The organism is Kitasatospora sp. NPDC022785, from assembly GCF_055561295.1.
The window spans coordinates 55,628-136,609 of sequence record NZ_JBVHHB010000025.1 but is presented as its reverse complement, the minus strand read 5'-3'; the positions used below and the strand labels follow the sequence as shown (position 1 = coordinate 136,609).

The following is an 80,982-nucleotide window of genomic DNA, read 5'->3' as shown; positions in this document are numbered from 1 at the left end:
CTGGGCCGGCTCGGTGAGCCGGAGGACGTCGCCGACGTCGTCGGGTTCCTGGCGGGCCCGCAGGGGCGTTGGGTGACCGGTCAGACGGTCGACGTCTCGGGCGGCACCTACCTCGGCCCGATCGTCCCGGCGTGATCATCTCTGGTGGATAATCACCCGCATGCGGTTCGGAATTCTCGGCGAGACCAAGGCGTGGCGCGACGACGGGGCCGAGGTCCCGCTCGGCGGGCCGGCCCGACGGGCACTGCTGGCACTGCTGTTGGTCCGCCCCGGCGAGGTGGTCTCCGCCGACCGGCTGGCCGAGGAGGTCGACCCGGCCGCCGAGTTGTCGGCGCACGCGGTGCAGTCCCAGGTGTCCCGGTTGCGGACGGCCCTGGGACAGACGGCCGCGATCGAGCGCGCAGGGGCGGGGTACCGGATCGTGGTCGAGCCGGACGCCGTGGACGCCTGCCGGTTCGAGCGGCTCGCCGGCGAGGGCCGCGCCGCTCTGCGCGACGGCGACGCCGAACAGGCCGTCGCGCTGCTGCGGGAGGCGCTCGGGCTGTGGCGAGGTCCCGCGCTGGACGAGGTCGCCGAGCGTGAGACGGCCCGGGCGGCGGCGGCACGGCTGGAGGAGCTGCGGCTCGCAGCGCTGGAGGACCGGTTCGAGGGGGAGCTCCGTCTCGGCGAGCACCGCGCGGCCGTACCGGAACTGCGCGAACTCGTCGGCCGCCACCCGCTCCGTGAGCACCTGGCGGCGCTGCTGATGCGCGCCCTGTTCGCCGAGGGCGGCCAGGCCGAGGCACTGGTGGTGTTCGAGGAGACCAGGCTCCACCTGGCCGAGGAGCTCGGCGCCGACCCCTCGGCCGAACTGGCAGCCCTCCACCGGGAGTTGCTGAGCGCCGATTGGGCGCCGGCGCCGACCGCGCCACCGGCGCAGCTCACCTCCTTCGTGGGCCGCGCCGACGAGGTGAACGAGACCGCGGAGCTGCTGCGGGTGGCCCGGCTGGTCACCCTGGTCGGCCCCGGCGGTGTGGGGAAGACCAGGCTCTCCGTCGAACTCGCCGGCGGCGTCGCCGACAAGGTGTGCTTCGTCGAGCTGGCCCCGCTGCGCGACGGCGCCGCGCTGCCGCAGCTGCTGCTGGGCGCACTCGGCCTGCGCGAGAGCGGGCTCCACCTGGACGGCGCGCGGGCCCCGGTCGACCGCCTGATCACGGCGCTGTCGGACCGGGTCCTCCTGCTCGTCCTGGACAACTGCGAGCACCTGGTCGAGGAGACCGCGACGCTGGCGGCGCGGCTGCTGGCGACCTGCCCGCGGCTGCGGGTCCTGGCCACCAGCCGTGAACCGCTCGGCATCATCGGCGAGAGCCTGCAGTACGTCGGGCCGCTCGACGAGAACGCGGCGGTACGGCTGTTCACCGACCGGGCCGCCGCCGTGCGGCGCGGCTTCGCCGCCGATCCCGCTCTCCTGCGGAGGATCTGCACGGCGTTGGACGGCCTGCCGCTGGCCATCGAACTGACCGCGGCCCGGCTGCGCACGCTGGAGGTCGCCGACCTCGCGGGACGCCTGGACGACCTGCTCGGGATCGCCGCGCGCGGCGCCCGTACGGCCGACCAGCGCCACCGGACCCTGCGCTCGGTGGTCGCCTGGGGCTGGGACCTGCTCTCCGAACCCGAGCGGCGGGCCGCCCGGCGGTTCGCGGTCTTCGCCGGCGGAGCGTCGGCCCAGACGGCGGCGCAGGTGTGCGACGCCGACGGCGAGACGCTGGAGTCGCTGGCGGACAAGTCCTTCCTGCAGGCCGGCCGCGGCCGGTACCGGATGCTGGAGACGATCCGCACCTTCGCCGCCGAACAGCTGGCGGCGGCGGGTGAGCAGGACGTGGCCGGCCGCGCCCACGCCCGGTACGTCCGGCAGCTGGTCCGGACCGCCGACCCGTACCTGCGGACGGCCGAGCAGCTGGAGTGGCTGCCGGCCGTCTCCGCCGTGCACGACGACCTCCTGGCGGCGGTGCGTTGGGCCGTCGCCGCGCAGGAGGCGGAGACGGCCCTGGACCTGCTGGCCTCGGCCTCGGCCTACCTGTGGATCCGGGGCGCCTCGACGTCGGCGGCGCCGCACGCCGCCGCGCTGCTGCAGCAGATCGGCGACCGGCCCCCGTCGGGCTGCGGTGAGGAGTACGCGGTGTGCGTGCTGCTCGCGGCGTCCGGCAGCGCCGGGCGGCCGCTCTGGCAGCGGCACCGTGCCACGGCCGAAGAGGCGCTGGCCGCGGCCTGGCCGGGTGAGCGGGCGGGCCGGTACCCGGTCGCGCTGCTGGTGTGGATGATGCGCAGCGCCGGCCAGGCCCAGGCCGAGGACCGGCAGAGCGCCTTCGAGCTGGTCTCGGCCCAGCGTGACTGCCCCGAGCCGTGGGCACGGGCGGTGGCCCGGTACGTGTCCGGATTCGGCTTCCTCGGTGCCGGCGACACCCCGGGGGCCGAGCACGCCTTCGGGCTGGCCGTCGACGAGTTCGGTGTGCTCGGCGACCGCTGGGGAGCCGCCTTGGCCCTGGACATGCTCGCCGGAGTGGCGGCGGGGCGCGGCGACCGGATGGAGGCGGTCGCGCTGACCGATCGGGCCATCGCCCTGACCGAACAGCTCGGCGCCCTGGAGGACGCCGCCGACCTGCTCGTCAACCGGGGTGACCAGTTCGCCGCCGACGACCGTCCCGCGGCCGGAGCCGACTACGCGCGCGCCGCGGAGCTGGCCGTCGGCGCCGGCAGCGCCGACGGCCTCGCGGCCGCCCTGCGGGGGCAGGCCGACCTCGCCCTGTCCGACGGTGACCTGACCGCGGCGGAACGGCTCTACTCCGAGGCGCTGGAACGGATCGACCCGCACTGGATCAAGGCCCTCGGCAACCGGGTACGCGCGCTTGCGGGGCTCGCCCGCATCGCCGAACTGCGCGGTGACCACGCCACGGCCCGGACGCGCTACCGTACGGCCGCCGAGTCCGCGGCCGAGGTGGGCCACGACGCCCCCGCGCTGCTGCGCCTGCTCGGACTTCCCGAGCCCGTCGTGGAGGCGGTGAGCCGGCGGTGAGCCCGCGGTGAGCACCCCCGGGCAGGCTCACCACCATGAAGAACCGCAACGTACTGATCTCCGGCGCCTCCGTCGCCGGCCCCGTCCTCGCCTACTGGCTCCACCGCCACGGCTTCAACCCGGTCATCGTGGAGCGAGCCCCCGCGCTGCGCGACGGCGGCTACGCCGTCGACTTCCGCGGCGAGGCGCACCTGTCGATCCTGCGCCGGATGGGCATCCTCTCCGAGCTCGAGAGCGCCCGTACCGGCACGGGCTCGATGTCCTACGTCAACAGCGCCGGAAAGCCGCAGGCCAAGCTGCCCGCCGACCTGTTCGCCGGGGATCTCGAGATCCTCCGCGGAGACCTCGCGCGCATCCTGTACGACGCCACCAAGGACCACACCGAGTACCTCTTCGGAGACTCCGTCACCTCGCTCACCGAGGACGCCGACGGTGTGACCGTCACCTTCGAGCGTGCCGCCCCCCGCAGGTTCGACCTGGTGATCGGCGCCGACGGGCTGCACTCCAACACCCGCCGCCTGGCCTTCGGCCCCGAGGAGGAGTTCGTCAGGCACCTCGGCGTCTACTGCGCGATCTTCACCACCGACAACCACCTCGGCCTCGACCACACCGGGCACGCCTACCGCACCGCCGGCAAGCTCGTCGCGATGTACAGCGCGCGCGACAACGCCGAGGCCAAGGCCGTCTTCTACTTCGGCTCGCCGCAGCTGGGGCTGGACCGCCGGGACGTGGTGCGCCAGCAGGCCGTCCTGGCCGAGCACTTCACCGGCAACGGCTGGCAGAGCGACCGGCTGCTGCACGACATGCGGTACGCGCCCGACTTCTACTTCGACTCCGTGGGGCAGGTGCACATGGACGCCTGGACGCGTGGCCGGGTCGCGCTGGTCGGCGACGCCGCCTACTGCCCCTCCTCCCTGTCGGGGATGGGCTCGGGCCTCGCCCTGGTCGGCGCGTACGTCCTCGCCGGCGAGCTGGCCGCCGCCGACGGCGACCACCGCGTCGCCTACGCCCGCTACCAGGAGCAGGTGCGCGCGTACGCGACCGGCTGCCAGAAGATGGGCGACGGCGTCGCCAAGCTCATGATCCCGGACAGCCGCCTGATGGCCTCCGTGCTCAACCGCTACTACAAGGTCATGCCCTACCTGCCGGGCAAGAACATGGCCGCCAAGATCGCCCGCAAGGCCGCCGAGAACATCACGCTCCAGGACTACCCGGTCGGGCTGCCGGGATCCCTTCCGCGGCGGGGCACGGCAGTCGGCTAGGACCTGGGGCTTGTCCGACAAGCTCCGGGGGCGGCGGGCTCGGCCGGGTCCCTTCGCGGGCTCCGGCCGCCGCCCGGCCCCCGGGGGCATGGGCGGTTGAGGGTCCGGCGGTTCCGCGCCCGAGGGCGTCCCCGCTGCCGGGGACGTGCGGGAGGGGCGCGCCGCCGGCTTTTCCCGACTCCCCGTAACTTCTGCGTGCGCGCACCGTTTATCCCATAGTCCGACCGACTTATGGGCTGAGGGGAATCCGCCGTGGCCACCGTGCCGTACCAGACGTCCGCCGACACCGCCGAGAGGCTGATCGCCGAGGCGATGAAGCAGGGCACCAGCCATCTGACGACCGGGCTGGACGCGCCACCGGGCACCCACCTGCGGATCGGGGGCAGGGATCTGGTCAACTTCGGTACCTGTGGCTACCTCTCCCTCGAACAGGACGAGCGCATCCAGCGTGGCGCCATCGACGCGATCAAGCGCTTCGGCGTCCAGTTCTCGGTCTCGCGGTCGTACGTGGCGTCCGGACTGAACCTCGAACTCGAAGAGCTGCTGCGGGAGATGTACGCCGGTCACCCCGTGCTCGTGTACTCCTCGACGTCGCTGTGCCACATCTCCGTGCTGCCGGCCCTGCTCGGGGCCGGCGACATCGCCGTGCTGGACCAGCAGGTCCACTTCAGCGTCCAGACGGCCGCCCAACTCGTGCGGCAGCAAGGCGTCGAGCTCGCGATGGTGCGGCACGGCGACCTGGGTGCGCTGGAGCGGCGGCTGCGGCGCGCGGAGGCCACCGGCGAGAGGGTCTGGTACCTGATCGACGGCGTGTACTCGATGTTCGGTGACGTCGCGCCGGTCGAGGACCTCGTCCGGTTGATGGCGGCGTACCCCTCGCTGCACCTCTACGTGGACGACGCGCACGGCATGAGCTGGTACGGGCGGCACGGCGCGGGCTACGTCTTCGAGAAGCTCGGCCGGCGCCTCGGCGAGCGCGTGGTGCTGGTCACGACGCTCGCCAAGGGGTTCGGGACCATCGGCGGCGTGGCCGTGTTCCCCACCGAGCAGGCCTTCGACAAGGTCCGGATCAACGGGGGACCGCTGATGTACTCCCACCCGTTGCCGCCCCCGATGCTCGGGGCGGCGATCGCCTCCGCGCGGATCCATCTCTCCGCCCGGATCGAGGCCGTCCAGGCGGACCTGGCGCAGCGCCGGGACTACTGCAACGAGCTGCTGGCCGCCGCCGGCCTGCCCGTCGTCTCCGATCCCCGGACGCCGATCTACTTCGTCGGCCTCGGCGAACCGGAGGTGAGTTACGCCATGGTGCGGCGGATGCTCGACGAGGGGTTCTACGTGAACCAGTCCTCCTTCCCCGTCGTCCCCCTGAAGAAGTCGGGCCTGCGCTTCACCCTCACCCGGCATGTCGGCCGTGACCACATCCGGGGGCTGGTCGAGGCCGTGGCGCACCACCTCCCGCGGGCGCTCGACGAGGCCGGCCGCACCATGGCCGACGTCCGGGCCGCGTTCGGGCCCATGCTGCCCGAGGCCGGCGCGGCCCTGGCGCGGACGGATTAGGGGCGCCCCGGCCGCGGGGTTGCGGAGCGGGCGGCCGTCGCCTCCCGGCGGCGTCAGGCCCGTTCCGCCGCCAGAAGGGCGGCGGCGATGCGGCGTGCCCGTCGCGCGGGTTCCGTGGTGCCTTCGCGCACGGAGGTGACGATGGCGCCGTCGATGAGGAGGACGAGCTCTTCGGCGAGCGTGGCGTGCTCGCCGTGCCCGGCGTCCGTCAGCAACTGGTCCAGGTAGTCGATGACGGCGGCCTTGTGGGCCGCGGCCACCCGGTGCGCGGCGCTGCTGCGGTCGGCCGCCTCGACCATGGTGTTCACGAAGGCGCAGCCGCGGAAGTCCTGGCGGGCGAAGCGTTCCGCCAGGGCGTCGAAGACGGCGAGCGGACGCTGCTCGGGTGGCAGTTCGCGGGCCTCCACGGAGTCGCGCAGCCACTGGCGCCAGCGCGTGTCGCGGCCCTGGAGCACGGCCACCACCAGGTCGTCCTTGCTCGCGAAGTGCCGGTAGAAGGAGGCCCGGCCGACTCCGGAGACGGTCAGGATGCGGTCGATGCCGACGGCGCGGACGCCTTCGGCGTAGAAGAGGTCCTCGGCGGTGCTGAGGAGCCGGGCGCGGGCTTGGGTTGCCATGGCCAGATGGTACCGATCGGTTCTGAGTCTGCGGAACTCCCTTGACGCCAAACGGAACCGATCGGTACCGTCCTGGAGATGAGAACGACCGGTACCGTTTGGCGGTGCCGGCGACACGACGGAGGACGTCATGGCGCGTTTGCCGCAACTCACCCCGGACACCGCCGACGCCGACCAGCGCGACCTGCTGGAGGCGACCCGCAGGCAGCTCGGCCGGGTGCCCAACCTCTACGCCTCGCTCGCGAACGGCCCCGCCGCCCTGCGCGGCTACCTGGCGCTGCGCGACTCGCTGGCCGGCGGCGTCCTCACCGAGCGGCTGCGCGAGCAGCTGGCCCTCCTGGTGGCCCAGGAGAACGGCTGCCGCTACTGCGTCAGCGCACACACGATGCGCGGCGGCCGGCTGCTGCGGATGACGGAGGAGGAGCTGCTGGCCACCCGCGCCGCCGAGGACGCCGACCCGCACGCCCGGGCCGTCCTGCAGATCGCGGCCGCGGTGGTGCGCACCCACGGCCGGCTGGACGGCGACGTGCTGGCCCGAGCCCGGAAGGACGGAGTCACCGACGCGGAGCTCGCCGAGATCGTGGCCCACGTCGCGCTCAACACGCTCTCCAACTACTTCAACCACCTGGCCGAACCCGAGCTGGACTTCCCCCCGGTCGCCTCGATGGACCTCGCGGCCACGGACACCGAGGAGGACCGGTGAACGCCCGGCCCAACTGGCGGGAGGACGCCGCCATCGAGCTCGTCCCCGGCTACACGCTCACCGATGCCGACGGCGTCCCGCGAGAACACCTGACGGGTGTCCGGTTCGCGATCGAGGGCGGTTTCGTCCACGTCGCCGTGCCGGGAACGGCGGACATCCAGGTCGTCTCCGCGCCGGCCGTCCGCCTGCTCGGCTACCCCGCCCCGGCACCGGGGGAGGGCTGACGAACGGGCGAGGCCCCCGGCATCCCACCCTCCCGGGGCCGTCCGTACCGGGCGCCCAGGACTCCGCCGGCCCCGGCCCTCACCCCGGCAGGGCCTGACAGAGCCCTGCCGGGGCGTCACCACGCCGGTACCCGAGACCCCGTGGCCGTGACGTCGCCGTGTGGCCCGGTTGGCGCCGGCCGGCGGGACAGGCTGCCCGCCGGGCGGTGCAATGGCAGACGAGGGTGGTCAGGGCCACGCCGAGATCCGGCTGCCGGAACCGCCCCGGAATGGACGGCGAAGTGTCCACGAGCAGTTCTGAGGACGTTGCCCGCGAGGCAGGCCCGCTGGTCCGCCTCGGGAGGCAACTCGCCGTGGAGGACGCGATGCAGCGGCGGCTTCACTACCACCTTCTGCGGCTGACGGTTGTCGGCCTCACGCAGGAGGACATGACGGAGCTGAGCGAGCTCGGCCGCCTCGCGCTCTCGAACGCCGACACCTCCGAGCAGTCGGCAGGGATCAGGCAGCGGGCCGGTGCGAGCGCTCTCGCCGTGGCGATCGCCGGCATCGTCGAGGAGACCGGGAGCGGGCAGGCCATGCTCGGCGCGGTCCTCGGCGCCTATGCGGCGATCGGCGCGAACTCCGGGGACCACCGTGAGGAGGCGGCGGTGATGGGGGCGGTCGGCGGTGCGACGGCCGCGTCGGCCGGCCCCTTCGTCCTCGAGCGGATCGGCGAAGTGGGCCTGCCCCAGTACCTCAGCACGCCGGAGTGAAATCACCCCTGGGGGCCGGTCCCGATCCGAGGGCGCCCCACTCCGCCGGACGCCCGGCGAGTGCCGCGGTGATCCACCGGCCGGCCGTCCTCGGCGATCACGCCGACGGGCCTGCGCCCGGCGTCGAGTCCCCCTAGGGTGGAGATGTGTGGCGCCCAGGGCGGCCGGTGTGCCGGCGGGTGCCCGGACCAGGCCACGGCCGGACGTCGACGGCACCGTCATCGACGACATCGTCCTCGGCTGCACCGTCCTCGGCTGTACCGCGCCACCGCGTCGGCCGCGCCGCCCCCGGGCGGGTACGGCCGCCGGGGTCCTGACGCCCCACGGGAGCGAGGTGCGATGCGCCGCTTGCCCGGCCGGCCGGAGCACCCGCGCCGAGCCCGCCCCGATCCGGCGGTGCTACACCGCGCGGTCCGGGTCACCGCGGCCGCGTGCGCCGGCTTCTACGCCTTCCGCTACGGCCTCCACCAGCCGGTGACGGCCACGTACGCGCTGTTCGGGGCGGTGGCGGTCGGTGTCCTGGCCCGGGTGGAGGGCGACGCGCGAAGCCGGGCGCGCACGCTGCTGCTGGCACTGCCGTTCGCCTGTGTGCTGGTGTGCCTGGGCACCGTCCTGGCCGTGCACACCGGGGCGGCCGCGCTGGGGATGGCGGGCGTGGGCTTCGCGGTGGCCTTCGGCTCGGTGGGCGGGCCGCGCCTGGTCGGGCTGGCGAACGGACTCCAGCTGTTCTACATCCTCCCGTGCTTCCCTCCCTACGCCCCGGACACCCTGCCGCAGCGGCTGACCGGCGTGGCGGCGGGTCTGCTGCTGCTCGCCGCGGCGGAGCGGCTGCTGTGGCCGGAGCCGCCGCCGCCGGACTACCGCGGCCATCTGGCCCGCGCCGCCGAGGCGCTGGCGCGGCTGGCGGACCTGGCCGCCGCCGACTGCGCCGGCCGCCCGCCCGCAGCGGCCCTGCGCACGGCGGCCCCGCGCACGGCGCCGTCCGACGGCCGCGCACCGCCGGGCCGGGCCGGCGCGCCCCGGACGGCGCCCGGCAACCCGGCCGAGGCGCCGGACGACGCTGCGAACGGCGCGGCGGACGTGCCGGAGCAGGCTCTTGCCCTCCTCGACCAGCTGCGGTTCTCCCGGATCCCGACGATGGAGCGGCCCGCCGGTCCGGGCGCCGTCGATCGCGCCCTCACCCACTGCGCCACCACCCTGCACTACATCGGAGCCGAGTTGCTGCGGGTCCGCCGGCTCGGGCCCGTCGGCGGGCCCTACCCGCAGGCGGCCGTTCTGGTGACGGCCACCGCTGACGCCCTGCGCGCGGCGGCGGCCGGGGTGCGGGCGGGCGGGCCGGTCCCCTCCACCGCGCCGATCGAGGTGCGGATCGCCGCGTTCGAGGCCGCCCGCACCTCACCCGGGCCCGCCCCCGGCTCGGCCCTCGGCTCAGGCACCGACCCCGGCCCCGCCCTCGGCCCCGACTCAGGCCGCGACTCAGGCCGCGACGCGGTGGCAGGCCACGCGCGGACGGCGGCGGCCCGGCTGGGGCTCGGCACGGTCGCCCTGAACGCCGCCGAGGGAGCCCGCTTCCTCACCCTCGCCACCCGCACCGCCCGCCACGCGCCGCCACCCGCCGACGACACGCCTCCCGACCAGCGGCCCGGCCCGTTCTGGTACGCCCACGAGCCGGTCGCGATGCTCTGGTGGCGCCGCATCCGCGGCAACCTGACGACCCGCTCGGTGTACTTCCGCAACGCCCTGCGCACGGCCGGAGCCCTGAGCGCCGCCCGCCTGGTGGTCGGCGCCCTCGACCTCACCCACGGCTTCTGGGTGCTGCTGGCGACCCTCACCCTGATGCGCACCAGTGCCGCCGACACCCGGATGACACTGCGTCCGGCCCTGGTCGGCACGGCCTGCGGCGCCGCCGTGACCGCCGCGTTGCTGCTGGCGGTCGGTGAACACCCGGCCTTCTACGCCGCGGCGCTGCCGCCGGTGATGCTGTTCGCGTTCGCCGTCGGCCCGGTGCTCGGGCTGGCCTGGGCGCAGGGGCTGTTCACCGTCGTGGTGGCCATGGTCTTCACCCAGCTGGCCCCGGCCAGCTGGCGGCTGGCCGAGGCCCGGCTTCTCAACGTGGCCACGGGCGCGGCGATCGGCATCCTCGCCGGGCTCTGCGCCTGGCCCCGCGGCGGTGGCCAGGACCTTCGGCGGCGCACCGCCGAACTGCTCGACCAGAGCGCCGCGGCCCTGTGCGAGACGGTCGCCGTGGTCACCGGGACGGGCCCGGCGCAGGGAGCCCTGGGCCGGGCCCGGCACTCCGCGCTGCTCACCGAGGCGCTGTACGCCCAGTACCGCAGCGAGCGGCACGATCCGGCCGAGGACGGGCCGAACTGGCAGGCCGCCGTGCTCACCGGGCAGCACACCGTTCGGGGCGCCGAGCCGTTGCTGGCCCGAATCCCGCCCGGCACCGCGGCCACCGGCCCGGACGGGGCGGCGAGGCTGGTGGGCCGTGCGGAGCAGGTCGCCGCGGCGTTCCGCCGCCAGGGCACGGCGCTGCTGGAGCGCGGCCCCGCCGGCACCGCCGACCGGGCGCTGGCCGACGCCCGTGCCGCGCTGCGCGACGAGCGCGCGACGGCCACCCGGATGCCCGCCGACCCGGCGTCGCTGCACACCGTCGATGTGACCCTCTGGCTCACCGGGCTGCTCGACGACCTGACCCGGGTGCAGGGCGGCGCCCGCTCGGCCCTCGGTGACACGGACGGACACCGCCCGCAGACCCGGGGACCATGACGGGTCCTTGACGGATCGTCGGATGGACGTCCCGAGGCGGGGGCGCCGTCGGTCCGTCTCGCCCGGCAGGCCGCAGGACCTTCGCGCACGAGGTCGCCGCCGTCCGTACGCGGTTGCCCGTCGCCCGGTCGAGGCCGACGAGCTGGACGGAAGAGCAGCGGCGACGCCGCCGTCGGCGGTGAGCGCCCGCAGGAGGCGGGTGGCGAGCGGTTGCGGGACTCCGGGAGAGGGTCGTCGGCGCGTTGGTCCGGTGTGGCCTGCCGGGGGTGTGAAGCTGGGCCCATGCTCGCTCACCACACCGGTCGGCCCGGCGGGGCGGACTGGCACGCGCTGCTGCTCGCCGATCCGCTGGCGACGCTGATGGCTGCCCGGCGGCGGCACGGCGACCTTGCGGTGCTGACGGACCGGGTGCCGGTGCTCTCCCGGGGGCTGGGTACGGCGGGGTGCGTCGCGGCCTTCGGCGCCGCCAACGTACGCGAAGTCCTGGTGGACGCCGAGACCTTCGGCCGGCCGGCCACCATGGCCGAGCGCGACGGCCTGCCGTCGGTGGTCGGTGCGCTGAGCTCGGGGCTGTTCAGCATGGGCGGCGCCGTCCACCGAGAGCGCCGGCGGGCGTTCGGGCCGGTGTTCACCCGGCGGCCCGCCGACCGGTCTGCCGACCTGGTGGCGGCGGAAACGGCCGCCCTGACCGGGAGTTGGCGGCCGGGCGTCGTCGTGGGGCTCTGTGAGCAGATGAACCGGCTCGCGCGGGCGTTGCTGGGCGGACTGCTGTTCGGCACCACCGCCGAGGTCCGCGGCCTCGGCGACGGCTGTCACCGCTTGCTGGCCCTGCGCCGCCGGTACGCCGCAACCGGACCGCCGGACGGCCGACTTCGGTCCGGGCTGCACGCCGAGATCGCCGCCGTGGGCGGCGGCCTCCACACCGCCCTGCGGGCCCGGATCGGCCACCACCGGGCGCCGGGCCGCCCGCCCGGTGAGGCCGGCTGCCTGCTGGCGCGGCTGAGTCTGGTCCGTGACGAGGCCGGACGGCTGCTGCCGGAGGGAGAACTCGCCGCGCACGCCAACGCGTTCTTCCTGGCCGGCAGTGAACCGCTGGCCGCCGCGCTCGTCTGGACGATTCTCCTGCTTACCCAACTCGACGACCTGCGCAACGAGTTGTGTGAGCGGCTGCGGTCGGGGGAGGGGGTCGACGCCCGGGGGCCGGAGCTGCTCGAAGCCGTGGCCCGGGAGAGCCTTCGTGTTCTGCCGTCGAATGCCGTGATGGTGCGCGTGACCACGCGGGAGGCCCTTCTCGGCGGCCATCGACTCCCACCCCGGTGCGAGGTGCTGGTCTCCCCGTTCGTGGCCCACCGGGCGTTCGCCGGCGACGCGCAGGCGGCCACCTTCGATCCGGGCCGGTGGTGTTCGGTACGCCCCCCGGCCTTCGACTACCTGCCGTTCGGGGCCGGGGGCCGCTACTGCCTCGGCCGTCATCTGGCCATGACGGCACTGACGGGCGCCCTGGCCACGATCCTCCGCCGGTGGGACGTGACCCTGGCCGGGGACCAGGAGATCGACTGGCGGCTGCGCGCCACCCTGGTGCCGGCCGATGAGGTGCGACTGCTGGTCCACGAGCCCGGCCGAGGCCCGGCCGGGGGAGGGCGGGCCGGCGGGCCCCTGCGCAAGCTGGTCCGGCTGCCCTGACCCCGCTGCCTTGACGCGCTGCCCTGACCCGCCGTCCGCGCCGTCCCGCTGTCGTGACCTGTACGGCCGGTGCGTTGACCCGTTCGGCCGACCTCGACTTGACGGCTCGTCACTTGTTCTTGACGATGCGTCACTGTTGGTGCACATATGGACAACTCCAGCATTGTTTCTACCTGATTGGGGTGATCTGTATGGCCAATCCGTCGAACGGCGGCAAGTCCTCGGCGCGAGGCCCGACGGTGAACGGACGGGCGGCGGAGCACAGCATCCAGCTGCGGTCCCCGAAGATCGAGCTCGGCTTCGAGCTCACGGAGGAGCGGAAGCAGGCCATCACCACCTGCTTGCGCAACGGCAACCTCCGGATGACCGCCCACAACGCCAGCATCGACATCCTCGACGGCGACATCCGCGCCGAGGACGGCTACATCTGGGACTGACCGTCTCGCCGGTGGCCTCCCCCCCGCGGAGCGGGGGGAGGCCACCGGCCACACCGGGAGAGCAGGACACGCGTGGAGTACTTCGACCCGGACCGCGCCGGCACCGCCGTCGGGCTGGCCCACAGCCCGTACGTCGCGGAGCTCGTCGAGCGGCTGCCCGGCGCCCTCGACTATGTGGAGATCCCGTTCGAGCAGTTGCGGCACGCCCCCGCCACCGCGGACATCCAGCGGCAGATCCCGCTCGTCCTGCACTGCGCGAGCATGTCGGTAGGCGGCTTCGTCCCGCCGGAGGAGAGCACGCTGGAGGCCATCGAGCGGTGGCGGCAGCGCACGCGCACCCCCTGGATCGGCGAGCACCTCGCCTACATCCGGGCCGAGGCCGCCGGGCCGGGCGCCGAGGGAGCCGACCCCACCTCGCTCAGCTACACGGTCTGCCCGCAGCTGAGCGAACAGACCCTCGAGCAGGTCCTCGACAACCTCAAGCCCCTCCAGGACCGCTATCCCGTGCCGATCATCCTGGAGAACCCGCCCCAGTACTTCCAGGTGCCGGGCAGCACCATGTCGCTGGTCGACTTCACCAGTCGCCTGTGCGAGCGCAACGACCGGCTGGACCTGCTGCTGGACCTCACGCACTTCCTGATCTCCGCCACCAACATGGGCTTCGACGCCGCTCGCGAGCTGGAACGGCTCCCGCTGGAGCGGGTGGTGGAGTTCCACCTCTCCGGGCTGAAGAAGCAGTCCGGGATCGCCTGGGACGACCACGCGCAGCCGGCCCCCGAGCCGGTCTTCGCACTGCTGGCCCGGGCCGTGCGACGGGCGCGGCCCCGCGCGGTCACCTTCGAGTACAACTGGGCACCGGAACCACCCGAACTCTCCCTGCTCCAGCAGCAGTTCCGGCGCGTGCGCGACCTGGTGGAGGCGTGAGCGGGGAGAGTGGCGCGGCGGCGGAGCGCGACCACCTGCTCGCGGCGCCCCGCGTCCACGCGTACATCGCCGCGGGGCTCGCGGACCCCGGGATCATCGGCACCTGGCCGGCGGCCGGGGGAGCGGGGCAGGACGACCACGCGGCGATCACCCGCTCCCTCGACCTGGACGGCCTGCGCAGGTTCGCCGGCTTCGTCACGATGGTGCGCCAGAACCCACTGCGCCCCGTCCTGCCGCTCACCTTCGACGCCCTCGCCCGGGCCGACCTGGAGATCGAGGTGTTCGCCGACTACGCGCCCCACTTCACGCTCCTGGCCCGGCGCGGCGGGCTGGACCTGCGCCGGCGGCTGACCGCCTTCGCCGGGTTCCTGGAGAGCCGGCTCGCCGCCGACGACCCGGCGCACGCCGTGGTGCTGGACGCCCTGGGGCACGAGCTCACCGTCGAGCGGCTGCGCCATGCCGTCGGCGGGCCCTTCGCCGCTCCCGGGGCGCCACGACCGGACTCCGTACCCCGCGTGACCGGCGCGCTCACGGTCCGGGAGGCGCGCCACCACCCGCGTACGCTCGCCCGGTTGATCGAATCCGGCGCCGTCGAGTCTGCCGTCCGCCGCGGCGAGGACGGCCCCACCCTGCTCTACTGGCGCGACGAGCACACCCACCGGGTGCAGGTCACCGAGATCACGCCGCTCGCCGGCTACCTGCTCGGCCTGGTCGACGGCCACGCCACCGTCGGGGAACTCGCCGACCGGCTGGGCGCGGCCACCGGCGAGCGCTGTGATCCGGCCGGTCTGCTCGCCGTCCTCCAGGGTTTCACCGACCTGCGCCTGCTGACCTTCGCCGGCGCGGCCCCACCCCCGATCGGAGAGAGCCCGTGCGCCTGATCCTCGTCGACAACATGGTCCTGCCCGGCCACCACGACCTGGGCGCACTCGACGTCCACCCCCACCTCGGGCTGGTCTCGCTCGCCGCCGTCGCCCGCCGGGCCGGTCACCACGTCACCGTGTACGACCCGAAGCGCCTGGTCCGGTCCGGGCAACTCGACTACGACGCCTCCCTGTACCGGCGGGCGGCCGACGCACTGCTCGCCGGCCGGCCGGACGCCATCGGCTTCACCACGCTCGGCTGCAGCTTCATCTTCGCGCTGCGGGTCGCCGAACACCTCAAGCGCACCGCGCCCGACCTGCCCGTCCTGCTCGGCGGCCCGCACGCGACCATGCTGCACCGGGAGATCCTGGACCGCTTCGCCTGCTTCGACGTCGTCGTGCGCCACGAGGCCGAGGAGACCCTCCCGCTCGTCCTGGAGGCCCTGGAGCACCGCCGGTTCTCCCACATCCCCGGAGTCTCGTGGCGGCCGGCGCCGTTCGGTGCCGAGGTGCGGGCCACCGAGGGGCGTCCGCTCGTCACCGACCTGGACACCCTCCCACAGCCGGCCTACGACCTGTACCCGGTCGACGAACTCCCGCTGGACTACCTGCGGGTGGAGGCCGGCCGGGGCTGCCCGTTCAGCTGCACCTTCTGCTCGACCGCGACCTTCTTCCAGCGCTCGTACCGGCTGAAGTCCCCGGCCCGACTGGTCGGGGACCTCGACCGGCTCCACCACCGGTACGGCGCACGGGACTTCAAGCTCGAACACGACCTCTTCACGGTCAACCGCCGCAAGGTGCTGGACTTCTGCGACGCCGTCCGCGACCGCGGCTACACCTGGCGGGTCTCCGCCCGGGTCGACTGCGTGGACGCCGAGCTGCTGGACCGGATGGCCGAGGCCGGATGCGTCGCCCTCTACCTGGGCATCGAGACCGGGTCGCCGCGCCTGCAGCAGGTCATCAAGAAGCGACTGGACCTCGGCCTCCTCGAAGAGGTCCTCGACCACACCGAACGCCTCGGCATCGCCGCCACGGTCTCCTTCATCACCGGCCACCCCGAGGAGGAACCCGCCGACCAGGACGCCACTCTCGACCTCCTCGGCGACTGCCTGCGCCGGCCGCGGAAGGCCTGCACCACCCAGCTGCACGTCCTGCTGCCCGAACCCGGCACCGCGCAGCACGCCGCGCTCGGCGACCGGGTGCGATACGACGGCTACCGCACCGAGTTCAACGGCTGGCTCCTCGACGAGGCCGACGAGACCTGCGTCCGCGAACACCCGGACCTCTTCCCCACGTACCACTACTACCCGGGCGCGATGCCGCGTGAGCACCACGTCTTCGCCGTTGACCTGCACCGCGCCGTCACGGAACTCGGGCACACCGTCGCCGCCTACCTCCTGCGCCACTTCGACGGCCGGCTGAGCACGTTCACCCGCCGGGCCCGCCAGTGGCACGAACGCACCGGATGGGCAGACCCGGTGGACACCGCGTTCGTCCGGGCCTTCGTCGCCGACGCGCTCGGCGCGGGGCACCACACGCACTCGCTCGTCCGGTACGTCCGGGACCTCCGCGCGGCCGGCCGGCCACCCCGGCCCGCCGCCCCCGAGGACGACGGACTGCGGTACTCGCTGGCGCCCCGCGCCGTCCTGTTCGACGGGATCCACGACTGCGCCGCACTGCTCGGGCGCATCGCCGCCCTGCCGGCCGGCGGCCCGCCGCTCGGCGAGCGCGAGGCGGGTGGAGTCGGTTGCCGCGTGGTGCTCGCCGCGGACGCGGACTGCCGCGACTACGCGATCGACCCGGCGACCCACGCCGTCCTGAGCCTGTTCCGCGAGCCCCGGACGATGGACGAGGTCCGCACCGCGCTCGGCGAGCTCACCGGCGGCTGGGAGCCCGGGGCGGAGCACCTGCGGCAGCTGGCCGACACCGGGGTCATCGTCCCCTCCGGCCGGCGGGCGGAGGCGGGCGTCCATGGCTGAGCGCCGGACCGCCCTCGATCTGGTCGAGGGGTTCCACCTGGCGCACGCGGTGGCCGCCCTCCACGAGGAGGGCATCCTCGCGGCGCTGGAGCGCCCCGGCCCCGCCGAGCCACTGGCCGAGCGGAGAGGACTCGACGCCGCCTGGCTGCGCACCCTGCTCGACTACACGGCGGCCAACACCGAACTGCTGGAACGCACCCCCGACGGCTACCGGGCCACACCGCAGTACGACGCGCAGGCCCGCGGCCTGCTCGACCAGTACATCGGTGCCTACGGGCCGAACGCACGGCAGCTGCGCGCCCTGCTGCGCGAGCCCCTGCACGCCGCCGCCACCGTGGACCGTGCCCGGCACGCGGCCGCCTTCGCCGGGCTCGACCGCTCCCCGGCGCTCGGGCTGATGGCCGAGGTCATCGTCCAACTCGGTCTCGGCCGCCTGCTCGACCTCGGCTGCGGGGCGGGCACGCTGCTCCGGGACCTGGCCGGGCGTGACCCGGACCTCACCGGCTGGGGCGTCGATGCCAACGCCGCCATGTGCGAGGAGGCCCGCCGCCGGCTCGCCGGAGCGGGCCTGGCCGGCCGGGTGACGGTCGTCCACGGCGACTGCTCCCGCCTGGAACAGGTCCTGACGGCCGAGGTCAGGGACCAGGTCGAGACGCTCTCCGCCACCAGCCTGCTCAACGAGTTCTTCGCGGACGGCCCGTCCGCGGCCGTCGCCTGGCTCCGGCGGCTGCGCGAGCTTTTCCCGGGCCGCGCGCTGATCGTGGCGGACTACTACGGCCAGGTCGGCCGCCGGGAGCCGCCGTGGCCGCGCATGCACGCCCTGCACGACGTCGTCCAGGTCATCTCCGGCCAGGGCGTGCCCCCGGGCGACCGCGCCGGCTGGGTGGAGGTCTACGAAGAGGCGGGGTGCGTGCCCGTTCACCTGATCGAGGACGGGCGGGGCACCTTCTTCGTGCACATCCTGCGGTTGTGACACCGGCCGCCCGGAGCCGGTCGTCCAGGACCTCCCGCTCGCCACCGGCGCCCGGCCGTGGGCCCGACCGGGCCCGTTCGCCGGAACCTCCGGGGAGTCGCGCGCCGGATCCGCCGAGGGGAAGGGCCCTCCGAGTACGTTCACCCGCGCACCGGCCGGTGCCCCCGTGGCATCCGGCCGGCACCGGCAACCGACCACCAGACAGGCAGGGACACGATGGGGAACACCGAGAACGGGACGCCGACGCTGCGCGAGGCCGCGGTGGCCCGGCGCCTGGACGCGCTCTTCAAGGCGATGTCGACGGACTTCCTGCTGCGCGAGCAGTTCGTCACCGACCCCGCGCAGATCCTCGCGGAGTACGTGCGCGGCTCCAGGCTGACACCGCAGCAGGCGGACACCGCCAACCACTTCATCTACGCGGTCATGTCCAACCCCGACCTCGTCCGCTGGCTCCGCGAACAGATCCTGACGCACCGCCGCGAGGGCCGCCGGCCGGACGGGCTGCTGGTGGACTTCGGCCGTGCGGTGGTCGAACACCGCGCGGAGCACGTCGTCGGGGCGCTGCTGCGCAGCTCCGCCGACCAGGAGCCGATCGTCGGCCTCGACACCTTCGTGCCGTCGGTCCTGGTCGGCAGCCAGGTCTTCCGCGAGCTCGCCACGACCGAGATGTCCACGGGCGCCGACCCGCTGACCGAGCAGAACGGCACCCACGTGTCGGCCGCCGCCGAGGCCGCCGACCCGCTCACCGAGCAGAGCGGTACCCACATCTCGACGGGCGGCGGGGGGACAGAGCCCCTCACCGAACAGAGCGGCACCCACGTCTCGATGCTGGAGGACCTCGGTGACCTGAGGGAGCTCCTCGGGGCCGGGCAGCACTCCGTGGCCCTGGCGGAGCTGATGCGGTTCGCGACCCGGCTCCGTGACCGGGGCCTGCTCGGCCCGGCCGGGGTCAACCGGTGAACGCTGGACCGACCCCTGCCGCGCAGGCCCGCGACCTGACGACCGGGCTCGCCCGCAGCGGCCGGATCGACCAGTGTCTCGACCTGTGGGACCGGCCCGACGTCGCCACCCCCGGCAACCTCGCCTGGCTGGACCGGGCGGCCTGGCGCGCACTGGACGCCGGGGACCTCGCCCTCGGCGGCGACTACGGCCGCCTCTTCGCCCACGCCCGCTGGCGTAGCGGCCTCGACCCGCAGGGCCGCCCGACCGCGGCAGGGGAGGGCGCCCTGCCCCCGGTGCCCGTTCCCTACCTGTCCGTCCCCAAGCTGCACCACGACATCGAGCAGTTCCGCCACCTGCGGGAGCGCGGCCTGCTCGGCAGCGGCTTCGACGCCGTCATCGACCGCTACCGACGGATCGCCGACCGGCTCACCGAGCAGGGGGTGTCCGGCCAGGTGCCGCTGACCGGCGCGGACGAGGAGGCGATCGGGCAGGTCTACAACAGGCTCGTGCACGTGGGCACCGCGCCCCGGCTGGAGCGGGCGCTCTCGGACGGCTGGGACCCCGCCGAGGTGGAGGGCCGCTACCTGGGCGACCAGGCCGGCGTGGTGGTCATCGACGACCTCCTCACCCCGCAGGCCCTGGAGAGCCTGCGGTCCTTCTGTCTGGAGTCGACCGTCTGGTCGGCCAACCGCTACGCGCACGGCCGGCTCGGCGCGTTCTTCCGGGACGGCTTCAACAGTCCGCTGCTGCTCCAGATCGCCCAGGAACTCCGTCACGCGCTGCCGCGCGTCATCGGCGCGCGGTACCCGCTGCGCCAGCTCTGGGCGTTCAAGAACGGTCACGTCCTCCCCCCGGGCGGGAACACCCACGCCGACTTCGCGGCCGTCAACGTCAACTTCTGGATCACCCCGACCGAGGCCAACCTCGACCCCGGCAGCGGCGGGCTCCTGGTGCACCGCGCGGACGCCCCGCCCGACTGGGACTTCGACACCTACAACGGCAGCCCGGACGTCATCTGGTCCTACCTGCGCAGCCGGCACGTCCGCTCGGTCGAGATCCCCTACCGGGCCAACCGGGCCATCGTCTTCAACTCCGACCTCTTCCACGGCACCGCCGGCGTCCGCTTCAAACCCGGTTACGAGAACCGGCGGATCAACATCACCATGCTCTACGGCGAACGCGCCGACGACGTCCACCACCGCAACCCGCAGGCGGACCCGGACATCGGCGCCCGCACGGCTGCGGCGGCCGCCACCGGAGCCTGGCGCTCGGCGGCGTTCGCCCGCGCCCGCGGCGCCCGCAGGTGACCTCGCAGTACGGGCAGGACCGCTTCGTCCTCCGGGCGTTGAACGGCCTGCGCGGCGGCTTCTTCCTCGACTCCGGGGCGTCCGACGGCGTCGTGGTCAGCAACACCCGCGTGCTGGAGCGTGCGTTCGGCTGGACGGGCATCTGCGTCGAGCCGAACGCCGCCCTGTACGCCGAGCTCGTCGCCAACCGGTCCTGCCACTGCGTCAACTGCTGCCTCTACGAGCGGGACGACGACGTCGAGTTCGTCGAGGCCGGGACCATCGGCGGCATCCTCGACGAGTACCACCCCGCCCTGCTCGACCGGGCCCGCGGCCTCCTCGGCGCCGCGCCCGGCGGGCCGCCGCCGACCGTCCGCAAGCCCGCCCGCACCGTCCGCTCGGTGCTGCGCGAGTACGGCGCGCCGCCGGTCATCGACTACTGGAGCCTCGACACCGAGGGCTCGGAGCTCACGATCCTGCGCAGCTTCCCCTTCGACGAGTACACCGTGCGGGTCCTGACCGTCGAGCACAACTGGTCGCCCTCCCGCGCGGTCCTGCGGCGGTTCCTCGAAGCCCGGGGCTTCCGCTGGGCCGCGGCGCTCGGCTGCGACGACTGCTACGTGAGCGGCGCGGTGGCCGGCGCCGGCCCGGGCTACGGCCCCGGGGCGGACGGGCCGGACAGGGCGGACGGCGGTCTCTTCGGCGAGCGGGCCGTCGGCCATGCCTGGCGCAGCTCGGTCTGGCGCCGCGGCTGACGCTCCGGAGCAAGGGGGCCGCCTACGAGGCGGCCCCTCCGGCGGCTCCTCGCCGGGCGGCGCTGCGGTGCTTGGCGAGTTTGGCCAGCGCGAACACCACGACGGCGGCGCAGCCCACGGCGGCCCACGCCGGCAGGAAAACCGACGCGGGAACCAGGCCTGCCGAGGTGAGCAGCAGGCACGGCAGGTACCAGCCGAGAACGGTACGCAGGGCATCCCCGTACCGCAGCGAGATGGCGGCGTTGGCGGAGTAGAAGGCGAGGATGCCGCCGCACAGCGCCCACCGGGAGCCGGGCGGCAGCGGATGGTCGGGCTCGGCCACCGCGGTGCCGAGGGCGGCGGCGATCACGGTGATACCGGAGACCAGAACGAACGGCAGGTACATCACGGTGTCGCGGATGGCGCGGTCCGACCCGCCGGCCTGCGCCCGCAGGAGTCCGCGGGCGGCCTCCGTGGTGCCCCAGACGAAGAAGATCATCGCGAGCTCGGCCACCACCACGAAAGCGAGCAGCGCCGCGGCGCCGGACGGGCCGGTGAAATGGTCCGCGAGGGTGACGACGACGGTGAAGACGCTCTCCCCGAGCACGATGACGACGAACAGGCCGATCCGCTCGACCAGGTGCTCGGTGGACAGCCGGGCGTAGAACTCCGTGGTGATGCCGGCGCGGATCACCAACAGCGTCACCTCCAGCACGACCGCCGCGATCCAGAGCACGAACCTCCCCGGGCTCGGCACCGCGGCCGAGACCGCCCAGAGCACGGCCGGCGTCAGGCAGTAGAGTACCGGCCGCCAGAGCGGCAGCGGACTGCCGGGCTGCCGCGCCCGGCCGAACCAGATGCCGAAGAACGCGAGCCGCACCCACGCCGCCCCCAGTGCGTACGCCCACGCCCGGTCACCCAGCCCGTCCGGCGCCGCGGCTGCCATCAGCCCGAGGGCGGGCATCGCGGCCAGCAGGAGTGCCTGGCTGCCGGGACGGTCGGAGCCGAACACGTTGATCGTGACCGTCAGGTTGGCCCAGGCCCACCAGGCCGGGAAGAACAGCACCAGAAAGGTGCCGAACTGCTTCGCTCCGGGATCGCCGTGCAGGTCGTGTGCCAGCACGCTCACGGTGACGACGAACACCAGGTCGAAGAAGAGCTCGAACCAGCCCGCCCGCTGCTCCTCCGGCACCGCCTCTTGTGCCATCACCCCACCACTGTGCCCGCCCGCCGGCGCCCACCGGCGGAGGGCGCGCCGTCGGGCCGGGGCACCGACCGGCCCACGACCCCCTGAACGGGGACACGGGACGGCCTCGCGGGTGGGGGCGGGCGAGCGCGGGAGCCAGGGCGCATCCCCGGCACAGGCCGGTGGCCGCCGCATCCGGCCGCGCTGCCGTCAGGCGCCGAAGACGGCGGCGGGGTCGCCGGTGAACCAGGTGTTGTCGATGCGCATCCGGCGGATGAGCCAGCGGCTGCCGTCGCGCACCAGGTCCACGGTGTAGGGGTTCTTGAGCAGGGCGTGCATGCCCGGGTCGGCCGTGAGCAGGTGCTGGGCCTCGACGAGCGCGGTGAGGCGGGCGGTGTCCCCGTCGACGGTGATCCGCGGGTTGGTGACCTGGTGGGTGGTGTCCACCCGGCCGGTGAACATGGCGAGGATGGCTTCGACGATGGTGTCCCGGCCGCTCATCAGTGGCGGCTTGCCGCCCCAGCGTGCGGCGGCCGGGCGGAAGTCGAGCTCCGCGTCGGCGGTGAAGGCCGAGGCGAACAGCTCGCGGTCCTTGAGGTCCTGGCCGAGGCCGAACCGGTAGAGGGCGTCGGTGATTTCGGCGCGGTCACGCAGCTCGGCGACCACCGCGGCGGTGTCGGCGGGCTTCGCGGCCAGGGCGTGGTGGGCGGTGGTGTCCATCGTGTCCTCCGGTGAGTGACTGACGTCGTGTTCGACGTCACCCACTCTGGCGCAGTGATCACTGGCGACCAACGGCCGTGTGCGCAATGATCGTGAACCCGGGCTTAACGGCAGGAGGGGCACGTGATCGAGCGGCACGAGGTGGAGGCGTTCCTGGCGCTCGCGGAGGAGCTGCACTTCGGCCGCACCGCCGAGCGGCTGCACGTGACCACCGCCCGCGTCAGCCAGACCATCCGCAAGCTGGAGCGGAGGGTGGGTGTGCCGCTGTTCCGCCGCACCAGCCGCCGCGTCGAACTCACCTCCACGGGCGCGCAGTTGCAGGAAGAGCTGCGCCCTGCCTGGGCGGGTGTGCGGACGGCGGTGGAGCGGGCGGTCGAGGCGGGACGAGGCGTGTCCGGCACCCTGCACGTCACCTTCGTCAGCGCGGCCGGCGCACAACTCCTGGCCGGCGTGACCAAGCTGTTCCGCGAGCGGGTCCCCGACTGCGAGGTGCGCATCCGGGAGGTGCAGGCGGGGCAGTTGCTGCACTGGCTGCACTCCGGCGAGGTGGACCTCGCGCTGAGCGCCCTCCCCGTCGGCGAACCCGGCATCGCCCATGGCCCGGTGCTGGTGCGCGAGGCGTGGATGCTCGCCGTCTCCACGGACCACCCCTTCGCCCGTCGCAGCAGCGTCCCGGTCGACGACCTGGCCCGCGTCCGCCTGGTGCAACTGCCGGATCACGCTGCCGTACCGTCACGGCAGTCGGTCCGGTCGCCGGGCGTCGCACGCAGTGCGACGCCCGGCATGCCCGTCACTCCCGGCCCGGCAGCCGGGACGTTCCAGGAGGCACTCACACTCGTCGGAGCCGGGCAGGGGGCCCTGGCCGTCGGTGCGCACACCAGGCGCTACTACGCACGCCCCGACGTCGCCTACGTACCGATCAGTGACGCCCCGCCGCTGGAGTGGGGCCTGATCTGGCCGGCGGACCGCGGTACCGCCCGTGTCCGGGCGTTCGCCGAAGCCGCGGTCGACCTGGTCGACGGGCACGGCTGAGCGCCGGGCCCGTCGTGGTGGCGGACTCCGTCGGCGGTGGTCCTCGTGATCGTCGCAGTGGCGATCACGAGGACCTCGCCGGGCTCAGGGAGTGGTCAGGACGACGAGCCGCTGGGTCGCCCGGGTCATCGCGACGTAGCGGTCGACCGCTCCTTCGATGCCCTCGCCGAACGTCTCCGGGTCGATGAGGACGACCAGGTCGAACTCGAGCCCCTTCGACAACTCGGGCGTCAGCGACCGGACCCGGGGCGATGCCCGGAACGCGCCGTCGTCGAGGTCACCGGCGGCGATGACGCAGGCGACCCCTTCGGCATGCGCATCGAGCCAGGTGCCGAGGACCGAGTCCAGATCGGCGACGGACCCGTGCGCCACGGGGATGCCGCTGCTGCGGATGGAGGTCGGCACGTTGGCGTCCGGGAGCGCGGCCCGGATGACCGGCTCGGCCTCCGCCATGACCTCCTCCGGCGTCCGGTAGTTGACGCTCAGGGAGGCCATGGTGATCCGGTCGAGCCCCACCCGTTCGAGCCGTTCCTGCCACGACTCCGTGAACCCGTGCCTGGCCTGGGCGCGGTCCCCGACGATGGTGAAGCTCCGCGAGGGGCAGCGGAGCAGCAGCATCTGCCACTCGGCGTCGGTCAGCTCCTGCGCCTCGTCCACGACGATGTGCGCGAACGGGCCGGCGAGCCGGTCCGGATCGGCGGCGGGCAGGGCGGTCTCGTCGATCAGGGTGTCCTGGAGGTCCTGCCCGCGCAGCATCGTCACCGCGCCCTCGCCGTCGTCGTCGGCCTCCAGCAGGCCGGAGATGACGTCGGCCCGGCGCGCACGTTCGGCGGCGACGGCGGCCTCGTGGCGACGCTTGCGGACCGACGCCTCGGCGTCGCCGAGCCGCTGCCGTGCGGCGTCCAGGAGCGGCAGGTCGGACACCGTCCAGGCCTGGGCGTCCTTGCGCTGAAGCGCGCGGATCTCGTCGCGGCTGAGCCAGGGCGCGCACTTGCGCAGGTAGGCGGGGACCGTCCAGAGGTCTCCGACGAGGTCGGTCGCCTCCAGCATCGGCCAGGCGCGGTTGAGGGCCTTGATGAAGTCCCGGTCCTGCAGCAGGGACCTGCGGAGCAGCTCGGGGGAGGCGTCGCTGTCGTCCTTCTCCATCAGGATCGTCAGCAGCTCCTCGCGGATCTGGTCGCGCGCCTCGTTGTGCGGGGTGCCGGGTTCGACCGCTTCGAACGCGGTCGCCCAGTCGTCGGCGGACAGCCAGAGGTCCGACCAGTGGCTCGAGACGGTCATCCCCTCGGTGGGCGGCTCCTCGTAGATGCCGACGGCCGGCTCGATGGCCTTCACCATGTCCGCGGACGACTTCAGGCGGGCCACCTCCGGGTCGGTCTCGACCGGTGCCTTGGCGCCCTCGGCGACGAGCTCGCGCACGGTGCAGGTCTGCACGCCCTCCTCCCCGAGGCTGGGCAGGACGTCGGCGACGTAGGCGAGGTAGGGCTGGTGCGGACCGACGAACAGGACCCCGCCCCGACGGTGACCGAGACGGGGGTCGGAGTAGAGGAGGTGGGCGGAGCGGTGCAGGGCGACGACGGTCTTGCCCGTACCCGGACCGCCGTCGACGACGAGAGCGCCGCGGGAGCCCGCGCGGATGATCGCGTCCTGGTCGGCCTGGATGGTGGCGAGCACGTCCCGCATCCGGGACGACCGGTTGCCGCCCAGGCTGGCGATGAACGCGGACTGGTCGTCGAGCGCGGCGTGCCCCTCCAGCCCGTCGGCGGTGAACACCTCATCCCAGTAGTCGCTGATCCGGCCGCGGGTCCAGCGGTACCGGCGTCGGCTCACCAGACCCATCGGGTTGGCGTGGGTCGCCGCGAAGAACGGCTCGGCCGCGGGGGAGCGCCAGTCGAGCAGCAGCCGGTGGCCGTCGCTGTCGGTGAGGCCGAGCCGTCCGATGTAGACGGGCTCGGAGTCGTCCGCACCGACGACGTGCCCGAGACACAGGTCCAGGCCGAAGCGACGCAGGGCGCGCAGGCGGCCGGACAGCCGGTGGATCTCCGTGTCCCGGTCCATCGCCTCCCGGCCGATGCCGCCGGGCGTCCTGCGCACCTCGTCGAGACGGTCGGACAGTTCGGCGATCGCCTGCTCCAGGCTCTCCTCGATCGCCGCGAAGTGCTGATCGTCGGCGGAGATCAGCGCAGGGGCGGCCTTGGCGGAGAGACGGTCGGGCAGGTCGAACGCGCTGGTGGTCAGAGGGTCCATGTCAGCAGCTCCGATCCGAGGTCGTTCCCGCGAAGTCCGGTTGCGCGCACTCCCGCATCTCGGCGCCGAGCGCCCACAGCTGCGGCGCGAGTCCCACCCCCGCCTCGACGTCACTGCACGACCCGTCAACCGACGACAACACACGCACCTTGTGAATCTCCCGTTTCTGCAGGTAGTGGCCTCGGCCCGCGATTCTGCCCCACCACGGGGGCCTTGCCGCAAGCCCCCCGGTGCGCTATAAGTTGAGAGTGGCAAGGAGTGGGTTCTCCTCTTTGCCCTCCCTCCCTCCGTCGCACCCGGGGAGCCGCGGCGCACGGGAGGCGCACCGGAGGCCCCTGCGGACGCGGGCCCCGATGCCTCCCTCACCGCCCCGTCGCAGGCTGGATCACCGGGCCTGGGAGTGGAAGCCGATCTCCGGATTGCCCGGGGTCGGCCCGTCCAGGATCGGCTGCTCGACGCCCTTGAGGTGCAGGTCGAAGAAGGCCGCGACGAAGGACCGGGTGAGCTCCACCGACCGCTGGGCGGAGATCGTGGTGCCGGGCGGACTGGGGATGCCGAACTTCTCGGCCAGCAGCGGGACGTCGGTGAAGGTGCCGTGGTTGGAGCCGGCGACGGTCAGCCAGCGCTTCCAGCCGTCGAGGTTGGCCCAGCTCCGCGTCCAGGTGGAGTCCTCCCCGCCGTCGTCCAGCGGGTGGCCGAGCATCATGAACGGCTTGCCGTCGAGCCCGGTCGCGGGCACCTCGAAGTCCATGGTGCCGTCCAGGTTCACCCCGGCGAGGATCCGGTCGTCGGTGAGCAGGGCCGGGACGGCCGCCGCACCGCCCAGCGAGTGCCCGGCCGTGCCGATCCGGTTGGAGTCGATCATGCGCGCGTAGCGCCAGGCCGGGTGGGGGTGGGCGGTCAGCCGGTCGATGACGAAGGACATGTCCTTCGCACGGCTCGCGGACACGGCCTCGGGGCCGCCCTCGGGGAACCGGTCGCAGATGACGCAGGGGAGCGTCGTCCCGTCGGGGAAGGTCGTCCCGGTGTTCTCGTAGGTGTGGTCGATCAGCGCGATGACGTACCCGCGGCTGGCCAGGTCCTCGGCGAGGCTGGTCAGTTCGGTGCGCGGCATGGTGAAACCGGGGGAGAGCAGCACCAGCGGGAACCGGCCGGGGGCCGGGCGCGCGTCGGACTCCGCCCACGTGCGGGTGGTGGTGAGGGCCTCGGTGGGGATGGTGTTGCCCGGCACCTTCCCGTCGAGCATGAGCCGGGCGGCCTCGGGGGTCATGTACGGGGCCGGCCCGCCCGTCCCGCGCTTGGCGGGGTAGTACATCGACACCATCAGCTGGCGCGGGCCCGCCGCCGGGACCCACGGGTCGGTCCGGTCCTGGTCGACGAGGTGCAGGATCTCCCGGCCGACCGCGTACGGGCCGGTCGGGCGTGGCAGTTCGGCGTGGTCGGCCGCCGGCAGGGTGGCCGGTGCGGTGGCGACGGTGCCGGGCGCGGGCGCGGCCAGCGCCGGAGCGGCGGCGGCGAGGGACAGGGGCAGTGCGAGCAGCAGGGCTGCCGCGGCGGCAGTGCGGCGGGTTCCGGTCATACCCAGGACGGTAGTTCGGGCGAAGGGGAGTTGACGTCAGCTCAGGAGAGTAGGGGGTGCGCCTGAGGGGACCGCCCACCGCCCCCGGGATGCCCCCCGGGTGCCCCGTAGGGGACTCGGCGGGTTCGGGCCCGGCACCGTGCCGACGGGCGTCCCGCCGGGGAACCGTTCGGGCGAGGTGGGCGGGCCGGCCCTCCTGTGCACCCCGGTCGGCCGGTCACCGGGCCTTCGCGGGCTCCCGGCGGGTGGCCAGCAGGGTGGCGCCGGCTGCCGCAGCGATCGCCCCGGCCGTCAGGAACCCGCCGGTCGAGCGCCAGGACAGCACCGACCAGCGGGAGCCGGCGGAGAGCAACGAGCCGGTGCTCAGCCAGGATCCGGCCGAGAGTAGCGAGAGGGCGGAGCCGAGCGATCCCACCGACAGGGCGCTGCCCACCGAGCCGATGGAGAGCACCGAACCGACGGACCCGATCGAGAGCACCGAACCGACCGAGCCGATCGACAGCACGGAGTTCCTCGATGCGAGCGACAGGAACGAGGCGTCCTCGTGGGGCTGGGCGGAGCAGTGGTCGGCCATGGGAGCCATCCTAGGCCGTGTCCGGCCGGCGCGCCGGGGCCGCTGCGGGGAACGGGTGGAGGGGTGGGTGCCGTTCCGGGCCCGGGCGAGGGGTGCCCAGGCCAGGGCGGCTTACGCGTGCGGCTCGGGGAACTCGGGCCCCCGCGGGAACAGCGTGCGGCGCAGGTGCGCCGGGCGGAGCACCCGCTGGTGGATGAACTCCGCGAGGCCGTGGCCGTTGACCGGCCCCGGCGGAGCGGACTGCTCCGTTCGGCTGACCGACCGGCGCGGCGCACACCGGTCCCGACAGCGCACGTGGCTACCCTCGGGAGGTCCGTTCAGCTTCACGTCGGGAGATCGATGGCGAAGGGCCGCACGTTCCGCTCGCGGTGGCTGGGCGTCACCATGGGGTTCTGCGTGGTCGCGTCCGTCCTGGCAGGCTGCGGGAGCAGCGGGCAGGGCGGGCCGGTGACGTTGAACTGGTACAACTTCCCCGACGACTCCGGGGCTCTCCAGGCGGCCGCCGACCGGTGCGGCCGGCAGTCCGGCGGCCGGTACGCCATCAAGTACAACAAGCTGCCGCGCGGGGCCGACGGCCAGCGCCAACAGCTCGTCCGCCGCATGGCCGCGCACGATGCGGGGGTGGACATCCTGGGCCTGGACGTCACCTGGCCGGCCGAGTTCGCCGAGGCCGGGTGGATCCGGGAGTGGACCGGGCCGATGAAGGAGCAGGCCGTCGCGGACACCCTGACGGCGGCGGTGCAGACCGCGACCTGGCAAGGGCACCTGTACGCGGCGCCGTACAACTCCAACACGCAGCTCCTCTGGTACCGGGACGACCTGGTACCGGCTCCGCCGAAGACCTGGGCGGAGATGCTGGCCCAGGCCGACGCGCTGGCGAAGCAGGGGAAGCCGCACTACGTCGAGATCCAGGGCGCCCAGTACGAGGGACTGACGGTCTGGTTCAACACCCTGGTGACCAGTGCGGGCGGCTCCATCCTCACGCCGGACGCCCAGGCGCCCTCGCTCGGTCCGCCCGCTGTCGCCGCCGCCGGGGTGATGCACGACACCGCCACCTCGGCGGCCGCCGACCCCTCCCTGCCCAATCAGATGGAGGACCAGAACCGCTTGGCGATGGAGTCCGGAACGGCCGCCTTCGAGCTCAACTACCCTTTCGTGTACCCGTCGATGAAGGCCAACCAGCCCGAGCTGTTCCAGCACTTCCGCTGGGCTCCGTACCCCGCCGTCCTGCCCGACCGGCCGGCCACCGTCACCATCGGCGGGATCGACCTCGCCGTGGGCGCGTACGGCCGCAACCCTGACCTCGCGTTCGAGGCCGCGCTCTGCCTGCGGGACCGCGAGAACCAGCTCACCAACGCGCTGAAGGGCGGGCTGCCGCCCTCCCTGCGCAGCCTGTACCAGGCGGCCGAGCTCACGTCGAGCTACCCGTTCGCCGCGGACGTGCTGGCCGCGCTGGACAACGCCAGCGTGCGGCCGCAGACCCCCGCCTACCAGAACGTGTCCATCGCCATCTCGCACTCTCTCTCACCGCCCGCCGACATCCGGCCGGAGAGCACCATCGCCGGTCTCCGCGGGCAGATCGAGGACGCGCTCGGCTCCAAGGGGCTGATTCCGTGACACCGTCCACCGCGCCCGCCGACACCGGCGGGCACAAGACCGAGCAGCTGTCCGAGGGCGCCCGGCAGGAGCGCCGGCTGGGCCTGCTGCTCTGTGCGCCCGCCGCGATCGTCATGCTGGCGGTCACGGCGTACCCCATCGGGTACGCGGTCTACCTCTCGCTGCAGCGGTACGACCTGCGGTTCCCGCAGCAGGCCCGCTGGGTGGGGCTCTCCAACTACGGCGCTGTCCTCAGCTCGCCGTTTTGGTGGCAGGCGCTCTGGGTCACCGTGCTGATCACGGTGGTGTCGGTGGCGATCGAGCTGGTCCTCGGCATGGTCCTGGCCCTGGTGATGCACCGTGCGGTGTTCGGGCGCGGCACCGTCCGCACCGCGGTCCTGATTCCCTACGGCATCGTGACCGTGGTCGCCGCCTACTCGTGGCAGTACGCCTGGACGCCGGGAATCGGCTACCTCGCCGACCTCCTGCCCGAGGGCAGCGCCCCGCTGACCGACCAGTGGCAGGCGATCGGACTGATCATCCTGGCCGAGGTGTGGAAGACCACGCCGTTCATGGCCCTCCTCCTGCTGGCGGGCCTCGCCCTCGTGCCCGAGGAGACGGTCCGGGCGGCGATGGTGGACGGCGCGACCTTCGGACAGCGCATGCGCCTGGTGGTCCTGCCCCTGATGAAGCCGGCGATCCTGGTCGCCCTGCTCTTCCGCACCCTGGACGCCTTCCGCATCTTCGACAACATCTACGTGCTGACCGGTGGCTCCAACGACACCGGATCGGTGTCGATCCTCGGCTACGACAACCTCTTCACCGCCCTCAACCTGGGAATCGGCTCGGCGATCTCGGTGCTGATCTTCATCTGTGTGGCGGTCATCGCCTTCGTGTTCATCAGGGTCTTCGGTGCCGCCGCGCCGGGTGGCGAACCGGAGCGCCGATGAGCAGCCGCCGGACGCGCACACTGACCGGCTGGGGCATCGCCAACCTGGTCGTCATCCTCTACGCGCTGTTCCCGGTGTGGTGGATCGTGGCGCTCTCGTTCAAGGACCCGAGCACCCTCACCGACGGCGACTTCGTCCCGCGCAAGTGGACCTGGGAGAACTACCGGGGGATCTTCCAGACGTCGGAGTTCACCCGTGCCCTCGTCAACTCGATCGGGATCGCGGTGATCGCCACCACGATCGCCGTGGTGCTCGGCACCATGGCGGCCTACGCGGTGGCCAGGCTGAGGTTTCCCGGCAAGCGGCTGCTGATCGGGGTGTCCCTGCTGATCGCGATGTTCCCGCCGATCTCGCTCGTCTCGCCGCTGTTCAACATCGAGCGCGTACTCGGCCTCTTCGACACCTGGGCCGGTCTGATCATCCCCTACATGACGTTCTCCCTCCCGCTCGCGATCTACACCCTGTCGGCCTTCTTCCGTGAGATCCCCTGGGACCTCGAGAAGGCGGCGAAGGTGGACGGCGCCACCCCGTGGCAGGCCTTCCGCCTGGTCATCGCGCCGCTGGCCGCCCCGGGCGTGTTCACCACCGGCATCCTCGTCTTCATCTTCTGCTGGAACGACTTCCTGTTCGCCATCTCGCTGACCTCGACGATCTCGGCCAGGACCGTGCCGGCGGCGATCGCCTTCTTCACCGGGAGTTCGCAGTTCCAGCAGCCGACCGGCTCGATCGCCGCGGCCGCCGTGGTGATCACCATTCCGATCGTGATCTTCGTTCTGCTGTTCCAGCGCCGCATCGTCGCCGGCCTCACCGCCGGCGCAGTCAAGGGATGAGACCGCCCCACCGGGCGGACCAGGAAGGCGAACCGTGGCCGAGATCGTCCTCGACGGCATCACCAAGCGCTACCCGGACGGCGCCCTGGCCGTCCGCGACTTCAACCTCACCATCGCCGACGGCGAGTTCGTGATCCTGGTCGGCCCGTCCGGCTGCGGCAAGTCCACCACCCTCAACATGATCGCCGGGCTGGAGGACATCACCGAGGGCACCCTGCGGATCGGCGGACAGGTCGTCAACGACCGCGCCCCCAAGGACCGGGACATCGCGATGGTGTTCCAGAGCTACGCGCTCTACCCGCACATGAGCGTGCGGGAGAACATGGGCTTCGCGCTGCGCCTGGCCAAGGTGGACAAGACGGCCATCGCGGCCAAGGTCGAGGAGGCCGCCCGGATCCTCGACCTGACCCAGCACCTCGACCGGAAGCCCGCCAACCTGTCCGGCGGACAGCGCCAGCGCGTCGCGATGGGCCGCGCCATCGTCCGGGACCCGAAGGTGTTCCTGATGGACGAGCCGCTGTCCAACCTCGACGCCAAGCTGCGCGTCCAGATGCGGACCCAGATCGCCGCCCTGCAAAGGCGGCTGGGCACCACGACCGTCTACGTCACCCACGACCAGGTCGAGGCCATGACCCTCGGCGACCGGGTGGTCGTCATGCGCGGAGGCCTCGTCCAGCAGGTCGGCAGCCCCCAGCACCTGTACGACGCGCCGGTGAACCTCTTCGTCGCGGGCTTCATCGGCTCGCCCGGCATGAACTTCCTCGGTGCGGTCCTGGAACAGAACGTGTTGCGCACCTCGCTGGGCGACCTCCCGCTGGACGACCGGAAGCGGCAGGCCCTGGAGCGGGCCGACGCGCCGCGCGACCTCATCGTGGGCATCCGCCCCGAGGACTTCGAGGACGCCTCGCTGGTCGACGACCACGGCAGTGGCCTCATCGGCACCGTCACCGTGGACGTCCGGGAGTCCGTCGGCTCCGACGTGTACGTCCACTTCGCCGAGGAGGGCGGGCCCGCCCGGACCGAGGAGCTCGCCGAGCTGGCCGCCGACTCCGGCCGGGCGGACACGGGGATGCAGGAGCACCACGTGGTCGCCCGGCTGAACACCGCGACCCGCGCGGCCGAGGGCGAGGCCCTGCGGCTGTGGGTCGACACGGCCCGGATGCACGTCTTCGACCCCGGCACCGGGGCCAACCTGACCCGGCCGGAGGACCCCGGGGCCTGACCGTTCGGCCGCCGGGCCCCGAGGCGGGGCCCGGCGGCGGCGCGGCTGTCGCCGACCCCCACCCGACCGGGCGGGTTGCGGGGGAACGGCCCGGCCGTCACCGACGGCGGCCCGGTGCGGGTCAGGCCTCGGTGACCGCCTGGAGGGGGCCCAGAGCGGCGGCCCGGCGGGCCGGGAGTGCGGCCGCGGCGACACCGACGGCGAGCGAGAGCACGACGGTGAGGGCGAGGGTGCCCCAGGGGAGGGCGAAGGTGTACTGGGGGATGGCCCCGTTGGCGAGTCCGCTGATCCTCCAGGCTCCGAACAGGCCGCCGACGAGGCCCAACAGGGTGCCGTAGGCGGCGACGGTGAAGGATTCGAGGCGGATCATCTGGCGGATGCCGCTGCGGTCCATGCCCACGGCGCGCAGGACTCCGATCTCCCGGGTCCGTTCGGTGACCGACATCGCGAGCGTGTTGATCATGCCGAGGGCCGAGATGATCACACCGATGGCGAGCAGCCCGAGGCCCATGGTGAGCAGGTCGCCGGCGACGCCGGCCTGTTCCCGGACGAGCTGGGCGCGGTTCTGGACCTTCAGCAGGGGGCTGTTGTCGACGGCGCCGCGCAACTGCCTCTCGCGCTCCGGGGAAGCGGTGTCGGTGGTCACGAGGATGCGCTGGACGGAGTCCCGCAGGAAGCCGTGCTGCTGGACATCGCCGCGGTAGGCGAGGACGTCCTGCGCGGTGGGGTTGTCCTGGTAGATCCCGACGACGGTGTAGGGCCGGTCGCGGTCGCCCTGGCCGGGACCGATGCTCGCGTTGATCCTCCCGCCGGTGCCGATCCGGTTGTCACGGGCGAAACTGCTGGAGACGGCGATCCGTCCCGGTCCGAGGTCGGCGACGGAGCCGCTGGTGAAGTGGAGCTTCATGACGGCCCCCACGGTCTTCGGGTCGACACCGGAGACCTGCCGGACGAAAGCGCCGGTGGAGATGGTGGAGTCCGCGACGGTGGAGGCGGTCGTGATGCCGGGCAGGGCCGCGACCCGTCGGACGGCGCCCGGGTCGATGGCGGTGGTGGTGTTGCGGGTGCTGACGACGTAGTCGGCGCTCAGGCCGGCGGCGGCCTGGGAGTCCAGGGCCCGGCCGGAGGAGTGGTCGATGACGGCGAGTCCGGAGACCAGCGCGGTGCTGATCATCAGGGCGGCGGCGGTGGCGGCGGTGCGGCGAGGATCCCGCAGGGCGTTCTGCCGGGCGAGCTCGCCCACGACGCCGAACCGGGCGGTGAGCCGGCCGAGGGGGCGGATCACCGGGCCTGCCAGCAGCGGGGCCAGCATGATCAGCCCGGTCACCAGGACGCCGCATCCGGCCATCGCGGTCCGCAGGTGCTCGTCCGAGGCGTCCTTCGCGTCGCTCAACGAGACGAGCAGTCCCGCGCCGAGGAGGAGCAGGGCCGCGCCGGCCGCGCCCCTAAGCCGGGACAGCGCCGCGGACGGAGGCTGTTCGGCGGTGCGCATCGCTTCGATCGGCGCGATCTTGGCCGCGCGACGGGAGGGCAGCCACGCGGCGAGGACCGTGACGCCGACACCGACGACGAGGGAGGCGAGGACCGGCGCCGGTCCGATCACCAGCGGGCCCCGGGGCAGCGCGTCGTGCGCGGTGCCGAGCAGGGCGGGCAGGACACCGGCGACGGCGAGTCCGAGGGCGAAGCCGAGCACGGAGGCGCCGAGGCCGACCAGGGCCGCCTCGGTGAGCACGGAGCCGACCACCTGGCGGCGGGTGGCGCCGATCGCGCGGAGCAGCGCGATCTCCCGGGAGCGGCGCGTGATCAGCATGGTGAAGGTGTTGACGATCAGGAACGAGCCGATGAAGAGCGACACCACGGCGAAGACCATGGGCAGCCGGGAGTAGCCGCTGGTCTTGGTGGCGATGAAGACCGACTGCTGGTCGAGCTGCGCGGTCGCGGTGGTCGCCTCGGCGCGGTCGGCCGGCAGCAGCGCGCCGACGCGCTGGGCCAGGTCGAACTGGTCGGTGCCGGGCGCCGCGGACAGGTTGATTCCGGTGTAGTGGCCGGGGGTGGCGAACAGTTTCTGCGCGGTGGCCCTGTCGAACACCGCGAGGGTGCCGCCGGAGGTGACCCGGGTGTCGTCCGTGGCGACGGTGCCGACGAGCCGCAGCCGCAGGACGGGGCCGTCGGTGGCGAGGGTGACGGTGTCGCCCAGGGCGTAGGCGCCGGCCGTCGCGGTGGTGCGGTCCAGGGCCACCTCGTCGCCGGCGCGCGGGGCGCGGCCGGCCGTCAGCGGGTAGCGGCCGTCCTTGCCGTCGGCACCGGGGAGGTAGGCGGCGGCCAGCCTGCCCATCGCGTTGTCGGCGCGCATCGGGGTGCCGTCCTTGGCGGCGAGGGTGACCGATCCGTCGACCGCCGGGCGGGCCGCCGTGACGCCGGGCACGGCCGCCAGCCTGGCCACGAGCGCGTCGTCGAGGACGGTGGTGCGTTCGTCGGCGGGGGCGCCCGGGGGGTACTTCGGGTCCACGGTGACGGCGATGCCGGCGTAGTTCTTCGCCATGGAGGCGCGGTAGGCGGCGGTCGTGCTGTCGGCGAAGACGAGCGAGCCGGAGATGAACGCGACCCCGAGACAGACCGCGAGGACGGTCATGATCAGACGGGCCTTGTGCGCGAGGACGTTGCGCAGGGCTGTTCGCAGCATGGTGGGCTTTCGGCGGGTGTGGGTTGGGCGGGTGCAGGCACGGCGGGTGTGGCTTCGGCGGGCGCGAGGTGGCGCGGGCGGGGCGGCGAACGCGGTCAGGAGGTGCGGCCCTGGGCCTCGAACGCGAGCATCCGGTCGAGGACGGCGCCGGAGGTCGGCTCGTGCAGCTCGTCCACCAGGCGGCCGTCCGCGAGGAACACCACGCGGTCGGCGTGGGCGGCGGCCACCGGGTCGTGAGTGACCATCACCACGGTCTGCCCCAGCTCCCGCACCGAGTCGCGCAGGAACCCGAGCACCTCGGCACCGGCACGGGAGTCGAGGTTGCCGGTCGGCTCGTCGGCGAAGACGATCTCCGGACGGGAGACCAGGGCGCGGGCCACGGCGACGCGCTGCTGCTGGCCGCCGGAGAGCTGGGACGGGCGGTGGGCGAGCCGGTCCGCGAGGCCGACGGTGGTGACGACGGTGTCCAGCCAGGCGGCATCGGGCCGCCGTCCGGACAGCCGCAGGGGCAGGGTGATGTTCTCCAGCGCGGTGAGGGCCGGCAGGAGGTTGAAGCCCTGGAAGACGAACCCGACCTTCTCCCGGCGCAGCCGGGTGAGCTGCCGGTCGTTCAGGGAGGCCAGCTCGACCCCGCCGATCCGGGTCGATCCCGCGGTCACCGGATCCAGGCCGGCCATGCAGTGCATCAGCGTGGACTTGCCGGACCCGGACGGGCCCATGACGGCGGTGAACCGGCCCCGCGCGAACTCCACGGTCACCGCGTCCAGCGCGGTGACCCGGGTCTCGCCCTTCCCGTAGGTCTTGGTCAGGCCCGACGCGCGGGCGGCCGGCTCCGTGAGAGCGGTGCTGGAGGAAGGGAACGTCTGGGACATGGATACTCCGCCTGGCGTGCGACGGCCCGCGAGGAGTTCCGCGAGCCGGGGGATGCGTCCATCCTCACGGCCCTGAACTGCGAAAAGGTCGTTCTGAAGGCGGGAGTTGACCTCTGCCGAAGGGACAAGGACGGCAAGCCCGTCTCTGCCGAAGGGACAACGGCAGCAGGCCCCGTCTCTGCCGAAGGGAAGAGACCCGGCCGGCGGAGCCAGGCCCCGGGGCGGGGACGGCGAGAGCTTCGCCGGCGCCCCGGGCCGGCCGCGGACGGGGCTGGTGAGCGGTGCCGTCAGGTGGCCAGGCCGGTCCGGTGGGCCAGCAGCGCGGCCTGGACGCGGCTCGCCGAACCGGTCTTGTCCAGGATCGCGCCCACATGGGTCTTCACCGTGCCCGTCCCGATGCCGAGCCGCCCGGCGATCTCCTGGTTCGACAGCCCCTCGCCGAGCATCGCCAGGACCTCCCGCTCCCGGGCGGTGAGCCGGGCGATCCGCTCGTCCGCGAGCGCGCCGCCCGCCTGCGGTCCGTCACCCGCGCGCAGCATCCGGGAGATCACCGCCCCCGTCACACCGGGGGAGAGCACGGCGTCTCCGGCCGCGGCCGCCCGTACCGCGCTGATCAGTTCCTGCGGGCCCTCGTCCTTCAGCAGGAACCCGGCGGCGCCCTCCCGCAGCGCCCGGACGACGTTGTCGTCGTCGCCGAAGGTCGTCAGCATGACCACGCGCGGTGCGGGATCGAGGGCGAGCAGCGGGGCGATCGCGGCCAGCCCGTCGCACACCGGCATCCGGATGTCCAGCAGGACCACGTCGGGGCGGTGGGCGGCGGCCTGCTCGACGGCCTGCCGTCCGTCCGGAGCCTCGGCGACGACCTCGATGCCGTCGGCGTGCCGGAGGATGAGGCGCACGCCGTGCCGGATCATCGTCTCGTCGTCGGCGAGCAGCACACGGATCGGCGGGGTGGATTCGGTCACGGGGTCTCCCAGGGTGCGGCGTCCCGGACCGACGGGACGGTGAAGCGGTCGACGGCGATGAGCCGCTGTGCGGCGTCGAAGCAGTAGCGGGCGATGGTCAGGCCGCCGGGGCGGGACTCGGTGGCGCCGTTGAACGGGTAGATGCAGCCCACCGTGCCGGCGGGGCGCGGGGGTTCGTGGCCGGTGGCCGCGGCCCGGACCGCCAGGTTGTCCAGGACACCCGACCCCGCCACGTCGGCGTAGGTCATGCCGAGCCGGGGCAGCGGGCGCGGTCCGGCGTCCTCCCGCGGCGCGGTGGCGTAGACGAAGGCCGTCCCGAGGGCCATGAGCACGCTCACCGCCACCAGCCCGAGGGCGAGCGCCGCCACCTGCACGGTCCGGCGGTCGGGAGGGGCGTCGCCCTCGTCGCCCGCCTTGTCGCCGGTCCGGTCGTCGCCGGGCGAGTCGTCCGTTCCCGTAGGTCCGGTGGCGGGCCGCCCGGGGCCGGGGGCGTCGCCGGGCTCGGCCGGCAACGCCGCTTCCACCAGGAAGCCGCCGGAGGGCAGCGCAGCGGCCTCGAACGTCCCGCCCAGCAGCCCGACCCGCTCCCGGAGGCCGGTGAGACCGCGGCCGGTGCCCACGCTCCCGGCGGAGCCCGGGGCAGTGGGCGGGGCTCCGTTGCGGACGGTGACCCGCACCGTCGCGTCGTCGTGCACCACCGTCACGGTGACGTGCGCCGCGCTCGCGTACCGGTGCACGTTTGTCAGCGACTCCCGCACCACCCGGTGTACCGCCCGGCGCACCCGTGCCGGGCGGGTGTCGAGGTCCGGCCCCGTCCAGACGAGCCGCACGGCGATCCCCCCGCCCCGGGATTCCGCGACCAGCGTCTCGATGTCGGCGCGGGTACCGGTGGCGTCGGTGAGCGCCTCCGTCCCGGTGTCCCGGCCCAGCGGCCCGAGCACCCCGAGGGCCTGCCGCAGCTCGTGCATCGCGTCCCGGGTGGTCCGCCGCACCAGGACGGCCTCCTCACGCAGTTCCGGGTCGGCCTTCTCCAGGGCCAGCTCCAGCCCGCCGGCGTGCAGCGAGATGAGGCTGAGCCGGTGCCCCACCAGGTCGTGCATCTCGGCGGCGATCCGGGACCGCTCTTGGAGGCGGGCCTCGCTGTCGGCCAGCTGGCGGGCCCGCTCCGCCGCGTCCGCGCGCTCACGCAGCGCCCGCACCAGCCGCCGTTGCTGCCCGTACGACGTGCCGACCAGCCCGGGGACGATGACGGCGGTCGGTGTGAGGATGAGGCCGAGCGCCAGCCCGTACGGCACCGATCCCGGGCCGAGCCAGGGGGCGGACAGCGTCGCGCACAGCACGAGCAGAGCGGCCGACGCGGCCGGTAGGCGGGCACGCCTGCGCGCCCCGGTCGTCCGCCGCGCCACCGTGTACGCGGTCGCCGCCGTGAGAGGTCCGACGCAGGACGCCAGACCCGTCAGCCCGGCGAGGGCCAGGAGCCCGGCCGCGGGGAAGCGGCGCCGCAGCGGGAGAAACGCCGCACCGGCGGCCAGGACCGCCAGCTGCAGATACGGGTGACGCAGCAGCCCGAGGCCGGCGACCGCCCCCCACACGCCCAGACCCGCGAGCACCACCCCGGCCGTCTCCGCCGCCGCGCGGCCGGCCGCGCTCGGAAACCCTCCGGGCGGACGCGTGCGGACGGAGCGACGGAAGGGACGATGACGAGCCACGCTGACCAGTATCGGTACCGGGCGTCGCGATGGTGTGCGCCTCACGGCGGATCCGGTCTCTACCGAAAGACAGAGACGCGAGGGTGACGGCACGGCGGTTCCGCGTCTGGCCTGCCCCCTCAGGCGCCGCACCTGGCCCTTGGGCATGGCCCGGTCCGGCGGCGTCCACGCAGGCGGGTGCGCCGCCTCGTGGGCTTCAGGGCAGCGGGGTGCCCCAGGTGAGGAGGTGCAGGAGTTCCTCGTCGGGGCGGGAGGCCGGGCGCTCGGAGCCCTGCGGCGGGGCCGCGGCGGAGGGCCGGCCGGAGGTGGGGCCGGTGGTGAGGCGGGCGCTGGCGGCCATGTTCTGTTCGGTCCGGGGCCGGCGGTGGTGCTCGTAGCGGGCCAGGGCGGCGGCGGGGGAGGGCGTGTCGCGCAGGGCCTTGGCGAGGACGACGGCATCCTCCAGGGCCATCGAGGCGCCCTGGCCGGTGGCCGGGGAGGCGGCGTGGGCGGCGTCGCCGATCAGGACCGCGCGCTCGGTGCGCCAGCGGGTGCCCGGCTCCAGGTGGAGGGCGTTGGTGACCATCAGCCGGTCGCCCGTCGTGGCGACGATGCGCGCGGTGGGCGTGTCGTCCGGGTGCAGCAGCAGGCCCAGTTGCTCCCGCCACTGGGCGGGAGTGGTGCGGGCGGCCTCCTCGGCGGTCACGGGCGGGCCGGGCACGCGGGCGAACCAGAAGGTCTCGCCGGAGGGGGAGACCAGGTAGCCGAAGGCGGTGGCGCTGCCGCGGACCATGGTGATCCGCTCGGTCGGGCCGGGGGGTGGCGGGGTGGCGGTGCTGTACCCGTAGAAGACGCGCTGGCCGGCGTAGCCGGGGCCGGGCGCGGTGGGATCGAGCCAGGCACGGACGGCGGAGCGCAGGCCGTCGGCGCCGACCAGGAGGTCGCCGGTGGCGGTGGCGCCGTCGGCGAAGTGGGCCGTGATGTCGGTGGCGGTCTCCGTGACGGCGGTGAGCCGGGCACCGTGCCGGATCGTGATGCCGCGTCGGCGGACCTCGGACCGGAGGGACGTGCCGAGTTCCGCGCGGCGCAGGCAGCGGTAGTGGGTGAGCGGGTCGTCGGGCTCGCCGAGCCGGGCGGTGGCCAGCTCGGCGCCGTGCTGGTCGATCACGTGCATGACGGTGACGGGGAAGCCGAGGGCGGCGACGTGTCCGGCCGCGTCGACCTGGGCGAGCGCGCGCATGCCGTTGGAGGCCAGGGTCAGGAAGGCGCCGATGTCCTCCCCGGTGTCGGGGTGCGCCTCGTGGACGGTGACGTCGAAGCCCGCCTTGTGCAGCGCCAGGGCGGACGCCGCCCCGGCGATGCCGCCGCCGATGACCAGGATCCGGGTCAACTCGCGTCCCCCTCGGACGTGTTGTCCAGCCACCGGCCGGGACGGCTCGGGGCGGGTCGAACTCCTCGCTCCGGTCGGAGTCTAGCGAGACGAGTGGCTCCGCAGTCGGTTGCGCCCGCAAGGCCGGCTCCGCCCCGAACAGCGCGGCGGTCGCACCACGAGGGCGGCACGGCCCGGATCGGCCGGCACGGCCGCCGCCGATGACCTGCGCGATCCGGCACGACCGCACCACGGCCGGACCCGCTACCTGCTCACTGATCGCTGACGACCACTGACCGACCGGAGGGTGCGGCGTGCGGCGCCCAGGACGAGCAGGGCCCAGAGGAGGCCGACGCCGGCCACGACGTGGACGCCGCCGACGAAGGGGAGGCCTTCGTCCGTCGCGGCCGGCGGGGCCCAGCCCTCCGGGTCGACGAGGGCGGTGATGGTGGTGCCGACGTCGGCCGGCCCCGAGCAGCCCGGGCCGTCGTACGAGGCGTGCGGCAGCGGCCGGCCGTCGGCCCGGCGGATGCCGCACGTCCAGCTCACCCGGCCGCTCCTGTCCTTCTCGCGGTGGGCCGAGGCGATCACCACCTGGGTCTCCACGCCGCGGTGGGCGATCAGCGCCGCGCGGAGGCTGGCCGTAGGTGTGACCAGCAGGAGGATGCCCAGCAGGACGCCGGGCCAGAGCACCCAGCCGCTGGTTCGTACCACCATGAGCCCGCCGAGCGCCACGATGAGCACCAGGACGGCGAGGACCGCGCAAGGGCCCTCGTAGTCGGGGTCGGTGGCGATCGCGAGCAGCCCCACCATCAGCACCGGGGCGAGCACCCCGGTCAGGAGCGCCGCCCTGCGGACGGTACGCGGGGACGGCCGGCGATCGTTCCCGCTGCGCTTCCTCCCCGCGCCCTTCCCTCCGGTGGGCCCCGGGGGCCGAGCCGCCCCTTCGGCCAGCGGTCGCTTCTGCTTCTTCGTCCGGCTCCGCGCCATGCCGCCCCCGTTCGGTCGTCGACCACCCGCGCGCCTGACCGCCCGCGCCGCCACAGTCTGACGCAGGCTTCGGTCACCGGGAAGCGCTCGCCGGTTCGGCGGCGCGGGCGACAGCGCGTGGGCGGAGGACGGGCATGGCGCACTCCCGGGCGGCGCCGGCTCCGGGTACGGCCACGGGGGAGCCGTCGTGCACCGGTCCGGTTCGGGCCGGCGCGCGAGGGACCGGAGCGGACCACCGCACAAGCGCGACCACCGGATCGGTGCGAACCCGGTTCCCGGTCCTGCCGGGCGGGTACACCCGCAGCGACTGCCGCCTGGTGGTGCGCCGCTCCCCGGCCGCGCCGCCCGCGGCCCGACAGCCTCAGCGCGTCAAGGGGGCCGTTCCATGTCCGATCACCCCTCATTCGACCACCAGGCCCAGGACGAGCAGACCGTGCGACGCCTCCGCCTGGGCATCGGCGTCCTCGGCCTGCTGCTGCCGATCGTCCTGCCCGTCGGCAACAGCCTCACCTCCGCCCGCATCGCCCTGCTCAGCTCGATGAGCGCGTCTTACTACACCCACATGCGCAACGTCTTCGTCGGTGGCCTCTGCGCCATCGGCGTCTTCCTGATCTGCTATCGCCACGACCGCCGGGAGGACCGCCTGAGTTCGGTGGCCGGCGTCCTGGCGATCCTGGTGGCACTCTTCCCCGCTGAGCCACCGGGGTCGGTCGCACCACACCCGACCACCGCGCAGACGACCATCGGCACGTTCCATCTCTGCTTCGCCGCAGGCCTGTTCGGCGTACTCGCGTACTTCTGCCTCCAGCTCTTCGCGGATTCCCCGTCCAGCGGTGGGCGGCGGCCCGCGCGCGACTGGGTGTACCTGGTCTGCGGCTGGGTGATCGTGGCGTGCGTGGTCCTGGTCGCGGCCGGAGCCGTCCTCCACCTCACCTGGGACTCGCCCCTGACCTTGATGTACGCCGGCGAGGCGGTCGCCGTCCTCGCGTTCGGGGTCGCCTGGCTGGTGAAGAGCGAAGCCGTCGTCACCTTCGCGCCGCGGGCCGCGCCGGACGCCGTCACCGAGTCCTGAGCCGCCCCGGGGCGGGCAACGGGGCGGCTCCGGGGTGATCCGGACCTGCCCCGGTCGCACGGCCCGGCTACGGGGCGAAGCGCTCGTGGTCCCGGGCCGCGGCTCGGCTTCTGTATCGGCCGATCCCGCCGAACATGGCGGAACTTCGGCTTCCGGCGGGCCGCCCCCCGTCCTCACCGTGCCAGCGTGGCTCGGTAACGCTCCCCCCACGGAGCCGGAGACGCGTTGGCGCCGACAGTCCGGCACCGACGCCTCGACGCCGCCGCACCGCTGTCGGCGACCCGGCAGTGGTCACGCGAGCCGCCGCTCCTCCGGCACCACGACGAGGGTCCTCCGCCCGGAGGACGCCCCTCGCGAGAGAGTGACTTCCTCACCACTCACTACGGCCAGAACCCCCTGGATCCTGACGTCGAACGGCAGCGGCGGCTGGACCTGGGAGGGCGTTTCCGCGACCACGTGCATGGACACCCAGGTCAGGTCCGACCGCGGCGTTCTGATCAAGGTCGCCGCCTACAACTACGAGACCGGCACGTACATGGACACCAGCCCGCACTGAACCCGGCGCACAGCGGTGGCCCCGCGCGCCGCGGTGCGCCGGTTCACGGCCCGGCCGGTGCGGGGCGGGCGGGCCGGCGGGCCACCGGTGGCAGGCCGAGCCGGTGGGCTCCCGCGATGGCCAGGCCGGCGGTGAAGGCGAGCACGTGGCCGACAGCGGACACCTCGCCGTCCCCGATCCCGGACAGCAGGTCGGGGGCGGCCACCGCCAGCATCACCAGCCACACCGCGCGTGACCACACCGGACGGGCCCGTCCGATCGCCACCGCCAGCGCGGCCACGACGACGTAGGACGGGCCGGTGTCCAGCACGTGCGTCTCGGCGGCCGGCAGCGAGCCGTGCTCGATGCGCCACCACACCAACGCCTCCGTCAGGCCGGTCGCGGCCACGTGGGCGAGGGCCAGCGACGCCACCGCACGGCGGGCGCCGAGCACCGACACCACCGCGAACACGGACAGCGCGAAGACCGGCCACACCCAGACGGTGTTCTGCGGCACGAACACGGACACCACCAGCGACTCGACCGGGTGGCCCGACGGCCACGGGCGCAGGTTGTCGAGGTTGGTCGACGCCCACTCCCGCAACGCCAGCACCCGCTCGGGCGGCAACAGTCGCAGGACCGGCCACATCGCGGCGAGCACGGCGACGTACCAGAACGCCGGGTTGCGCACCAGGCGCCGCAGCGGAGGGAGCGTCGGACGCATGCCGGCCACTACCGGGCGCGGCGCCGCGGCCGCGGGCCGCCGGCGAGTGCCGCACCCGCGGCGAACGCCACGACACCCGCGGCCATCAGCCCGTGCCGGGAGCGCCAGGACAGTACCGACCACCGCGAGTTCGCGGACAGCGGCGATCCGAGGACCAGGCACGACCCGGCCGACAACGCGGACAGCGTCGGACCGGCCGAGCCGGTCGACAGCACGCTGCCGACCGACCCCACCGAGAGCACCGAGCCGACCGAGCCGACCGAGAGGACGGAGTCCTTGGACCACCGGGCCGACGTGGGTGAGGACGAGGAGGACGACAAGGATGCTGCGGACACCGAGCCCGACAGGGGCAATGACGAGGAATCAGTACGCTCCGACACCCGCCGATCGTATGCCGCCGCTTCCGCCCGTCAGCCGCGCCCCGCCTCTGGCGGCGTCCGCTGACGGGCGGATCCACCCGCAGGTGGTCCAGGAGCCGGTCGCCCGCGGTTCTGGTACCCGCCGTCGCGACCGCCGGTTCCCCACGGCGGCACCGCTGCAGACGACCACGCCGGAGCGCTGGATCCACGCTCGATTAACAGCTTGCCGACCCGGCGGGTGTGTGTCACTGTTCCGCCTGGATCGGCAGTTGGTCAATGTCGGTATGTTGGCCGCCTCTTGGGGAATCCGCTGAAGAGGCGTAAGAATCATGAGAATTGGTGCCCATGGGGAATCAGTACGAAGACGAGTGCCGCCGGTCGTTGGCAGGAGAGCAGGCGAAAAGCCTTGCCGAGACCAACAACTGGGAGCACGTGGACAGGAACCAGGTCCACCAGGACTGGGACGTGCTGTACAGGGAGATTGCGGCTTGCCTGGACGACTCCCTGCCCGGGGACCGACACGTTCAGGAGCTCGTTCGCAGGCACTTTGACATAGCCTGCCGATTTTACGTCCCCACGAGGGAGGCCTACGTCGGAATGGCGCTCTTCTATGCAGAAGACGACGCCATGAGGGAGTTTCATGATTCCTACCATCCCAGGATGGTGGAATTCCTGGGTGATGCAATGAAAATACTTGCTGAACGAGGGGTCGGTTTCGCCTCGCGTTCCACACGGGTGAACTGATCACGGGTGAACCGATCACCGGTCGACTGATCATTCGTAGGGTCGGTGAGCCCAGGGGCCGACCCTCCTCACACGGGTGCGGTGCGGGGCCTGATCGGCCCCGCACCGCAACGCGGGTGTCGACGGAACAGGGTTCACAGGGCCCTGAGGCCGTCCAGGAGTTGCCGGCCGCCGGGGCTGCCGAAGCCGGTGCACGGGTCCCAGCCGGGGCCCGAGGCGAACGCGCCGTTGCTCCCGTTCGTGACGTCCCGCAGGACGCCCGACGCGAACTTCGCGTACAGCAGCGGGTTGAGGAAACCGACCTGGGCGCCGAGCCCCTGGTTGATGCGCGCGAGCAGGGCGGACCACATCGGGGCGGCGGCGCTGGTGCCGCCGATCTGGGTGAAGTTCACGCCGTCCACGCTCGGGATGACCACGCCGGTCTGCGGATCGGCCAGCGCGGACACGTCGGGCACACCACGCCCGCGCGCGTGTGGCGGGTTCACCGAGGGCGGTACGCCCGCGCCGGCCTGGTACGCCGGCATCGGGAACACCTTGCTGATGCCGCCGCCCGTCCGGCTGCCCGGGCCGTCGTCCCAGACGGTCTCGCTGACGACCTGCCCCTGGCTCGCCACCAGGCGGGTGCCGCCGACGCCGACCACGTGCGGGCTGGAGGCGGGGAAGTCGGCGTGGGCGCGCTCGTCGAAGGCCTGGTCGCGGGAGCCGTCGTCGCCCGAGGCGCAGCAGATGCTGATGTTCTTCTCGGCCGCGTTGGCGAATGCCGCGTCGACCCGGGAGATCGCCGCGTTGGTCCACCGGCTGCCGAGGGTCGGCTCGGCGTTGCCGTAGCTGGAGGAGATCACCGAGGGCTTGTTGACGGTGTCGTTGACGATCCGGGTGATCACGTCGACCCAGCCCTGCTCGGTGAACTTGCTGAAGTAGACGACGATCTTCGCCTTGGGTGCGAGCGCGCCGACGATCGCGAGGTCGAGCATGATCTCGCCCGTGGTGTCGGGGGTGGCGAAATCGGCGTCCTGGCCCGGCTCGTTCCCGGGTGTCCCGACGCCCGGGACCACCACGTTGGTGATGTCCGGCATGGGCCGGTGCAGGACGTTGACGAAGTAGTTGCGCAGGGCATCGAGTGAGTAACCGCCGGACGGGACGCCCGGTGTCGTCTCGCCGTTGAAGGCGAGGACGGCGATGCACTGGCCGGCCCCGTCGGTATCGGCGGGGTAGGCGTACGGTGCCTCGAGCTGGGGCGGGAGGAAGGCGCCCGGTCGGATCACCGGGGTGGTGTGGGCCACCGGGATCCGGTCGGCGGCCCGGCGGATCAGCAGGCGGGAGCCGATCGGCCGGTCGTCCAGGCCGAACACGCCGGTGATGATGTCGCGCATCTCCGCGGGCACGTAGATCACGCCCTCGCGGCCACGGTAGGTCCGGGGGTTCTGGTCGGCGTCCTGGTAGCGGTAGCGGGCGAGGGTGACCTGGAAGGCGTCCGCGACATCCTCGGTGGTGCCGGTCAGCTGGATGCTGCGGGCCAGCGGGTTCTCGTTGGAGACGGCGAGGCGGTGTTCGGCGGCGAACGCCTCGACCGCCTTGAGGTCGGTGTCCAGCCACCGGTGGGTCGCGGCGTACTGGTCCTCGGTGGGGACGGCGCGGCGGGTCGGCGGCTGAAGCGCCAACTCGTACACGTCGGGCCGGGGCGGCGCGTCGGGGTCGCGCCGCAGGTAGACGGTGACGGTCAGGGGGGTACGTGAATCGGCCGGTCCGATGGCCCGCGCCCCGTGGAGGGGAACGCGGGCGCTGTCCGGCAGGGCCACGTAGTGGCTGCTCGACATGATCGCTCCAGCGGTCGGGTCGGAGTTCGTGGAGCTCGGGGAGGGCGCGACAGGGGCCGCCACCCTGCGACTGTCTTTACGGGTCTTTACGGCGCACATTTATGTCGTATACGTACACCGTCCCTCCTGGGCCTGCCCCGAGTCAAGGGACCGCGGCCGCGATCGCCGCCTGCGTCCAACTCGTCTTACGGGTACGCGCCGAAGTGCCGGGCGTGCGCATCGACGACCGAGGTAGCGGCGGCGAGCATCGACCAGGCATCGGCGGAGTCGGCACGCATGCTCCGGAGGGAGGCGGGGCCGGCCGGAGCCGCAGGGGATCCCGCTGTTCGGACTCGCGCCGACGGGGTTCGGCTGTCGCTTGGAAGCGCGGCGTTGGCCGCCACCGCCCGGACGGCCCCGCGGCACCGCCCGGACGGCCCCGCGCGGCCGCCGGCGGGGCGCCGACGGCCGCGCGGGTGTGGCCGTCGGTCAGCGGAGGACGCCGTGGACGGCCTCGGGGTCGGTGGGCGCGAGGGGAGTGACGGCGGTGGTGGTCTTGCCGGCGAGGGCCGGCGGCGGGGTCACGTACACGGGGTCGGGCTCGGGCTCGGGGGCACAGGTCTTGGCGATGCGGCCGCCGCCCTTGGGGAGGCTGCCGTCGCGGAGGTAGGCGGTGAAGGTGTCGTCCAGGCAGGCGTTGCCGTGGAAGAGGATCTCGTGGAAGCTGCCGCCGGTCTGGACGACCAGCTTCGAGCCGGCCAGCGCGTCGTGCATGGCGAGGCCGCCCTCGTACGGGGTGGCGGCGTCCTCGGTGGCCTGGAAGAGCAGGACGGGCGGCAGGCCCTTGCCGGTGATCTTCGTCCGGCCGGCCGGGTTGCCCTGGGAGGGCCAGAACATGCAGGCCGCGTTGTACCACATGTTGTTGTACGTGTAGAAGGGCGCGACGGCGTTGACCTCGGCCTGGTCCTTCTTCCAGAACTCCCAGTCGCGCGGCCAGGCGTTCTCGGTGCACTGCGCCGCGTTGTAGGCGGGGAAGGCGCCGTCGTCGCCGCCGGGCGCCGCGTAGCGGTTGTAGGCGATGTTCAGCGGCCGGGTGTCGTGCTGGGTGAGGTAGGCCGAGAGGACGGTGGCCATCCGGGGCCAGCGCAGGAAGTTGTAGCCGCCGCCGTAGAAGGTGTCCTCGAACTCGGCCGGGCCGATCTTCCCGGCGGCCGGGGCGGCGTCCACCGGGTCGGTGCGCAGGGCGGCCTCGACCTGGTCGTAGGCCTTCTTGACCGCGGCGGTGTCGGTGCCCAGGTGGTAGGTGGAGTCGGCCTTGGCCGTCCAGGCCGCGAAGGCGTCGAAGCGGCGCTGGTGTTCCTTGTCCTGAAGGATGTTGTGGTCGTACCAGCTGATGGTCGGGCCGACGATGCTGTCCAGCACCATCCGCCGCACGTGCGAGGGGAAGAGCTGGCCGTACGTGGAGCCCAGCGAGGTGCCCCAGGATCCGCCGTAGAAGTTGATCTGGCGGACGCCGAGAGCCCGCCGGATGCTGTCCATGTCGCGCGCGTTGTCGACGGTGGTCATGTGCGGCAGGAGCCACGACCAGTCGGCCGCGCAGTTGGCGGCGTACCCGGCCGCCTTCGCCAGCCAGGCCTTCGATGTGCCCTGGCTCGGCTGGTAGTCGGGGCGCTCGCCGTCGAAGTAGTGGGCGTCGCAGACGACATGGGGATCGCTGCCGTTGGTGCCGCGTGGGTCGAAGCCGATCCAGTCGTAGGTCGAGGCGACGTCCTGCGGGATCTGCCCGGAGATGTAGGCGGGCATCCAGAGCCCGGAATCCCCGGGGCCGCCGGGGTTGAGCAGGATCGGGCCCTGCTGCTTGTCCCGGGGTGCGGTTGCGGGGAGGCGGTTCACCTTGATCTTGATCTTGCGGCCGCGCGGGTCGGCGTAGTCCACCGGCACGTCGAGCATCGCGCACTGCAACGCGGGCGTGGCGGCGTCGTTGCAGGAGCTCCAGACGAGCTTCCCCTGGCCGACGTCCTCGGGGGCGGGTGTGTCGGATGCGGCGCTGGCGGACGCTCCGCCGAAGGCGACGACGGCTGCGGCCGCCGAGAACAAGGCTACGGCTTTTCTCATGAGGAGCATAATGTGATATGTGCAATGGCACATCCAGGGGGCTGGCGGGACGTTACCAAGCTGTGACTGCGGGGGAGTTGGGGTGCCCGGGGTGGGGGCCCGGCCACCCCACGCCACGTCAGGCCGGAGTGCCGTAGGCGGTGGTGCCGCAGCAGGCGTCCGGAGCTGCGCCGCTCTTGCCGAGGGTGTCGGCGTCGGCCTTGACCACGTAGACCTCCCAGGGCTCCTGGCCGGGGCCGGTCACCCAGACCTTGTCCTGCAGTGCGAAGCAGCAGGAGGTGTCGGCCTCCTCGAAGGTGGCCAGGCCGGCCTCCTTGAGCCGGGTGGCGGCAGCGGTGACGTGCCCGGTGCTCTCGACCTCGACGCCGAGGTGGTCGAGGCGGGTGTCCGCGCCGGCCTCGCCCTCGATGAGGACGAGCTTGAGCGGGGGCTCGGTGATGGCGAAGTTCGCATAGCCGGGGCGGCGCTTGGCGGGCTCGGCGCCGAACAGCTTGGAGTAGAAGGCGATGGAGCCTTCGAGGTCGGCGACGCGCAGGGCGAGCTGAACACGGGACATGGCGGTCTCCCTGATCCAGAGGTCTTGTATCGACAGCTGTCGATATAGCGAGCTTGCCTCTTCGCTTAGATGGCTGTCAACATAGACGTATGTCGAAATCAGAGCTGGTCGTCCTGGGGCAGGACGACGCCGTTGCGTGCTGCTCGCCGATGGTCCGCGAGCCGCTGGGCGAGGAGGCCGCCGTCGACCTGGCGAAGGCGTTCAAGGCACTCTCGGATCCGGTGCGGCTGCGGCTGCTGTCACTGATCGCCTCTCATGAGGGCGGCGAGGCCTGCGTCTGCGACCTGACCGGCCCGTTCGACGTGTCCCAGCCGACCATCTCCCACCACCTGAAGGTGCTGCGGGAAGCCGGTCTGGTGGGCTCCGAGCGGCGCGGGACGTGGGTCTACTACTGGGTGCTGCCCGCTGCCCTGGCCAAGCTGTCCTCCCTGCTCCAGGCTCCGGCCGGCACCGCCGCCGTGGCCGCCGGGGAGGCGAGATGACGGGGACGGCGCCGCTGGGGCGCCGGGCCGCGGTCGAGTTCGTCGGCACCGGAGCGCTGGTCACCGTCGTGGTCGGCTCCGGTATCCAGGCCACCAGGCTGTCCCCGGACGTCGGCGTGCAGCTGCTCGCCAACTCCCTGGCCACCGTGTTCGGCCTGGGCGCGCTGATCGCCCTGCTCGGCCCCGTCTCCGGCGCCCACTTCAACCCCGCCGTCACCCTGGCCGCCTGGTGGGCCGGCCGGCGAAGCGGGGAGGGACCGAGCCTGCGCGAGGCCGCCGCCTACGTCCCGGCGCAGGTCGCCGGGGCGGCCGGCGGAGCGGTGCTGGCCGACGCGATGTTCGCCGAGCCGCTGGTGCGCTGGTCCACCCACGACCGCTCGGACCCGCACCTCCTGCTGGGCGAGGTGGTGGCGACCGCCGGCCTGGTCCTGCTGATCTTCGGCCTGGCCCGCACCGGCCGCGCCCACTTCGCCCCGGTCGCGGTCGCCTCCTACATCGGCGCGGCGTACTGGTTCACCTCCTCCACCAGCTTCGCCAACCCGGCCGTGACGGTCGGCCGGGCCTTCACCGACACCTTCGCAGGCATCGCCCCTGCCTCGGTCCTGCCGTTCGTCGTCGCCCAGCTGGCCGGGCTGGCCGTCGGTGTCGCCCTGGTCGCCGTGCTGTTCGGCCGCCCCGTGCCCGCCGCTGTGGAGGACGTCGTCGTTCCGCACGGTGAGCACCAGCCGGCCTCCTCCGGCCGCTGACCCGGCCCGCCCTCCCGCCCTCCCCCCGTCGAAGGGATCCGCTCGTGACTACTCCCGCCGTCCCGTCCGTGCTGTTCGTCTGCGTGCACAACGCCGGCCGCTCCCAGATGGCCGCCGCCTTCCTCGCCCGTCTCGGCGGGGAGCGGGTCGAGGTCCGTTCGGCCGGCTCCGCCCCTGCCGACACCGTGAACCCGGCCGTGGTCGAAGCGATGCGCGAGGTCGGCATCGACATCTCCGCCGAGGTGCCCAAGGTCCTCACCGGTGAGGCGGTGCGGGCGGCCGACGTGGTGATCACCATGGGCTGCGGCGACGCCTGCCCGTACTTCCCCGGCAAGCGCTACCTGGACTGGGAGCTGGAGGATCCGGCGGGCCAGGGCGTGGAAGCGGTCCGACCGATCCGCGACCGGATCGGGCAGCGCATCCGCGCCCTGCTGGCCGAGCTCGGCATCGAGGCCGCCGAGTGACGGGTGCACCGGTGACCGTCGCCGCGATGCTCCCCGCACACGCCGAGCAGGTCCTGGCGATCTACCAGGCCGGGATCGACGGCGGCGACGCCACCTTCGAGACGACCGCCCCCAGCTGGGAGGTGTTCGACGCCGCCCGGCTCCCGGAGCACCGCCTGGCCGCCGTCGACGGTGGCGGCCGGGTGCTGGGCTGGGCCGCGGTGGTGCCGGTCTCCGGCCGGTGCGCGTACGCCGGGGTGGTCGAGCACTCCGTCTACGTCCACCCCGAGGCCCGGGGCCGAGGCGTCGGCCTGGTCCTGCTGCGGGCGCTGCTGGCGTCCACCGACGCCGCCGGCATCTGGACCGTGCAGTCCGGTATCTTCCCGGAGAACACCGCCAGCCTCGCCCTGCACATCAGGGCCGGATTCCGCGTGGTCGGCACCCGCGAGCGTCTGGGCCGCCACCACGGCCGCTGGCGCGACGTCGTGCTGGTCGAGCGCCGCAGTCCGACCGTCGCCTGAGAACCCTCTACGGCTCGCCGTCATCCTCCTGGCGGATTCGGCACGGGATTTCGCCGGTCTTTCCGCCCGGTGGGTGCGGGGGTTCGCTTCTTCGGTCGCAATCCGCGGGAACTCCGGCACCGTTCCGGTACGCAAGGTCTCCGGGGCAGTGCGATGGCGGTGGGATCCGCCCGTGTTCCGGGAAATGCCGGGCCTGTCAATCGTATGCAAACCACAGGACGGGAAATCCCCCGCGGAAATCACTCTCCGTCGCCGTGGCATCGCTCATCGAAGTCGCTGGAGTCACAGGGGTCCGCCCTGCTGGACCTCGCCTCGTTCACATGTCAACCACACATCCTTGAAGCAGCATCCTCAACATCCATTGTGGCTACGCATGTTCGAAGGTAGAGTCCCGGCTCGCCGAGCACCGACAAGGGCTCGCACGGCATTCTTTGGGGCGGGCATGACAAATAACCGCAACATCAACGGAGCCACTTCCGACCTGATTGACGCGTTCACGGAAACCGTGGGCCGATTTTCTGCACGACCGGCGATTGTCCACCACGGACACGTCCTGAGCTATCGCCAACTCGGCATGTTGGCGGGCGTGTTGGCCGAACGGCTCGGTGCCGATCCGGGCGTGGTCGCCGTGCCGGCGGTCCACACACCGGAGACGGTGGTCGGGCTGCTCGGTGTGCTGGCGGCGGGCGGCGCGTACTGCCCGGTCGATCCGGCCATCCCGCCACAGCGCCGGCAGGCGATGCTGACGGCGGTGGGGTGCCGCACCGGACTGGCCACCGCCACCGGCCCTGACGACCGGTACGGCCCGGACCGGCCGCCCCTGGCGGGGCCGCCCCTGGCGGGGCCGCTTCCGGCGGGGCCGCTTCCGGCGGGGCCGCTTCCGGCGGGGCCGCTTCTGGCGGGGCCGCTTCTGGACGGGTGGGGCCTGGAGCCGGGCCTGGACGGGCCGGCCCTGGTGCTGGTCGGTCTGCCGCGATTAGCCGGTCCCGACACGGCGGATCCGATGGCCGGGCCGCCGGCGGGCGAGCCGCGCCGGATCGATCCGGAGCAGCCGGCCTATCTCCTGTTCACGTCGGGTTCGACCGGGCAGCCGAAACCCGTCGTGACGCCCCGCCGGGCGATCTCCGTGGCCGTGGCGTCCCTGCGCGAGCTGTTCGGGCTGACGCCGGACGACCGGGTGCTTCAGTTCGCCTCGCTGAACTGGGACACCTGCTTCGAGGAGATCCTCCCGACCCTCACGGCGGGTGCCACCCTCGTCCTCGACGCCGAGGCGCACTCCGGCTCGTTCCCCCGGTTCCTGCGGATGGTCGAGCGTGAGCGGATCACGGTCCTGGACCTGCCGACCGCGTTCTGGAACGAGCTGGTGCTCCACCTCACCGAGGAACGGCAGGCGCTCCCCGGCTCCGTCCGGCTGGTGGTGATCGGCGGCGAGGCGGCCAACCCGGCCCGGCTCGCCGACTGGGCCGCCCTGGACACCGGCCGGATCCGGCTGCTCAACACCTACGGGTCCACCGAGAGCACGCTGATCACCCATGCCGTGGACCTGCACGGGCCGCGGGCGGCCGAGCGGGCGCGGCCGTGGGCGGCCGGCGCCCGGGTGCCGATCGGCCGGGCGCTCCCGCACGTCCTGGAACGGATCGGCGAGCAGGACGAGTTGATCGTCGGCGGGCCCGCGGTGGCGCTCGGGTACCACGGGCTGCCGGAGGCCACCGGGGCGCGGTTCGCCGTCGTCGACGAGGTCCGCTGGTTCCGCACCGGCGACCGGGTGAGCCGCGCGCCGGACGGGGTGCTGACCCACCGGGGGAGGCTGGACGGCGAGTTGAAGGTCCGGGGCATCCGGGTGGACCCGGCCGAGGTCGAGGCGGAGATCGCCGGCCACCCGGGCGTCACCGCCGTCGCCGTGACCGGGGCGACCGTGGCCGGCCGATCGGTGCTGGTCGCGTACGTGGTGCCGCGTCCCGGCGCCACGGCGGGCACGCTCGACGCCGACGTCCGCGCCTACCTGCGCGGCCGGGTGCCGGGCCATCTCGTGCCAAGCCGGATCACCGTCGTCCCCGAACTGGTGCTCACCGCGAGCGGCAAGGTCGACCGCGCCGGCTCGCACCGCCGCCACGCCCCGCACGGACCGGGATCCGGCCGGACACCCGGAGCCGCCCCGGTCCCGTCGGTCCCGTCGGTCTCGTCGGTTCCCTCGGCTCCGTCGCAGCACTAGCCAACGGGACGGGTTCACCCCTGCCCGCCCCGACGCGGCCGGCCCCGGGGCCCGGTACGGCCGAGGGCGGGGCACGACCCCGCACGCCCCGGCCGGGCCTCTTGCCAGGCCACCACCAGGTGCCCCACAGGCGCACCCACAGGTCAAAGGAGAGCACTGATGACCAGCGTTGACACCACGTCCGCCGACGCGGAGGGCGTGGCGGTGATCTTCCGCCGCGTCCTGGAGAGCGCCGACGTCGCGGCGGACTCGGACTTCTTCCTCCTCGGCGGCGACTCCCTCATCGCCACCCGGGTGCTGAGCGCCGTCGCCCGCACCTACGGGGTCGAGCTGTCCTTCGAGGACTTCGTGCTCGTGCCGACCCCGGCCGGCCTCGCCGAGCTGATCGCGTCCGCCGGATGAGCGGCCGGAGACGCGCCACCGTCGCCTCCGCCGTCGTCGTCGGGGCCGGGCCGGCCGGGCTGACCGCCGCGGCCGGGCTCGCGGCCCGCGGGGTCGAGGTCACCGTGCTGGAGGCACGGGACCGGGTCGGCGGTCGGACGCACGGGATCGAGGTTTCCCCCGGCGCCTGGGTGGACGCCGGGGCCGCCTACCTCGGCGACCGGCACACCGAACTCCTCGCCCTCCTCAAGGAACTGGACCTCGGCACCACGCCGACCACGATGCTGGGCGCCAGCCGCTTCGCGCTCGGCAGCGACCGGGGCGGAGACCCGGGCGGCGACCAGGCCGGCGACCGGACCGGCGGCGGGCACGCCACCCGGGACGGCCGATTCCCGCCGCTCAACGCCGTGGCGCTCGGTGACCTCTTCGACCGGCTCGCCGAACTCACCGCCGCCGTACGGCCGGACGCGCCCTGGCTCACCCCGGACGCCGAGCGGCTGGACACCCTGACGGCCGCAGACTGGGCCGAGCAGGAGCTGTCCCACCCGGACGCCCGGCTCTTCTTCCCGCTCTTCCTGGGCGAGATGATGGCCGCCGACCCGGCCGACGTCTCCGTCCTGCACATGGCCTTCTACCTCCGCTCGGGCGGCGGTCTGCGGTATCTCAACGCCTTCGAGGGCGGCGCCCAGCAGGACCGGGTGGCCGGCGGCGCGCACCTGCTCTGCGAACGGCTGGCCGCCCTGCTGGTCTCCTCGCCCCGTGGGCGGCTGCGGCTCGGCGAGCCGGCCCTGGCGGTCCGTCAGGACGAGGACGGGGTCACCGTCCGTACGGCGCGGGGCGAGTACCGGGCGGACGTCGCGGTGGTCGCGCTGCCGCCGCTGCTCGCCGACGCGCTCGAACAGCGTCCCGCGCCGGCCGCGCCCCGCTCCGGCGAACGGACCGGCCGCGGCTGTGCGGTGAAGGTCCACCTGGTCTACCCGACGCCGCTCTGGCGCGAGCACGGGCTCTCCGGCTGGTCGGTCAACGCCGAGGGCCCGCTGCTCTCGACGGTCGACGACTCGCCAGCCGGCGCACCGACCGGCGTACTGACCGGCTTCGTCACCGGCGCCGAGGCGCACCGGTTCGCCGCCCTGGACGGGGCGGAGCAGCGCGCCTCGGCGGTCGCGCAGGCCGCCCGGCTCTTCCCGATGCTCCCCGAGCCGATCGGCTTCCACATCACCGACTGGGTCAACGAGCCGTACAGCATGGGGTGTTACGCGGCCCTCCTCGGCCCCGGCGACTGGCTGCGGCTCGGGCCGGCGCTGACCGCCCCGCACGGCCGGGTGCACTGGGCCGGCACCGAGACCAGCACCGAGTACTTCGGGCTGCTGGAGGGTGCGGTCCGCTCCGGGCATCGCGTGGTCGCGGAGATCCTCGACTCCCAGGCCTGAGCGCCTCGCCGACCGATCACCGCGGGCCGGTCACTGCCCGAGGCCCGATCACCTCCCGGCCCGGTCGCAGCCTGCGGCCCGAGCACCCGCGGCCCGATCACGGACCGGCCCGGTGGCCGCCCCGCTCGCCCCCCGCCGCACCACCGTACGTCCGGGCAGGACGGCGGAGCGGCAGTCCGGCACCACCACCGCACGAACCCGTCCGCCGAGCACCAGATCTCCCACACCACCAAGCCCGTCCGCCCGTTCCACGAGAACCCGGCCACGGGCCACCCCCCCCAGGAGACGCCATGAGCGACCAGAGTTCCCACCAGAGTCCCGTCGCGCCCCTCGCCGCCCGCGAGCGGCTGATGACCGAGCCCGACCTCGGCGCCGGCAACTTCCTCGACCACGCCATCGCGGTGAACCCCCACCGCGCCGTCCCCTTCGCCTACAGCCACCACACCGATCACCGCGGCGCCGTCGTGCTGCGCGGCCACAGCCTGCTCGACCTCGCCGCCCTGCGCGACCGGTACGCCGCCTGGTACCACGCCAACGGCGTGCGCCCCGGAGAGCCGGTGGCCGTGGTGATCGGCGAGGGGCTGGAACCGCTGCTGCACTTCCTCGCGCTGAGCGCGCTGGGCGCCGTCCCGGCCCTGGTCAACGACGCGATGCGGCACGACGTGATGGTCCGCTACCTCAACCACGTGGGCGTGGTCGGCGTGGTCGCGGACGACACCACCCGCCTGGCCGCCGCCTACCGCCAGGACCCGCAGCGCCGGCCCCGGTTCCTCGCGCTCGCCGCCGAGGTGCAGGCCTTCGACGCGGACGCCTCCGGCGGGCTCCCGGCGGTGTACCCGTACCGGCACGCGGCGGACGACGTGGTCGCGCTGATCCACTCCTCCGGCACCACCGGCACGCCCAAGTCGACGATGCTGGCGCACCGCCAGTTCTGGGACGGCAAGCAGCCGCGCATGCTGCGGTTCCCGGCGGAGCCGTACGACCGGCTGATGTCGCTGATGCCGCACACCCACGCGGGCGGCCTGAGCTACTTCCTCACCGCGACGCTGCTCGGCCTGCCGACGGTGGTCATGGCCGACTGGCGGCGCTCGGTCGTCGAGCCGGTGATGGAGGCGTTCGAGCCGACCATGGTGGCCTCGTTCCCGCGGACCTTCGTCGAACTCGCCACCGGGGAGCTGCCGGTGAAGGGCGCCGCCAAGGTGCACTCCTGGTTCAACACCGGTGACAGCGCGCACTACGGGCACATCCGCCGGCTGGTCAGGCTGGGCGAGCGCCCGGCCGGGCTGATCCGGCCGTGGCTGCTGCCGAGCGAGAAGGCAGGGCAACCTGCCCTCCCCGGCTCGCAGTTCGTCGACGGGCTGGGCTCCTCCGAGATGGGCATGGCGCTGTTCGGCCAGGTGACCACGCCGGAGACCGTCCGGGACGACCGCTGTGTCGGCAAGCCGCTGGAGGTGGTCCGCCGGGCGGCCGTGCTGGACCAGGACGGCGAGGAGGTCCCGGACGGCGCGGTCGGGCTGCTCGCGGTGGACACGCCGTCCCGCACACCGGGCTACTGGAACAACGCCCGCCTCACCGGCAGCTTCGAGCTGGCCGGCTACTGGCTGACCGGGGACGTCGCCCGCCGCGATGCCGAGGGCCGGTTCTACCACCTCGACCGCACGGTGGACGTCATCGACACCGCGGCCGGGCCGGTCTACAGCCTGCCGATCGAGGAGGTGCTGCTCGCCGACTGCGCCGAGCTGGTGCGGGACTGCTCCGTGATCGGTGTGCCGGGCACGGCCGGCGAGGGCCAACGGCCCGTCGCGGTGGTCCAGTTGCAGGCGCAGGCCGAGGACGCGCGGGCCGAGGACGTCCTGGAGGCCGCCAACAAGGCGCTGGCCGGGGCCGGTCTGGCCGCGCTCGCCGCCGTCCGGATCGCCCGCACCGCGGAGGAGTTCCCGCTCGGGCCCACCGGCAAGGTGCTCAAGCGCGAGCTGCGCACCCGGTTCGCCACCCTCTTCACCGGCCAGTAGCCGCCCGGATGGACCGCCCCGAACCCCCGGTGCGCACCCCGCCGCAGCAGCCGTACCAGTACGTCCGGACGACGCCGGTCGAGCCGGACTGGCGCCGGCTGCCGGGCTGGCGCGACGTGACCGAGGCCCAGTGGCGCGACGCCCAGTGGCAGCGGGCGCACTGCGTCAAGAACGCCCGGCAGCTGCGGGCCGTCGCCGGCGAGTTGCTCACCGATGCCTTATATGAGCAACTCGCCGCCGATCAGGCCGAGTTCGCGACCATGCCGATCCTGCTGCCGCCGCAGATGCTGAACACCATGGCGGCGCAGGCCCCGACCGAGCCGCACGCCTTCACCGAGGCCTTCCTGGCCGACCCGGTCCGCCGCTACATGCTGCCGGTGCACGCCGACCGGCACCCGCGGTGGCCCAGCCACCCGAAGGCCGAACGCGACTCGCTGCACGAGGCACAGATGTGGGTGGTGGAGGGCCTGACCCGCCGCTACCCCACCAAGGTGCTGGCCGAGCTGGTCTCCACCTGCCCGCAGTACTGCGGCCACTGCACCCGGATGGACCTGGTCGGCACCTCCACGCCCCAGGTCACCAAGGCCAGGCTGATGCTCCGGCCGGCCCACCGCCAGGAGCAGATGCTCGACTACCTCAAGCGCACCCCGGCCGTGCGCGACGTGGTGGTCTCCGGCGGCGACCTCGCCAACGTGCCCTGGCCGCAACTGGAGTCGTTCCTGCTACGGCTGCTGGAGCTGGAGTCGGTCCGGGACATCCGGCTGGCCAGCAAGGCGGTGGTCGGCCTGCCGCAGCACTGGCTGCAGCCGCAGATCCTCGACGGCGTCCACCGGGTGGCCGCGCTGGCCGCCCGGCGCGCCGTCAACCTCGCCGTGCACACGCACGCCAACCACGTCCGGTCGGTGACCCCGCTGGTCGCCGAGGCGGCCCGGGCGCTGCTGGACGCGGGCGTGCGGGACGTCCGCAACCAGGGCGTGCTGATGCGCGGCGTCAACGCCACCCCCGAGGACCTGCTCGACCTCTGCTTCGCCCTCCAGGGGGAGGCGAACATCCTGCCCTACTACTTCTACCTCTGCGACATGATCCCCAACGCCGAGCACTGGCGGACCAGCGTGCACGAGGCGCAGCGGCTCCAGGAGGCGATCATGGGCTACCTGCCCGGCTACGCGACGCCGCGTCTGGTCTGCGACGTGCCGGACCTCGGCAAGCGCTGGGTGCACCAGGCCGTCGGGTACGACCGCGAGCGCGGCATCTCGTACTGGACCAAGAACTACCGCACCGAGCCGGAGGTTCGCGAGCCCGCCGGTGAGGACCGGCTCGGGCGCCGCCACCCCTACTACGACCCGGTGGACACCCTCCCGGAGGCCGGCCGCCGCTGGTGGGCCGACCTGGCCGGCCCGGCCGCGCGCCCCAGGCCCACCGGGCCCACCGGAGCCAACGGCCCCGACAGCCCGAGCAGCCCCAACGGCCCCACTTCGCGCGCCGCACACCCGACGACCCCACGGACCACCCCGGAAGGAGCACGGTGAACCCCACCGGCCTCGCGAACGACCCCGGCCCGCTGCGCCGGATGTGCTGGATCTTCCCCGACCGCGAGTCCACCCGGATGACGGCGACCTGGCACCACTTCTTCTGGGACCTCTATGCCGAGACCGCCGAGGAGCTGGGCCTCACCTGGTGCCGGCACGCGCCGGACGCGGTCACCGTGGACGCCACCGACCCGTCCCGGCCGCTGGTCTACGTCGACGAGGAGCCGGTGACCCCGCAGGACACCCTCTTCGTCACCGCGCTCTACTCGCTGCCGTACCAGTCGATGGACATCTTCAACCAGTACGCGCTCTACGCGGTGCTCGAACAGGCCGGTTTCTACCTGCCGTTCCCGCCGCAGGTGTCGCTGATCGGCAACGACAAGCTCGCCACCGTGCTGCATCTCGCCGACTCCCCGGTGCCGCCGATCCCGTCGGTCCGAATCGGCACCGGCCGGGACATCAGCAAGCACCAGTACGAGGTCGCCCTCGGCAACCTCACCTACCCGGCCATCGTCAAACCGGCCGGCTGGTGCGGCGGCGGCGGGATCAACCTGGCCCGCGGCCCGGAGGACATCCGGGGCCTGGCCAGCCTCGCCCAGGGCGGCGACACCACGCTGATCGCCCAGCCCTACCTCGGCGACGGCACCGTCGACTACCGGGTCTACGTGGTCGACGGCGAGCCGTACGCGGTGATGAAGCGGATCCCCGAGCCGGGCTCGCCGGTCGCCAACGCCAGCCGGGGCGGGGCGATGGAGTTCCCGCCCGTGCCCCCCGAACTGGTCGAGGCCACCGCCTACTTCGCGGAGAAGCTGGCGATCCCGTTCTTCTGCGTCGACTTCCTGTACGACGGAGAGCGGTACTGGTTCTCGGAGCTGGAGCCGGACGGCGTGATCGCCCCGGACTGGTCCGACCCGGACCGGACCCTCCAACGGGCCGTCACCCGCGCGCGGTTCACCGCCTACCGGGACGCCCACGCCAAGTGGCTCGCCAACCGCACCCCCACCACCCCACGGACGGACCCCCGATGACCGACGCCTTCTCCCTGCCGCCCGGGGCCGCCGAGCCGCACCTGCCCGTCGCCGCCCGGGCTCTGGAGCGGCTGCGGACGGTGCCCGCGCTGGCACCGCGCTACGCCGGCCTGTCCGGCAACGTCGGCACCCTCGACGAGCTGGCCGCCCTCCCGCCGCTGCTCAAGGACGACCTGAACGTGGCCCTCGCCCACCTGGAGCCGTGCGCCGGGACGGGCGCCACCTGGCTGTTCCAGAGCGGCGGCTCCACCGGCGCCCCCAAGGTCGGCTACGCGCCCACCGGCTTCTACATGGCCGGGGTGCACGCGCACTGGCAGCCGCTCGACCGCGACGACACCTTCGTCAACGCCTGGGGCGCCGGCCGGATGTGGGGCGCGCACTTCCTCGCCGCCGCGCTGGCCGACCTGGCGGGCTGCCGGGTGATCGCGCTCGGCTCGGTCGCCCGGGAGGAGTACGGGGACTGGCTGGGTTTCCTCGCCGACCGGCGGGTCACCGCCATCGGCGGGACGCCCAGCGTGCTGCGGCTCTGGTTCGCCCACGCCCGCTCCGCCGGGCTCGAGCTGCCGGCCCTGCGCAAGGTGCTCTGGCTCGGCGAGGCCTGGCAGCCGCAGCTGGCGGAGGACATCGCGGCCGTCGCGCCGCAGGCCCGCCGCTGGGGCATGTTCGGTTCCACCGAGACGTGGGTGGTCGCCACCAACACCCCGGACTGCCCGGCCGACACCTTCCACCCGCTGCCCGAGCAGTTGGTGCACGTGGGCCCGGACGGGGAGCTGGACTTCACCACCCTCAACCCCGAGGTGCTCAACCCGGTGCTGCGCTACCGCACCGGCGACGCGGGCGAGCTGACCACCTGCCCGTGCGGGCGGCCTGGCCGGGCGATGCGGGTGCTGGGCCGCCGGGACAGCGTGGTCCAGGTGCGCGGCCTAGGCCTGCACGTGGACGAGCTGGTCGCCCGGGCGGAGCGCGAGCCGGGGGTCTCCAGGGCGCAGGTGGTGATCACCGAGAACGGCGGCCGGGCCACCGGCGTCGACGTCCTGGTGCTCACCGGCCGGGGCGTCGCCGTGGACACCGACCGGCTGCGCGCGGAGCTCTTCTCGGCGACGTTCACGCTGAGCACCGCGTTCCAGCACGACCCGGAGAACCTCCGGGTCCGCGCCGTCGACGAGCTGGTCAGCAACGACCGCACCGGCAAGACGGCCGGCTTCGTGGTCCGCGCGGCCGACCAGGAGGCCTCGTGAAGGCCCGGCGCCCGGCCGACCTGGGGCGCGGCTTCAACCTGTTCTGGGCCGGCCAGACGGTCAGCGTGGTCGGCGACCGGATCACCGTCTTCGTCGTGCCCACCCTGATGATCTTCGTCCTGCACGCCTCCGCCCTCCAGGTCGGTGTGGTGGCGATGGCCCAGTACCTGGGCATCCCGCTGCTCGGGCCGGTGGCCGGCGTGCTGGTCGACCGCTGGAACAAGCGCTGGACGATGCTGGTCTGCGACCTGGTCCGGCTGGCCGCCGTCGCGGTGATCCCGCTGGCCTACTGGCTGGACTTCCTCTCCACCCCGCTGCTGTTCGGCTGCGTCGCGATGATCAGCGGCGCGACCATCTTCTTCAACGTCGGCTATCTGATCGCCGTCCCCGCCGTGGTGGAGGAGGACCAGATGGTCCGCGCCTACTCCCGGCTGGAGGGCAGCGGCTCGGTCGCCGAGGTGGCCGGCCCCTCGATCGCGGCGGGCCTGTACAGCGCGCTCGGCGTGGCCGCGCTGCTGGTGGACGCGGTCAGCTACCTGGTCTCCGCTGCCTGCTTCCGGTCCATGAAGCCGTGGGGCGAGCGCACCGTGGTCGAGGGCACGGTCTGGGAGCGGCTGACCGCCGGCTTCCGGATGAACTGGGCCGACCCGGTGCTGCGCCGGGTGGTGCTGGCGGCCGTCACGCTCAACTCCGGCGGCCCGGTCTTCGTCACCGTGCTGCCGGTCCTCGCCTACCGCGGTCTGGACGTCTCGGTCGGCGTCCTCGGCGCGGCCATGTCGGTCGGCGCCGTGGGCGCGCTGGCCGGCGCCGTGGTCGCCCCGCGGATCAGCGAACGGTTCGGCCTGGGCCGCACGCTCGCCTGGTCGCTGCTGCTGCACTGCCTGGTCGGGCTCGGCGTCCTGGCCGCGCCCGCACTGCCGGCCGGGCCGGCGATCGCCGTGACCATGGGCTGCTACGGCTTCTTCATGTCCTGCATCAACGTGTGCAGCGCGCCCACCCGGCAGTCCCGGATGTCCACCGAGCACCAGGGCGTGATGCACGCGGCGTTCCGCACCGTCACCTGGGGCGTGATCCCGCTGGCCGCGCTCGCCGGCGGTCTCGCCGTCTCGCTGCTCACCGGGCCCCTGGGCATCCGGGACGCCGCGCGCTGGACCATGGTCGGCGGCACCCTGCTGGCGGCCTGCTCCTTCCTGCCCGCGCTCGGCATCCAGGCCCGGCTCGACGCGGCCGCCCGTGAGCAGAGGGAACCATCCGACACGGCACCGGAGTTGACGGAGACCGCGCGGTGAGCGGGCGCGTCGTCCTGATCACCGGCACCTCCTCCGGGATCGGCCTGGCCACCGCCGTCGCGGCCGCCCGGGCCGGGTTCACCACGGTGGCCACGCTGCGCGACCCGGCCCGTGGGCGTGCGCTCACCGAGGCGGCCGCCCGGGCCGGCGTGACCCTGGACGTCCGCCGGCTCGACGTGACCGACGCCGACTCCGTGACCGCCTGCGTGGACGGCGTGGCCGAGACCTACGGACGGCTGGACGCGGTGGTCAACAACGCCGGCATCTCCAACTGCGATCCGACGCTGGAGATGTCCACGATGGCGGCGCTGCGGGCCAACCTGGAGGTGAACTTCTTCGGCGTCATCGCCGTCAGCCGCGCCGCGATGCCGCTGCTGCGCGCCTCGGCCGGCCGGCTGCTCACCGTCGGCAGCGTGCACGGCGTGGTGGGCCAGCCCTTCAACGAGGCCTACTGCGCTGCCAAGTTCGCCGTCGAGGGGTTCATGGAGAGCCTCGCCCCGGTCGCCGGCGCACACGGCGTCCGGGTCTGCGTCGTCGTCCCCGGCTTCGTGCCGGACACCGGGTTCGGGGTCTTCCCCGACATCAACCGCACGACCATCGAGGCCGCCTCCGGCCCGTACGCGCCCACCTTCGCCGACTACCTGGCCTGGGTCGGCGGCCAGGGCTGGGAGGCCGCCGGGCAACCCGCCCGGGAGGTCGCCGAGGTGGTCGTCCGGACCCTGCGCGCCGAACGGCCCGCCTTCCGCGTGCCCACCAACGCCTGGGCCGCCGCGTACCTGGAACAGAAGCTCGCCGACCCGGACGGCGTCGCCGTCCAGACCCTCGCCCGTACCTGGATCGGCCGCCCCGACCACAGGTGACCAACCGTCAGGAGTGTTCGTGCCCGCCAAACCGCTGCCGGATCTGATCGACTTCGCCCGCCGCAACTCCCCGTTCTACGCCGAGCTCTACCAGGGCCTCCCGGCCCGCGTCGAGCACCTCGAGCGGCTCCCCGTCATCGAGCAGACCGCGTTCTGGGCCGCCAACTCCTGGCCGGACAACCGGCTGCTCACCGGACCGCTGTCGGACGCCGGCGTCTACAAGACCGGCGGTACCACCGGCGTCCCGAAGTTCTCGCCCTGGTCGCGCACCGAGCACGCCGACTCGGTGACCGCCTTCGGCGCGGGCCTGGTGCAGGCCGGTCTCAGGCCCGGGCACCGGGTGGCGAACCTGTTCTGTGCCGGCGAGCTCTACGGCGGCTTCCTCTACATCGAGAGCGCCCTGCACCACGCGCCGGTGGACAACGTCCGGCTGCCGGTCGGCGCCGCCCCCGACGCCTATGTGGCCGCCCTGATCGAGGACTTCGGCGTCGACGTGCTGGCCGGCGAGCCGATGAAGCTCAGCTCGGTCGCCGAGTACCTGGTCAGGCACGGGAAGACCGCCGAGCGCATCGAACTGCTGCTCTTCGGCGGGGACCTGCTCTTCGCCGACCTGCGGCCGATCCTCTCCCGCGCCTTCCCCAAGGCGGCCGTCGCCTCGATCGGCTACGCCTCGGTGGACGCCGGGCTGGTCGGCGCGCCGGTGCCGGGCGACGACGTCCGGGTGCACGAGGCGTTCCCGAACCGCACCGTGGTGGAGCTGGTCGACGACGTGACCGGCGAGCCGGTCACCGCCCCCGGGGTGCCCGGCCGGGTGGTGGTCACCAACCTGTTCCGCACCCTGATGCCGATCCTGCGCTACCCGACCGGCGACCGCGCCGAGTGGGTCGACGTCGAGCGCGGGAGGTTCCGCCTGGTCGGCCGGTCCACCGAGGGCGCCCGGGTCGGTACGGTGGCGATGCCGACCGAGGAGATCCGCGCCGTCCTGGTCGCCAACGACCCGGACCAGGTCATCTCCGGCATGCAGCTGGTCCAGCGGCGCTGGGACGGCAAGGACGGCCTGATCCTGAGGCTCGGCTGCACCGAGGAGCCCCCGCCGCGCCTGGGCGAACGACTGGTCGAGGCGGTGTACCGGGCCCGGCCGCTGTACCCCGACGAGGTGGCGGCCGGCGCGGTCCACCACCTCACCGTCGAGTGGGTGCCGCGCTCCGGGCTGATCACCAACCCGCGCACCGGCAAGCTCCGGCAGGTCGTGGACGAGCGTCCGCCGGCCTGATCCGGCGCCCCGCGTCCCGGTGGCCGGGCGGGGGCGCCCCCGCGCCCGGTCAGCCGGCGTGCGGCTTCCCGGCGAGCATCACGCTCTGCCCGCGGAACTCCGCGATCACCTGTTCCGCGGAGTTCCGCACCGTCACGTCGTATATCCCGCTCCGCCCGGACCGGACGCGTTCCACGGCCTCGGCGGTCAGTTCGTCCCCGACCGCCGCCGGGGCCAGGAAGGTGACCTGCGCGGCCTGCGCCACCGTCACCGGGCCGTAGCTGTTGCAGGCGTAGGAGAACGCCGCGTCGGCGAGCAGGAAGAGGTAGCCACCGTGCGCGATGCCGTGGCCGTTCACCATGGTCGGAGCCACCGTCATGCGCATCCGCGCCCGCCCGGAGGACACCTCGTCGAGCGCGATGCCCAGCCCCTGGCAGGCCTCGTCGCGCTCGTACAGCGCGGCCATCCGCGCATTCCGCCCGGCGAATTCCACTGCTTCCGTGGTGTCCACGCCCATGATTCCTGCTTCCCCCCGGGAACAGCCCGAAACGGCCGGTCCGACCTGCCTCCGTATTGCACCCGCATTACACCGAGCCCCGGAACGGGCTGTCAACGGTCCACCGGGTGAACGGAATCCCCGCCGGCGGCCGCTGCGGCTCCGCCGAACGGAATCTTGCAGTGCCGGAGCCCGCGTCAATGGCGCTGGGTCACCGGGCCTGCCTCACCGGCCTGCTCACCGGGTCGGCCGGGCCCGCCGGACGGTCAGCATGTCCTGGGTGTGGCCGATGACGTACGTGCCGTCCGGCCGGGCGAAGTGCCGCCGGACGTAGGCGGTCAGCTCGGCACGGTCCGGCAGCGGGTCCATGGCGGCCAGGTCGGCCACGTTCACCATGAACTCGGCGACGTCCACCGCCTCGTCCAGGCGGTCGGTGCGGTACCGGAGGTCGAGCGTCTCCAGCGCGTGCTCGTGCGCCGGCTCCTGCTCGCGCAGGTGATCGGCCAGCGGCCGCAGGTCGTAGCGGGCGCCGGTGAAGTGCGCGGCCATCCGCATGCACGGGCTCTCCGGGTTCTGGAGCATGACCAGCAGGGTGCCGCCGGGCGCCGTCCAGTCCAGGACCCGGCCGACCGTGCGCGGCCAGTCCTCCTGCGGGACGTAGTACAGCACGTGCGAGAGGTGGACGAGGTCCGCCGGCTCGGGCGGCTGCGCCCGGTCGATCGGCTCCGGCAGGACGAGGGCGTCGGGGCACACCAGGCGGAGCTTCTCGCGCATCGCCGCGCTGGGTTCGACGGCCACCGTGCGCTCGAAGTACCGCCCCAGGTACGCGGTGGTCCGGCCCTCGCCCGCGCCCACGTCCAGCAGCACGCGGCGGTGCTCCAGGTCGGCAACGACCTCGCCCAGCCTGGCGTGGGTGAGGGGCTTCTCGTCGGTGCCCGCGAGGAACAGCTCGAAGGCACGGCGGTAGGCGGCCCCGCTGACGTCCAGCACCCGCAGCGGACCCGACTCCGCAGTCCTTGTCTCCACCGGGCAACCCCTCTCGACGGCCGGCTTGGCCCGGTCATTGCACCGAGGCCGGGCGCCTCCGGCGCGCAGGGACGTTCCTGCCCGCGTGTCGCGGGGCGGGTGCCGGGGTGTCAGCGGTGCGGTACGCCGCCGACGAAGTCCTTGAGGGCGTCGAGACGGGTCCGGCGGTCGGGCGGGTAGCGGCGCAGGGCGCGTGCGGCCTTGCGCGAGTCCGGACGGTAGCGCCAACGTGCCCAGGGGGACGTCGGTTTGGCCAGACGCAGGACGCCGACCAGTCCGACCAGGGGGACCAGCAGGCCGATCACCCCCATCGCCGTCTTGCCCTTGAGGATCGTGCCGACGCACAGGGCCAGGTTGACCAGCAGCAGCCCGGCGAAGACGAGCTGGTCGGCCGTGCCCGAGCCGACATCGGAGAACGGGTTGAACCCGGCGACCAGCAGCAGGCCGACCGCCGCCGCCAGGAAGGCCGCATCGACCGATTTGCGGCCCTCCTTCGCCCAGTAGACGTCCTCCAGGTGCAGCCAGAGCGCGTACTCGTCGACCGTCAGGGCGGCACCCGCGCCGAACAGCACGGCCAGGATCTGCGCCCCGGGAGTGTCCGGCCGGTACGAGAACTCGATCGCGCCGGCCACCAGCATCGCGAGGATGCCGTACACCTGGTGGTGCACGTGGGTGCCGCCGACCTCGACGTTGCGGAACGGGCCACGGCCCGCCCGGATCAGCCGGGTGACCGCCCGGGTGCCGCCGAAGGTCAGGATGAACGCGCCGACCATCCAGAGACCGACGCCCTGGTTGGGGATGGTGATGACCACGTTGATGTCGACTTCCGTGTGCCGCACGGTGGGTCCCGTCCCGTCAGCCGTGGTGCGCCGGTACCCGGAGCAGGTCGCGCACCGTGGCGGAGGGCATGTAGCAGCGCAGCAGGGACAGGCCGATCCGGGGCAGGTCGGCCTCGTCGCGGTAGAGCAGGAACATCGGCTCGTAGCGCGGCTGGAACTTCGCCTTGAAGGAGTGCAGAGAGCGGAACCCGTAGTACGGCTCCATGGCGGCGCCCAGCTGGTCGAGGATCCGGTCCAGCACGGTGGGTGCGTGGGCGGGGCCGGTGCGGGCCAGCGGCGCGCCGGAGAGCGACAGGTAGCGCGCGCCGTCCTCCCGGAGGGCGAGGCAGCTGGAGGCGATCATGAACTCGACCACCGGCCGGAAGCCGTCGCGGCGGCGGCGCATCATGTCCAGGGTCCAGCCCTGTGGCTCCCCGTCCGCGCCGAACACCGGCATCCAGGACGTCACGCCGTGGAGGTGCTCCTCTCCCTCGATCGCCAGGCCGACCCGCATTCGCGGATCCATGGCCTCCTCCACTCCGCCGAGCGTGAATCCCATCTCCGGGAGGCCCATGTCGCCGACCCACTCCTCGGAGATGCCGCGGACCTGGGAGAGGACCGGACGGGGCTGCTCGGCGAGGGAGACCAGCCGGTACTCGACGCCGTCCTTCTTGGCGCGGTTGAGGGCGGTGCGCACGTCCTGCCAGGCCTTGCCGCGGAACTCGAGGCCGGGCAGGTCGATCACGGTGTCCTCGGCGACCTGGACGGACCGCCAGCCCAGCGCGTCGGTGGCCTCGGCGGCCCGGGCGGTGGCGGAGAACAGGCACGGGACCAGCCCCGTGCGGTCGCACATCTCGGCGAAGCGCGAGATCGTCCGGGCCCGGTCGTCCGCCGCGCCCACCGGATCGCCCAGCGCGACCGCGACGCCCGCGTGTGCCCGGTAGGCGATGTAGCTCCCGCCGTCGTCGTCGGGGAAGAAGTAGGAGTTGTCCGGCCAGGTCGTCATCCAGGAGAGGTTCTCCCCGCCCCGGTGTACCAGCAGGTCCGCGGCCCGGGTCCGAGGGTCCCCGGCGGCCGACGGTGCCGGCGGCCGGGTGCCGGCCGCGGGGGCCCGGCGGCGGGGACGCCGTGCCCGGAACGCGTCCCGGCCGGCGATCAGCACGACCAGTTCGGCGGTCCAGACCACCGAGGTGGGGACGAACACCGCGGCACCCGTGACCGTGACCTGCTCGTCGAGGGCCTTGCCGATCACGTACACGACCCCGACGAACAGGCCCAGCAGCGCGTTCAGCGCGCAGAGCAGTACCGTCCAGCGCCAGGCGGTGCGGCGGCCGCGGCGCAGCCCGTTGATCAGCAGCCCGATGAGCGCCAGGGAGAGCAGGACCTGCCAGCCCGGTCCGCCCAGCCCCCTGGTCTCCCCGACCGGGCTGCGGCCGGGGGCCAGCCAGACGACCAGCAGGATCGCCGCGATCAGGAGCAGGCCGGCCACGGCCAGCAGCCGCCACTCCCGGCGGCTGAGCCGGCCGGAGGTCCGGGCGGCTCCCGGCACCCGCAGCCAGTGGGTCGCCGCCAGCCCGCCGGTGACCGCCAGCGCGCGCTCCAGGTCGTCGAGCCCGCCGACGTACAGCAGTGACACGCCGGCGTAGGCGATCAGGCCGAGCCGCAGCCGCTGCCGCCATGGCGAGGCCAGGGCCGCCGAGGCCACCGCGCCCGCGCAGAGCGCGCCCGCCGAGATGCCGACGTCGACGGTGCCGGCGAGGTCCTTCGCCCAGGTCCACGCGGTGTGCCGCAGGGCGAACAGCAGCAGGGCGGCCAGGAGGACGGCGCCGAGCTGGCCGGCGGCCGTCACCGCGGCGGTCCAGCGGGTCCCGAGCCGTGCCTCCGCGAGCCCGGAGAGCAGGAGGACGCCGACGAGCACCGGGAGGTAGTCGATCGGCGTCGCGCAGAACAGCGGCCCGGTGACCAGGGTCCACCAGCGCCCCTTCTCGAACGAGGGCAGGCCGTACGCGACGTCGGGGTACCACGACCGGTCGGACACCGCGTCCCAGAGCCCGCCGACGGCCAGCCCCAGCAGCAGGATCACCGCAGCGGTGGCGAGTGTGAAGGGTAAGCGCCGTACCGCGGCGGTGACCGCGGTCAGGGCGTCGTGCCGCCACCGCGGCTCTGATTCTCCCGGCACCTCGCACCTCCGCACGGCGTGGCCGATCTCACCCCCACCTCGGGCCCGGAGCCTCCTTGCTCAGCGTATCCGGATTCGGCGGCCGGGGCCGGGCGAGGGGACCGGGCCCCAAGCGGGCCGTTCGCGCGGGACGACGGCTGGACGAGAACGCGGGACGACGGCTGGACGAAAAGGAGTCATGTGCCCCCGGTTCTTGACATGTGCGCGTCATCACGGCTTAACCTGTGACGCGCTACCGATCGGTAGCATCAGCGTAGACCCGGACAGCGGAACAGCGGAACCGCGCGAGGCGCTCCAACTCACCCCACGGCCTTGCGGGTGCTGTGCGGGAGCTTTCCATCCCCTCAGGTGCACCACGATGCATACCGGAGTGTCGATGACGCCCAGCTTTCCGCTTTCCGACCTCGTCGTCGGGATCACGCCGTTCCACGAGCCGGACGCCGGCCTCGCCGAGGCCCTGTGCCGGGCGGGAGCGCTGGGCGTGCTCGATCTCGGGACCGGGGGTCGTCGGGCCCGCGAGGAGTTCGACCGGCTCCGTGAGCGTGTCCCCGGGCGGTTCGGCGTCAGACTGGGCCCGGGCTGCGGCCTTTCGGTCGGTGAGCTGCGCAGACCTGACGGCAGCGGCCCGCACACCCTGGTGCTGGCCGCCGGCGCACTGGAGGCCGGTGACGGCCCCGGCCGGGACCGGGGCGGGTTCACCGGCCTCCGCCTGCTGGTCGAGGTGACCGATCTGCGGCAGGCGCTGAACGCCGTCCGCCGCGGTGCGGACGGCCTGATCGCGCGCGGCAGCGAGAGCGGCGGACCGGTCGGCGAGCTGAGCACCTTCGTCCTGCTGCAGCAACTCCTGGGCGCACCCGGGATCACCGTGCCGGTGTGGGCGGCCGGTGGCATCGGCCCGCGCACCGCGGCGGCGGCGGTGGCCGGTGGCGCCGCGGGCGTGGTGCTGGACACCCAGCTGGCCCTGTTGGCCGAGTCCGGCGCGTCCGAGCAGGCCGCGGCCGTACTGCGTTCGGCGGACGGCTCCGAGACCGTGCTCGTCGACGGGCGGCGGGTGTTGCGGTGGGGCGGGCCCGGCGGCGGGAGAACCGAACTGACGGCAGGTCAGGATGCCTTCCTGGCCGCCAGGTTCGCCGACCGCTGGGAGACGGTCGCGCGGAGCGTCCACGCCGTGCGTGAGGCGGTGCGCGGCGTGGCGGCCGGCGCCGGCGCCGCACTGCTCGGCACCGGCTCGCCGCTCGGTGGCGCGTTCGGCACCGCACTCCCGGTCGCGCAGGGCCCGATGACCCGGGTCAGCGACCAGCCGGGTTTCGCCGCCGCGGTGGCGGCGGCCGGCGCGCTGCCGTTCGTCGCCCTGGCCCTGGCGGACGGGCCGCAGTCCCGCGAGCTGCTCTCCCGTACCGCCGCCGAGCTGGGCGAACTCCCCTGGGGAGTCGGAGTGTTGGGCTTCGCCCCGGAGACGGTGCGGGCCGCGCAGCTGGCCGAGGTCCTGGCCGCGCGGCCGAGCCACGCGGTGATCGCGGGCGGACGGCCCGCCCAGGCGCGAGCCCTGGAGGAGGCCGGGATCCGGACCTTCCTGCACGTGCCCTCGCCCGGGCTGCTGCGGCAGTTCCTGGCGGACGGTGCGCGCCGGTTCGTCTTCGAGGGCTCGGAGTGCGGCGGTCACGTCGGGCCGCTGCACAGCTTCCCCCTCTGGGAGGCCCAGTTGGCGGTCCTCGAGGACTTCCTCGATGCGACCCCCGGCCGTACCGGTGAGCCGGCGATCGAGGTGCTGTTCGCGGGCGGCGTGCACGACGAGCGCTCCGCCGCGATGGTGGCGGCCCTGGCCGCACCGGTCGCGGAGCGCGGCGTCCTGACGGGCGTGCTGATGGGCACGGCGTACCTCTTCACCGAGGAGGCGGTGGCGCTGGGCGCGGTGCGGCCGCAGTTCCAGCGCCAGGTGATCGCGGCCCGCGGCACGGAGCTGCTGCTGTCCGCCCCCGGGCACGCGACCCGCTGCGTGCCCAGCCCGTTCACCGCGGAGTTCCGCCAGGCCCGGGAGCGGATGCGGGAGCAGGGCGTGCCGGACCGCGAAGCCTGGGAGAAGCTGGAGCAGTTGAACGTCGGCCGGCTGCGCGTCGCCAGCAAGGGGCTGGAACGCGTGGCGGGCGGGCTGGCGCAGGTCGACGAGCAGGGGCAGCTGCGGCGGGGCATGTTCATGGCCGGACAGGTCGCGGTGCTGCGCGCGGCCACCACGACGCTGGCCGAACTGCACGGCGCGGTGACGGCGGGCGCGGCCGACTTCCTCAGGGTGCGGGCCGCCGAACTGGCCGGCCGGCTCGGCGGGGAGGGCGACCCGGCCGGGCGGCCGAAACCGCTGGAGATCGCGGTGGTCGGCATGGCGGGCATGTTCCCGCAGGCCCCCGACCTGCCCGCGTTCTGGGCCAACGTGCTGGCCGGAGTGGACGCGGTCACCGAGGTGGCGCCGGAACGCTGGGACCCTGCCGTGTACTACGAGGCCGACGGCGGTCCCGGCCGTACACCGTCCAAGTGGGGCGGCTTCCTGCCCCGGATCCCCTTCGACCCGCTGAGATACGGCCTCCCGCCGTCCGCGCTCGGCAGCATCGAGCCGGTGCAGCTGCTGGCACTGGAGGCGGCCCGGCGCGCACTGGTGGACGCCGGCTACGACAGCGGCGCGGGCGACGCCGGCCGCGGCTTCGACCGCTCGCGCGCCGGTGTGGTGTTCGGCGCCGAGGCCGGCAGCGACCTGTCCAACGCGGGCGTGCTCGGCTCGGTGCTGCCGTCCTACCTGGGCCGGGTGCCCGAGGCCCTCGCGGCGCAGCTGCCGGGGCTCACCGAGGACTCGTTCCCGGGAATGCTGGCCAACGTCATCTCCGGGCGGATCGCGAACCGGCTGGACCTGGGCGGCGCCAACTTCACCGTCGACGCCGCGTGCGCGTCCTCGCTCGCCGCGCTCGACGTGGCCTGCAAGGAACTCACGGCGGGGACGGCGGACCTGATGGTGTGCGGGGGAGCGGACCTGCACAACGGGATCAACGACTTCCTGCTCTTCGCCTCGGTGCACGCGCTCTCCCCGACCGGGCGGTCGCGGCCGTTCGACGCGGCGGCGGACGGCATCGCGCTCGGCGAGGGGGTGGCCTGCCTGGTGCTGAAACGCCTGGCGGACGCCGAACGGGACGGCGACCGGGTGTACGCGGTGGTGCGGGGCATCGGCAGCGCGAGCGACGGCCGCTCTCTGGGCCTGACCGCCCCACGGCCCGAGGGCCAGCGCGCGGCCCTGGAGCGGGCCTACCACGGCGCCGGCCTCGCGCCGTCGGAGGTCGGCCTGGTGGAGGCGCACGGCACCGGGACGGTGGTCGGCGACCGGACCGAGCTGACCACGCTGACCGAGGTCTTCACCGAGGCCGGAGCGGCGCCCGGCAGCTGCGCGCTCGGGTCGGTGAAGTCGCAGATCGGGCACACCAAGTGTGCCGCGGGGCTGGCCGGTCTGATCAAGGCGTCGCTGGCGCTGCACACCGGAGTCCTCCCGCCGACGCTGCACCTGGACCGGCCGAACCCGGCCTGGCAGGCCGGCCGGAGCCCGTTCGTGTTCGGTACCGAGCCCCGGCCGTGGGCCACGGCGCCGGCCGGACGCGTCGCCGGCGTGAGCGCGTTCGGCTTCGGCGGCACCAACTTCCATGCGGTCCTGCAGGGTTACGACGGGCCCGCGCCCGTGCACGGTCTGCAGGGGTGGCCGGCCGAGCTGTTCCTGTTCCGCGGGGCGGACCGGGAGCGGGCACTGCGCGGAGTCCGCGCGATCCTACGGCTGGCCGAGGCCCCCGGTGCACCGTGGCGGCTGCGCGACCTGGCGATGGCCGCCGCCCGGCGGGCCGCTGGCGGGCACGGACGGGTGCAGGTCGCGGTGGTGGCCACGGACGTCGCGGAGCTGGTCGGGTTGCTGAACCGGGCGCTGGACGGGGAGCACGCACCGCAGCACGGACTCCATCAGGCGGACCCGGCCCTGGACGCGGCTTTGGACCCGACTCCGGCCGCGACCTCGGACGCGGCGTCGGACCCGATTCCGGACGCGGCGTCGGCTTCTGCTCCGGGCGGCGGGCCGGCGGGCGGGGTGGCGTTCCTCTTCCCGGGCCAGGGCAGTCAGCGGCCGGGCATGTTCGCCGAGCTGTTCACGGCGTTCCCGGCACTCCAGCGGCACCTGCGGCTGGGCCGGCAGCACGCCGGCCTGCTGCACCCGCCCGCCGCCTTCACGGCCGAGGCCCGTGAGCGACAGCGGGCCGAGCTGACCGACACCCGGGTGACCCAGCCGGTGCTGGGCATGACCGGCCTCGCCGCCTACGAGGCGCTCGCGCTCGCCGGGGTGCATCCGCAGCTGGCGGCCGGGCACAGCTACGGCGAGCTGGTGGCGCTCTGCGCGGCGGGCGCGCTGGCGGCCGAGGACCTGCCCGAGCTCAGCGCCGAGCGGGCGCGGTCGATCCTGGCGGCGGTCGGGGTGGCCGCCGCGCCCGGGGCCGCCGCCGACGCGGGGACGGACCCGGGAACGATGGCGGCCGTCGCGGCCGGAGCAGCCGACGTCGAGCGGGTCCTGCGGGAGGCCGGAACGGCCGGCCGGGTGGTGGTGGCGAACCACAACGGGCCGCGGCAGACGGTGGTGTCCGGGCCGACCGCGGAGATCGAGGAGGCCGCCGGCCTGCTGCGGGCGGCCGGGTTCGGGGTGAAGCGGCTGCCGGTGGCGTGCGCCTTCCACAGCCCGCTGGTGGCGGGCGCGGGTGAGCGTTTCACGGCCGCGCTGGCCAACCGGACGGTGCGGGCGCCGGAGTTCCCCGTCTGGTCGAACCGCACGGCGGCCGCCTACCCGGCGGAGCCCGCCGCGATCCGGGCCGAACTCGCGGCACAGATCGCCGCGCCGGTGCGCTTCGCGGCACAGATCGAGGCGATGTACGAGGCGGGCGCCCGGGTCTTCGTCGAGGCCGGGCCGGGGACGGTGCTGACCAGGCTGGTCTCCGAGGTGCTCGGCGACCGGCCCCACCGGGCCGTCCCGCTGGAACGGCGGCGCACCGGTCTGCCGGGCTACCTCGACGCCCTGGCCGAGCTGGCCGTCGCCGGTGTGCCCGTGCACACCGACCGGCTGTTCCGCGGACGCGACGCGGTGGACGCAGGCCGTGCCGAGGCGCCGCGCCGGCCGGGCTGGACGGTCGACGGCCAACTGGTCCGCACGGCCGCAGGAGAGACACCGCCCGGTGCACTGGCACCGGCCCGACTCGTACCGGAGGCATGGGTGACCACGCACGAACCACGGCGCGACGACCCGCAGACGCTGATCGCGGACTTCCTGAGCAGCAGCCGGGAGCTGATCGCGGCACAACGGGACGTGCTGCTCACGTACTTCGGTGCGGCGGGCGCGGCCCAGGCGCCGGAACTCCCGGCGCCGGTGGCGCAGGCCGCGGCACTGCAGGCACCGCCGCTCCCGGCCCGGGCCGCGTGGCCGCCGTCGGTGCAGGGAACGACGGTTCGGCCGACGGCCCCGCAGCCGTCCGTGACGGAGCCGCCGGTGCCCGCCCCCGCCGGTGCGCCCGCCCCCCGACGGCTGCCGGTGGACCCGCCGGCCGTCGGCGCCGCTGCCGTGCCGACGGCGTCGGAGCTGCTGGCCATGGTGATCGAGGTGATCGGCGAACGCACGGGCTACCCGGCCGACATGATCGAGCCCGATCTCGACCTCGAAGCCGACCTCAGCATCGACTCCATCAAGCGCACCGAGATCATCGGCAGACTGGTCCGCCGCCTGGCCGGCCCGTCCGGTGTTGACCCGTCCGATGCCGGCCGTCCCGACGACCGGATGGCACTGGGCGACGAGGAGGTCGAGCACCTCGCCCGGGCCCGGACGGCGGCGGCCGTCGCCGACTGGCTCGCCGAGCGTCTCGGGGAGGCGGAGGCGCCGGCCGGTGCCCCGGGCCGGGACGCCGCGGGCGAGGACGAGCCCGCTGCGCCGGGCGACGGACTGACGGGCAACGAGCTGCCCGGGCCCGTCGCCGCCGGTTCGCAGGCTGCCGGCGAGCCGTACCCCGCCCGCCGCGACGTGGTGACCGCTGCCACCGGTGCCGGCGGCCCGGACGTCAGGCCGGTGCCCGAGGGCCACGAGCCGCTGCGGCTCCGCGTCGTGCCGGTCCCGCTCCCGGAGCCCGCCGAGCCCGGCCGCACCCTCGCGGGCCGGCGCTTCCACCTCCTCGGCGACGACACGCACGGCATCGCCGCCGCCCTCACCGCCCGCCTGAACGCCCTCGGCGCCGAAGTGGCCTCCCACGACGCGGCGTACGAACTGTCCACCGCGGACGGCCCCGTGGACGGGGTCGTGCTGCTCGACCCGCTCTCGCCCGAGGGCGCCCCCGTGCTGCCCGCGGCCGTCCCCGCCCTGCAGGCCGCGCTGGCTCGGGCACCGCGCTGGCTGCTCGCCGCCCGGGCGGCCGACGGCCCGGCGACGGGTCCCGCCGCGACGGGCCACCCCGCGACACCCGCGGGGACGACACCTGCCGGGAACGCGCGCGCCGAGGGCCTGCGCGGCCTGTTCCGCACGCTGGCCGCCGAGTACCCGCACCTCTCCGCCCGCCTGGTCGAGCTCGACCGGACCGACGACCCGGTCCTGGCCGCCGAGCTGCTCGCCGCGGAGCTCCGGGCCGCCGATCGCGAGCCGGTGGTGCTGCGCACCTCCGCGGGGCGGCGCGGCCTCACCCTGCGCGAGTCGGGTCTCGGCGTGCTCGGCAGCACCGGCGCCGGCCCGGCCGGTGACGGTGTGGCGGAGGCCGAGGCACTGGGCCTGGACCGCGACGCCGTCGTCCTGCTGGTCGGCGGCGCCCGGGGGATCACGGCGCGGTTCGCCGCCACCCTGGCGGCCGCGAGCCGGTGCCGACTGGAGCTGCTCGGCCGCACCGCACCGCCGGAGGGCCCGGAGGACCCGGTCACCGCGGCGGCCGGCGACCGCGCCGCCCTGCGCGCGGTGCTCGCCCGCGGTGGCATGCCGCTTCCGGAGGTGGACGCCGCGGCGTCCGGGCTGCTCGCCGGCCGGGAGGTCGCGGCCACCCTCGCCGAGCTGGACGCGTTCGGCGCCCGCGCCGCGTACCGGACGGTGGACGTGGCCGACGCGGCGGCGCTGCGCCAGGCCGTCAAGGAGGTCCACGCCGAACACGGCCGCCTCGACGGAGTGGTGTACGCCGCGGGCGTGATCGAGGACAAGGTGTTCGCCGAGAAGAGCCCGGCCTCGTTCGGGCGGGTCTTCACCACCAAGGCCGAGGGTGCCCGCGCCCTGCTGGAGGCGCTGGCCGAACTGCCGGCCGGCCCGCGGTTCACCGTGCTCTTCGGCAGCATCGCGGCGGTGCTCGGCAACCGCGGGCAGGCCGACTACGCGGCGGCCAACGACGCGCTGGAGGGCCTGGGCACGAGCTGGGCCCAGCAGACCGGGCACCGCGCGCTCACCGTGCACTGGGGGCCGTGGGCGCCGTCCGGCCGGCACGGCGGCATGGTCTCCCCGGAGCTCGCGCACAGCTACGCCGACCGCGGGGTGAAGCTGATCGCGCCGGACGCCGGCTCGCTCGCCCTGCTGCGCGAGCTCGCCTGGGGCGAGCCCGGCCTGCGCTCGGTCGTCTACACGGCCTCGGGCTGGTGACGCGGTGACGGACCGTCAGCCACCCGCGGTGGCCGTGGTCGGCATGGCCGTCCTCCTGCCCGGCGCACCGGACCTCGCCACCTACTGGCGGAACCTGGTGGACGGGGTGGACGCGATCACCGACGTCCCGGCCGGGCGCTGGGACGCCGAGTACTACGACCCCCGGGCGGCCGCGGGCCCGGGCCATGTGGGCGCGGGCGCACCGGACAAGGTGTACTGCCGGCGCGGCGGCTTCGTGGACGAGCTGGCCGAGGTGCAGCCGACCCGCTTCGGACTGGTGCCGAACTCCGTCGCCGGCACCGAGCCGGACCAGCTCATCGCGCTCCAGGTCGCCGCCGCGGCCGTCGAGGACGCCGGTGGCCCGGACCGGCTGCCGGACCGCGACCGGGTCGGCGTGGTGCTGGGGCGCGGCGGCTACCTGACCCCCGGGATCGCCCGCCTCGACCAGCGGGTGCGCGGCTCGTACCAGCTGGTCCGCACGCTCCGCGAGCTGCTGCCGGAACTGACCGACGGCCAGCTCGACCGGGTCAGGACGGCGTTCACCGAGCGGCTGGGCCCGGACCGGCCGGAGGCGGCGATCGGCCTGGTGCCGAACCTGGCCGCCTCCCGGGTCGCCAACCGGCTCGACCTGCGCGGGCCCGCGTACACGGTGGACGCCGCGTGCGCCTCGTCCCTGATCGCGGTGGACCAGGCGGTCGGCGAGCTGGTGACCGGCCGGTGCGACGTGGTGCTGGCCGGCGGCGTGCACCACTGTCACGACGTGACGCTGTGGAGCGTCTTCACCCAGCTGAAGGCGTTGTCCCCCAGCCAGCGGATCCGCCCGTTCCACCGGGGCGCCGACGGCATCCTGATCGGCGAGGGCACCGGTGTGGTCGTCCTGAAACGCCTCGCCGACGCCGACCGGGACGGCGACCGGGTGTACGCGGTGATCCGTGGCACGGGGGTCGCCGGCGACGGGCGCGCCTCCGCCCTGGCCAACCCCGACCCGGGCGGTCAGGGCCGGGCGGTTCGGGCGGCCTGGCGCTCCGCCGGGCTGGACCCGACCACGCCCGGCGCGGTGGGACTGCTGGAGGCGCACGGCACCGCGACTCCGGCCGGCGACCTGGCCGAACTCCGGACGCTGGCAGAGGTGTTCGGGCCCCATGCGGCCCGGGAGCCGCGCGCCGTCCTCGGCTCGGTCAAGTCGATGATCGGCCACACCATGCCGGCCGCCGGGATCGCAGGCCTGGTCAAGGCGGCCCTGGCGGTCCACCACGGGGTGCTGCTGCCCACCCTGCACTGCGAGGACCCGCACCCGGCCCTGGCGGCCACGCGCTTCGCCACCATCGGCACGGCGCGTCCCTGGGAGAGCACCGACGGTCCGCGCCGTGCGGCGGTGAACGCCTTCGGCTTCGGGGGCATCAATGCGCACGTCGTACTGGAACAGGCCCCGAACGCCGGTGCCGTCCCGCCGCCGGCGACAGGCGTCGCGCGGACGGCCCGGCCCGCACCGGGCACCGCCTCCACGAAGGTCGTGGAGCCCGAGCGGGTCCTGCGCCTGGCGGCCGACACACCCGAGCAGCTCGCGGCGCTCATCGGCGACGACGCCACCGGCCCGGCGGCCGCCGGCCTGCCCGAGCCCGGTCCGTCGGCACCGTCCTGCCGCCTGGCCGTCGTCGGTCCGACGCCGAAGAGCCTGGCCCTGGCCCGCCGCGCGGTCGCCCGCGGCCGGGCCTGGCGCGGGCGCGGTGACGTCTGGTACGCGCCGCGGCCCCTGCTCGGACCGGGCGGCGGGCGGCTCGCGTTCCTCTTCCCGGGCCTGGAGGGCGAGTTCGCGCCACGGGTGGACGATGTCGCCGACCACTTCGGGCTGCCCCGGCCGGCCGTGGGCGATGCCGCCCGGGTCGGCGACATCGGCCGGCACGGCGCGGGCGTGGTCACGGTCGGCCGCCTGCTCGACCGCGCCCTGCGCCGGATCGGCCTGCGGCCCGACGCGGTCGCCGGTCACAGCGTCGGCGAGTGGACCGCGATGATCACCGCCGGCCTGTACTCCGGCGCCTCGGTGGACGCGTTCCTGGAGTCCTTCGACCCGGACGCGCTGCACGTGCCCGGCCTGGCCTTCGCCGCGCTCGGCGCCCCGGCGGACCACGTCCTCGATGCCCTGGCGACGCTGCCCGGCATGGCCGAGGTCGTCCTGTCCCACGACAACGCACCGCAGCAGGCGATCGTCTGCGGCCCGCAGCAGCCGGTCACCGAACTGGTGCGGTGGTTCCGGGCGCGCGGGGTGCTCGGGCAGGTCCTGCCGTTCCGGTCCGGCTTCCACACGCCGATGCTCGAACCGTATCTGGCACCGATCCGGGCCGCGGCCGAGCGGTTCGACCTGCACCGGCCGACCGTACCGGTGTGGTCGGGGACGACGGCCGCGCCGTTCCCGGCGGCGGAGGCCGAGGTGCGGGAGCTGTTCCTGCGACACCTGCTGGAGCCGGTACGGTTCCGGCCGCTGGTCGAGGCACTGTACGCGGCCGGCTTCCGGGCGTTCGTCCAGGTCGGCACCGGACAGCTGGGCTCGCTGGTCGGCGACATCCTCCAGGACCGGGAGCATCTGGCGGTCGCGGCCAACTCGGCCCAGCGCGACGGCCTGGCGCAGCTGCGCCGAGTGGCGGCGGCGATGTGGGTGGACGGCGCCGAACCGGACGCGGCCGCCCTGCTGCCCGCCCGGACGGGGAGCCGGGCCACGGCGCGGGAGCACCCGGCGGTGCCCCTGGACCTCGGCAGCGCCCTGGTCTCGCTGGACCGCGCCACGCTCGACGGACTGCGCGCCGAGCTGACGCCGGCGGCCCGGCCCGCGGAGACGCTCGGCGACCTCGGCCGGCGCTTTCCGCCGGCCGCCGGCCTGGACGCGCTCCTGCGCGAGACCGAGCGCACCGCGGTCGAGCTGTTCGGCGCGGCCGCCCGGATGCCGCACACGCCCCCGCCGGCGCGCCCGTCCGCCATGGCCCGCACCACCGCCCCGCACCCCGTCGCCCCGCGCCTCACCGCCCCGAACTCCGTCACCCCGAACTCCGTCACCCCGAACTCCGTCACCCCGGCCCTCGTCACCCAGCCGGCGGCCGCACCGAACCCCGCACCGAGCCCCCGGCGGCACGTCCTCCCGCTGCACGTCTCGCTCGACGCCATGCCCTACCTGTCCGACCACTGCTTCTTCCGGCAACGCCAGGGCTGGCCCGATCCGACGGACCGCTGGCCGGTCGTCCCGGCCACCACGATCGTCCACCACCTTCAGGAGGCGGCCGAGCGGATCGCACCGGGCCGGATCGCCACCGGCGGGCGCGACCTGCGCTTCGGCCAGTGGGTACCGGCCGCCGAACCGCTCGACCTGGCCATCACCCTCCAGGAGAACGAACCGGGCCTGTACAGCGCCGAGTTCGGCCACTTCGCCCAGGGCACCGTCGAGGTGGCGGACCGCTACGCACCGCCGCCCGCGCCGTGGCCGGTCCCGGTGGCCGGCGAGCAGGTGCCCGAGCTGACCGCGGCCGGCCTCTACCAGGAACGGTGGATGTTCCACGGCCCCGCGTTCCAGGGCCTGACCGAGCTGACCGCGATCGGCGCGTCGCACATCCGCGGCGTGATCACCGCCCCCGCCGCGCCTGGTGCGCTGCTGGACAACGTCGGCCAACTGCTCGGCTACTGGATCATGGCCACCCGCACCGAGCGCACCGTGGTGTTCCCGGTCGGCATCCGGCGGCTGCGCACCCACGGACCGGCGCCGCGCGCCGGCACCGAACTGCACTGCCACATCCGGATCACCGCCCTCACCGACCAGGTGCTCGAAGCCGACGTCCAGCTGCGCCCCGTTGGTGGCCCGGTCTGGGCGGAACTGCACGGCTGGCAGGACCGCCGCTTCGACAGTCACCCCGAGACCCGCCCCGTCGAACGGTTCGTCGACCGCAACACGCTGTCCCGGCCGCAGCCGGCCGGCTGGGTCCTGCTGCACGAACGCTGGCCGGACCTCGCCTCGCGCGACCTGATCATGCGCAACCACCTCGGCGCCGCCGAACGGGACCAGTACGCCCGGCAGCCGCCGCGCGGCCGCCGGGCCTGGCTGCTCGGCCGGATCGCGGTCAAGGACGCGGTGCGGCGCCGGCTGTGGGAGCACGGTGAGGGCCCGGTCTTCCCGGCCGAGATCGAGGTCAGCAACGACGCGGCCGGCCGGCCGGTGGTGGCGGGCGTCCACGGCCGGACGCTGCCG

General features: G+C 74.0%; 59 protein-coding genes and 2 pseudogenes (1 of these 61 running past the window's edge). 40 read left to right on the top strand and 21 right to left on the bottom strand.

Annotation, left to right across the window (positions count from 1 at the left end; genetic code table 11):
* The 4 genes from ACZ3YO_RS31220 to ACZ3YO_RS31205 all read left to right on the top strand — a co-directional run.
* Positions 1–135: SDR family oxidoreductase (locus ACZ3YO_RS31220; protein WP_465576030.1), on the top strand; the 135-nt coding region annotated here is incomplete at its 5' end.
* A gap of 25 nt (positions 136–160) precedes the next feature.
* Positions 161–3,052: a BTAD domain-containing putative transcriptional regulator gene (locus tag ACZ3YO_RS31215; RefSeq protein ID WP_465576010.1), complete on the top strand. Its 2,892-nt coding sequence runs from the start codon at positions 161–163 to the stop codon at positions 3,050–3,052.
* Positions 3,053–3,087: 35 nt separating this feature from the next.
* Positions 3,088–4,314, top strand: a complete 1,227-nt coding sequence (locus tag ACZ3YO_RS31210; protein WP_465576008.1) for an FAD-dependent monooxygenase — start codon at positions 3,088–3,090, stop codon at positions 4,312–4,314.
* Between the two features lie 252 nt (positions 4,315–4,566).
* Positions 4,567–5,871: an aminotransferase class I/II-fold pyridoxal phosphate-dependent enzyme gene (locus ACZ3YO_RS31205; protein WP_465576005.1), complete on the top strand. Its 1,305-nt coding sequence runs from the start codon at positions 4,567–4,569 to the stop codon at positions 5,869–5,871.
* A 53-nt stretch (positions 5,872–5,924) separates the two neighbouring features.
* On the opposite strand, the gene ACZ3YO_RS31200 is transcribed toward ACZ3YO_RS31205, so the two are convergent.
* The gene (locus tag ACZ3YO_RS31200; RefSeq protein ID WP_465576003.1) at positions 5,925–6,488 is read right to left on the bottom strand and encodes a TetR/AcrR family transcriptional regulator; all 564 of its coding nucleotides are present in this window, start codon (positions 6,486–6,488) and stop codon (positions 5,925–5,927) included.
* Positions 6,489–6,618: 130 nt separating this feature from the next.
* On the opposite strand from ACZ3YO_RS31200, the gene ACZ3YO_RS31195 reads away from it, so the two are divergent.
* From ACZ3YO_RS31195 to ACZ3YO_RS31135, 13 genes are all read left to right on the top strand, one after another.
* Positions 6,619–7,191: a carboxymuconolactone decarboxylase family protein gene (locus ACZ3YO_RS31195; RefSeq protein ID WP_465576001.1), complete on the top strand. Its 573-nt coding sequence runs from the start codon at positions 6,619–6,621 to the stop codon at positions 7,189–7,191.
* On the top strand, positions 7,188–7,415 hold the full coding sequence (locus ACZ3YO_RS31190) for a hypothetical protein (RefSeq protein ID WP_465575999.1): 228 nt from the start codon (positions 7,188–7,190) through the stop codon (positions 7,413–7,415). Before ACZ3YO_RS31195 ends, ACZ3YO_RS31190 begins: the two co-directional genes overlap by 4 nt.
* A 281-nt stretch (positions 7,416–7,696) precedes the next feature.
* Positions 7,697–8,167 carry a hypothetical protein gene (locus tag ACZ3YO_RS31185; RefSeq protein WP_465575996.1) on the top strand — a complete coding sequence of 157 codons (471 nt, stop codon included), beginning with the start codon at positions 7,697–7,699 and terminating at the stop codon, positions 8,165–8,167.
* A gap of 339 nt (positions 8,168–8,506) precedes the next feature.
* Positions 8,507–10,936: an FUSC family protein gene (locus ACZ3YO_RS31180; RefSeq protein WP_465575993.1), complete on the top strand. Its 2,430-nt coding sequence runs from the start codon at positions 8,507–8,509 to the stop codon at positions 10,934–10,936.
* Between the two features lie 282 nt (positions 10,937–11,218).
* On the top strand, positions 11,219–12,619 hold the full coding sequence (locus ACZ3YO_RS31175; RefSeq protein ID WP_465575990.1) for a cytochrome P450: 1,401 nt from the start codon (positions 11,219–11,221) through the stop codon (positions 12,617–12,619).
* A 191-nt stretch (positions 12,620–12,810) separates the two neighbouring features.
* Positions 12,811–13,056 carry an aminopyruvatide family RiPP gene (gene apyA, locus ACZ3YO_RS31170; RefSeq protein WP_396320452.1) on the top strand — a complete coding sequence of 82 codons (246 nt, stop codon included), beginning with the start codon at positions 12,811–12,813 and terminating at the stop codon, positions 13,054–13,056.
* Between the two features lie 72 nt (positions 13,057–13,128).
* A complete protein-coding gene (gene apyH / locus ACZ3YO_RS31165; RefSeq protein WP_465575987.1) occupies positions 13,129–13,980 on the top strand; it encodes a multinuclear non-heme iron-dependent oxidative enzyme ApyH in 852 nt (283 codons plus the stop codon).
* Positions 13,977–14,861: a RiPP maturation protein ApyI gene (gene apyI / locus ACZ3YO_RS31160; RefSeq protein WP_465575985.1), complete on the top strand. Its 885-nt coding sequence runs from the start codon at positions 13,977–13,979 to the stop codon at positions 14,859–14,861. Before apyH ends, apyI begins: the two co-directional genes overlap by 4 nt.
* Positions 14,852–16,822: a RiPP biosynthesis radical SAM protein ApyD gene (gene apyD / locus ACZ3YO_RS31155; RefSeq protein WP_465575983.1), complete on the top strand. Its 1,971-nt coding sequence runs from the start codon at positions 14,852–14,854 to the stop codon at positions 16,820–16,822. Before apyI ends, apyD begins: the two co-directional genes overlap by 10 nt.
* Positions 16,815–17,795 carry a RiPP biosynthesis methyltransferase ApyS gene (gene apyS, locus ACZ3YO_RS31150; RefSeq protein ID WP_465575981.1) on the top strand — a complete coding sequence of 327 codons (981 nt, stop codon included), beginning with the start codon at positions 16,815–16,817 and terminating at the stop codon, positions 17,793–17,795. The genes apyD and apyS overlap by 8 nt, the downstream gene beginning before the upstream one ends.
* A 216-nt stretch (positions 17,796–18,011) precedes the next feature.
* The gene (locus ACZ3YO_RS31145; protein ID WP_465575979.1) at positions 18,012–18,755 is read left to right on the top strand and encodes a hypothetical protein; all 744 of its coding nucleotides are present in this window, start codon (positions 18,012–18,014) and stop codon (positions 18,753–18,755) included.
* A complete protein-coding gene (locus ACZ3YO_RS31140; RefSeq protein WP_465575976.1) occupies positions 18,752–20,044 on the top strand; it encodes a phytanoyl-CoA dioxygenase family protein in 1,293 nt (430 codons plus the stop codon). Before ACZ3YO_RS31145 ends, ACZ3YO_RS31140 begins: the two co-directional genes overlap by 4 nt.
* Positions 20,041–20,778 carry an FkbM family methyltransferase gene (locus ACZ3YO_RS31135; RefSeq protein ID WP_465575973.1) on the top strand — a complete coding sequence of 246 codons (738 nt, stop codon included), beginning with the start codon at positions 20,041–20,043 and terminating at the stop codon, positions 20,776–20,778. The genes ACZ3YO_RS31140 and ACZ3YO_RS31135 overlap by 4 nt, the downstream gene beginning before the upstream one ends.
* A 22-nt stretch (positions 20,779–20,800) precedes the next feature.
* Here ACZ3YO_RS31135 and ACZ3YO_RS31130 read toward each other — a convergent pair whose 3' ends face one another.
* Both ACZ3YO_RS31130 and ACZ3YO_RS31125 read right to left on the bottom strand, forming a co-directional pair.
* Entirely contained in the window at positions 20,801–21,964 is a 1,164-nt protein-coding gene (locus tag ACZ3YO_RS31130; protein ID WP_465576027.1) for a low temperature requirement protein A, read from the bottom strand.
* A gap of 189 nt (positions 21,965–22,153) precedes the next feature.
* Entirely contained in the window at positions 22,154–22,663 is a 510-nt protein-coding gene (locus tag ACZ3YO_RS31125; protein ID WP_465575971.1) for a nuclear transport factor 2 family protein, read from the bottom strand.
* Positions 22,664–22,786: 123 nt separating this feature from the next.
* Here ACZ3YO_RS31125 and ACZ3YO_RS31120 point away from each other — a divergent pair, with 123 nt between their 5' ends.
* Positions 22,787–23,695, top strand: a complete 909-nt coding sequence (locus tag ACZ3YO_RS31120) for a LysR family transcriptional regulator (protein WP_465575969.1) — start codon at positions 22,787–22,789, stop codon at positions 23,693–23,695.
* 84 nt (positions 23,696–23,779) lie between these two features.
* On the opposite strand, the gene helR is transcribed toward ACZ3YO_RS31120, so the two are convergent.
* The 3 genes from helR to ACZ3YO_RS31105 form a co-directional block, all read right to left on the bottom strand.
* Positions 23,780–25,942 (bottom strand): RNA polymerase recycling motor ATPase HelR, encoded by a 2,163-nt coding sequence (gene helR / locus ACZ3YO_RS31115; RefSeq protein WP_465575966.1) that lies wholly within the window; start codon positions 25,940–25,942, stop codon positions 23,780–23,782.
* 385 nt (positions 25,943–26,327) lie between these two features.
* Positions 26,328–27,521, bottom strand: coding sequence for an alpha/beta hydrolase family protein (locus tag ACZ3YO_RS31110; RefSeq protein WP_465575963.1), 1,194 nt, complete (start codon positions 27,519–27,521; stop codon positions 26,328–26,330).
* A 217-nt stretch (positions 27,522–27,738) separates the two neighbouring features.
* On the bottom strand, positions 27,739–28,095 hold the full coding sequence (locus tag ACZ3YO_RS31105; RefSeq protein WP_465575960.1) for a hypothetical protein: 357 nt from the start codon (positions 28,093–28,095) through the stop codon (positions 27,739–27,741).
* 339 nt (positions 28,096–28,434) lie between these two features.
* Between ACZ3YO_RS31105 and ACZ3YO_RS31100 the strand changes: the two genes are divergently transcribed.
* The 4 genes and pseudogenes from ACZ3YO_RS31100 to ACZ3YO_RS31085 all read left to right on the top strand — a co-directional run bounded on the left by ACZ3YO_RS31100 (position 28,435) and on the right by ACZ3YO_RS31085 (position 32,693).
* Entirely contained in the window at positions 28,435–29,712 is a 1,278-nt protein-coding gene (locus ACZ3YO_RS31100) for an ABC transporter substrate-binding protein (protein ID WP_465575957.1), read from the top strand.
* Positions 29,709–30,641 (top strand): carbohydrate ABC transporter permease, encoded by a 933-nt coding sequence (locus ACZ3YO_RS31095; RefSeq protein ID WP_465575954.1) that lies wholly within the window; start codon positions 29,709–29,711, stop codon positions 30,639–30,641. The genes ACZ3YO_RS31100 and ACZ3YO_RS31095 overlap by 4 nt, the downstream gene beginning before the upstream one ends.
* Positions 30,642–31,471 (top strand): annotated as a pseudogene (locus ACZ3YO_RS31090) (carbohydrate ABC transporter permease); the annotation flags it as partial.
* A 34-nt stretch (positions 31,472–31,505) separates the two neighbouring features.
* Positions 31,506–32,693 (top strand): ABC transporter ATP-binding protein, encoded by a 1,188-nt coding sequence (locus ACZ3YO_RS31085; RefSeq protein ID WP_465575952.1) that lies wholly within the window; start codon positions 31,506–31,508, stop codon positions 32,691–32,693.
* 121 nt (positions 32,694–32,814) lie between these two features.
* On the opposite strand, the gene ACZ3YO_RS31080 is transcribed toward ACZ3YO_RS31085, so the two are convergent.
* From ACZ3YO_RS31080 to ACZ3YO_RS31055, 6 genes are all read right to left on the bottom strand, one after another.
* On the bottom strand, positions 32,815–35,376 hold the full coding sequence (locus ACZ3YO_RS31080; RefSeq protein ID WP_465575949.1) for an ABC transporter permease: 2,562 nt from the start codon (positions 35,374–35,376) through the stop codon (positions 32,815–32,817).
* 95 nt (positions 35,377–35,471) lie between these two features.
* Positions 35,472–36,248, bottom strand: coding sequence for an ABC transporter ATP-binding protein (locus ACZ3YO_RS31075; RefSeq protein WP_465548574.1), 777 nt, complete (start codon positions 36,246–36,248; stop codon positions 35,472–35,474).
* Positions 36,249–36,535: 287 nt separating this feature from the next.
* A complete protein-coding gene (locus ACZ3YO_RS31070; RefSeq protein WP_465576024.1) occupies positions 36,536–37,162 on the bottom strand; it encodes a response regulator in 627 nt (208 codons plus the stop codon).
* A 47-nt stretch (positions 37,163–37,209) separates the two neighbouring features.
* Positions 37,210–38,922: a sensor histidine kinase gene (locus ACZ3YO_RS31065; RefSeq protein WP_465575945.1), complete on the bottom strand. Its 1,713-nt coding sequence runs from the start codon at positions 38,920–38,922 to the stop codon at positions 37,210–37,212.
* 196 nt (positions 38,923–39,118) lie between these two features.
* Positions 39,119–40,291, bottom strand: a complete 1,173-nt coding sequence (locus ACZ3YO_RS31060) for an FAD-dependent oxidoreductase (protein WP_465575943.1) — start codon at positions 40,289–40,291, stop codon at positions 39,119–39,121.
* A 243-nt stretch (positions 40,292–40,534) separates the two neighbouring features.
* A complete protein-coding gene (locus ACZ3YO_RS31055) occupies positions 40,535–41,101 on the bottom strand; it encodes a hypothetical protein (RefSeq protein WP_465575940.1) in 567 nt (188 codons plus the stop codon).
* Between the two features lie 544 nt (positions 41,102–41,645).
* Here ACZ3YO_RS31055 and ACZ3YO_RS31050 point away from each other — a divergent pair.
* Positions 41,646–42,332, top strand: coding sequence for a hypothetical protein (locus tag ACZ3YO_RS31050; RefSeq protein WP_465575938.1), 687 nt, complete (start codon positions 41,646–41,648; stop codon positions 42,330–42,332).
* A gap of 599 nt (positions 42,333–42,931) precedes the next feature.
* On the opposite strand, the gene ACZ3YO_RS31045 is transcribed toward ACZ3YO_RS31050, so the two are convergent.
* Positions 42,932–43,591, bottom strand: a complete 660-nt coding sequence (locus ACZ3YO_RS31045) for a rhomboid-like protein (protein ID WP_465575935.1) — start codon at positions 43,589–43,591, stop codon at positions 42,932–42,934.
* A gap of 8 nt (positions 43,592–43,599) precedes the next feature.
* Positions 43,600–43,911 (bottom strand): hypothetical protein, encoded by a 312-nt coding sequence (locus ACZ3YO_RS31040; RefSeq protein ID WP_465575933.1) that lies wholly within the window; start codon positions 43,909–43,911, stop codon positions 43,600–43,602.
* A gap of 384 nt (positions 43,912–44,295) precedes the next feature.
* Between ACZ3YO_RS31040 and ACZ3YO_RS31035 the strand changes: the two genes are divergently transcribed.
* Entirely contained in the window at positions 44,296–44,694 is a 399-nt protein-coding gene (locus tag ACZ3YO_RS31035) for a TipAS antibiotic-recognition domain-containing protein (protein ID WP_465575930.1), read from the top strand.
* Positions 44,695–44,828: 134 nt separating this feature from the next.
* On the opposite strand, the gene ACZ3YO_RS31030 is transcribed toward ACZ3YO_RS31035, so the two are convergent.
* The 3 genes from ACZ3YO_RS31030 to ACZ3YO_RS31020 form a co-directional block, all read right to left on the bottom strand.
* Complete coding sequence (locus ACZ3YO_RS31030; protein WP_465575927.1) at positions 44,829–46,511, bottom strand: S53 family peptidase; 1,683 nt, start codon at positions 46,509–46,511, stop codon at positions 44,829–44,831.
* 468 nt (positions 46,512–46,979) lie between these two features.
* Entirely contained in the window at positions 46,980–48,605 is a 1,626-nt protein-coding gene (locus tag ACZ3YO_RS31025) for an alpha/beta hydrolase (RefSeq protein ID WP_465575924.1), read from the bottom strand.
* Between the two features lie 118 nt (positions 48,606–48,723).
* The gene (locus ACZ3YO_RS31020; RefSeq protein WP_465575921.1) at positions 48,724–49,161 is read right to left on the bottom strand and encodes an ArsI/CadI family heavy metal resistance metalloenzyme; all 438 of its coding nucleotides are present in this window, start codon (positions 49,159–49,161) and stop codon (positions 48,724–48,726) included.
* An 89-nt stretch (positions 49,162–49,250) separates the two neighbouring features.
* On the opposite strand from ACZ3YO_RS31020, the gene ACZ3YO_RS31015 reads away from it, so the two are divergent.
* The 14 genes and pseudogenes from ACZ3YO_RS31015 to ACZ3YO_RS30950 all read left to right on the top strand — a co-directional run bounded on the left by ACZ3YO_RS31015 (position 49,251) and on the right by ACZ3YO_RS30950 (position 64,605).
* The gene (locus tag ACZ3YO_RS31015; protein WP_465575919.1) at positions 49,251–49,643 is read left to right on the top strand and encodes an ArsR/SmtB family transcription factor; all 393 of its coding nucleotides are present in this window, start codon (positions 49,251–49,253) and stop codon (positions 49,641–49,643) included.
* Entirely contained in the window at positions 49,640–50,389 is a 750-nt protein-coding gene (locus ACZ3YO_RS31010) for an aquaporin (protein ID WP_465575916.1), read from the top strand. Before ACZ3YO_RS31015 ends, ACZ3YO_RS31010 begins: the two co-directional genes overlap by 4 nt.
* Positions 50,390–50,433: 44 nt before the next feature.
* On the top strand, positions 50,434–50,853 hold the full coding sequence (locus ACZ3YO_RS31005) for an arsenate reductase ArsC (protein WP_465575912.1): 420 nt from the start codon (positions 50,434–50,436) through the stop codon (positions 50,851–50,853).
* Positions 50,854–50,879: 26 nt separating this feature from the next.
* Complete coding sequence (locus ACZ3YO_RS31000) at positions 50,880–51,353, top strand: GNAT family N-acetyltransferase (RefSeq protein WP_465575909.1); 474 nt, start codon at positions 50,880–50,882, stop codon at positions 51,351–51,353.
* A gap of 184 nt (positions 51,354–51,537) precedes the next feature.
* Positions 51,538–53,565, top strand: a complete 2,028-nt coding sequence (locus tag ACZ3YO_RS30995; RefSeq protein ID WP_465576021.1) for an AMP-binding protein — start codon at positions 51,538–51,540, stop codon at positions 53,563–53,565.
* A gap of 159 nt (positions 53,566–53,724) precedes the next feature.
* Positions 53,725–53,967 carry a phosphopantetheine-binding protein gene (locus ACZ3YO_RS30990; protein WP_465575906.1) on the top strand — a complete coding sequence of 81 codons (243 nt, stop codon included), beginning with the start codon at positions 53,725–53,727 and terminating at the stop codon, positions 53,965–53,967.
* Positions 53,919–55,376: pseudogene (locus ACZ3YO_RS30985) on the top strand (flavin monoamine oxidase family protein); the annotation flags it as partial. The gene ACZ3YO_RS30990 and the pseudogene ACZ3YO_RS30985, both read left to right, overlap by 49 nt.
* A gap of 290 nt (positions 55,377–55,666) precedes the next feature.
* Positions 55,667–57,388, top strand: coding sequence for a class I adenylate-forming enzyme family protein (locus ACZ3YO_RS30980; RefSeq protein ID WP_465575904.1), 1,722 nt, complete (start codon positions 55,667–55,669; stop codon positions 57,386–57,388).
* Between the two features lie 8 nt (positions 57,389–57,396).
* On the top strand, positions 57,397–58,917 hold the full coding sequence (locus ACZ3YO_RS30975; protein ID WP_465575902.1) for a KamA family radical SAM protein: 1,521 nt from the start codon (positions 57,397–57,399) through the stop codon (positions 58,915–58,917).
* On the top strand, positions 58,914–59,945 hold the full coding sequence (locus ACZ3YO_RS30970) for an ATP-grasp domain-containing protein (protein WP_465575900.1): 1,032 nt from the start codon (positions 58,914–58,916) through the stop codon (positions 59,943–59,945). The genes ACZ3YO_RS30975 and ACZ3YO_RS30970 overlap by 4 nt, the downstream gene beginning before the upstream one ends.
* On the top strand, positions 59,942–61,183 hold the full coding sequence (locus tag ACZ3YO_RS30965; protein ID WP_465575897.1) for an AMP-binding protein: 1,242 nt from the start codon (positions 59,942–59,944) through the stop codon (positions 61,181–61,183). Before ACZ3YO_RS30970 ends, ACZ3YO_RS30965 begins: the two co-directional genes overlap by 4 nt.
* Positions 61,180–62,472: an MFS transporter gene (locus ACZ3YO_RS30960; RefSeq protein WP_465575894.1), complete on the top strand. Its 1,293-nt coding sequence runs from the start codon at positions 61,180–61,182 to the stop codon at positions 62,470–62,472. The genes ACZ3YO_RS30965 and ACZ3YO_RS30960 overlap by 4 nt, the downstream gene beginning before the upstream one ends.
* Positions 62,469–63,332: an SDR family NAD(P)-dependent oxidoreductase gene (locus ACZ3YO_RS30955; protein ID WP_465575891.1), complete on the top strand. Its 864-nt coding sequence runs from the start codon at positions 62,469–62,471 to the stop codon at positions 63,330–63,332. The genes ACZ3YO_RS30960 and ACZ3YO_RS30955 overlap by 4 nt, the downstream gene beginning before the upstream one ends.
* A gap of 19 nt (positions 63,333–63,351) precedes the next feature.
* A complete protein-coding gene (locus ACZ3YO_RS30950; protein ID WP_465575888.1) occupies positions 63,352–64,605 on the top strand; it encodes a phenylacetate--CoA ligase family protein in 1,254 nt (417 codons plus the stop codon).
* A 49-nt stretch (positions 64,606–64,654) separates the two neighbouring features.
* Here ACZ3YO_RS30950 and paaI read toward each other — a convergent pair whose 3' ends face one another.
* From paaI to ACZ3YO_RS30930, 4 genes are all read right to left on the bottom strand, one after another.
* Positions 64,655–65,050: a hydroxyphenylacetyl-CoA thioesterase PaaI gene (gene paaI / locus ACZ3YO_RS30945; protein WP_396320565.1), complete on the bottom strand. Its 396-nt coding sequence runs from the start codon at positions 65,048–65,050 to the stop codon at positions 64,655–64,657.
* Between the two features lie 267 nt (positions 65,051–65,317).
* Positions 65,318–66,106 carry a class I SAM-dependent methyltransferase gene (locus ACZ3YO_RS30940; protein ID WP_465575885.1) on the bottom strand — a complete coding sequence of 263 codons (789 nt, stop codon included), beginning with the start codon at positions 66,104–66,106 and terminating at the stop codon, positions 65,318–65,320.
* Between the two features lie 110 nt (positions 66,107–66,216).
* Entirely contained in the window at positions 66,217–66,945 is a 729-nt protein-coding gene (locus ACZ3YO_RS30935; protein ID WP_465575882.1) for a hypothetical protein, read from the bottom strand.
* 16 nt (positions 66,946–66,961) lie between these two features.
* The gene (locus ACZ3YO_RS30930) at positions 66,962–69,103 is read right to left on the bottom strand and encodes a bifunctional lysylphosphatidylglycerol flippase/synthetase MprF (RefSeq protein WP_465575880.1); all 2,142 of its coding nucleotides are present in this window, start codon (positions 69,101–69,103) and stop codon (positions 66,962–66,964) included.
* Positions 69,104–69,479: 376 nt separating this feature from the next.
* On the opposite strand from ACZ3YO_RS30930, the gene ACZ3YO_RS30925 reads away from it, so the two are divergent.
* Together ACZ3YO_RS30925 and ACZ3YO_RS30920 are read left to right on the top strand one after the other, a co-directional pair.
* The gene (locus tag ACZ3YO_RS30925; RefSeq protein WP_465575877.1) at positions 69,480–76,754 is read left to right on the top strand and encodes an SDR family NAD(P)-dependent oxidoreductase; all 7,275 of its coding nucleotides are present in this window, start codon (positions 69,480–69,482) and stop codon (positions 76,752–76,754) included.
* Between the two features lie 4 nt (positions 76,755–76,758).
* Positions 76,759–80,982 carry the 5' portion of a beta-ketoacyl synthase N-terminal-like domain-containing protein gene (locus tag ACZ3YO_RS30920; RefSeq protein WP_465575874.1) on the top strand. Its footprint extends 654 nt past the window's final position, so 4,224 of the gene's 4,878 nt are visible here — the first part of the coding sequence; its start codon is at positions 76,759–76,761; the stop codon falls past the right edge of the window.

Bases quoted from the DNA above. Each gene is read 5' to 3' on its own strand.
- ACZ3YO_RS30975 (WP_465575902.1), top strand. From the start codon at position 57,397: ATGGACCGCCCCGAACCCCCGGTGCGCACCCCGCCGCAGCAGCCGTAC.
- ACZ3YO_RS31025 (WP_465575924.1), bottom strand. From the start codon at position 48,605: ATGAGAAAAGCCGTAGCCTTGTTCTCGGCGGCCGCAGCCGTCGTCGCC.
- ACZ3YO_RS30925 (WP_465575877.1), top strand. From the start codon at position 69,480: ATGACGCCCAGCTTTCCGCTTTCCGACCTCGTCGTCGGGATCACGCCG.
- ACZ3YO_RS31145 (WP_465575979.1), top strand. From the start codon at position 18,012: ATGGGGAACACCGAGAACGGGACGCCGACGCTGCGCGAGGCCGCGGTG.
- ACZ3YO_RS31175 (WP_465575990.1), top strand. From the start codon at position 11,219: ATGCTCGCTCACCACACCGGTCGGCCCGGCGGGGCGGACTGGCACGCG.
- ACZ3YO_RS31210 (WP_465576008.1), top strand. From the start codon at position 3,088: ATGAAGAACCGCAACGTACTGATCTCCGGCGCCTCCGTCGCCGGCCCC.
- ACZ3YO_RS31070 (WP_465576024.1), bottom strand. From the start codon at position 37,162: ATGATCCGGCACGGCGTGCGCCTCATCCTCCGGCACGCCGACGGCATC.
- ACZ3YO_RS31010 (WP_465575916.1), top strand. From the start codon at position 49,640: ATGACGGGGACGGCGCCGCTGGGGCGCCGGGCCGCGGTCGAGTTCGTC.
- ACZ3YO_RS31050 (WP_465575938.1), top strand. From the start codon at position 41,646: ATGTCCGATCACCCCTCATTCGACCACCAGGCCCAGGACGAGCAGACC.
- helR (WP_465575966.1), bottom strand. From the start codon at position 25,942: ATGGACCCTCTGACCACCAGCGCGTTCGACCTGCCCGACCGTCTCTCC.
- ACZ3YO_RS31130 (WP_465576027.1), bottom strand. From the start codon at position 21,964: ATGGCACAAGAGGCGGTGCCGGAGGAGCAGCGGGCGGGCTGGTTCGAG.
- ACZ3YO_RS31015 (WP_465575919.1), top strand. From the start codon at position 49,251: ATGTCGAAATCAGAGCTGGTCGTCCTGGGGCAGGACGACGCCGTTGCG.
- ACZ3YO_RS31020 (WP_465575921.1), bottom strand. From the start codon at position 49,161: ATGTCCCGTGTTCAGCTCGCCCTGCGCGTCGCCGACCTCGAAGGCTCC.
- ACZ3YO_RS30990 (WP_465575906.1), top strand. From the start codon at position 53,725: ATGACCAGCGTTGACACCACGTCCGCCGACGCGGAGGGCGTGGCGGTG.
- apyA (WP_396320452.1), top strand. From the start codon at position 12,811: ATGGCCAATCCGTCGAACGGCGGCAAGTCCTCGGCGCGAGGCCCGACG.
- apyS (WP_465575981.1), top strand. From the start codon at position 16,815: ATGGCTGAGCGCCGGACCGCCCTCGATCTGGTCGAGGGGTTCCACCTG.
- ACZ3YO_RS31200 (WP_465576003.1), bottom strand. From the start codon at position 6,488: ATGGCAACCCAAGCCCGCGCCCGGCTCCTCAGCACCGCCGAGGACCTC.
- ACZ3YO_RS31000 (WP_465575909.1), top strand. From the start codon at position 50,880: ATGCTCCCCGCACACGCCGAGCAGGTCCTGGCGATCTACCAGGCCGGG.
- ACZ3YO_RS31030 (WP_465575927.1), bottom strand. From the start codon at position 46,511: ATGTCGAGCAGCCACTACGTGGCCCTGCCGGACAGCGCCCGCGTTCCC.
- ACZ3YO_RS31105 (WP_465575960.1), bottom strand. From the start codon at position 28,095: ATGGCCGACCACTGCTCCGCCCAGCCCCACGAGGACGCCTCGTTCCTG.
- ACZ3YO_RS30980 (WP_465575904.1), top strand. From the start codon at position 55,667: ATGAGCGACCAGAGTTCCCACCAGAGTCCCGTCGCGCCCCTCGCCGCC.
- ACZ3YO_RS31125 (WP_465575971.1), bottom strand. From the start codon at position 22,663: ATGGACACCACCGCCCACCACGCCCTGGCCGCGAAGCCCGCCGACACC.
- ACZ3YO_RS30965 (WP_465575897.1), top strand. From the start codon at position 59,942: ATGACCGACGCCTTCTCCCTGCCGCCCGGGGCCGCCGAGCCGCACCTG.
- ACZ3YO_RS31110 (WP_465575963.1), bottom strand. From the start codon at position 27,521: ATGACCGGAACCCGCCGCACTGCCGCCGCGGCAGCCCTGCTGCTCGCA.
- ACZ3YO_RS31045 (WP_465575935.1), bottom strand. From the start codon at position 43,591: ATGCGTCCGACGCTCCCTCCGCTGCGGCGCCTGGTGCGCAACCCGGCG.
- ACZ3YO_RS31215 (WP_465576010.1), top strand. From the start codon at position 161: ATGCGGTTCGGAATTCTCGGCGAGACCAAGGCGTGGCGCGACGACGGG.
- ACZ3YO_RS31035 (WP_465575930.1), top strand. From the start codon at position 44,296: ATGGGGAATCAGTACGAAGACGAGTGCCGCCGGTCGTTGGCAGGAGAG.
- ACZ3YO_RS31100 (WP_465575957.1), top strand. From the start codon at position 28,435: ATGGCGAAGGGCCGCACGTTCCGCTCGCGGTGGCTGGGCGTCACCATG.
- ACZ3YO_RS31075 (WP_465548574.1), bottom strand. From the start codon at position 36,248: ATGTCCCAGACGTTCCCTTCCTCCAGCACCGCTCTCACGGAGCCGGCC.
- ACZ3YO_RS31195 (WP_465576001.1), top strand. From the start codon at position 6,619: ATGGCGCGTTTGCCGCAACTCACCCCGGACACCGCCGACGCCGACCAG.
- ACZ3YO_RS30995 (WP_465576021.1), top strand. From the start codon at position 51,538: ATGCCGGGCCTGTCAATCGTATGCAAACCACAGGACGGGAAATCCCCC.
- ACZ3YO_RS31080 (WP_465575949.1), bottom strand. From the start codon at position 35,376: ATGCTGCGAACAGCCCTGCGCAACGTCCTCGCGCACAAGGCCCGTCTG.
- paaI (WP_396320565.1), bottom strand. From the start codon at position 65,050: ATGGCCGCGCTGTACGAGCGCGACGAGGCCTGCCAGGGGCTGGGCATC.
- ACZ3YO_RS31180 (WP_465575993.1), top strand. From the start codon at position 8,507: ATGCGCCGCTTGCCCGGCCGGCCGGAGCACCCGCGCCGAGCCCGCCCC.